The organism is Mycobacterium branderi, assembly GCF_010728725.1.
In the GTDB taxonomy this organism is placed as follows: domain Bacteria; phylum Actinomycetota; class Actinomycetes; order Mycobacteriales; family Mycobacteriaceae; genus Mycobacterium; species Mycobacterium branderi.
The window spans coordinates 571,565-686,907 of sequence record NZ_AP022607.1 but is presented as its reverse complement, the minus strand read 5'-3'; the positions used below and the strand labels follow the sequence as shown (position 1 = coordinate 686,907).

Below are 115,343 nucleotides of genomic sequence, written 5' to 3'. Positions count from 1 at the left end.
TGCCTTCGAACAGCTCGGTGACTTCGGTCTCGAGCACGTGGTTGAGACGCATCGTTAGAGGGACGAACCAGCAATGACGACGATCAACTCCGACGGCCAGGCATACGCCGGCATCGACGACCTTGCCGTCGAGTTCTGCGACGGCGTGCTCTCAATCACGTTGAACCGCCCGGACACCCTGAACGCACTCACCGCGGCGATGTACGCCACGATGGCAGATACCCTGGAAAGGGCGGCCACCGATCCCGGTGTCCGTGTGGTCAGGCTCGGTGGGGCCGGCCGCGGGTTCTCCTCCGGCGCCGGGGTCAGCGCCCAAGATCAGGCGGCGCGCAACGCAAGCGGTTCTCAGGCAGAGATTGTCGGCACCGCCAGCCGCGCCATCCGATCGATCGTGAACCTTCCGCAGCCGGTGGTGGCTGTTGTGCAGGGGCCCGCGGCGGGAATAGGAGCCTCGCTGGCACTGGCGTGCGACGTCATATTAGCTTCGGAGGACGCGTTTTTCGTGCTGGCGTTCACCACGGTCGGCCTGATGACCGACGGCGGGGCATCGGCGCTGTTCGCCGCAGCGGTCGGGCGGGTGCGCGCGATGCGCATGGCGTTGCTCGCGGAGCGGATCAGCGCGGCCGAAGCCTACGCGTGGGGGCTCGTGACGGCGCTATACCCGGCCGATGGGTTCAACACCGAAGTGGCCAGGGTGATTTCGACCTTGGCGAAGGGGCCGATGGTGGCGCTGCGGAAAACCAAACAGGCCATCAATGCGGCCACGCTGACGGAGCTGGAGGCCGCACTCGAGCGCGAACAGCGGGGTCAGCGGGTGCTTATCGAGTCGAACGATTTCCGTGAGGGCGCCAAGGCATTTCAGGAGCGCAGGCCGCCGAAATTCACCGACTACTGATCCGGCAAGACATCCTTTGTTCGGCGCTGTGGTACTCGCGGCGGGTGACGAGATCAGATCGCTGCAGCGCCAGAACCGGCGGGTGTGCCACGCCGGACAACGCGCACGGTGCTCTCGTGGCCGCCACCGCAAGCGACCGGTTCCAGCGCCACCCAGGTCTCGTTGAACGCCAACATCTGCGATAGCGGGTCTATCTCCGTCGCCGCGGTCAACAGATTCCGGTTGGCGCCCAGCACATCGGGGCTGCCCGCACCGATGGGATCGAAAACGCGGGAGCCCCAACCATGCTCGACGATGACAACCCCGGGTCGCGGCGCATCGGTCACCGCCACTTCGAGCTCGATCGTCGCAGTCGCCGACCGTACCCGCACCCGGTCGCCGTCCTTGAGGCCCAGTCGCTGGGCATCGATGCGATGAATCTCTGCTTTGTTGCGATCAACCAGCCGCCGCGTGCCCGGCAAATCGTTGAGGAAAGAATTCATCGAGCTGTTGCGGCGACGGTTGCCGAGGCGGAATGGAAGTCCTTCAGGGCGGGCATCGGGCGGACACGCGAGCTGGCGGCGCGTTTCGGTGACAAAGCGCCAGGGCGCCAGCTGAATCCGCTGATCGGGTGTGCGCAGGACGTGACGGGCATGCCCAAACTCCCTACCACCCAGGATGATTCCGTGCGGATGAGCGACGATCTCATCCCACGTGATGCGCCCACCTCGCTCGATCGCCCCCCGCCACATATCTTCCGGTGAGTACACCGGATCGTTCGGCCCATACCCGGGCAGCTCAAGCGCCCGACCCAGACCGAGATAAAACTCCCACTCCGGGCGCACCTGCCCGGGCGGCTGCACGGCTGCCGCGGCGTACTGCGCAAACGGCAACTCCTGATGGATCGAGATATGTGGCGCCAGCTCTGCGCGCTCGAGCCAGTGCGTGCCGGGAATCAGCCAATGGGCGCGGCGGTGACTTTCCCGCTGCAGCATGTCAACCGAGACAAGCAGCTCCAGGTCGGCCAGTGCGGCATCCAGGGCGGCGCCTTCAGGTCCGGACACAACGGGGTTGCCGTGGTCGATGAACAGCGCGCGGATCTGGCCGTGTCCGGGGGTGAGAATCTCGCCGGGCAGTTCGGCCATCGAATGGCAGCCCTCGATGGCCGGGCGGCCGGCCACCCGCGACACGTGCGGATCGGGGTCGTACGCAGGCAGGTGCGGCTCGGTATAGCCGGGCTGGAAGTACCTGCCGCCGGGGCGGTCCCAGTTGCCGGTGATGACGTTGAGCACCTCGGTCAGCCACATCGCGAGGGTGCCCCGGCTGGTCTGTGAGGCACCGGTCCGCGCGGTCGCTATCGCTGTGCGGGCCCGGCCGAAGGCCAAACCGGCGGACTCGATGGCATCGGGTTCGACGCCGGCACGCGCGGCGAGGTGGGGGAGCCGGGCGTCGTCGGCGAGGCGGCGCAGATCCTCCAGGCCGTGCTCGGCCTCACACGCCGCCCGGTCATGCAGGCCGTTGTCGAAGATGACTTTGAGCATTCCGAGCAGAAATGCCCAGTCCTGGCCCGGCAGCACGGCCGAGTGCGCGGTTGCCGCGGCCGCGCTGGCAGTGCGGTACGGGTCGAGCACGATCAGGTCGGCGCCGCGCTGCACGCGGGCCAGGATCCGCCGCCACCCGTTGGGTACGGAGGTAATCCAATTCATCTTGCTCTCGGCGGGATTGGCCCCCACGAACAAGAAGCAATCGCAGTCATCGACGTCCGGTATGAGGGGAAGCAGCGTCACCCCGTACATCTCGCCGTTGACGACGGCCTTGGCGTTGGTATCGACTGAGCCCCAGTTGAAGATGCTATGGCTGCCCAGGGCGCCCATAAAGCGCATAAGGGCCGGTATGGCCGACGGGTTGAAGCCGGCCGGATTGCCGAAGTAGCAGCCCACCGCATCGGGCCCACCCCGGTTGACGACGGCCCGGAGCGCCTCGCCGATCTCGGCAAAAGCATCCGCATAGGTGGCCTGCACATAGCGGTCGCCGGCGCGGCGCATCGGCGCCACGATGCGCCGGGGATGCTCGACCAGCTCGGCGGCTGTTCGGGCCTTCACACAGAAATCTCGCCAGGAAAGTGGGTTCTGCTTGTCGGGCCCGATGCGGACGGCCCGGTTGTCCTGCACCGTGACGGTGACGCCGCATCGCTGGGCGCAGATCCGGCAGTTGGTGTGGACCTCATGCATGGGTGCGCCCCTCTTTCGTCGCCTACCGGAAGCGGAACTGCCCGGCGTCGATGACCACGGCGGCGGGGGTGCTGGTTTGAAACACTGCGTTTCCCGCCCCGGTGATCCAGACCCGAACGGTCAGGTCCTCACCCGGGAAAACCGGTTTGGAGAATCGGCCGGCCATGCGCACGAACCGATCGGGATCCGACTGGCACACAGAGTGAAGCAAAGCGCGCCCGGTGAACCCGAAGGTGCACAAGCCATGAAGGATTGGTTTGTCGAAGCCGGCACGCGCCGCGAATCGCGGATCGGCGTGCAACGGGTTGCGGTCGCCCGAGAGCCGGTAAAGAAGAGCCTGATCCGGCCTTGTTCGGTAAATGACGCAATGATCGGGATCGCGCTGAGGGAGCTCCGTTCGGCCCGACGGCCCTCTATCGCCGCCGAAGCCGCCCTCGCCGCGGATGAACATCGCATTGGTCAGCGTCCACAGCGCGGTGCCGGTGGATATCTCGGTGGCGACGGTACTCGTGGTGACAACCGCTCCCGAGCCCTTGTCGTAGATACCGGTGACCGTGGTGGTCGAAGACACCGAACCGGCCACCGGAATCGTTGTGTGCAGCTCGACGGACTGCTCGCCGTGGACCAGCATCGCCATGTTGAAGTCGCCGATTGCGGTCAATGCTTCTTTTGCCCCCCGTGGCACCACGACCGGGAAGGTCGGCAGCACCCGCTGATCAATCGCCTCGCTGTTTTCCGTTGTGTATTCCAGCTCGAAGCCAGTCGGGTCGAGTGATCCGGCGCCGACACCAAGGGCGTAGAGCAGACAGTCTTTCGAGTCCCACGCTGCCTCATAGGGTTTGGCCGTGTAACCGACTGCGTCCGGATTGAGCGGCATGACCGTGATGCTAGTGCAATATCGACGACTTGACGATAGTTGAGAGGACATCTAGCCTATTTAATAGACAGTGTGTAAAGTGGTTCGGGGCCGGGAACGGAGCTGCCTATGGAAGTCCCTGATGACGCCGCGGTCGTTCCTGCTGTTGACTCCACCGAACGCGCCCTCCGGGTCGCAGTGATCGGCGCCGGAGCCGGCGGCATCTGCATGGCGGTGGCACTGCGGCGCCTGGGGATAGCCGACTTCACGGTCTTCGAAAAAAGCGATGGCATCGGCGGGACCTGGTGGGAAAACACGTTCCCCGGCGCCGAAGTCGATACCGCCGTGCCGTTCTACTCCTTCAGCTTTCACTCATTCGACTTCACCCGAACCCATGTCAGGCAACCCGAGCTGCTTCAGTACCTGCAGAACGTCGTCAGCCGCTTCCAGCTGCTGCCGCACATCAAGCTGAACACCGGGGTGGTCCGCGCGGTATGGGACGAGACAACACACAGCTACGACGTCCACACGACCGATGGCCAGCGCCACCGTTTCGACGTGGTGGTCAGCGCGGTCGGGCTCTTCAGCAACCCGAAGGTTCCCAGCTGGCCCGGGTTGGACAAATTTCGTGGCCCAGCGTTGCATTCGGCGCGCTGGGACCACAGCGTGGATCTGCGGGGTAAGCGGGTAGCGGTGATCGGCACCGGATCCACCGGTGCGCAGCTGGTCCCTGCGATCGCGCCGTTGGTCGAGCAACTCTATGTCTTTCAGCGCCAGCCCGGCTGGGTACTGCCCAAACCGGATCGGGATTTCACGCCCGCCGAGCGCTCGCGGATGCTGCGGCCAATGTATCGCCGCTTAGTGCGACTACGGCAGTTCCGCACGTATGAAAAAGTTTTGGGCATCTCGTTCATCGAGGGCACCAAGCAGAACATCGCGGCCCAGCTGGCATGTGAAAACTACATTCAGTCGGTATTCCACGACCGCCCCGACCTGCAAAAGCTCGTCACACCGGATTACCCGTTCGGCGGTAAGCGACCGGTCAAGGAGAGCAAGTTCTACCCCGCCCTGCTTCGGGACAATGTGGAGCTGGTTCCGCACGCCGTGATGGCAGTGACCGAGGACGCGGTCGTGGATGACACAGGTACCAGTCGTGCCGTCGACGCTCTGGTGATGTGTACGGGCTTCACCGCGGCGTCCTACCTGAGCACACTGGAAGTCGTTGGACGCGAAGGCAAAACAATCCAAGAGGTATGGCAGGGCGAGCCCCAGGCCTACCTGGGGCTGACCGTCGCAGGCTTTCCCAACTTCTACATGCTCTACGGGCCTAACACCAACGGCGCCCCGATCATGTTCATGCATGAACGACAGACCGAGTTCGTGACATCCAATCTGAAACGGATGATGAAGAAAAACGTGACCGCCATCGAAGTCCGCAAGAGTGTCATGGACGTCTTCAACTGGATACTGCAGAAACGCCTGAACCGCAACGTCATCGGGCAGTACCCGGAAGTGAACACCTACTGGCGCTCTGAGTCGGGGCGCAACGTGCTCGGCTGGGGCGAGGGAATGACTCTCTATGCCCTGCTGACCCGCACGACAGCGCGCCTGTCGTCAAGGGCCCGCAGGCTTGACCCGGTGGCCGACAAATCAGTTACCGGCTTGCCGAAGCGGCTCGTACGAAAGATCAGCATCCCGCGCGGCCGGCAACAGTCAGCACGTGCAGCTACGGTGGCGAGTGAACTGTGAGTGAGCAACCCGGCGGCGCACTGACCGATCCCAATCTGGGATTCGATCCCGAGGAACTGCATCGGCGTTACCTCGCCGAACGCGACAAGCGATTGCGTCCCGACGGCCTCGCACAGTACGTGACCATGCAGGGTCGCTTCGCGTCGTTCGCTGAGGACCCGTACGCGCCCGAACGCGTCGACCGGGAACCGTTGACCGACTCCGTCGACGTGGCGATCCTCGGTGGTGGTTTTTCCGGCCTCATCACCGCCGGCCGGCTGCGCCAGGCCGGCGTCGAGAGCATCCGCATCATCGATAAGGCAGGTGATTTCGGCGGGACCTGGTACTGGAACAGGTATCCAGGAATACGGTGCGACGTCGAATCGTATATCTACATGCCCTTCCTGGAAGAGCTCGGCTACATCCCGACCGAGAAGTACGCCAAGGGGGAGGAGATCTTCGCCTACTGCCAGGCGCTCGGGAAGCACTTCGACCTCTATTCCAATGCCTGCTTCCAGACACAGGTCACCCGAATCGAATGGGATGACGACGACGCCCGATGGATGATCCACACCAATCGGGGCGACAGAATGAAGGCCAGGTTCGTCTGCCTGGGAAGTGGGAGCCTGCATCGCCCCAAGCTCCCCGGAATCCCGGGCATCGATGAATTTCGGGGGCGGTCCTTCCACACCAGCCGCTGGGACTACTCCTACACAGGCGGTAACTCGGACGGAAACCTGACCAGGCTGCGCGACAAGCGGGTTGGCATCATCGGCACCGGCGCATCGGCAATCCAGTGCATCCCTCACCTGGGTGCGGACGCTAAGCAGCTCATCGTTTTTCAGCGCACCCCCGCATCGGTCGATATCCGCAACAACATGCCGACCGATCCCAACTGGGCGGCCACACTGCAGCCCGGATGGCAAAAGAAGCGGATCGTCAACTTCACCGCGATCCTCAGCGGGATTCCGCAAGAGGAAGATCTCGTCGGCGACCGGTGGACCGACGTGTGGAAGCGATTCGGCAAGATGGGATCTCAGGCAAACGGTGATCCAGCCACAGACGCTGATCCTGCCGAGCTCCTCCAGTTGGCCGATTACCAAAAAATGGAGGAGATACGGGCCCGGATCGACGCCGTGGTCACCGACAAAGCCACCGCAGACGCACTCAAGCCCTGGTACAACCTATTCTGCAAGCGACCGCTGTACAGCGACGACTACTTGCAGACCTTCAACCGTCCGAACGTGATGCTCGTCGACACCCAGGGCCGCGGGGTGGACCGGATTACCCCGGCAGGTGTCGTGTGCGGCGACACGGAATACGAGTTGGACTGCATCGTCTACGCGACGGGCTTCACGGTCGGTGTGCCACCGCATGAAGCCGGTGAGTTCCAGATCATCGGCAAGGGCGGCGTCGACATGGCGACGCGGTGGGCCGACGGATGCCCATCGTTACACGGCATCTATGCGCATGGATTCCCCAACATGTTCATGATCGGGCAGGGTTGTCAGGCGTCTCTGACGGTGAACGTTCCTCACATGCTCGGCGAGCATGCAGAGCACGCCGGCGCCATCATCAAGCGATGCCTGGACGAACACATCGCCGCGCTGGAGGTTCGCGTTGATGCCGAGCAGACATGGTCGAAGATCATCAAAGCCAAAGCCGTTGACCGCGCCAAGTTTGAGAAGGAGTGCACGCCAAGCTATTTCAACAACGAGGGTCAGGTCGACCGGCCGACCATCCTCACCCGCGGCTACGGCGGAGGGCCACTCGAATACGTGCGGCTTCTCGAGGAATGGCGAATATCCGGCTTGGAACGCGACGCCGAGTTGATCGTCGAGTGACCGCCGTCATCGGCGTTAGCATCTCGCAGCCGTCTTGCCACCCAACACTTCTGAGAGGTTGTTCGGTACCGCACCGCGCGTGTGCCGGCGGTCCGCGGCGCGGGTGACGTCATGAGCGATGCCGCATCAGCTGCCGCGCCGTTGGCGGGGATCACGGTGGTCACGCTGGAGCAGGCGGTGTCCGCACCGATGTGCACCCGCACACTGGCTGACTTCGGGGCCCGGGTGATCAAGATCGAAAATCCGCGCGGCGGCGATTTCGCCCGCCACTACGACGACGTCGTCAATGGACTTGCCGCGCACTTCGTCTGGGTCAACCGCGGCAAGGAGTCGGTGACGCTGGATCTCAAATCACCCGACGGTATCGCCGTGTTGCACCGGTTGCTCGACCGCGCCGACGCATTGGTGTCCAACTTGGCGCCCGGATCCACCGCGCGGCTCGGCATCGCCCCTGATGACATCGCCGTGCGCCATCCGGAGCTGATTGCGGTGGAGATCGACGGCTACGGGCCGGGCGGGCCGATGTCGCAAAAGCGAGCATATGACCTGCTGATCCAAGCGGAATCGGGAACGTGTGCGGTCACCGGTTATCCCGACGCGCCGGCCAAGCCGGGACCTCCAGTCGCCGACGTGTGTTCGGGTCTGTACGCCGCGTTGTCGATTTTGGCTTTGTTGTGCAACAAGAGCCGGCGCTCCGCCGCGATGCCGGCGGTGGCGGTCAGCTTGTTCGATACCGCGACCGAGTTAATGGGGTATCACTTGAATTACACCCGTCATTCGGGGATAGACCAGCAGCCTCTCGGTATGAGCTCACCCGCCGTTGCCCCCTACGGCGCGTATCGCACAGCTGACGATCAGATTGTCGTGTTGGGCACCCAGAACGACGGTGAATGGCAGCGGCTTGCACGGGATGTCCTGCAGCGCGAGGACTTAGCACAAGATGACAGATTCCGCACCAACGCCGGGCGGGTCGCCCACCGCGACCTGCTCGACGAGGCGGTCGGGACATGGTGTGCCCGACACGATCTGGCCAGCGTGCAAAAGGTCGCCGACGCAGCCCAAATCGGCAACGCCCGCTACAACCGTCCCAGCGAAGTACTACAGCATCCGCAACTGGCTGCGCGTGACCGCTGGCGCCAGATCAACACGCCCGCCGGTCCGGTTGCGGCCCTGCTGCCGCCGCCGGTCATCGCCGGCTTCGAACCTCCGATGGGAGCAATCCCGGGACTGGGGCAACATACCGATGCGGTCCTGGCCGAACTCGGTATCAGTGACGAGGAGATCTGCGATCTGCGGCAACGCGGCGCGATCGGACCCGCCTACTCATGATGCCGAATCCCGGTGAGCCCGCACCTGTGCGACCACCCCGAGGCCGGCCAACGCTCGCCACCGCCTACGCCGCCGGCTCACCACGAACCCGCGGAGCCTTTCGGCTCATGTTCGACCCGATGTTCGGTGCGCTGTTTTGGGGCAAGATGTTCGCGGTCATCGGTGTGTGGACGCACGGCATCGTGGCCGCGATCGTGATGTATGACGCCACCCACTCCACATTGATGGTCGCGCTGGCCGGCATCGCCCAGTTCGGTCCCCAGCTGATCTTCAGCCCGACAAGCGGCAAGTGGGCCGACCACGGCAACCCCGCCCGCCAGATATTGCTGGGCAGGGTGTTGTGCGTCGCCGGGTCCGGCTCGATCGCGCTGTGGCTTGCGCTGCTGCGGCCGGCTTCGACCGACCGCGTCGCTCTGCCGGTGCTGGCCGGCTCGGTGCTTGTCGGCATCGGGTTCGCCGTCGGCGGGCCAGCAATGCTGTCGATCGTGCCGAGCCTGTTGCGCGACGGCGAATTGTCCACTGCGATGGCACTTGACAACCTCCCGATGACCGTTGGGCGCATAGCCGGGCCGGCAGTCGGTGCATTCCTCACGGCTCACTTCAACCCATCGGCCGGATTCGCCGCCGCTTCCGGGCTGCATTTCGTATTCGTGATTTTCCTTGTGATCGTGCGCTTTCCGAGGCGCACTGAGCAACAGTCGCACACCGACCGACGAGTCCGGGCGGGACTGCAGTACGTCCGGCGTGACCGCGTCCTCTTGCTGGCGCTACTGGCCGTCGCCACCGTCGGGTTCGCTTCTGACTCATCGATCACCCTGACGCCGTCCATGGCGCAACAGCTCAGCGGCGGCACACGTCTGGTGGGAGCATTGTCAGCGGCTTTCGGCATCGGCGCTGCGGTCGGTATGGCTTTCTTGGCAGTTCTGAAGGGCCGACTGGCCTCAGTACGGGTATCGCTGATCGGGCTGTGGCTACTGGCCACCGGGGCTTTAATCCTTGCCACTGCGCCGCTCTCGGCAATGGCACTTAGCGGTTTCGCTGTTGCCGGCGCAGGTTTCGGCTGGGCGATGACGGGCCTGAGCACCGTGGTCCAGGAGCGCACACCCGACGAGTTGCGGGGCAGGATCATGGCGCTTTGGCTGGTCGCTTTCCTCGGGTCTCGTCCTGTCGCCGCCGCAGTTCTCGGCGGCATCACGGATCTGCTCAATGTGCGCGCCGCATTCGTGCTAGTCATCGCCCTGACATGGGTCGTCGCCCTGCTGTGTCGGCCCGCACTGCTGGGGGTGATTGCAACCGGCGACCGATCGGCGGCACCCGCCATCGGAGTGGAGGGGCCGGGCCGTCGAGGCCGGTAAGCTTTACCGTCGCCGCCGGGCACCCTCGTGGTGCTCATGTCACGAGTCGGGTGATCGTTTCCGCGAGTTCGTGCGGATGGGTGAACATCGCTTCGTGTCCGGCGTCGATCACGGCCGCCTCGTCGACGCCGCCCAGGTTGTCGATGAACTTGCGTTGCAATGCCGGAGGCAGCGCACGGTCGCGCGCAGTCAACACCCAACTGGTGCGAACCGAGTCGGGAACCAATGCAACAGGAACTTCGGACAACAGCGTTGAGGCTTCGCTACAAAGGTGTTCGCGCATGCGTTGGCGTTGCCGGCGAGTGGCGCCGTTGCCGAAGAAAAAATGCTGCACGGCCCATGGGGTGGCAAATACCGGCGATCGGTGAGCGAGGTAGCGAGCAACGCGCTTGAGGCCGAACGGCAGCGTATCAATGACACATTGTCCCGGCGGCGGAATGCACGAAGCTACAAAGATGACCTGTTCCACACAGTGAGCGCCGAGCTTTTGCACCACACCGGGCAAGATCACCCCCGCAAGGGAATGGCCGACCAACGTGATCCGGCGGTTCTGTTCCGCCTCGAGGTGCTGCCGGATCTGCTCACACACACTTGCCACGCACCCTTCGATGGTGAGTGTTGCCAAATCACCTGCAACTGCGCGTCTTCCGGGCCAATCGATCACGAGACTCTCGATGTCGGGTCTCACGGCGGTGATGGCGTCGATGGTTTCGTCCCAGCAGGCACCAGTGTGTACGCCACCGTGCACGAACACGAGTACCGGTTGCTCGGTTAGCGCCGGTGGCACCGGCTGGCGCGCGTCCTTGCAAGCGCAACTCGTCGGCAGACGACCAGTATCACTCGACATTCGCTGGTCTTTCGGAGTTGAGCAAATTGGACGTACACAATGTCTATTCAGTAGAATATTGATCTTGTAGCGCGGGTGTCAAGCTTCGGGCGGTGCTGCTCAGTGCACACGGTGGACCGATGATGTCGAAGTCGAAGCGAGACACCCCGCCGGCCACGTGAAAGCAATCAGCAACTTGCCGATCGGAAGAACCGGTTGCGCTGCAAGCCGATCAACTACTTTTTCGTCGCTTCAGAGGCGTCTTCGAGGAAGGGAAAAGACCCGAGACCCACAGATCGGCCAGCGAATCAAGCATGAGATTCTCGTCGGTGGGTAGCACGTGGTGCTCGGACAGGAAGTACGCGCGCGACAACAGGTGGCTAAGCAGGATGAGCCGAGTTCGTGCCGAGTCACGAAGTCGCCGGGGCCACAAGGCGAGATAGTTGGGCATGTGCTCGTCGACGGAGATACCGCGCGCCACCACGCTGTCGACTTCGACCGAGAGTTCTTGCCACACAAAACCCATGATTCTGTGCGCAGGCTCCTCATACCAGGCGAGAGCCTGAACAAGCCATTGGCGGACGGCCTGCGTGGTATCGGCGCCCTCGGCAGTGATCGCCCGATCCAGGTCGTTGTATAGCGTTGCCACGCTTGGCCGAATCTCTTCGGTCAGGCATTGCACGATCTCCATCTTGTTCTTGAAGTGCAGGTAGAAGGTCGCCCGTGCGACACCGGCCGTGCTGTGGATCCCCTCCACCGTCGCCCCGCCGTATCCCTGCTTATCGAATACCTCAAGAGCCGCGTCGAGAAGTCGGCGCCTGGTGAGCAGCTGATACTCCTGGCGTAGGCCCCGTGTGCTGCCCCGGCTTTGCTTCAGGCGTGGTTGAGCCTTCGGGCGCGCACTGTCTGGAGACACAACTGACACTGTACACTCACACGACACGCTGACCACTGAGGTATCAAGCCATTCGTTCGCGCTGTGCGACTCCGTCGCGATCGTGGTGTCGGCGGCCGGCGCTGTGGATGGTGGCCGGCCGGCGTCATCGGGGATTCAGTCGATGGGGGGTGTTGTCGATCAGGATGGGGACACCCGGGCCAGGGCATGGCACCGCAACCCGAACGCCGCAAATGTCGTTGTTGAGATAGCTGGGGTAGTGCGGCACGTTGTCGATGTAGAAACTGTTTCCGACGTACACGATGTTCATCACCACCCACATCGTGTTTGCCAGGCCAATGAACGCCAGAATGCGAAGGGTCGTCTTGACCCGCGCTCCGACTTGAAGTCCTTCAGCACCGCGCTCGATCACGGAGTGACCGTGGTCGTCTCGGGTCAGCCGGATCATCCCGACGACCGAGGCGTTAATGCCGCCGATGAAGGCCTCATAGATCGGGAACTGGTAGACCTGGCCGGGGAACATGGACAGGGTGCCGATCACGCCGGGGTAGGCAAACAGCCGGGTCTGGACGAAGATGCCCTCCATCACCAGGTCGAAGATCCCGAAGACGACGACACCGGTAAGGAATATCCCGACCTTGCCGATGTTGGGCCGTATGCGGTGCAGCCGACGGGCCATGGCGCAGAACAGTATTCCGAACAACACGAATAACCATGCGTAGAGCGGTCCGATCATCAGGATCGGTTCGGGGAGGTTGCCGGCGTTGGGACTGAGCCACCCGGGGATATGCGACGTCCAGGACCCGAAGTTGATCAGGTAGGAGTTGTAGAAGAAGGTTGGCCGGGCGAAATTGAGGACGGGGTCCATCCAGTACGCGCCGGCAAATGCGATCGCTACAAGTGTGTCCCACGCGAGCTTTCCCTCGCGCCGGGAGCGCCGCCACAGATAGATCACCAGGCAGACGGCTGCCAGGAGGCACACCGCCTGCATGATCCATGCCGCGGCCTTGACGGCGCTCGGCACCGGATCGGCGCCGGTTGGCTGGCGGTAGGCGTCGCCGGAGACGATCCACGATACGTAAACGTAGATCTGCACTGCCGCGAAGATCGCTCCCAGCGCCGACCAGTAATGAAGCGGCCGAAGCCGTGAGTCCGGGAGCGCCTGTGCGGAAGCCGGCGCCGGAGTCGAGGCCGTGGACGAGAAGCGCGTCGCCATCACATCTCCCTGGATTGCGGTCCCGCGAGTGGATCAAACACTAAGACTGCCGATCTGGTAAGTCAATGTGACTATTGAACTGACACTGTGACTAGTGTATGTTCTAATAGTCCAGGTGAGCTGGTGCAGGAAGGCCGTATCGTTTGTCCGCTCTTGGCGTTTGGGGCCGACGATGTTCGACTGGAACCAACTCATTCTCTGCAGTTCGCCGCCGGATCGGCGGCACTTCGAACCGGGCGGTGCTCCCCCGGAACGCCCAGCAGACCACCCCACAGAGGTAGGTAGGTAAGACATGAAAACGTCGCAGCCCGCGTGCCCGATCACTGATGATTGGTTGACCAACCATTTCGACCACATGTCCACAGATCTTGGCGCCGCGCTGCCGGAATTTCTTGCCCGCATGCGTGAGATCTGCCCGGTCGCCCACAGTGACAACTATGGCGGGTTTTGGGTCATCACAAAATATGAGGACATCTTCAAAATAGCCCAGGACTGGGAGACATTCACGTCGTCTGAAGGTGTCGCGGTGCCCCCGCTCCCGCCTGGGGGGATACCGAACATTCCGGTAGAAGTCGATCCGCCGCTGCAACGCGTCTACAAGAAACTGATCAGCCCCTATTTGACGCCCGAAGCTGTCGCCCGCCGAGAGCAGGAGGTCCGTGCGATCGCGGTCGGGTTGATCGATAAGTTCATCGATAGTGGGCAATGTGAATTCATGAAAGCCTTCGCCCAGCCATTTCCGGCCGTCACGTTATTCGAGCTGATCCTCAATGCTCCGAGTGATGATGTCGGACGCCTGGCTGACATGGCGACGGTCGCCACGCTGCCCAACCATCCCGATGCGGCGCAAGCCTGGGGCGGCACGGTGCAGTGGATCAACGACTTTGTGGATCAGCGCCAGAAGCAACCGCCCAGGGGGGACATCGTCGATGGGCTTTTGAAGGCCGAAATCGAAGGGCAGCCGATCAACCGCACGGAAATCCTGGGCATCCTTCAGCTGCTGATCGTCGGCGGGCTCGACACGACCGGCGGGGCGCTTGGGCAGATGATCATCGAGTTCTGCCGCGACCCGGCGATCCCGGCGCTGCTGCGCACCAAACCTGAGCTGATCCCGCCGGCGATCGAAGAGCTGCTGCGCCTTAACGCTCCGATGGTCGCTATCGCCCGCACGGCCACGCGGGATGTCGAGGTAGGCGGTCGCCAGATCAAGAAGGGCGACCGGATCATGATGTATTGGGCCTCGGCCAACCGCGACGAAGAGGTGTTCGCCAATCCCGATTCCTTCGATCTGGAGCGAGCCAACAAGCGATACATCGCCTTTGGTGTAGGGCCGCACCGCTGTGTGGGTTCAAACTTGGCCCGCATGAACCTGCGGATCGCACTCGAGGAGATCCTGCGCCGCCTCGATGACATCAGGCTGCAGGAGGGTGCCGAGGTCGAGTACCACATCTCGTTCATCAGGGAACCTGCCGCGGTTCCAATCACTTTCAAGCGTCGATGACCGGATCGGCGACATTCCCGTCGGGGACGTCAGTGCTCGCCGCTCGTGGGTGCGGGCGCTCGTCGTGAGGCGGGTGGTCGTCGCCGTGGACGCCGACGGGAAGTCTTTCGTGGCGTCAGACGAGACAATCCCGGACACCGGGTGCCTATGGATCGATGATCCGAAAACCAACCAGGCGTGGCTCGACACCATTGATGCACAACGCATCTTTCGTCCAGCGCAGCCGCCCGTGGGCGGTGCCGCCTGGTATTTGAGCGAGCTGCCTGCGCGCAAGGGCATGCAGAGCGATGACAACGCTGCGCCGGGAATGGACTCGCGCGGATTCCACGTAACCAAAACCGTCGACTTCGTCTTCATCTTGCGGGGGACAGTCTTGCTGGATCTCGACCGGGACACCGTCGAGTTGAACGGCGGTGATGCCGTGGTCCTGCAGGGCGCCAACCATGCCTGGCGAAACCCCACCGATGGGCCGGCTCGGTTATTGGACGTGTTGATGTCCCGGAGTAAATGACGGGCTGGTGCGAAACAGTGACCGCATGGCAAACCCGAACTCGCGCTGGCCCATACGACGCGTTACGGCGGTGAATGGAGTGCGATCAATCCAACAAGTCGATTTGCAACTAAGCGCTGCTTGGTGGCGGAATCGGCGCCTTGACAATCGCGGCGGGTGGTCTATCGTAGCCAGTAAATTGAAACAGTTGTTCCGTAATGCTGAACGTTCGCGGATCGGAACTGCGACTGGATGCTCGCAGCGAGCGTCGTTCCTACGCGCACCGCACCGGCCGCGCTGAGCGTGAGATCGATCCGCGAGAAAGGCGCCACCGTGGGATTTGACCGTTACCGATATCTGGACATCTCACTACAAGACGGGATCGCCCTCGTCAGCATGGGAAATCCGGTCGGGCCGGACTTCGTCGAGCTCGAGCACCCGATGCACACCGAGCTGCATGAGATATGGGCAGACCTCGCCGCGGACAGCGCCGTTGCCGGTGTGGTGCTAACGGGCACGGGCGACACATTTTTCACCGGCCCGACCCTGGAAGCGCTGCACGATCTGATCACCGCCAAGCCGAATGTCGTCATAGGACAGATGGAAGAGGCGCGCGGAATCGTCGAACGGGTACTTGACTTTCCCAAGCCGCTCGTCGCGGCGGTGAACGGCCCGGCTGTCAGCATCGGCTGCCAGCTCGCGTTCCTCAGCGATGAAGCGGTCGCGTCGTCGACCGCCCGGTTCCAGGACACTCACATCCGGCTCGGTCTGGCAGCAGGTGACGGCGGAACGTGGATGTGGCCCTTGTTGATTGGTTATGCCCGTGCCCGGCGCTTCCTGCTGAGAAGCCATCCGCTCAGCGCATCTGACGCACTTGAGCTCGGTCTGGTGTGCGACGTCGTGCCTCCCGACAACGTGGTCGCGGCGGCATTGGAAATCGCCCGGAAGCTGACCCGGCTACCGGCATTCGCATTCCGGGCCACCAAGCGCGCACTCGCCCAGTCTCTGCGGGTCAATGCACTGTTGTCTGCCGACGCCTCGGCCGCCTCTCAGATGGCCACCTATCTCACCCCTGAGTTCATCGAGATGCTCAAACAACGGCTGGGCGACAACAGCGCGCCCGCCGGATCCCAAGCGGCGGGTAGAGCGGCGCAACAGAACCGTTGACACAGGCCAACTCAGAGAGGATGTGCGATTGAGGTGAAGACGCAAGCAGCGGTACTTCGCGAAACCGGCCAGTGGTGGCAGATCGACGAGCTCGAGCTCGATGGCCCCAAGGCGGGCGAGGTGCTCGTCAAGTTCATGGCCGCCGGCATGTGCCACACCGATGAGCACACTCGCACCGGCGACATGCCGACCCGGATGCCGTTGGTCGGCGGGCACGAAGGTGCCGGTGTCGTTGAGGCGGTCGGTCCCGGGGTGACCCGCGTCAGCGAAGGCGACCACGTGGCCTGTTCGTTCGTCCCGGTGTGCGGCACTTGCCGATATTGCTCCACGGGCCGACAGAATTTGTGCGACTCGGGCCTGAACGCGCAGACCGGCTGTCTGCCCGATGGCACGTTCCGGTTCCACGCCGGTTCGGGTGAGGATCTCGGCGGAGTATGTGTCCTGGGCACTTTCTCCCAATACGCGGTGGTGTCGGAGACCTCCTGCGTGCGCATCGATCCCGATGTTCCGTTCGAGCTTGCCGCGCTGGTCAGCTGCGGTGTGGCCACGGGCTGGGGATCAGCGGTCTACGCGGCCGGGGTGCGCCCGGGAGATACCGTCGTGGTCTTCGGGGTCGGCGGAGTAGGGATCAACGCCGTGCAGGGCGCCCGTTACGCCGGAGCCAAAAACGTCGTGGCGGTCGACCCGGTTCAATTCAAGCTGGACATGGCCAAGACGTTAGGCGCAACGCATGTGATCTCCGATCCGCCCAAGGCGCAGGAGCTGGTGACCGAACTCACGCACGGACAGCTCGCCGACCACGCGATCTGCACGGTGGGAGTCATGAATGCCACCGTCATACAACAGGCCTTCGACATCGTCGGCAAAGGATGCCAAGTGACGGTCACCGGCGTGGGCAACTACGAAATCGGCGTCTCGGGCTTTCTGCTACCCGCCTATCAGAAAAGCATCGTAGGCACGGTTTTCGGCGGCGCCAACCCGCTCTACGACATCCCCAAACTGCTTGAGCTGTACCGTTCCGGCGATCTCAAACTCGACGAGCTGGTGACCCAACGATACCGACTCGACCAGGTGAACGACGGGTATCGCGACATGCTGTCCGGCAAGAACGTTCGCGGTGTCATCATCCACGAGCATTCGTGATCGGGCCGGAACCGAGCAGCCGATATGACCAGTGACGCCAACACTTTTGGGTCTGACCGTTGTCGCCTCACCCCGCGCCGCGAAGCGCGCCGTTAAAACAGAAGGCGATCCGTTCAGGGTTGGAGGGCTCATGATCACGCAGGAAAAGTTGTTCATCGGCGGAGAATTCGTCGCCCCGGCCGGACGTGAGCAGATCACCGTGATCTGTCCGGCCACCGAGGAGGTCGTCGGCACCGTCCCGGCCGGCACTGCCGATGACATCGACCGCGCCGTGGCCGCCGCCCGCGACGCCTTCGACAACGGCCCGTGGCCGAGGATGGATCCAGAAGAGCGCCGGCGAATCATCTTGGCAGCCGGTGAGATTCTCAAACCCCAGGCTGACGAGCTGTCCCGGTTGGTGGTCGCTCAGAATGGCACCCCGATCCGCCTGCAGCCCGGCGACATGTCATCCTGCTTCGAATATTTCGGCAATCTGCCGTTGCCGGACACGATCTTTCGGGAAGCCGCCCCGGGCGACGCGGCTCTCGTCGTGCGCGAGCCGCGGGGCGTGGTGGGCTGTATCGTCCCGTGGAACGTGCCGGTGATCCTCGAGCTGGGCAAGACGTTGCCGGCCCTGCTGGCCGGAAACACGGTCGTTGTAAAGCCCTCGCCGGAAACGCCGTTGCACGACTACGCCATCGCCGAGGCATTCGCCAAAGCCGGCTTGCCGCCCGGGGTGCTCAACATCGTGGCGGCGCAGCGCGAGGAAGCCGAGCGGCTCGTGCGGCACCCCGGTGTGGACATGATCTCCTTTACCGGAAGCACCGCGGCGGGACGGCGCATCGGCGCGATCTGCGGGGAACACGTCAAGCACGTCGTGTTGGAGCTGGGCGGAAAGTCGGCCGCGATCGTCCTCGACGATGCAGACCTGGCGACCGCCGCTCCTCAGATGCTGCACATGGGCGCGCTGCTGAACAACGGCGAGGCATGTGCGGCCTGGACGCGCATCCTCGTACCGCGGCAGCGCCACGACGAGATCGTCGACGCGCTGGTGGGCGTGCTCAGTCAGGTCACGGTCGGCGACCCGTTGCAGACCTCGACCGACGTCGGCCCCTTGGTCAGCAGTCGCCAGCGCGACCGCGTCGAGGGTTACATCGCAAGCGGCCTGGACGAAGGGGCCAAGATCGTGTTCGGTGGCGGCCGCCCGGCCGGGTTGGACCGCGGCTGGTATGTGGAGCCGACCCTGTTCGTAGGTGCGCACAATGCGATGCGGATCGCCCGGGAGGAGATTTTCGGCCCTGTCGCCCTGGTTATCCCCTACGACGACGAGGACGAGGCGGTGCGGATCGCCAACGACTCCGACTACGGGCTCGCCGGAGCGGTCTATACGTCCGACCCCCAGCGCGGTGTGGCGGTCGCCGGCAGGATGCGGACCGGCACGGTAGCCGTCAACTGTCTGGGCATGGCTCACGCGTATCCGTTTGGTGGCTATAAGGATTCCGGTGTCGGGCGGTGCCACGGACCGGAAGGATTCATGGAATTCTTCGAGATCAAGACAATCGGTCTGCCTGCCGGCTACCAGCCCTGACAACAAAGTCCGGCACCGGTGGGATCTGTTGACACACAAGACATTCGGTGTGAATAGCGGATTCTCCCCAATGCGGTCGGCGACGATGTGCGGCCGTGCTGACAGCGCTTGACAAGCCATGAAAGACAACTAGTGTGAAGGTATGATGAAACACGCGTTCCGCTTAGCTGAACACTTGGTCGGCTAGGAGCACGTTCGGGGTTGCGAGGAAGAATTCAGTGAGTGCTCTCGGGCCGGGAATAGCCTGCGACGACGCGGTACACGCGTTCGTTCGGCTTCGCGCGGGTACCGCAAGCACGCCACGGAAGGGCGCTCGCCGATGATCGAGCCATCCGCGTACGAGACGATTTCAACCGAGGTGTCCGATGGAGTCGGCCGGGTCACGCTCAATCGTCCGGAACGAATGAATGCCTGGACGCCTTTGATGGGCGTCGAGTTGCGGGATGCCATCACGGATTTTGACCGTCGCGGCGATGTGCGCGTCATCCTCGTCACCGGTGCCGGACGCGCTTTTTGCGCCGGAGCGGATATGAGCGACGAGGCACAGGCGGCCTCGCCCCGGCCGACCGCCCCGCCGCCGGATCAGGTGCCGTACTGGGAGATGAACACACCCATCATTGCCGCCATGAACGGCGCCGCCGTGGGTGCGGGGATGACGCTGGCCATGCAATGGGATCTTCGGGTGGTGGCCGAGGGCGCCAAATACGGATTCGTATTCAACCGGCGGGGACTGCTTCCGGAATTGGGATCCACCTGGCTGTTGCCGCGTCTGATCGGGCTGGGCCGCGCGATGGACGTCCTTCTGACGGGACGCATTTTCACTGGCGCCGAAGCCGTCGGGCTGGGCATCGCCAACGAAGCCGTACCGGCCGACCAGGTGCTGTCGCGGGCCAACGCCATCGCCGCGGACATCGCCGAGAACGTCGCGCCGGTATCGGGGGCACTGACCAAGCGCCTCATCAACCGATTCCTGACAGAGCCCGACCGCCAGCGTGCCGAAGCGATCGAGCGTGGGCTTTCAGCGTGGACGGTCGACCAAGCTGATTCCAAGGAAGGAATCAGCGCATTCGTCGAAAAGCGCCCTCCGGCTTGGAAGCTCGACAAGAACACCGACTTCCCCGAGGAGCTGTTCGGTGGATAAGTACGTAGACGCGTGGGTCAATACCCCGGTACCGGCCGAGGACGTCCTCGTGCAGCCCGACGAGCTGAGCAGCAATGTCAAGAAGTGGTTCCACGCGCAGGAGGAAAGCCGTAACAAGGGAAGCACACTCGATCAGCTCATCGCCGCCATGGACGACTGCGGTGTCGACAAGGCGCTGATGTCGGCGCGAATGAGCTGGCACCATCCCGACACCCGCCCGCGCGGGCCGTTTCAGCCCACTTCCGGTATGCCGGACGACATTTTCGACATGTTCCTGACCGAGCTGGCCGGCGCGATGAAACGCTACCCCGATCGCATCTACGGCTCGGTGCTGATCGATCCGTGGGGGGCGATGCGCGCGGTGCGCCAGCTCGAGCGCGCCGTCATAGATTACGGAATCCTTGCTGCCCGACTGTTTCCCGCCGGCCACGGGATCCCGATCAACCATCCGCTGTGCTACCCGATCTATGCGAAGTGCGTTGAACTGGATGTGCCCGTCACGGTCAATCTGGGCTTGCCGGGGCCGTTGCGTCCGGCCGAGCTGCAGCGGCCGATGCTGCTCGACGAAGTGCTCCTCACATTTCCCGAACTCAAAGTCGTCGGCACCCACATCGGACATCCGTGGCACCTGGAAACCGTTGCGCTGCTTCAAAAGCACCCGAACTTTTATCTGATGACGTCCGGCTGGGCTCCTCGCTACATTCCCGACGAGATCATTCACCACCTCAATAGCCGTGGCAGCCTGCAGGTGATGTGGGCGTCGGACTATCCGTTACTGAGCATCGAGAGAGCCGTGCAGGAGGCGGCCGCGCTGCCGTTCAAAAGCGAAGAGATCAAGCGACGGTTCATACACGACAACTGTCTCGAGGTTTTCAGAATCCAATGAACTCTGCGATGAGCTGACAACCAAGGAGAACCGGTGGAAACGACAGCCGCAGTGCTGTGGGAAGCAAACCAGCCCCTCAGTGTTGAGCAAATAGAGCTCGACGCGCCGGGGGAGGGCGAGGTCCTGCTGCGCATGGTGGCCGCGGGCGTGTGCTACTCGGATCATCACTTCATGACCGGGCGCCGCACGATGCGACTGCCGGCGGTGATCGGCCACGAAGGCGCCGGGATCGTCGAAGCGGTCGGTCCCGGTGTGAAAGGGGTGTCGGTCGGCGACCACGTGGTGCAGACCTTCGTAGCGCCCTGTGGACGGTGCTATCGGTGTCGTCGCCGCAAGTTCACCTACTGCGAGGTCGGTCTCGGTGTCGCCGACGGCACGATGATGGACGGCACGTTCAGAATGCACCGCGCCGACAGGGCGATTGGGACCGGAATGCGCCTGGGCAGCTTCAGCCAGTTCACCGTGTCCCCGGAAACCGCTTGTGTCGTCGTACCTTCCGACATTGATCTGATACACGCCTCGCTCGTTAGCTGCGGTATATCGACGGGGGTGGGCGCTGCGGTGAATGTGGCCGCGGTGCGGGCCGGCGACTCGGTCGCGGTGTTCGGCGCGGGGGGAGTCGGAGCCGCCGCGATTGCCGGCGCAATCGCGGCCGGCGCGGCCGCGGTGATCGCCATCGACATCGCTGATCAAAAGTTGGAGATGGCGCGGTCTTTGGGTGCCACGCACGCGGTCAACGCCCGCGACACCGATTCTGTTCGAGCCGTCCGGCAAGCAACAGGTGGGTACGGGGTGGATAAGTCGATCCTCTGTATCGACGTGGTCCGGCCCGAGCATCTCAGCGCAGCCATCGATTGTCTGGATTCCGGTGGCACCGCCGTCGTCGTGGGGGCGGCCGAAAGCCAGCTCGATCACATTCCGACATCTCCGGCATTGCTGATGCGAGACTCCAAGAGCGTCGTCGGAACGATGTACGGCGGTATGGACCCGCATCGCGATGTCCTTCGCTACCTCGAGCTCTACCGTGCCGGGCGGCTGCCTTTGGAGAAGTTCGTGTCCAAAACCTATCCGCTCGAATCGATCAACGAATCGCTCGACGACCTGATAGCCGGCCGAAACATCCGGGGCGTCGTCGTTTTCTGACCACCCAGATCCAGGTAATTGGAGGAGCCATGACAACCATCACAGGAAACCGGCCAGCGGCGACGGCCCAGGAGTCGCAACCCGATACGACACAGCTGCCGGGGATCGTTTCCGTCGACGACCACGTGGTCGAACCGCCGACCCTGTGGACCGAACGAATGGGGGCGACCAAAGGCGATGCAGTCCCGCACGTGGTGAGAAAGAAAGTATCGCCCGGGGCCGCCCGCAGCGGATCAGACGAGCTGGTGTGGGCAGACGTGTGGGTCTACGAGGACGTCGAAGTGCCGCTGCTCCGCGCATTTCAGGCGGTCGGAATGGATGACACCGAGGTCGACCTGCTTCCCATGACATTGGACGAGGTTCGCAAGGGGGGCTACGACCGCGAAGCCCGGTTGGCCGACATGGACATCGACGGTATCGAGTCCGCGGTGTGCTTCCCGAACAACTTCGTGCGGTTCTGCGGACAACGCTTCCTTGAAGCCAAAGACAAGACGGTCGCGCTCGAATGTGTACGGGTATTCAATGATTGGTTACTCGAAGAATGGCAGGGCCCCTCAGATGAGCGCCTGATCTCTTCGACGATCATCCCGCTGTGGGACGTCGAAGAAGCGGTCTCTGAGGTGCACCGCAACGCGGCGAGAGGCGCTCGCGCAGTGTGTTTTTCCGAAATCCCGGCACGGCTCGGGCTGCCGTCGATGTACTCGGGCTACTGGGAGCCGTTCTTCGCGGCGTGTGCGGAGACCGACACGGTCATCAACATGCACATCGGATCGAGCTCCACGCAGCACACGACATCGCAGGATGCCCCACCGGGCGTTCGGATCGCCAACCATTTCAGCAATTCCGCGTTTTCCCTTACCGATTGGCTTTACTGCGGTGCGTTCATCCGTCACCCGAATTTGAAGATCGCGTTCTCCGAAGCGCAGGCCGGCTGGATCCCGTTCCTGGTGCACCGCCTGGATAACATCTGGTCACCAGGCCGCGACTACCGCAATCCCGAGCCCCCGCTGCCCCAACCACCGAGCACGTATCTCGCCGACCATGTCTACGCCTGCGTGTTCGACGACGTCGATTGCCTGCGGCACTTGGATCTGCTGGGGGAGGACAACCTGTGCTTCGAGGCTGATTACCCGCACCCCGACGGTACCTGGCCGCATACCCGGCAACAGGCAGTCGCCTTCACCGAGGGCCTCGACACCACGGTGCGGGACAAGATCCTGCGCTACAACGCCGCGAAGCTCTATCGCATTGAGCGGGTCCTTGCCGACGCGGCTGCGCCGGTCGGCGTGAAATCGTAACCCTGGCAACCAATCTGCGACGGAGGAAGTAAGTGACTGCACTGCTAGATGGACGGGTGGCGGTGGTGACCGGCGCCGGGCGCGGAATCGGTGCCAGCATTGCGCGGCTCTTGGCCGGCGAGGGTGCCCGGGTGGTGGTGAATGACCTTGGTGCATCGGTCGATGGAGTCGGCGGTGACGACAGCCCGGCCGCCAGCGTGGTGAAGGAGATCCGCGAGAGTGGCGGCGAAGCCGTGGCCAACCTGAACGACATCGCGGACTTCGACAAGGCCGGCGAGCTGGTCACGCAGGCCATCGATACCTACGGGAAGTTGGACGTCGTCGTCAACGTCGCGGGCATCCTGCGCGACAAGATGATCTTCAACATGGCCCCGGAGGATTGGGACGCAGTTATCCGGGTCCATCTGCGGGGAGCGTTCAACCTCACCCGGCACTCCTCAAGCTACTGGCGGGGGCTGCGGCGCCCGGACGGGCACTTTCGGCTCATCCATTTCACCTCCGGGTCGGGTCTGCACGGCGCCGCCGGACAGCCGAACTATGCGGCCGCGAAGATGGGCGTCGTCGGGTTGACCTATTCATGCGCCCACGCGCTGCAGAAGTACGGGGTGACGACGAACGCGATCAGCCCCGCGGCCACCACCCGGATGGGCGCCAGCGTGCCGGCGGACCGTCAGGCATCCCGGCCCAGTGCCATGCAGCAAGGCTCAGACGAGATGTCCCCCGACAACGTCGCCCCCGCGGTGGCGTACCTGGCCAGCGAACGCTCAGACTGGTGTAACGGTCAGGTCCTGCTCGCCGCCGGCTACCAGATCGGGCTGTTCAACGTGCCGCAGGTGATCCGGGAGATCGTGTCGCCCGGTCCGTGGGACCTGCCGACTGCATTCCACATGATCGAAGCGGCGTTTCGCCCAGTGGCGCAAGAGAATCGGATTCCGGCTCTGGGTATCGGACGGGCCAACGACGGTGCGGCTGAGCCGTCGGCGGCAGCACAGGCGCGGTGAGAAACACCAAGTCCTGCATCCGGGTCGTCGGGGCATACGAACACCCCGACCGGGTCATCCCGGGCAAGTCCGTTGCGCAGGTGCACGGCGAGGTGGCGATCGGGGCGCTCACCGACGCCGGATTGCAGCTCGCCGATGTCGACGGCTACTGCTGCGCGGGTGATGCGCCGGGCTTGGGGCCGGTATCCATGGCCCAATATTTGGGTCTGAAAAACGTGACCTACTTCGACTCGACGGACGTGGGCGGGTCTGCGCCGGTGGCGCACCTCGGTCATGCAGCAGCGGCGATTGCGGCCGGCAAGTGCCGCGTGGTGCTGATCACGCTGGCCGGCCTGCCCCGCTCCACCGCGTCGGTGCGCACGATATGGGAGGCGCCGGAAGCCCCCTTCGAGACCGTATACGGGACAACCACACCCGCGCTGTACGCGTTGGCGGCTCAGCGGCATATGTACGACTATGGCACCACCAGCGCTCAACTCGCCGAGATCAAGGTGGCTGCATCGCTTCACGCACAACATAACCCGCACGCCTTCATGCAGAAGCCGGTGACGGTCGAGGAGGTCCTCGACTCACCGTGGGTCAGCGAGCCGCTGCACCGGCTGGACTGCTGCATCGTCACCGATGGCGGTGGCGCGCTGGTGGTGGCGGCTCCGGAAGTCGCCAAGGACCTGAGCCGGCGCGGTGCGGTGCTGTTGGGTCACGGCGAGGCGTTGAAACACAGTTCAGACGGACGGATCGATTTGTCGTATACCGGTGCGGTGCGCTCAGGGCCACAAGCCTTCGAACAGGCCGGTGTCACCCCGGCCGACATCGACTATGCGTCCATCTACGACTCGTTCACCATCACGGTGCTGATGACTCTTGAAGACCTGGGATTCTGCGAGAAGGGCAAAGGCGGCGTTTTCGTCTCCGACGGCGGGCTGCTCTCCCCGGGCGGGCGGCTGCCCTTCAATACCGACGGTGGCGGCTTGTGCAATAACCATCCTGCCAACCGGGGAGGGGTAACGAAGATCATCGAAGCGGTGCGCCAGCTACGAGGCGAAGCTCATCCGGCCGTGCAGGTGCCCAACTGTGAAATCGCGCTTGTGCACGGGACCGGCGGCACCCTCGGCAGCCGAATGGGTAGCGTCACAGCCATTTTGGGTGCAGAGGAGTAATCATGGCGGATCGGTCGAACTTGCCCGCGCCTGCCCCGCTTGTCAATCCGGAAACCGAACCCTTCTGGCGCGCTGCGGATGCGGGACAGTTGTTGCTGAAGCGGTGCAGCAGCTGCGACGCCACGATCTGGTATCCCCGCGATCTGTGCCCTGAATGTGGCAGCTTCAACACCGAGTGGTTCGAAGGCTCCGGACGTGGAACGGTGTACAGCTTCACGGTGAACCACAAGGGTGATGGTGTCTACCGCGGTGAGCCCTACGTACTGGCTTACGTGGAGCTGCAAGAGGGGCCGCGGGTGATGACGAACATCGTCGGTGTCGATCCCGCTGATGTCCGGATCGGGATGCCGGTGAAGAGCGTGTTCGCCAAGACCGGCGAAGGCTCAGCGCTGCTGCGTTTCGAACCGGTGCCACCGGCCTGAGGTACAGGAATGCTACCGCCGCCCTGCGCGGGCGAGTTCCCTTGGTTGGCAGGGCTATTCGCTGGGCGATCTCCATCGCGCACCCAATGGGAAGCCGGCGGTGATCCAATGTCAGGCGCCCCTCGCTGTTCAGCGGTGCACTTTGACCGACATGCCACCGTCGACAGCCAGGATCTGTCCGGTGATGTAGCCGGGCCGGGCAAGCAACAAGCACGCCTCGGCGATCTCAGACGGCTGACCGGGCCGGCCGAGAATGGTGCGCGCCGACACCGATGCCCGTAGCTTGTCCGCCGGCTGTGGCCACATCGGCGTCTCGATGCCGCCGGGGGCCACGGCGTTCACCCGCACCTCGGGACCAAATACATTGGCCAGCAAGACCGTAAGGTGGTTGAGTGCGGACTTCGAGATGTGATACGGGATTGTCGTCGTGTTCTCGGTGGGCCGCAGACCCGCCACGCTTGTGACGTTGACTACGGCGCCGTCGCCGTGGCGCCGAAGGTGCGGCTCTGCGGCGCGCAGGAGGTACCACGGTCCCATCAGGTTGACCTGGAGAACCTGCTGCCATAACTCGTCGGAAAGGCCCGCCAGGTCAGCATGGGGCAGCTGCGGGCCGATCGCCGCATTGTTGACCACGATGTCGAGGCGGCCCCACCGTTCAACTGCGGCCGCGACGAGCCTGCAGGCATCGGACTCGCCAGCGACATCGGCCTGAACGTAAACGGCATTCGGCAGGTCGGCCGCGAGGCGTTTCCCTTCGCGGGACGAGCTGACCGAGTTCACTACCACGGCGGCACCCTCCGCAGCGAACCGGCGCGCGATGGCTTCTCCGATGCCGCTCGATGATCCCGTGACGATCGCGACCTTATCCTGGAGCTGACCCACTTCGTCTCGCCTTTCTCACAACAGCTTTCGCAGCAGGCCGATGGCCGACCGCGCGTGGTCGATGAAGCGCCGCTCGTCGGCCAACGCGATCTCGCTCACTGCGGGATGACCAAAGGCTTTCTTCATCCGTTCGACGCCGCTGTGGTCGGACGACACGATTCCGTCGTAGTCGGCTACCCCGAAGCCGGCGGCCGCCGCGATGTCGCGGCTGCCGATCAGATCGGCGTGCAGCTGTCTGTACCCACCGGCCTTCCTGCGGGGCGCCTCCCGGGCCATCCGGCCGTGCACATTGAGCCAATAATCGCTGAACTGCCCATGATCCATCGTCGCTCGTCTGCGCAGTGCGAAACTGACCTGCAACGGCCCGTCGCCGCCGAAAATGACCCGCTGTACTCCATATATCAATCCGGACCGGTCCAGGTCCGCGACCTGCGCCAGTTGTTCGGCACTCTTGCGGAACACTGCCGCCAACTCTGCGCGCGTCCGTGACGCGCTCAACTCGACTGAAAGCAGGCCGTCGATTCGCGCCGGCACTTCAGCACCATGCGCAGTGCCGGTGAATGGGTCCGGCTCGACAGCGACTGCGGCGCGTGGCTTTAGGCCGGCTCGCCGCAGCTCGGCGCGCTGTGATCGCAGCACCGCTTCGAGGTCCTCAGATCTGCGATCCGATCGCCTCGCCAACACCAGCGCCAGCGTCGTACAGTGCGTTGCGCCTGCGCCTGCTGACCGTGGCTGCGGTCGGTCGAGTGCGTGCTGCTCATTCACCAGGCATCCCAATGAACGACATCCTCGAGCGGTCCGCGCGCCGCGGGTTTGAAGTCGGTGCCGATCGTGTATGCGATCGGGAAAAGGCCGGCCTGCGTACATTTTTCGTAGGGGATGCCGAGTAAGGACGAGGCGGCCCGCTCCTGGTCCAGGTGCACTGCCGTCCAGCACGAACCCAGCCCGCGGCTGCGCAGCGCGAGCATGAAGCTCCAGACGGCGGGCAGCAGAGATCCCCAAAACCCAGCCTGCTCGCGCACCGTCGCGCCGTCCACCCGGCGCCATTGGCACGGGATCAACATCATCGGCACCCGCGCCAGATTGTCGGCCAGGTAGCGTGCGGATTCATATATTCGCCGTTGGTCTTTACTCATTGCGCCGACCACGTCGGGCCTGTACACCGCGGTGAACGACTGGCGGTAGATATCGGCCAGAGCGGCCTTCTTGGCCGGCGCGGTCACCAACACCCAATGCCATCGCTGGTGATTCATGCCAGACGGAGCCTGCACCGCAAGACGCAGACATTCCTGCACCACCTCCCGCTCGACAGGCCTCTCGAAATCCAGCCGCCGCCGCACCGACCTGGTGGTGGTGAGCAGTTCGTCAGTGCTGAGTTTCAGAACCATAGGTGTCCCTTTGATGGCGATGCTCCCTTTGACGGTCACTTCATGCCGCGTACGGCGAGCCCGCCGTCGACCACGATCGTCGCGCCGGTTACATAGCTGGCGTCGTCGCTGAGCAGGAAACTCACGACGGAGGCAACCTCTGCGGGTTCGCCGAGCCGACGCATAGGCAACTCGGTCTCGATCCGCGCGCTCAGGACGGGGTCGTCGCGGTACCGCGTTGTTCGATCCGTTTTGATGATCCCCGGCGCGACCGCGTTCACCCGTAGTGACGGCGCGTACTGCACGGCGAGTTCCCGCGTCAGGCCGAGCACACCGGCTTTGGCGGCCGAGTACCAGTCCGAGCCCGAGGCGGTGAACGCGGCCAGCGAGGCGACGTTCACGATGGCGCCACCGCGTTCGCAGATCGACGGAGCGATGACGCGGCACAGCGCACCGGTGAGGATGAGCGAGCCGTGCACGCCTGCCGCGAAGGACGCGTCGTGGCCGGTGGGTGTCATGCTGGCGTTGTTCACCCAGTACTTGAGATCTGCCCTGTGCAGAAGCAGGTCGCGGGCGGCATCCGTCGCGGCGTCGAGGTCACTGAGATCAACGACTGCTGTCTGCACTGCCAGGCCTTCTCGGTCCAGCTGCGCCGCGGCTCGCGCGGTCTCCTGCGGGTCCATGTCGACGAGGACAACTGATGCGCCCTCCTGCGCGAGTCGGCGGGCCGTCGCCAGCCCGATACCGCGGGCGGCGCCGGTGACGACAGCGCATCCGGCTTTTCGCTCGCTCGCGGTCATCGCGAGCCGGATACGCCGAGAAGGTGTGCCAGATTGTCGCGCATGATCAGCCGGATGTCCGAGTCGGGCATGCCGGCAAGGAAGTCGAGAAAATCGTCGGGCTCGGCCACACCTTCGGGGTGAGGGTAGTCCGACCCGAACAGGACGTGGTCGGCACCCATGACGTCAACGATGTGCTTGACGTCGTCCTCGGGGTAGGGAGTGAGATAGACGTGCTGTCTGAAGATTTCACTCGGCTTCGCGTCGAGCCTGCCGAACGGCCACTCCCCGTTGCGGGCCATCATCGCCGACTTGTCCATCAGCTTGAGTAGTTGTGGCACCCACGAAGAGCCGTGCTCAACGCTGAGCACTTTGATATCGGGGAAGCGCCCGAACAGGTTGTGCAGGACCAGCGCGGCCAGCGTGTCGCTGATCGGCCGCTCTCCGTTGCACAGCAGGTGCTGTAGGGCCGAGTACTGGCCGTGTCCCCGGCCCGGCTCTTCTCCCCAGTGCGTCGCGTAGATACGCGCGAAGACGTTGTCTCCGATGTGGAAGACGGGGTGCAGTCCGGTCTCCTGCACTCTCGTCCAGAATCGGTCGAATCTGGTGTCGGCGGGCGACCGGCCACCGACGGGACCGGTCTTGAGGTAGAACAACTTCGCGCCGAGTGCCGCCACCCGCTCGAGTTCTTCGATGGCCCAGTCGATGTCGAGCAGTGTGCACAGCGGCACGCCGTAGATCCGGCCGTCCGCGCCGTAGCCCCACTCGTCTTCCAGCCACCGGTTGAAGGACCGATAGTTCGCGCAAACGACATCGGGACGGTCATCGAAGTCGGCTTCGATGAGCACCGCCATCGTCGGAATCATGAGCGCTGCTTCGATGTTCTGCCGGTCCATGAGAGCCAGGCGCTCGGAGCGTCGCATGTAGGCCGGCTCGTCGAATGCCGGCCGCGGCTGTTGCCCGCCTCCGGAGTAGTCGGCCTTGCCGGCGAACAGTCCGGCGATGGCGCCGGGCGGCAGCACCCCATCCGCTGGATTGCGATCGATGAAGCTGACGAACCGCTCGTTCAGCGCCCAACGGCGAATTCCGGTGTCCGGCAACTCCACCAGCCGAATCGCTTGATCCTTGAACTTCGGCTCGATGTGCCGGGAAAAGCAGTCGTCCTGTTCGTAATAGTGATTGTCCGCGTCGAGCATCGGATAGTCGAGGTTCACCGGATCTCCTTAGTTAGGTAACTATCGACTGGCATGGCGTCATGGGAACGGCTGTCGGCGGCGCGGGCGGTTGGTGCGCCGTCGCCGGCAAACTCGGCGAGTAGTGGCACGAGTCGGCCCCGGGCGCGTTCCTGCATGCACGCCGACATTCGATATCGCAATCGCAAAAATGTGCCGCATAGACAAAGCGCTACCAGGTTCGCTGTTCCATTTAACGGAACATATGTTCCGCTCCTGTCATGGTTGAGGCTAACAGCCTGGCTTGGCTTGTTCAAGAGCTGCCACAGCAGCCTGGACATACCGCGGCGACATCCCGACAGCTCACACCGTTGCGACTGTGCGGATTGGCCGCTCGCGCTTAGCCATGCGCGTCACGAGCCGGAGATAGCGGTTGCGGCGCTACCTTTGGAGCAATGCGGTCTTACCAACCGGCGGCTTGACCGCCGTCTACGAAGTGGTCCGCGCCGGTGATGAACGACGCCGCATCGGAGGCCAGAAAGGCAACCAGATTCGACACTTCGCGCGGTTGCGCGCAGCGTTTCATCACAACAGAGTTCCCGACCGCTTTCATCGCGGCCTCCGTCGCCGAGCCCTGAGCCAGCATGGGAGTCAAAACCGGCCCCGGCAGAACGCAATTCACTCGGACGCCGTGATCGCCGTATTCCATCGCTGCCGCCCGGGTCAGGCCCCGGACAGCGAATTTGGCCGCCGTATACGCGGCGTTCGGGACGTGCCGGACGTGGGCGAAGCCGGCCACCGAGGCGATATTCACGATAGAGCCGCCACCGGCCCCGGCCATGCCGGGTATCACCGCTCTCATCCCGAAAAACGTCCCGTGCTGATCGACGGCAATCGTCCTGAGATAGTCATCGATCGCTAGGTCCGCGGTGTGCACCACCGGGCCCGGAACTCCCGCGTTGTTCACCAGAACCGTTGCCGGGCCCCATTTGTCGGCGACACCAGCGACCACCTCAGCCCACTGATCCGGATCGGTGACGTCGAGTTCGAAGAACTCGGCCTCAGTGCCAAGCTCTTTCGCCAGGGCGGTACCTTCCTCGCGCCGCACATCGGTGATCGCGACTCGCGCACCGAGTTCGACGAATGTCCGGGCATGCTCGGCCCCCATTCCCTGGGCGGCTCCGGTGACGATGGCGACCTTACCGGTGAGAGAGAGCATCCCGCAGGCTCCTTTGCTTGCTCGATAATCGGTCCGGTGTTGGACGGATTGTCAGTTCACCACTACCGGGCAGGTGGCCAGCGCGTTGAAGACATTGCTGCAGGCTCGTGTCGGCGCGCGTGTGAGCTCCATGGCCTCGAGGTATGGGCTGAGTTCCTCGAGAAACACCCGGATTTCGAGGCGAGCCAGACCCGCACCCAAACAGAAATGCGGGCCTGTGGGGCCAAAGGTGTCGTGCGGGTTGGGGTTTCGAGTGATATCGAACTCGTTGGGCCGACTGAATGCCGTCTCATCACGGTTCGCGGAGATCATCCACAGTGTGGTCCGTTGGCCGGCCTGGATGACTTTGCCGCCGATCTCCACGGTCTGCAACGGCCATCGGGAATGATGGAGCACGGGCGTCACAAACCGCAGCAGTTCCTCGACGACCCTGACCAGGTCGCCGCCCTCGATGACCGCTCGGCGGGCCTCCGGCCACTCCAAAAGGCATACAAGCCCATTGGCGATGAGGTGCTTGGTCGTCTCTCCGCCCGCCCCGATATATAAGTTGACCCACGCCCGCAACTCCTCCTGGGTCAGGGGCTGTCCATCGACGCGGGCCTCGAGCAACTGGTCGACAAGATCACCACGCGGATGGCTGCGATGCTGCTCAATCAGCCGATCAGCGTATGCGTCGTCCTCAGCAGCGATGGCCTGGTGATCCACCGGACCCCCGTCGCCGATCAGCCGCTGGTTCAACCGACGCAGGATGGGCGCCTCGTCGTCCCGGGAGATTCCCATCAGCTCGCCCATCACCCGGAACGGGAAAATCCCCGCGACATCTTCGACCCAGTCACCGCCTCCCTTTGCGGCGAACGCAGCAAGAATCTCACGGCTCACACTCCGTATCATCGACTCCCGCTTGGCGATTGCCCGTGGCGTGAATGATCCGTTGACCAGCCTGCGATAAAGCGTGTGTTTGGGCGGATCCATCGTCAGTATCGTGCTGGCGCCCGCCGGTTCGTCGCTCGGCTTGCGTTCGGCACCGGCGCCGAGCGGGCCGGCCCAGCTGGAGAATACGGCTGCGTTTCGGTTCGCTTCTCTGACGAGCTCGTAGGAGGACACCACCCAATACTCGTCTGGCTCGTACCAGAACACCGGGGCACTTTCCCGAAGCTTCGCGAACGCCTCGAACGGGATCTCGCGACCGAACTGCTCGTTGCTGAGATCAACATCCACGTCGGTCACGGGCATTGGCTTCTCCCATGGTTGAGGGCGGACGCGCCTTCACGATCGGAGCCGTCACGGGTGTAGTGAAAGTAGGGGTGCTTGGCGAATCGGCGGACGCCAACCGGCCCGCAGAGTAAGTGTTCAGCAAACCGGAACACTTGTTTCATCACACTGTGTGATGCTAGTCTCCTGTGAAGAGATGTCAAGGCGCGTCCGGGCTTTCTGAAACCAGTTCCTACAGAAGGGCTATCGGGCCGCGACCAACCGCGCTGGGCGCGATGATCGCCAGGCTGGCGGTGGGTCGGCGCGTGTAGCGGGCGAAATCAGGCGGCCGCGGTCGGGATGCTTCTCCGACGTTTCGCATTACCGCTCATCACCCCCGACGACCTGCCGATGAATGTCTGAACCAGCCCGAGCATCGCGACCAACACACCTGTGAGAAATCCGTTCACGAAGGCGGCATTCGAATAGATGGGGGCGTGGAAGCTGTCGTAGCCGGTCACGTGTGCGGCGAGGATGCAGGCCAGCGTGGCGGTACCGATGCCGCCGGCGAAGATGCCGGTGGCGCCCATAATTCCGGTGGCGGCGCCACGCTGGTCTGCCGGCGCGGCATCGGCCACGAGATAGCCGACCGCCGAGTACGCAGCGCCGTGACCTATGCCGGCGATCCCCGTGCCGAGCAGCATCCCCCAGGTGTCAGCGTGCTCGAATGCGAGCACCGTCAGAGCGAGCGCGTAAGAAACGGTGCTGATGCGCAGTAACAGCATGCCGTGGCCACGCCGGACAAGCGCTCCGATTGCGGGCCCGAACAGGATGGTGCTCAGCCCATGCGGCAAGTAGTACAGGGTGATTGAGGCCCCGGTGATGCCGAAGCCGTAGCCCAGATCGCTGCGGGGGGCCAGTAGCAGCATCGGCAACATCACCGACATCATCGTCGCCGGCCAGTTGCAGGCGACTTGTACCAGTATCGGTATGCGCACTTGCGGCATACCGAGCACCCGCAGGTCGACCAGCGGTTCGCTACTGTGCAGCGCGCGCACGATGAAGACGATCAATGCGGCTGCGCCGAGCCCGAGCGATCCGAGCGTGAGCGCCGAATGCCAACCCCAGCTGCCTCCTTCGCTGATCGGGATGAACAACAGCGCCAACGCGGCGCACAGAAGCACCGCGCCACGCACGTCGGGTTTGCAGTGCCTGCGCACGCCGGACTCCGGCACGATGCGCGCGAACAATATGCCCACCACCGCCATGTAGAGGGCACAGAAAATGAACAGCCCGCGCCAGCCGGCCCCGCCGACCAACACGCTTGACAGCAGTGGACCGATGATGAACGCGATGCCCACGATCGATGAGATGACACCCAGCCCGATGGCGGCCACACGTCTCGAAAGCACATTGCGCACTATCGAATAGGTGATGTTGATCAGCCCCAGTGCCATGCCCTGCATCGCACGACCGGCCAGCAGTACGGCCAGATGCTGGGCAGTTGCGCAGATCAGCGAACCGAGCACGAACACAGCTGCAACCGTGAGAAACACCCGCTTGATGCCGTAGAGGTCGCCAAGCATGCCGATCAACGGTGACGCCACGACGCCGGTGATTTCGGCGATGATGATCGACCAGGTGATGGCGCCGGTCTGAAACGCCTGTGCCATACGCGGCAGCGCGGGATATATCAACGTGAATTCAAGCAGCAAGATCAGCGTCATCAAGCCGCTGACGATCACGACCGAGTACGCGCGGACCGTTGTCAGCGCGGGCCGGCCCGGCTCGGTCGTTGCGGTGCTCACGTGCGAGCCTCACGTTGGAGGTAGAACACCTTGGTCGACAACAGCGTGCGGTGGCGGCGGCGAGGCTCAAATGAGCTCGGACGGTTCGCCGTTCAAGATGATCGCCTTGGTTTCCAGATACGTCAGCAGACCTTCCCGGCCGCCTTCCCGGCCGACACCCGATTGCTTGAAGCCGCCGAAGGCGATGCCGTAGTCGGCGCGCTGCGCATTGTGGCCGACGGTCCCGGAGCGTAGCGCGCGGGAAACCTCATAGGCGCGGTCTTCGTGATTGGTGAACACCGACGCGTTGAGTCCGTAGATGGTGTCGTTTGCGATATGGATTGCCTCATCGAGGTTTTCGGCGGGGATGACACTGAGCACCGGTCCGAAGATTTCCTCCTGGGCGATCTGGGTGCGGTGGTCTACATCGGCGAAAACGGTTGGCTCAATGAAGTATCCGCGGTTCAGTTCGGGCGGACGCCGGCCTCCGGTGACTAACTTTGCCCCGCCGGCGACGCCGGCAGCGATGAACTGTTGCACCCGGTCCAGCTGGCGCTGCATCGCCAGCGGCCCCATGTCGGTGGAGTCGTCGAACGGGTCGCCCACCCTGATCTTCGAAAATGAGTCGGCCAGCGCGTCGACGAAGTCGTCATGACGCCGCCGGTCGATGATCACCCGTGTCAGCGCCGAGCACACCTGCCCGGTCATCCGGCGGGTGGACGCCGACAGCGAGTCCGCGGCCGTGGCCAGGTCGTAGTCGTCGAGTATCAGCGCCGCTGACTTCCCGCCCAGCTCCAGCGTGTACCGCGCGATGCGCTCGGCACATATCGAGGCGATTCTGCGTCCTGTCGCGGTCGAGCCGGTGAAAGCGATCTTGTCCACGCGCGCGTCGCTGACCAGCTGTTCGGAGACCTCGCGATCAGCGGTGATGACGTTGAGGACGCCGGGCGGCAGGCCTACCGACTCGGCGATCTCAGCCATCATGTAGCCGGCGCCGGGAGCCTCCGGTGACATCTTGAGCACGACGGTGCAGCCGGCCAAGAGGGCGGGCGCCGCCTTGTGCGCGATGATCGCCAACGGGCCGTTCCACGGAATGATCGCTCCGACGACTCCGACCGGCTCGCGGGCCAGCAAACGGACCTGCCCGCCCTGAGGCTGGAGGCGTTCCACGAACTGGAAGTCGTCGGCAAGGTCCGCATACGAGGTCCATGCCGCACCGATGCCCGGGACGGTCTCGCGGGCGATGGCATGCACGATGCCCATCTCTGAGGTCCAGATATGGCTCAACTCGCCGGCGCGGCGGGTGATCTCCATGCCGATGTCGCGCAGGTAGCCGGCCCGCTCCTTGGGTGTGAGCCTGGGCCATGGACCGCTATCGAATGCCGCCCGCGCCGCGGCTATGGCCCTGTCCATGTCGTCGGCGCTCGCATCGGCGACCGTCACATAGACCTCTTCGGTGGCCGGCTGGATCACGTCGATCCGCTTGCGCGACGTCGGAAGCACCCATTCGCCGCCGATGAAGAAGCGGTCGGGGTGACGAAGCGGCGCGGTGTCGCGGTTGGCAGAACTCATCTTCACTCTCCTTGAGTGACTGTCGGACGGCGCAAGATTGAACCCAGCGCTCGAGCAGGCGGCATCACCAAAGCTCATCGCCTGAGATCTGTTGACGCCGCAGTTCCATCGCCACTCGACGGATCCTTCCCTCCTGCCGCCGGGAGCACCTTGAACATCTCCGACCCGGACGCTAGCGTAAGATCGGATATGAAACAACTGTCCCGCTATGCTGAACAGCGGTAGGAGAGGCTGGCAGATGTCGAAGCAACAGTCGGCCGCGATCGCGGACCCCGTCCCGGTAGAAGATCTCTGCCCGATCGAGGTGGTGAAGACAGCCGACGACGGGCGGCCATGCCTGCAGGGCAGTCGCTGCCCGATATGCCGACAGGTTGCATTTCCGCCGCGACAGACGTGCAGCCGTTGCTATCACAGCTCTCAAGAAGAGGTGGCGCTCGGCAGCGAGGGGTCGCTGTACGCCTTCAGCACGGTGCATGTTTCGTCGACGCAGGCGGTGCCGTACACACTGGGATTCGTCGACCTATCCGACGAAATCCGAGTGCTGGGCAGGCTTTTCGGTGCCGCGGACCGTTTCGGCATCGGCGACACCGTGGTGTTGGCCCTACGAGACGACGATTGGGGCTTCCAGAAGGCCGACGCCGGGGCGGTGTCTGATGGCTGAAGCTTTCGTGACCGGTGCCGGCATGATTCCCATGGGCAAGCACCGCAATTCGTCCTACGCCGGTCTGGCGGCGCCTGCCGTCATGGCCGCGCTGCACAGCGCCGGGATGGATGCCGGCCAGATCGATGCGGTGTTCTGCGGCAACTCCTTTGGCGGCATGCTCACCGGGCAACGGATCGCTAAGGAGGTCAACCTGGGCGGAATTCCGATTGTCAACGTCGAGAATGCCTGCTCAGGCGGTGCGAATGCACTCTATGAGGCCGTTTTCTCCGTGCGTCAACGCCGGTACCGCAACGTCCTGGTAATCGGAGTCGACAAGCTGACGCAGTTCAACGGCGGCACCATTCCACTGGTCGGCGAGGACTGGGAAGTGCGGCGCGGGATGGTGATGCCTGCGCTTTACGCGATGCGGGCGCAGCGATATCTGCACGAGAGGCAAGACTCCAAACTCGAAGACCTGGCTGCGGTCAGCGTCAAGGCGCGCACACACGCGGCGAACAATCCGTACGCGCAATACCGTTCGCCCGTAACGGTCGATGAAGTGTTGTCGTCGAGAATGATCGCCGAGCCGCTCACGATGCTGCAGTGCTGCCCCACCGGAGACGGTGCTGCTGCGGTCGTCGTGAGTTCTGCTGTGGGCGCATGCCAGTCCGCGATCAAGGTGCTTGCCTCGGTCCTGCACTCCGGGAAATTCGCCAGCGGGTATCGCAACATGATCTGGCCGGAGATCAGCGCCGCGTGCGCCACAGACGCATACAAAGAGTCGGGCATCCGGTCACAAGACCTCAACGTCGTCGAGTTGCACGATGCGTTCACGATCGCCGAATTGGTCTACTACGAGATCTTGGGCCTTTGCGAGCGTGGCGCGAGCACAGAGTTTCTCCGCGACGGGCAAAGCACTTACGGCGGTGATGTCGTGGTGAACCCCAGTGGGGGTCTGCTGGCCAAAGGCCACCCCATCGGTGCCAGCGGTACTGCCCAAGTCGTCGAAATGTTCTGGCAGCTCACCGGTATGGCGGGGCCCCGCCAGGTTCCTGAAGCCCAACTGGGCCTCTGCCACGTGACCGGTGGCGGTATCAGCGGCATGGATCACGGCGCAAGTTGCGTCCACATATTCGAGAAGGTGCGCTAAATGGCCCGTCCACCAGCGAAAAAATCAGCTCGCCGCCGCGCCGCCAATACGGCGCCAGTCGAAACCGCCGAAAGCGCCATCGAGCCCGCCGACGGCCCGATCGCGAAGGCCTTCCAGCTGCTTCAAGTGTTGGCGGACGCGCCGAGCGGGGGTATCGGCGTGCGAGCGATTTCACGGGAACTCGACCTGCCGGTCTCGTCGGTGCACCGGCTTCTCGGTGTACTCGTGGGCACCGGGATGGCCAGCCGCAATGCCGACACCCGCCAATACGCGATCGGCCTCGAGGCATACCGGATGGCGGCCCGAATCACCCGCGGCATGCAGCTGTCTGAACTTGCGCTGCCGGCGCTTCGCAAGTTGGCGGCGGAATTCAACGAGACCGCGCTACTGGGTGTGTATCTCGAGCAGCAGGGCCGGATGATGTTCTCCGAACGCGTGGACGGCACCCAGGCGCTGCAATACCGCATCGCCCTGCTGACCCCGCTGTCGCTGGTATGGGGCGCGTCAGGCAAAGCCATTCTCGCCCAACTGGATCCAGAGCACGTGGAAGCGGCGCGGCGTAAGGAAGGAGCCGCACCTGCCTCGGGCGCAGCCGTGCCCTCCAAGGCTGCGCTGGCAGCTCAACTCGAAGCTGTGCGGCAAAACGGATTCGCCATCTCCAAGGGTGAGAAACTCCCGGGCGCCTGCGGGGTCGCCGCACCGGTGTTCGGCCCGGCCGGTGTGGCCGGGTGCATATGCATCACGTCGCCGATCGATCGACTCACCGACGCGACCATCCGCGCCATCACCGAACGCATCGTCGAAGAGGCGAACTACATTTCGGAACTCTATGGCGGCCGCATACCCGAAACCGCCGGCTTGAAGAGGGATTCGGTATGACGGCCACTCAGAATGGCAACGCCGGCCCGCTGCGCGGACTCAGAGTTCTCGACTTCAGCACTTTTTTGGCCGGACCATTCTGTACCCAGGTTCTCGGCGATTTGGGCGCTGAGATCATCAAAGTCGAGTCGCCGCACGGAGACAGCTCCAGGTCGATCCCCCCGCACTTCATCGACGGCGAGAGCGTCTATTACCTCAGCGTCAATCGCAACAAGAAGTCGGTCGTCATCGACTTGAAGACGTCGGCGGGCCGCGAACTGGCTCTCTCGCTGGCGGGCAAGGTGGACGTCGTCGTGGAGAACTTCGGCCCCGGCGCCCGCCATCGGCTGGGATTTGATGCCGAAGCGATCTGTGCGGCCCACCCGCGCCTCATCTGGTCGTCGATCACCGGCTTCGGTCGCGACGGAAAACGCGCCAAGCTGCCCGCCTACGACCTCATCGTGCAGGCATTGTCCGGTGTGATGATGACAACCGGCGAACCGGGCGGCCCTCCTGTCAGGCTGGGCATCCCGGCCGGCGATCTGGTCGCCGGGCTCTACAGCTGCATCGGCATCCTGGCGGAGCTGGCTGACCGCGACCGTAGCAATGGCGCGCACATCGTCGATGTGTCGATGTTCGACGGCCTGCTGTCCATGCTTTCCTACCTGGGGGCGTACACCCTTTTCACCGGGGCGGCGCCGGGACCACAAGGCAGTGCACACGCTTCGATACCGACGTATCGCTCGTTTGTCGCAGGCGACGGCCAGCGGCTGGTGATCACCGCCAACACCGAACGCATGTGGCGAGAACTTTGCAAGGTGTTGGATTGCGCCGACCTCATCGAGGATCCCCGCTACCGCAGCGGGCCCGACCGGCTGACCAACAGCGCCACGCTGTGGCCGATCCTCGAAGAAGCATTTAGGCGCCGGCCGGCTACGCAGTGGGTTGAGCTGTGCAACGAGCGTGATGTCCCGGCCGCCGTTGTCACCGACGTACCGGAAGCGTTGGAAGACGCGCGAAGTGACTCGCGATCGATGATCATGCGACTGCAGTGCCCATCGGGGGCAAGGGCCGAGGTCCTCGGAAACCCGGTGAAACTAGCCGGACAATTCCACGAAAATTCAACCTACCCACCGCGTCTGGGCGAGCACACCCGACAAGTGCTTCACGACACGTTGGGGCTGACCGATCAAGAGTTGGACCAGCTACTCACCGAGGGAGCTATCAAATAGTGAGTCATGACGATGTAGCGGAAATGAGGTCCGCCTCGACTCCTGACGAAGTCGACCTGGTGCTCGTCGGTGGCGGAGCGGGAAGCTTGGTTGCCGGGCTGGCGGCAGCTGATGCCGGTCTTTCTGTCGCACTCTTGGAAAAGAGTGACCGCGTGGGCGGAGGAGCCGCATACTCGGGCGGGGTCATCTGGGCGCCGATGAATCACATCATGCGCCGCAAGGAGATTCCCGACTCACTCGACGAGGCGATGCTCTACCTGTCGCACGCCTCGCATGGTCGCGGCGACACCGCGGTTCAGCGGGCGTACGTCGAGACGATCGGGCCGGTCCTGGAGTACGTCGAGGACCAGACCGGCATGAAGTTCATCGTTTGGCCCGGCCAACCCGACTACTATCCGGCGTTGCCGGGCGCCAAGCTCGAGGGCCGGACGGTGTTGCCCCATCCGGCGTCGATCGGCAAACGGCTCAGCGCCGCCGAGGATGAATACGCCGATATGCGTAACGTCCGGTTCTCGCCACATCTGGCTTTCGTCAAGGACATTCAGCGTTTGCTCTCCGGGCGGCCCATCTCGGACGCGTGGCTTGGCGGGCGAGCGCTGCTCGGCGGGCTGTGGCGGACCTATCTGGAGCGGGGCCTGCCGTACGCCCTGAACGCACCAGTGCGCGAGCTGGTGATGGAGCACGGCCGCGTCACCGGGGTGGTGGCCGACATAGGGGGTCGCCGACGGACCGTTCACGCCCGCGGGGGAGTGCTGCTCAACACGGGCGGATTCGAATGGAATCGTGAGATGAACACCCGCTACCTGCCGATCCCTGAGGTCCACGCTTTCACGCCCCCGGTGAACACCGGCGACGGACACGTGATGGCGATGCAGCTGGGTGCCGCAACTGCTCTGATGGATCAGGCCCAATGGGATCCGACCATCCGCATTCCCGGCGAGACCCACGATGGCGAGGATCTGTACCTGATGTTCCTCGAGCCGCTGAGCCGGCCACATTCGATGGTGGTCAACCGGGCGGGCCGTCGTTTCGGCAATGAGTCGTCGCACTTCTGCTTCACCGACGAATGGATGCGCTATGACTCTCGCACCCGCAAATACATGAACTTTCCCGCCTATCTCATCACCGACAGCCAGTACCGCCGAAAGTACGGCTTCCCCAACGACTCCGGGAAAGGGCCGGTGCCGTCGTGGATCACGCAGGCCCTCACTCTCGAAGAGTTGGCGGAACGGTGCGGCATCGATGCGGCCGGGCTCAGCGTGCAGGTGGCGACGTTCAACGTCGATGCCGCAGCCGGCACGGATGAGCAATTCGGCCGCGGATCTGACGCTTACGACCGGTATTGGGGTGACCCGCAACATGTTCCCAACCCGGTGCTCGGTGAGATCTCCGAACCGCCGTACTACGCAATCGAACTGCACCTGGGCACAGCCGGTAACCGGGGCGGCCTGGTGATCGACGGCGCCGGACGCGTCATCAGCGTCACCGATCAGCCGATTCCGGGGCTGTATGCGTGTGGGCACACGGCGGCCGACCTGGTGTTCGGCGGGGGCTACAACAGCGGAACCGCGATCGGCAGCGCGATGGCCTTCGGATACCTGGCGGCCCGAGATGTCGCGAACAATGGTGCACCGACAGCAGCTGCGGCGGGCATCCACTCTCAACCACAGACGGGATAGACCGTGGCTGATGAGGTTCTCGTTGAGCTCCGCGACGGTGTGGCTTGGATCGTGCTGAATCGCCCCGAGCGCCTCAACGCGATGAACGGACCGCTGATGGACAGCCTCGCGGAGCGACTCGGCTGGGCCGCGCGCAATCCCGACGTCAGGTGTGTGGTGCTTTGCGGTAGCGGATCGAGCTTTTGCGCCGGCGGTGATGTGGCGTTGATGACCGACGCTGCGCGTGGTGCGTCGGCGCAGGACAACATCGGCCCGCGTATCGACGAACAGGTCGATGCCCTGGATCGACGGTTCGCCAGCATCGAACACCTGGTCAGCATGCCCAAGCCCACGGTGGCGATGATCAGGGGATGGGCACTGGGCGGCGGTCTGTGCCTTGCGCTTGCCTGCGACCTGAGATTCGCCGCCGACGACGCCAAGTTGGGCGCGGGATTTTTGAAGCAGGCCATCAGCGGCAACTTCGGATTGGCGTTTCTGCTCGCCAGCGTGCTGGGCAGCGCACGAGCGCGCGAGTTTGTGCTGCTGCATGAATGGGTCAGCGCCACCGATGCGCTGTTGATGGGCTTGGTCAGTGCGGTGCGGCCCTCGGCAGAACTGCAGTCTTATACGGAATCGGTGTGCTCACGGCTGGCCAGCGGGCCGACATTCGCCTACGGCAAATTCAAGGACAGCCTGAACTTCGCGATGGGCACCGATTTGCGTCGAGTCTTGCACTACGAAGCGGTGAATTCGCGCATGACGTCGTTGTCCGACGACGCGCGCGAAGCGGCCGCGGCGTTTCGGGAGAAGCGCGAGCCCCGATTTGCGGGGGCACCGGAAACGGGCAACACCGACAAGGGAGTACAGCGATGACGTCCACGCTGGTCGAATATCACCAAGACGGTCCGTTGGGCATCATTTCGCTGAACGCACCGGAGAAGCTGAACGCGATCAGCCCCGAGATGCGTGCCGACCTGGAGCACGCGCTCGACACGTTCGAGGCGAGCGACACCGCCCGGGTGGGGATCCTTCGCGGCAACGGCCGAGCGTTCTGTTCGGGATTCGACTTGAGCCGCCGTCAAAAAGGCACCTACCAGGCGGCGGAGAGCAGCCCGTGGGACGATCGGCAGCGCTTGCGCGGCTGGGCCGACATGTATTTGCGGTTGTGGGACTGCCCCAAACCGATCATTGCGCAGGTTCATGGGTACTGCCTGGCCGGTGGTGTGCAGCTGCCGATGTGTTGCGATCTGGTCGTCGTCAGTGAGGACTGCCGCATCGGATGGCCGAAGCTGCCAACGGGAGGAGGGTGGATCGGCCCGATGTTCTCCCTTTTCGCCGGTCCGCAGCGGGCCAAGCAGATGTCCTTGGTCGCGGGTAGCGAGATCTCGGGCAAGGTCGCCGCCGAGTGGGGCTACGCCAACTTCGCTGTGCCTGCCGCCGATCTCGAGGAATCGGTTCGCAGCCTGGCGCTGAACATGGCCAAGACCCCGGCGAGCGTGCTGCAGTTGAAAAAGGCTGCGATCAACCGCGTGTGGGATCGGGCCGGCTTCAGAAACGCAGTCTTAGAGGGTGTGGAATGGGATGTCCTCACCCATAAGGACCCGTCAACCGCAGTGCTTCGGCAGTGGGTGCGCGAAGACGGAATGAAAAGCGCCATCGCCCGTTTCAATTCAGAGGGCGTCTGAGACGACAATGCGTAACATCGCCGACGCGCTGACACTGATAGCCAGAAGGGCTCCCGCAACCCCGGCCATAGGTCTTCGGGGCGGACGCGTGCTGAACTATGCACAGCTGGACGAGCGGACAAACCGACTGGCGAACGCTTTGATCGGTGCCGGCCTCAGCCCGGGAGATGCCATCGGTGCGTGGATGGAGGATGTCCCCGAGTACTTCGAGCTCTATCTGGCGGTCGCCAAGGCCGGATTGGTGATCGTTCCGGTCAACGCCAGGTTCAAAGCCGACGAAGCGCGATACGCCTTGGAGCGGGCCCGGATCTCGGCCCTTTTCTTCACCGATGGGGTCGCTCCCATGGTCGAGGCCGCGCTGGGTGATCGCGATGTGCGCCTGACCGCTACTCCCGGTGAAGAATTGGTTGCGGGCGCAAAGGGCTACGAGACGCTGCTGGCCGCCGCCGCGGCCAGTGCCAACAACACCGCCCCGGCCGCCGACGCCCCCTACATCCTGGCTTTCACCAGTGGCACAACCGGATACCCGAAGGCCGCGGTGTTGACTCACCGCTCGGTGGTCAACGTATGCCGCAGTCAGGCGATCGCCGTTCGGCTGCCGCTATATGGTGTGCGGGCCCATACGAATTCGATGTCGTTCACCTCGAGCGTGACCGCTCACCTGTTGCCGACGCTCTACACCGGCGGCGCCTCCATTCTGATGGGAAAGGGTTGGCACGTCGACGATCTGATCGATGTGGTCACCACATATGGCGCTACCCACACGACGTTGCCGTCACCGGTCGTGCGGGAGTTCATCGACTACGTCGGTGCGTCGCCGGGACGCCTCGGCAGCCTGCAGTCGATCCTGCATGCGGGCTCGAAGGTCGACGGCTCCGTGCTGCGGGAGCTGTCGCGCGTGGTCGGCCCGCGCTTCATCGAAGGGTGGGGAATGACCGAGAACTCAGGCGGCCTGGTCTGCGCGACATCGTGGTCGGATGCGCAGGGAGCCGCGCCAATGGGTGAGGATGTCTTCGACACGGTCGGCAGGCCTGTGCCGGGTGCCGATGTGGATGTCGTCGACGAGCGCGGCAATCCGCTGCCGCACGATGGCGAAACTGTCGGCGAGTTATTGGTCTCCTCACCGTGTCTGGCAGATGGTTACTGGGAGAACCAGGCTGCAACCGAGCTGGCATTCGACGGCGAGTGGTACCACAGCGGTGATTTGGGCTCGATCGACCCGATGGGTTATGTGCGAGTCAGCGATCGCAGAGCGGACCTGATCGTCAGCGGCGGGATGAATGTCTATCCGGCCGAAGTCGAGCGTGTCATCAGGCGCCACGAAGCTGTCAGCGACTGCGCCGTCGTGGGTGCTCCCCACCCCCGATGGGGACAGACAGTGGTTGCGGTGGTGGTGGCCAAGCCCGGCACCCAGTTGACCGACGCTGCCGTAATCGATTTCTGCCGAGAGCATCTCGCGAGTTACAAAAAGCCGACGGCCGTCGTCTTCGTCGAGCGTCTGCCACGCAACGCGAGCGACAAAGTACTTCGCGATGACCTTCGCAAGCTCGTCGCCCCGACAGCCCCTTGACGCGCCGCCACCCATCGTTGCGGTGCAGACCACCAGACAGGAGCAGACCATGAGCGAGAAGATGATCATCAAGGATCGCGTGGACACTCCTTTGTCACCACAAGATCTGTTTGCGCTTCTCACCGATCTCGACGCCGTGGTGCCCTGCGTGCCCGGAGCGATACTGCATCCTGACGAGGGTGGCGCCGACGGGGTGCGAAAAGGCCAGATTGTCATCGCTTTCGGTCCGATCAGATACCGGTATGAAGGCACGGTCCGCAGCACCCATGTGGATGCGGCCAAGCGCACCGTGACCTACGAGGCGGCCGGAACAGAGACGTCGGGAGAGGGAACCGTCGGCGGCGAGCTGACACTGAATGTGGCCGGGACCGGCGGCGAGTCAACCCTGGACGTCCTCTGTGAGGCACAGGTGACCGGCATGGTGGCCGATTACGGCCAGGACATGGCTGAGGAAGTTGCCCGAGACATCATCAGGCAATTCGCCAATGCGGTTCGTGAGCGCCATGAGAGCAGCGGCGCCGACGCTGCCGACGATGAGCAACCGAAGGCCCGGCACGCGGCGGCGACCCCGAAACCGATCGGCGGGTTGCGACTGCTGCTGCGCATAACCGTCCAGCGGATATTGCGAAAAATACTCGGACGCAAAGGTTCCGGCTCCACCGCCCGGACCACACCGGATAGCAGTGGGCCACAAAATACATGATGGCGACGAGCAGCTCGGCTGTGCTGGATCACTACAAGGACCGACCGGTCGTTGTGACGGGATGTGCCTCAGGTATCGGCTCGGCGGTGGGCCGAACACTCACCGAGGCGGGCGCCTGGGTCGTAGGCCTGGACCGCAAGCGGCCACACTGCCCGATGCGCCAGTTTGTCACCGTTGATCTCGCCGATCCGGAATCGATCCAGTCTGCCGTCACATCATTGCCGACCGAGGTCTTCGCCCTATTCAACTGCGCCGGGTTGTCGAGCGGAGCTGCCGACCCGACGACGGTGATCAAGGTGAATTTCCTTGGCCTGCGCGAGCTTGTCGAAAACGTCGAGCCCCGGATCCCCAGCGGCGGCGCAATCGTGAGTACGGCGTCGGCGGCCGGGCGGGGCTACCGAGACAACAGCGAACAAGTTCTGGGTCTGGTCCAGTCGGCGGGTTTCCTCGGTGGAGACAGGTGGGTAACCGAGCATGCCTCCTACATCCGGGAGTACGGCGGATACCGGCTGTCCAAGGAGGCGGTGATTCTCTACACGATGGCGCGGTGCTGGTGTCTTGGCAAGCGGGGCGTACGCATCAATGCGCTGGCCCCGGGCGTCACCGACACCCCGATGCTGCAGGATGTCGCCAAAGCGCATGGATGGCAGCGGCTCGACGACGCAGTCGAGCCACTCGGCCGTAGAGCGACTGCAGACGAACAGGCCAGGGTTCTGCTCTTCCTCAACAGCGATTGGGCCAGCTATGTGAACGGCCAAACGATTTGGAGCGATGGCGGCGCCATCGCGGCCGGCGAGATAGCACAACTGGCGGCAGACCATGACAGCTAGCGGTGGGCCCGGACCGGCACCCGGCAACGATGTGGCGGTGCCGGCGGAACTGCGCGCCGCGGCGCGCAAGGTTTCCAACTGGGGCAGGTGGGGCGATGCGGACGAACTGGGAACGCTCAACCACATCACGCCAGCCGCCATCGCCCGCGCCGCCGCCCTTGTGCGCAAAGGGCAGACGTTTTCGCTGAGCATTCCGATCGATGCGTACGGCCCATTCGGGGCACATGGGTTCCGCCGCAACCCAATCCACCTGATGTCGGTTGACGGCGGCGATCGTGAGATGACTGAGCGGCTCGGCGACTGGGGTGGCGAAGCCGAACAACGGATCAGCGAAATCTGGCGCGGGCCAATGCGCTTCAACGATGACTACATCATGATGCCACTGCAGGCCGCCACTCAATGGGATGCTTTGGCGCACGTGTACTACGAGGACCGGCTCTACAACGGCTACCGTTCGGATACGGTCACCAGCTTTGGGGCCACCTGCAACGGAATCGACAAAGTCGCCGCGGCGGCCATGGTGACAGGACGCGGTGTACTTCTCGACATCGCTCGCCACGCTGGCGTGGAACACCTTGAGCCCAAAGCGATCATCGCCCCCGAGGACCTCGAGGCGACCGCTGCGGCGCAGGGGGTGCAAGTCGGCGCCGGCGATATCGTCATCGTGCGAACCGGGTGGTGGGCGCGCTACCTGCAGACGCGTGAGGGTCCGACATGGGGCCCCTCGTCGCCGGGTCTCAGTTGGCGCTGCGCCGAGTGGCTGCACGAGCGCGATGTCGCAGCCGTGGCCTCCGACAACATCGCGGTGGAGACCAGCGCAACAGAATTCCCGGGCGTCATCCTGCCCTTCCACATGCTGGCTCTGCGTGATATGGGATTGCTGCTGGGGGAGATGTGGAACCTCGAAAGCCTCGGCCGGGACTGCGCCGACGACGGCGTATACGAATTCATGTTGGTGGCGCACCCTCTGTTGATCACCGGTGCGGTGGGTTCTCCGCTCAATCCGGTTGCGATCAAATAGGTGTGATGCAGGGGTGAAGGAGCGTTCGAAGATGACTCACGCTGTGCAGGGCCGCTCGGGGAATGCCGTCGAACTCTTTGACGTCGTCATCGTGGGAGCCGGCTTTTCGGGCTTGTACATGCTCTACCGGGCGCGTGAGCTCGGCCTGCGGGCCCGGGTGTATGAGATGGCACCCGAGGTGGGCGGTGTCTGGTTCTGGAACCGCTACCCCGGTGCCCGGTGCGACTCGGAGAGCATGTACTACTCGTATTCCTTCTCCGAGGAGTTGGAACAGGAGTGGCCGCTGAAGGAGCGCTACCCGAGCCAGCCGACCAACCTCGCATATCTCAAGCACGTGGCTGACCGTTTCGACTTGCGCAAAGATATCCAATTCAATACCACCATCGCGGGAGCCACCTGGGACGACGCTGCGAAAAACTGGTGCATCCGCACAGAGGAGGGGCAAAGCGTTACAGCACGTTATCTCGTTGCCGCCGTTGGTTGTCTGTCCACCGCCAACAAACCGAAGTTCGATGGAATGGAGGAGTTCGGCGGCGAGATCTACTACACCAGTGAGTGGCCGGAAGACGGTGTCGACCTCGCCGGGAAACGCGTGGGAGTCATCGGCACGGGCTCTTCCGGCATCCAGGCCATACCCGAGATAGCAAAGCAGGCGGCGCATTTGACGGTATTCCAGCGCACTGCACAGTACACGCTGCCGGCGAACAACTATGCCCTTGATCCGGCGATGGTCCGCGATCTCAAGGCAAACTACCGCGAGATCAGACGCCAGTGCCGGCAGTCCAACGCCGGGACTCCCTACGTCTTGGGGGATCGGTCAGCCCTGGAGGTGTCCGGGGAGGAGCGTCGACGCGTGTATGAAGCCGCGTGGGCGCGCGGCGGGGGAAGGTTTCTCGGCTCATTCAACGACATCTTTGTCGACTGGGCAGCGAACGAGACCGCGGCGAATTTCGTGCGGGACAAGATCCGCGAGATCGTCGCTGACCCATCGGTCGCCGAAGCGCTGATGCCGACCTCTTATCCGATCGGAACGAAACGCATCCCGATGGACAGCGGCTACTACCAGACGTTCAACCGCGAGAATGTGACGCTGGTGGATATCCGCAAGACTCCCATCGTGCGGTTCTGCGACAACGGCATTCGGACAAGCGAGGACGAGATACCGCTAGATGTCATTGTTTTCGCTACCGGATTCGATGCCATCACCGGTAGCCTGCTCAAGCTCAACCCCGTGGGCAGAAACGGGGTCAGCCTCAGGGAGAAGTGGGCGAACGGGCCGGTGACCTATCTCGGGATAGCAACGGCGGGATTTCCCAATTTGTTCATGATCACCGGTCCGGGCAGCCCGTCGGTACTGACCAACATGCCCGTTGCGATCGAGCAGCACGTCGATTGGACAGCCGATTGCATTCAGCGTCTGGAGCGCTCCGGTGAGCAGACCATCGAAACCACCGGCGAGGCCGAAGCGGCGTGGACCGACCATGTCGCCAAAGTGGCCGCGCAGACTCTCTATCCACTCGCATCGTCGTGGTATGTGGGAGCCAACATCGAGGGCAAGCCACGGATGTTCATGCCCTACGTCGGCGGTCTCGGACGGTTCCGCGAGATGTGCGACGCCATCGCGGCCGATGACTATCGCGGATTCCGGATCGGCGACCGCGAGGCGGTGACCGAGGTCGACTTCGACTCGCTCACCTCGTCGAATGAAGCCGGCGTGCCCGAAGCGTAAACCCGTTTATGCCCGGGCCCGGCTGTAGGCCAGCTGCTTGACTTTCCGGAGGGTGTCCATCGCCGCGTCGTGCGCGCGCTGACTTCGGTGGCCTTCGGGCATCCAGCCGTGCGAGATGTAGCCGTGCGTCAGGCGGTGGTAGCACCTGATCGATACTTTCACGCCGCTGTCGGCGAGGCGATGGCCGTAAGCGACGCTTTCCTCGCAGAACGTGTCGAGCACCCCGGCCGCAATCAGAGCCGGGGGCGCATCGCGCACATCGGATTCCAGCAGGACCGACGCCCGCGGATGCCGGGCCACTTCCGGTGTCTCAACGTAGTTGCCCCAATACCACGACGTCGCCGTCAATGTCGGTCCGAACCGTTGGTCGCGTTCCTGCCACTCGCGCAGCCCCGCCTCCTTGGCGAACTCGATATGCACCAGAGGGGCATACAAGATCACCTGGCCGACAAGATCGATGTCGCGGCGAGTGCACTCGAGGGCGGTGGCGGCCGCCAGATTTCCTCCCGCAGAGTCTCCCATCACCGTGACGGCGCGCGGGTCGCCGCCGTGGGCCGCGATGTTGCGTTTAACCCACAGCACGGCTTCGATGCAGCTGAGAAACGGCGCCGGAAACCGATGCTCCGGCGCCAGGGGATAGTCCACGCTCACGACGACCACACTGCACTCATCGCATATCAAGCGCGCGGTCTCATCGAATGAGTCGATGTCCCCGAACACCCAGCCGCCACCGTGGAAATACACCACGACAGGGACTTCAATTCCGGTGTGCGGCCGGTAGATTCGCAGCGTCACCGGCTCACCGTCGAATTGCACCACTTCGTCGGTGACAGCCGCTACGTCTCGCTTCGTGTACGGATCGTCCCGGTACACACCCGACAGCCGGGTGAAGGCCTGACGGGCCTCCGGCGGCGTCATGTCGCTGAACCAGCGGCCACCGAGAATCTTCGCGCGTGTTTCGAAGCCGCGAAGCAGTTCCTCGTCGCATTGCATCGGGTCTGTTCCGTCGAACTCCTCGGTGAACACCGCCGCATGCCCCCGTTTAGAAGATCGCATAGGCGTTGGCCGGCGAGGCGCAGCCCTTCGGCAGGTTCAACGGAGAGGAGGCCAGCAGGAACGAGTACCTGTGCTGGTCTGCGCAATGTGCTGCGAGCTCATCAAGTGCCCACAACTCGCCCAGTGGTAGTCCCAGAAGCACCAGAAGTCGGTGATGAGCCCAGCCGGCCGAGGGATCGTACGGCAGTGCCTCCAGGGTCGGGTTATCAGCCGCTACGGCCGCGATCCTGTTGTCCCACAACCAGGAAGCGGTTTCGACGCGGGCATCGATGCCGGGCAGCTGCAACGTCGTGCGGTCTTCGCGGAAGGCGGCCACCATCGCATCGAGGGAGGCTTCGTCGCAAGACAAGTACCAGGGCAGCCAGCCGGTGCGCACCAGCACAATGTCGCCTGCTTCGATGGTCACACCTTCGTCGGCGGCGATGGCCGACATCAGTTCTGCACTGATGGCTGTCCGGCGATTCGGCGGGAATGATTCGCCGTGTTGACGCTGCCAGTATCTCGGCACGTCGAGGAGAACACCGCGGGTGTGTATGCCGCGGCGGGCCCAGCGGTCGATCCCCAGCGCACCGGTGTCGTCCAGGTCGTCCTCCTGCCGGCCGCCGTAGTAACCGAACTGACGAAAACGCTGGTGCCGTAACCCATCCCACTGGGTACTGCCCTGCAAATAGAAGCTGTCCAGATAGTCATCGCGACTGTTCCGCTTGAGAACTTCATGGTGGACGAGGGCATTGCGCTTCGACCAGAATACGGTGGCCGGCTCCGTCAACGGCAGATTCAGGTTGATGGAGACGCCCGCTTCGACGCTGCGGCATGCGGCGGCAGTCTTGTCCGCAGTGATGAAATTCAGGCATCCGAGCTCGTCGTCAGCACCGAAGACACCCCAGCAGTGACGCTCCGACGTCCCTTCGACCTGAGGTAAGTCGGTGAATTTCGGCCAGTTATCCATATAGGCATCCAAGGTGGGCGGTTGCAGTGAGGTCTTAGCACCTCAGGTTGGTTGGTGGGTGGCCTTGCCGATAAGGCGCCGCAGTCCGGGAAGGACTTCGGCGCCGAATCGTTCGATTTGTTCTCGGGTCGCGCGGGGTGTGCTTCCCGGCAGTTGTAGTCGGATGTTGAGTGCCGTGACATCACTTTCGGTCAATCGGTCGCAGAGCCGTTGCGCCATTTCGTCTGCGCTGGCGGCGGTCACCATGTCGGTTCTGTCGCCGTTCTCCCAGGCGCGCGGAGCCGAGCGCCGGCCTTCCCGCGAAGGCGCCGGCTCGGCTCCAGGACGGGCAGGACGTTCTCCCAGCCAACAGCGCCGCACCAGCACCCGTGGCCCGGTGCCGCCCTTATCCCTATAGATGGCCGACAATTCGCGCGCTTGGTCGGGACTCCTGAAGGTCGCGATAAGCATCCCGGCGCCGGCTTTCGCCGCCTTGGCGGCGGCCACCGGACCGGCAACAGCACCGACCACCGGTACCGGATGGGCGGCGCAGCGCTTCACTGCCGGATCATCACCGAGTGGCCCTGTCGCCGCGCCACGAAGGGCCTGCACTGCGGGACCGAGGTTGCGGTAGAAATCGGCGCGACGAGTTTCATGCGATGCATGGACCAACAGGAAGTCGTCGGCCGCGAATCCGGGGGCCAAACCGACGCCGACCCGGCCGGGATGGCGGCTGGCCAGCCACCCGATCTCTTCCAGCATCAGGTTCAGTGGGCGCAGCGGCAAGATCAGTGGGCACGGCGCCGCCCACGCCTTATCAACATGCTCCAGGATCCACGACGTGCCCAGAACGGGAGTCGGCAAATACCCCTCGAACGCCCCGTGGTGCTCACTGAGTGTGATGCCGTCGAATCCGGAGTCCTCGGCGATCTTGGCTTGCAGCAGAAGTTCTTCCAAGGCGGCAGGAGGATCGAGGTCTTCGAGGTAGAGGCCAAGGGAGACCGAGGCGACCGCAAACGGGCGGAATCCGGACGGTGTCATTGTCCACCGGCCCCGACGTAACGAACAGGCCCGTCGGCAGGGCGATCAAACGCAGATCCCGATTGGCGACGTAGCGTGCGAGTTTGCCGATGCTGTGGGCCGCGCAACCGCCTGCAAACCGGGAGCACTGATCCGTGGACGCGCACCGGCTGTCGCGTGCTGCGGTAGCGCTTGGGCAAACCGTGGCTCCTTCCCTGCGGCACCCCCCTGACAGTGCGACCGCCTAGGCCGACGCTAGCAAGTCGGGCGAGATGAAACAACTGTTCTACTCAACTGAACACCCCCCTTGCCAGCGGGGCGGTTCGGTCGATTTGCGCCGCATCGTCTCGGGCAGCGCGCCGTAAGCTGGGGTTGATCGCGTCCGGCTCGTCCGGGGCGGTGTCGTCGGCCGGCCACCACGATCTGGACACAGTGTCCACACATTAGGCATAATGATATTTCAATAGCCAGCTTGCCTCGTTGCTTGGCGTCGTATTTGCCCGAGCTGTTCGCTGGACTATGAGAAAGACATCTCACGAAGTTAAGAGTCAAGCCACGAGCGAGAGAGGAGGTGGAAACGCCAGGTGTTCGTTGTAGAGCCGGCCGGTCTGCAGGCAGTGGTGGAGTTGGCCGAGAAACTTGTTGAACAGGTGCCGTTGGGCTTGGTGGTTCCAGTCTCCGGCGGCGCGGCGGGCATCGTAGTGGCGACGCGCGCCCGGCGAGGCGCGCAGCGATCCCAGTGCCCAGATCGGGCCGACGGCGGCCAGTCGCCGGTTCTTGATGTGGCGGTGCAGGACAACGGTTTTCTTGCCGCTGGCGCGGGTGATGGGGCGGATCCGGCGAAGGCTTTGAGTCCGCGGGCCTCAGCGAAGCGGGTTCGGTCATCGCCGATCTCGGCGAGCACCGGCGCCGGCCAACATCCCCAGGCCGGGGAAGCTGGTGATGATCTTGGCGTCCGGGTGTTGCTCAAAATGGGCGATCGCCGCCTCGGCCAGCTCGTCGGCCGCGGTGCAGGCGGCCTCGAGTTGGCGCAACAACGCCGCCAGTTGGATGCCCATCGCGTTTTCCACGGCCGGCGGTTGGTGCAGGTAGGTGTCGGTGAACACGGCGCGCAACCGCTCGATATCGCGGTCGAGATGGCGTCGGCGGCCAGCTTTGGTCAGCAGTCGGCGCAGCCGGGCGGGAGTCAGCGTCGCCGCCTGCGTTGGGGTCGGCGCAGCGGCCAAGATGGTGCGGGCGTCGGCGCGGGCCAGTCCACCCTCGGGCAGCCCGGCGAACGCGGCGATGGCGGCCGGGTAGAAGTCTTTGAGCAGGTCGCGGATCTGGTTGCCGATCTGCTGACGCGCCCAAACCGCATCTTGCTGGGCGCGGGCGAGCACCCGGATGGCTTGGGCCAGCTCGGTGTCGGCGGGCAGCGGTCGGTGCGCGGCGGCATCGGTGCGCACGATATTGGCCAGCAGCACCGCATCGGTGGCATCGGATTTGGCCCCCGACACTGCATGCCGTGCCCGGTACCGCGAGGCCGCCAGTGGGTTGATCGGGTAGATCACCCGGCCGGTTTCGCGCAGCGCGGCCACCCACAGTCCGCGATCGGTTTCGATCCCCACCGGGATTGGATGCGCGGCGCTGTCACCGGCCTCAGCCAGCAGCGTCAACAGAGCCGCGAACCCGGCCGCATCATTGCTGACCCGTCCGCGGGCCACCACACGCCCGTCGTCGTCGATGACGGCGACATCGTGATGTTCAGTGGCCCAATCAATTCCACAAAACAAGCCCAAGGTGTCATCACTCCTTCGATCGATGGTTATGCCGTCACCGGTGGACTCACGCGGCGCCCTAATCGCGGGACTCTTAGGTCCGTCATCTCACTAGCCGTCCGTGACTCCAGCTCACCGCAGGACCTCGTTCTATCGAAGAGCTCAAGGCTCGGGAAACACAGTCGGGAGGTCAACCCTGCGGTGGGCTCGGGCAACGGCATCCCACCACCACCGGAGGTGATCTGCCGCCAGGCGCGCCGTTCTTTCTCTAGACGTCGAGCGTCGGGACAAACCAGGCATCACCTGACAGCAGACCAACCAGGAAACAGACCCTGGTCGCCACCACGACCAGCAATCCATCCCTACTAAACGATTAGGACCGGACAGGCATGCGGATCACGTTTGACGAGAAAAAATGTCAGGGCCACGCGCAGTGCGCGGCAAACGGGCCGGACTTTTACCCTCTCGACGAGACCGGCCATTGCTCGCTGGCAGAGGTGACCGAAGTGCCGGCGGGCCTCGAGGCGCAGGCCGAGCGCGGTGCCGCAGCGTGTCCGGAGTTCGCTTTGTCCGTCACCGAATGACGGCCAGTTCGAGATGCCCCGGCAGGCCGTTTAGTCCGCGACGCGAGTAGCCGTCGCCTTTTCGAAACGTTGGCTGATTCAGGTGAGGGTGGGCCAGCGGCTGCGGTCGTAGACGGGGTCAGCACGGTCGCGGCTGCTGGCGCAGTACGTGCCGATGTCGTCTCCCTCGGGCGTACGGTCGGGCACGACGCGACGATACTTGAGCTTCCACACGGAGCCGATCCGCTCGAAGTAGTCGATGTAGCGGCCGAATCCGTGTTGGGTGTCGGAGTCGTTGACCGAGTGAAAGATGAAAAACGTTTCGCCCCAGGCCTCGTCACCGTGAACATCGAACACCGACTGGCCCAGCAGGTGATGAATCCGTACCGGGCCGGAAAGCGGTATTACCGTGGTGACCCAGTCGGCGAACTCGCGGCCGGAACCCTTGAAGGCGCCGTGGTCGTCATAGGACTTCTCGGCGTAGCACGATGCGATCAGTTCCTTGTCGCCCCGGTCGACCGCAGAAGACAGCACTGCGACGAGCTCGGTGAGCGCGTTCTTGTCGAGCCAGGTCTGAATAGCGTGGGACGCAACCGAATCCGAGCCGCTCATGGCCGCTCCCGCGGGGTGAACTCCAGGTGCAGCGCCGCTAGCCCGCGAAGCATGTAGCCCGGGAAGTAGTCGAAATGGCGGTTGTCGGCCGGCCCGTGATGTGCTTCGGAAATCTGGATGTCGGCCATCCGGTCGAGGATGCGTTCCAGGCTGACCCTGCCCTCGATGCGCGCCAGCGGGCCGCCCGGACAGCTGTGCACCCCGCGGCCGAATGCCAGGTGCTGGCGGGCGTTGGGGCGATCAGCCCGAAACTCCGCCGGGCATTCGAACCGGCCGGGATCCCGATTGGCGGCCCCGGGCAACAGCATCACGGTCGTCCCCGGTGGGAGCTCGACGCCGCCGATCTCGGTGGCGACGCGGGTGAGTCGGAAGTCGCTTTTGATCGGGCTTTCGATGCGCAACATCTCTTCGACAAAGTTGGGTATGCGCGCACGATCGTCATGCAGCGTGTCTTGCAGCTGTGGCTGCTCGGCCAGAAGTTGCAAGGAACTGGCGAGCAGCCGCGTGGTGGTCTCGTGACCGGCGATGAACAAAAAGGTGGCCAAATGCACGATGTCGCTGATCGCCGGGGTCGAGCCGTCGGGGAAGGTCGCCGTCGCTAACTCGGTGAGCATGTCGTTTCGCGGTTCTCGGCGGCGCTCTTCGATATAGGCACTGAATCGCTCGTCGAGGTCGGTCGAGGGCGGTTCAACCGCGATCACACCGCCTTCCCCCTCGCGTGAAACGTCGGCGGCGAACAACCGGCGAAACATCGCGTGGTCGGCTTCGGGCACGCCGAGAAGATCGGCGATGACCAGCAGGGGGAATGGGCGGCCGTAGGCCTGGACGAAATCGCAGCGGCCGTCGGCGATGAACTCGTCGAGCAGGCGGTCCGCCCAGCGCCACATGAACTCCTCATTCTCCTTAAGCCGCTTGGGCGTAAATAGTCCATTGAGGACGGCGCGGTGTTGGGTGTGCTGCGGCGGGTCGAAGCAGGGAAGGTACTCATGCCAAAGAAACTGGTCGCGATGGGCTTCGATCAGCTCGGAGATGTCGTCACCCTCGGGCGCGAAGGGCAGCGTCGAGAAAGGGCCGGCTGCCGAGTTGACCGAAGAAAATGTCTCGGTGTCACGGTAGACCGCGGCCACGTCGTCGTATCCGGTCACTGCCACTACGCCGTGGTGCGGCTCCCGGAAGGCCGGGCACGCTTTCCGCAGGTGTTCGAAGTAGGGGTAGGGGTTCTCGACGACCGCGGGGTCGGTGAAATAGTCAGTGTTGTCGAAATCTGTCATACCCCAGTCCTTTCCGGGCCACTGTGGTTTGCCTTTGCTCGCCGCCTACCGCACGGTGCGAAAGAACGAACGCACCTCGTCGATGAAGAGGGTTGGCTGCTCGAAGGCCGCGAAGTGGCCGCCTTTGCCGAGCTCGTTCCACCAGCGCAAGTCCGGGAACCGCTTCTCGGCCCACCGCCGAGACGCCCGATAGACCTCCTTGGGAAATTGCGAGCAGCCGACGGGCACGGTCACCGGGTCCTCGTTCACTCGGCGCAGGCTTTCCCAGTACAGTCGCGCCGATGAGGCGCCTGCCGCGGGCACCCAGTAGAACATCACGTTGTCCAGCAATTCATCTCGGCTCAGCACGCTGAACAGGTCACCATCGCAGTCGACCCATGCCCAGAACTTCTCGGCGATCCAGGCGCACTGTGCTGCAGGCGAATCCACCAGGCCGTAGCCGAGTGTCTGCGGCCGGGTCGACTGCTGGGTCGAGTAACCCGCTCCCCACTGCTGATGGTGGGAGATGGTTGCCAGCATCGCCTGCTCCTCACTCGTGAGTTCGCTGAGCATTGATTCATCCGGGCCGGCCAGGACCAGGTTGAGATGGATCCCCGCCACGTGCTCGGGGTCGCGCTGTCCGAGGCAGGTGGTCACGGCCGACCCCCAGTCTCCGCCCTGCGCCCCGTAGCGGTGGTAGCCCAGCCGGGCCATCAACACCGCCCAGGCATCTGCGATACGCTCAACCCCCCATCCGGTACGGGAAGGCTTGTCGCTGAACCCATATCCGGGCAGCGACGGACAGACAACATGGAATGCATCGGCGGCATCCCCACCGTGGGCAGGGGGATCGGTGAGCGGGCCGACCACTTTGAGGAATTCGATGACCGAGCCCGGCCACCCATGGGTGATGATCAGTGGCAGGGCATCTGGGTGGGGGGAGCGGACATGCAGGAAATGAACACCCAACCCGTCGATTTCGGTGCGGAATTGTCCCAAATCGTTGAGTCGGTCCTCGGTTGCCTGCCAATCATATTCATCGGCCCAGTAGGAACACAGTTCCTGCACCACTGCCAACGGGATGCCCTGGGACCAATCGTCGACCGTTTCAGCTTCGGGCCAGCGTGTGCGCCGCAGGCGATCCCGTAGGTCCGCCCGGTCGGCGTCGGAAAACCTGATGCGGAACGGTTGGATCGCATCGCCCATAAGCCAATCTCCCCTGGCTGGTACACGGTGGGTCATTCGGTGCCGGCGATGATCGCCTCGAGCGGGCCAGCGGACACCCCCGGGTTGCGCACGTGGGTATCGGAGTGGTCCCGGGGTAACCGGGCCGACGCGGCAGATCGCTGCATCGCCTCGGGTACTTCGCCGCCGCTTGGTCTTCCCGGCATCCGGCCCCCGGTCGCGATCGTGCCAATATCGCACATTTACGTGCAGTATGTATAGAGCATTATTATCTACCGGTAGTTCTGTCAAGGGAAGTACGGGTTAGGGTTCGATCAGCCCGATTCCGGTCATTGTGCGTAAAGCGGTCCGGTAGCCGAAAACCACTGTTGCACCGATGCTTTTGGCGGCGTCACCAGAACCGCGCGCGGCGATTCCGGCACGGCACCGGACCATCGGTCAGCTCGGCGGCCACTGACAACGATGCGAACCCGGGTCATCGGCCGCGCCACGCCGCGAGCAGGCCCGTCGCTGCTTGACCGTGCTGCGCCGTCAGCGGGCATCTTGAACAATCGCAAACGCCCGGCTATCGTCTAGAAAAGACTGAACATCTGTTCCGTATGGTTGAACAGCGTGGCTGCGCTGGGAGAAAGGCCGGTACGAGTGACTTCACAAAACCGGGCGCAACGCCGCTCGTCCGCCTGCCGCGGCATCGATTTCAGTAAGCTGCGGCCACCCGCAGATACCGGTGCGTGTCACCCCACTGTTGCCGGAAATCGACAGCGTGGCAGCGGATATCGCCACACACCAAGTAAGCGCCGACACCAGTACGGTCGCCACATCGGCGATTCCACACCGAGTTGATCCAAAGGGAGACGGACGTGCCCGCATACATCGTTCTCGACACCCAGGTACCCGAGCGCCTTACGCAGTTCTATTGCGATCTTCAAGGGGTGGAAGTGCTGCGCAGCTACGGTGATGGTCAGTACACGGCGCTCGCACCGAATCGGGAAGGGCTGATGTTGGTCTTCCAACGCGTGCCCGAGGCGAAGGTGGGCAAGAATCGCGCCCATTTCGACCTCGTGGTCGACGATCTGGATGGGCCGACAGCGCGAACCGAGGAGCTCGGCGGACGCTGGATCGAGCCGGGCAAAACTCATGAACTCGAAGGGTTTGCCTGGCGTTGCATGGCCGATCCCGAGGGCAACGAATTCTGCCTGTACGTCGCGACGGCTGCGGCCGAGGACCCCCTTCCGCCCGCCCACAGCACTAGCAGCGAAGCTTGATCGGGGCGGCACAAAAGCTCAGGGGGCGGTCCACCGGGAGGTCAGCGCGAAGTCCGACATGTACTTCGTCGAACTCCATCCGCCGTCCACCACGATCGTCTGGCCGTTGATGAAACTACCGGCAGGAGAGCACAAAAACGCGACGGTGCTCGCGACATCGTCGACAGTTCCCAGCCGTTGATGGGGCGTCATCTCCAGGTTGAGCCGGCGAAATCGCTCGTTCTGCAAGCGCTGTTCGGTCATCGCCGTCTGAATGACTCCCGGAGCCACTGCGTTGCAACGGATCCCCTGCGCTCCGTACTGGCAGGCGATGTGGGTGGTCAACGCGGTCAACCCGCCCTTGGCGGCCGAATAAGCACCACCGCGAAGTCCGCCCACCACCGCGAACGTCGAAGTGATGTTGATGATGGCTGAACCGGGTCGCATGTGCGCCAGTACGTCGCGCGCCAGCCGGAACGGCGCTCGCAGCATCACGCCGAGGAAGTAATCCAGCGTCTCGTCATCGGTTTCGTGCAGTGGTTTGGGACTGCCGACCCCGGCGTTATTGATCAGAAAGTCGATGCGCCCCCATCGGTCGACGGCGGCCTGCACGATCTGCCGTGGTGCATCCGGTGTGTTGAGGTCGGCTTGGACCGTGACCACACGGCCAGGATCGCCGACGGCCGCGGCTAACTGGGCCAGCGCGGTTTCATTTCGCCCGGTCGCCACGATCGCCATTCCCGTCTCGGCGAGCTTGGTCGCGCAGCCGAAGCCGATGCCGCCGCTGGCGCCGGTGATGATCGCTACCTGCACCTCAGCCGCCCGCTTTCATCAACGTCGCCTTGATCTGGTGCTTGAGCACCTTGCCCGCGTCGTTGCGCGGTAGATCGTTCCAGATGACCACCTGCTCAGGCGCTTTGAACCGCGCGATTCCATGGGCCCGCAGGTAGTCGCCCAGGCTGACGGCGTCGGGGCCGGGCAAATCGGTGGGCACGACGACCGCGCAGGCCCGCTCTCCCGTGCGGGTATCGGGCAGCCCGACGATGGCGATCTGCGCGATCCCGGGATGGCCGGCGAGGATGTCTTCGATCTCCTTGGGCGCGATGTTTTCACCGTTACGCACGATGATGTCCTTGATCCGCCCCGTCACGACCAGATATTCGTTGTCCACCCAATGGCCGAGATCGCCGGTGCGGAAGTAACCGTGGGCGTCGAACGCTTCGGCCTCGTCCTCGGGATGCAGGTAACCGACAAGCATCTGGGGCCCGCGGGCCCGGATCTCGCCGCCGTGGAGTGTGATCTCGGCGAAGCCGGCGCGGCCGTCGGTGTCGGCGGAATGGTCGGCGTCCAGCGGAGCGCCGACCGTCGTGACCGGCACTTCGGTCGACCCGTACACGCGGGTGATGATCGGCCGCCCGAAATAGGCGGTGGCCCTGCGGATCAGCACCGGTGACACCGATGCGCCACCGCAGATGAACAACTTGAGCTCAGGCAATCGGGTGTCGGCACGCTGGGCGGCGCCCAGCAACTGCTCGAGGAACGGTGTTGCCCCGGCCAGGTGCGTGCAGCGCTCGGTCTGCAGCAGCTCGACGGCGTCATCGGCGTCCCAGCGCTGCATCAGGACCGCGGCCGTGCCCAGTAGCAAAGGGCATTCGAACGCATAGATCGAGCCGCCGATGTGCGCGATGGGCGAGGGCACCAGAAACCTGTCGCGGGGCCGCACCAGCCAGTGTTCGCGGAGCTGGCAGATCAACGCGTGAATCGAATTATGGGTGTGCAGAACTCCTTTCGGGCGCCCAGTGGTGCCGGCCGTGTAGAGGATCATCCGCACTGCGTCCGGATCCAGCGTCGGCACCTCGATCGAGGCCATTTGCGGCGTCAACAGCGACTCGAGCGGCGTGTGCGAGGCCCCGCCGCCGCGCACCACTACAACCTGCGGCGGCGAATCGAGTTGGGAGCACACGCGATCCAACATCGACACGTAGTCGTGCCGGCCGAAATCGCGCGGGATGAAGATCATTCGGCTACCCGCGTCCTGGAGAATGAAGCGAAGTTCGCGATCCCGCAGCGACGGCAGGATCGGGTTGGCCACCATTCCGGCCACTGTGGCAGCAAGGTATATGACGGTCGCCTCGTACCAGTTGGGCAGCATGAACGACACGACGCTGCCCCTCGGCATGCGGGACATCATCGCCTGCGCCAACGCAGTTGCTTGCTGATAAAGGCCCTGGCAGTCCAGGCGGTAGGCACCATCGATCACCACGACCCGCCGCGGCGTGCGCCGGGCCGCCTCGGCCAGCGCGTCGGCCAAGGTGCCCCGGATCCACCAACCGCGGGCATAGGCTTCGGCCGCGCGCGCCTCATCCCCGTGGATCGGTCGCTGCCCGATTGCGTTGAAGTGCTCTGACATCCGCCCGACCGACCCTAGCCGCGCACGCGTCGCAGCGTCATCGAGTGACGGAAACGGGAGGCGGGGTGGGTGTTGATCGTGACCTGCGCGATCTCACCGTCGGACGTCATGTAGGTGCGGTGGACCTCCAGCGCCGGTGCGCCCGGCTCCGCGCCGAGTTCCCGTGCCAGCTCCGCAGAGACCGACACCGCCGCGATCTCCTGGCGGACCTCGACGATGCTGAGCCCGAAGAGATCTTCGATCAACGGAAAGATCGGCCCGCTATGGCGTTGCAACAGCCTGCCCACGCCGGCGAATGCCCGGTTGATGTAGTACTCGGCCCGGCATAGCGGAACATCGTGGTCCTCCACCTGGCGTGAACCCCGAACCGCCAACCACTGCTCGCCGCTCGCCAGCCCGGTCCGGTTCGCCAGGTCGTCGTCGATCACCACCATGCCGGTGGATGCGATCGCGAATCGCGTGCCGCTCGCAAACGCCAGCAGGTCGTTGATTGAGACGACATCTTGCACATAGGAATCCGACGAGGCGCGGGGGACCACCAGGGTGCCCGCGCGCGGTCGCGACGCGACCAGATTGTCCTCACGCAGCCGGCGCAACGCCTCCCGCACTGTGTAACGGCTGACCGAAAACCGCTTGCACAGCTCGTGTTCGGTGGGCAATTGCGATCCCACCGGATACACACCGTCGACGATTTCCTTCCGCAGGGTCCGCGCGACCTGCAGATAGCGGTGCTCGGCTTGCCCGGCTTCAGCCATCACAATCTTCTCGATGTATCGCAAGTACGCCGCCGTCGGCATCGACAAGGAGGATATCACAATGTGCGTGTTGGTCCGGACATACATAGGCTCGCAACAGCCTTCAATGTACCGCCTAATTGGGCTGAGCCATGTCTATTGGCCGTTAGGACGCCTAGTTGTCCGGACCAGTCCTTGTTAGAGCGCTTGCCCGGTGTGGCCATCTGAATCATCGGCGCCGGCGGCGTTGGACGCAACGAGCAGCGACTGCGCGTCGTAGTAGTAGAGGCGAATCTCGGCGATCTTGCCGTCGACCAACCGGGATTCTTCGGCGAAGTGGGTGAACTTGCCGGTGTCGTTGACCGGAAATCCGCCGAAGGCGACCGCCCGATCGCCGTCGACCAGAATGTAGTGGACCTTGAACTGCGTGACATCTGCCAATTGCGCGACCGCGGAATAGATGGCCGATAGTCCTTCCTTGCCGCGGTAGTCCCCGCCGAAGGGCAGGTAGGGCGGTTCGTGGATGACAACATCATCTGCGAGGCAGTCGCTCATGGTCTCCAGGTCGCCCCGCGGACCCGCCGCATAGAACCGATCAATGATCGAACGGTTCACCTCTGTCAACGATTTGGTGTCTGTCATTTCTGTTTCTTTCCTCTCCGGCGAATGTCTGTTTCTGATGTCTTCAGGTGGTCGGCCGCACGAGTCACACCGAAAAATCTGATGGACTTTCTCTGGGTTGTCATCAGTGCGTTCCCCGCCCTGGTTCGGACACATTTTGCGACGGGATGTTCGGTGTGATGAGATATTTCGCTCCGGTGGCTTGGCGGCAGTAGCCGTTCATCACCGCGGGCTGCAACGCCTGGCTGAGCGTAATCGACTGGGCGTAGGCAGTTTTGAACGTCGTGTCGAGCTCATTGAGGATGCGCTGATGCAGCGCATCGGTGCGCTCGCGACCGATCCGCGCCAGGACGTCCGGCATCAGCCAACTGCTGACACCCCACAACAGCCCATAGTCGTGGTGGGCCAACACCGTTGGCGAATTATCGAGGTGGCCGTAGATGTAGACGTGTTTGTCGTCGAATGAGCCGTACGGGCCGGGCTTTTTCAGCCGCGCCACCGCCTCCATGGCCAAGAGCAACTCGCCGGGCATGGTGCCGCCACCGATCGCGTCGAAGGCGACGGTGGCTCCGGTTTCTTTGATCGCAGCCACGAGGTCGTCGCCGAAGGAGGCCGCAGAAGAGTTGCATACATACCTGGCACCCAATGACGTGAGCAGGTCCGCCTGTTCAGCACGGCGCACGACATTCACCAGCGGTACCCCGTCGGCGCGGCAGATCTTCACCAGCATCTGGCCGAGGCTGGAGGCGGCCGCCGTGTGGATGAGCGCGGTGTGACCTTCCAGCCGCAGGGTTTTTACGATGGCCAACGCGGTCAGCGGATTGATGAACATGGCCGCGGCGTCCACAGTGGGGACGGTGTCGGGAAGCGGCGTGCAGTCATCGGCTGCAACAGTTAGATATTCGGCGTACGTGCCCCTCATGCCGCCGGGCCCGCTGGAGAGCACGGCCACCTTGCGCCCGATCAACGATGTGGCACCGGACCCGGCGGCCACGACGACCCCGGCACCTTCCTGACCGACAGGCAGCGCTATCCCCATGCGGTGACCCATCGCACGCCGCGCCGCGGGGGAAAGCGAAATCTCGACCCGGGGGCGATCCGGTGCGCCACCGAAGCGGGCGTCGGCCAGCTCCGCGGCTCCCAACAGGACCATCTGATCTGACGGATGGATCGGTGCCGCATCGATGCGCACGACCACCTCACCGGGGCCCGGTTTCGCGACGGGTGCTTCGACGACAGCGATCTCAAGGGTCTCCGGCGTCGCGGTGGAAACGATGCGCAAGGCGCGCTCCGGGATCGGCGGCGTGCCGGCGGTGTCGGCGGCCGCGGACATTTGGGCCCGGCTCACAAGCGGGACTCCTTGTGGCGGTGAGGATTTGCGCAGCAGACGGCTGTCTCGAATTGCCGGACGCGCATCGTTACGCCAGTCCTCAACGCGCAACGGTGAAGGTGAGATGCAGTTCGGTCAGTCCGCGCAACATGTACGTCGGCTCGTAGGTGTAGCGACGGTTGTCAGCCGGTCCATGTTTGGCTTCGTTGATCCTGATGTCCGACATCCGGTCCAGGATCCGCTCGATCGAAACACGGCCCTCCACCCGGGCCAGCGGCGCTCCGACACAGCTGTGCACCCCACGGCCGAACGCGATGTGCTCGCGCACGTTTTTGCGGTCGAGGCGAAACTCATGCGGGTGGTCGAACCGGCGCGGATCGCGGTTAACGCCGCCCACGAATATCCCCACTACCGTGCCCGCGGGGATGTCGACACCGCCCACTGTGGTGGGTTTGCGGGCGAGCCGGAAGTTGCTTTTGACCGAGCTCTCCATGCGCAGCGATTCCTCGATGAAGGCGGGAACGAGGCTGCGGTCCGCACGCAACTTCTGCTGAATATCGGGCCGATCGCCAAGGGTTTGCAGGGCGGCGCCCAATAGCTTGGCGGTGGTTTCCTGGCCGGCGGCGAACAGGAAGGTGGCCGTGTGGACCACATCGTCCACCTCGGGGGTCGCGCCGTCGGGATACTTCGCGGTGGCCAGCGCGGTGAGCACATCCTCGCGGGGCTGACGCCGGCGGTCTTCGATGTAGGCGCGGAACTTCTCGTCGAGCCTTCCGTCCAATGGGTCACCGACGGGAGCATCGTGGTCGAACTTGCCGATCGGCGGCGCGCCGGGACGCTCGGTGCCCAACATGGCGCAGAACTCCCTGTGGTCGTCTTCGGGCACACCGAGCAGGTCAGCGACCACCAGAGTGGTGAAGGGCTTGGCGTATTCGGTGACGAATTCGCACTGGCCGTTGCCGAGGAACTCCTCGAGCTGCCGGTCGGCGAGGCGCCACATGAACTCCTCGTTTTCCTTGAGCCGGCTCGGGGTTAACAGCCGGCCCAACAGCGACCGCGCGCGAGCATGCTGCGGCGGGTCCATCGTGGCCATGTGCTCGAACAGCGGAAACTGAGTGCGATGCGCCTCGATCTGGGCGCTGATGTCCTCGCTGTCGGGCTCGAACGGCAACGGTGGGAACGGCCCGCCGATCGAGACGCAACTCGAAAACGTGTCGGTGTCTTTGTAAATCGCGGTGGCCTCGTCGTAGCCGGTGACGGCGACGACGTCGTAGTGAGGCAGCCGTAGCACAGGATTCTTGTTGCGCAGGTAATCGAAATACGGGTAGGGATCGGGGACCAGAGACGGGTCAGCGAAGAAGTCGACCGAATCGTAGTTGCTCATGGTATGTGCGCCTCCCGAAGCGGGGCTGATTTGCGATCGGCACAGCGCGTGCTGCTGGTACTCGACTGAGAACAGACGGCACGTATGCCTGGAGCATACTGCAATCATTTATACTGTCAAGGCCTATACAATCCCTGCCTGGCCATCGGCCGGCGCACGGCAAGGTCTTTGCGGGCCGCAAGTGTCGCCGTTTGGCCCGTCGGTTTTCGTAGTCCGCCTAGGCCCGCGTCGCTCGGCGCGACTCCGCAGTGCCGCGCGAAGCGCTGATGCCGGCCGCAGACCGCGAGTCTCGCGATACCCGAAAAGTGTTGTGCACGCAGGTTTATGGTCGATGTCTCAATCGTGTCGCGGGCTTAACCCGGACGGGCGATGGACGGCCTGTCAGTTAGCCGGGCCGGCCAGGTTGCGTGGCCTCCGTCGGGCCTGGTGGCGGACCGGGCGGGGGAGCCGTCGGCGGCGCAACGGGCGTGGCGTCCGGCGATGGCTGGGCCGGCCCGGGCGGCACGGGCGGACCTAGCACTGGCGGCTGCAAAACCGGCGTATCTTGCGAGGTGATGCAGATGACCGTGCAGCTCGACGAGCGCGGGCCAAGTTGTTGCTGCTGTTGCTGCTGCTGGGCCCAGGGCCACATCGGTTGCTGGCCGGCGGCGGCGGATTGGCTGAGGTCGATCAGCGGCATCTGCGCCAGCGGGTCGGTCGAGGGCAGGCCGTGGATGTTCAGCGGCAGCCCGGGCCCGATGCCCTCGGCGTTCTCCAAATGCTCCAGATGCATGTCGGCGAGCGGCGGCGGGGCACCGGTGAGCGGCGGCAGGTCGACCGGCACCACACCGGTGGCGTACGCGGCCGCCCAGCCCAACACGTTCTGGGCGTAGGGCATCGAGTTGTTGTAGCGCAGGATCGCCGACAGCACCTGCTGCGAGTCGCGCAGGTCCAAGCCGCCGCTGCACAGGTAGCGCGCCGCGGCCAGCGTGGAGTCGTACAGGTTCTGCGGGTCGGCGATGCCGTCGCCGTCGCCGTCGGAGGCATACCGCGCCCAGGTTCCGGGCAGGAACTGCATCGGCCCCATCGCGCGTGCGAACGTGACCCGGCCGGGGGCGCTGCTTTGGACTATGACCTCGTTTCCGGGCAGCGTGCCGTCCAGGGCGGGGCCGTAGATCGGCCGCACCGCGGTGCCCCGGGCGTCGGTGGCACCGCCGTTGGCGTGCATCGACTCGATGCGCCCGATCCCCGCCAGCAGGTTCCAGCTGATCCCACAGTTCGGGTAGGCGTTGGCCATCATCCGCTCGGCGTTGCGGTACGCGGACAGCGCCATCGACGGAATCCCCAGGGCGCCAGGCGAATTCACGACGACCGTGGGCGGCGGCGCCGACACGGTGGCCGCCGCGAAATGCAGGCCGGACGGCGGGTGCTTGACCGTGATCACCAACGGACCCGACGGATCGGTGGATGCCGGTGCGACCGCGGCCAGTGGGGTGATGGCGGCACCGTGCAGCGTCTGCGTCGGCGGCGGAACGGACGGAGCAGCAGCACCGACCACCCCGCCGAAAACCAGCGCAGTGATTGCCGCAAGACCGAATGCAGGGGATCGAAACACGCGGAATATCCACTGCCGCACCGTTGCCGCGGCCGAGCGTACACCCGACCATCCCGCTATGTGCACTCCACCGCCCCCGCTAGCAGGCACTTGTGAAACCACGTTGGGCTCAGAGCTTAACGCGCGGCCGTGAAGGTGAGGTGCAGTTCGGTGAGTCCGCGCAACATGTATGTCGGCTCGTAGCTGTAGCGGCGCTGACCGGCCGGTCCATGTTTGGCTTCATTGATCGTGATGTCCGACATCCGGTCCAGGATCCGCTCGATCGAAACACGGCCCTCCACCCGGGCCAGCGGCGCACCGGGGCACGAGTGCACTCCGCGGGCAAATGCCATGTGCTCGCGGACATTCTTGCGGTCAAGGCGAAACTCATGCGGGTGGTCGAACCGGCGCGGATCGCGGTTAATCCCGCCCAGTGACATCATCACGATGGTGCCGGCGGGGATGTCGACACCGCCCACCGTGGCAGGTTTGCGGGCCAGCCGGAAATCGCTCTTGGTCGGGGTCTCCATGCGCAGCGATTCCTCGATGAAGGCCGGGATGAGGCTGCGGTCCGCACGCAGCTTCTGCTGAATATCGGGCCGATCGCCGAGCGTTTGCAGGGCGGCGCCCAATAGCTTGGCGGTGGTTTCCTGACCGGCGGCGAACAAGAAGCTGGCCGTGCGGACCACATCCATGACCTCGGGCGTAGAGCCGTCGGGATACTTCGCGGTGGCCAGCGCCGTCAGCACGTCGTCGCGAGGCCGGCGGCGCCGGTCCTCGATGTAGGAGCAGAACTTCTCGTCGAGCCGCTCCAGCGGGGCGCCCACCGATTCATGGTCGAGGGCGCCGATCACCGGGCGATCGACGCCCAGCATTATGCGGAACTCCTTGTGGTCGTCTTCGGGCACACCGAGCAAGTCGGCGATCACCAAGGTGGAGAAGGGCTTGGAATATTCAGCGATGAACTCGCATTCGCCGTTGCCGAGGAACTCTTCAAGCTGGCGGTCGGCGAGACGCCACATGAACTCCTCGTTTTCCTTGAGCCGGCTCGGCGTCAGCAGGCGGCTCAGCAGCGAGCGCGCGCGAGTGTGCTGCGGCGGATCCATTGTCGACATCTGCTCACACATCGGGAACTGGTCGCGGTGCGCCTCGATCTGGGCGCTGATGTCGTCGCCCTCGGGTTCGAACGGCAGCGGCGGAAATGGGCCACCGATCGCGGCGATGTTGGAGAAGGCGTCGTTGTTCTTCAGGACGGCGTTGGCCTCGTCGTAACCGGTGATGGCGACAACGCCGTAATGGGGTAGCGGGACCACGGGGCCCTTGTCGCGAAGGTAGTCGAAATACGGATACGGGTCAGGAACGACAGAAGGGTCGGTGAAGAAGTCGACGGAGTCGAAGTTGTCCATGGTATGCGCGCCTCCCAAAGCCGAGTCGAGTCGGCGGGTTGCTGCCCGCCGCTGCATACGCCCAGCCACGATATTGTATACTACTTGACAGTATAGGTGTTGCAGTATTCTGCAGGCATGCGTACCGTCAAGCCTCGATAGGGAGGGCTTGTTGAGCCACATCAGCGCCGGCCCACCGCGCGACGTGACCGATGAGAGTCGTCGATGACCGCACCCGGGCGCTACCGCGCCGCGCACAGCCCGGGCGTCGCCGAGGGTTGGCAGCTGGACCGGATCACCCCGCCCAGTCGGCTATTCGGCGCCAACGGATTGCGCACCGGTCCTGACGGTCGTCTCTACGTCGCCCAAGTCACCGGCAGTCAGATCAGCGCAATGGACACCACAAGCGGTGCGTTGGACGTCGTCAGCGCCAAGGGCGGCGAGATCATCGGGCCCGACGACCTTGCGTTCGACGAGCACGGCAATATGTTCGCGACCGAAGTCATGGACGGGCGGGTAAGCGCGCTCGACCGACGCGGACAGGCCCGGGTGCTGCGCGACGACATCCCACTCGCCAACGGCATCACCGTTTTTCGCGACCGGTTGTTCGTCGGCGAATGCCGGGAAGGCGGACGTCTGCTGGAACTCGACCGCAACGGCGGGACGCCACGCGTGTTGCTCGAGAACGTGCCGATGCCCAATGCAATGGAGGTCGGGCCCGACGGGCTGCTCTATTTCCCGGTGATGGGCGCCAACGAGATCTGGCGCATCGACCCGGACGGCGGCCGACCCGAAACCGTCGCGGCAGACCTCGGCGTGCCCGACTCGGTGAAGTTCGACGCTGAAGGCTACATCGTGTCCACGCAGCTCCACAGCGGCCAAGTGCTGCGGATCAACCCTCGCAACGGTGAACGCACCGTGCTCGCCGAGCTCGATCCGGGGCTGGACAATTTGTCGTTCGTCGATCAGCGATTGTTCGTCTCCAGTCTGAACGGCCAGATCACCGAGATCCTCGAGGGCGGAAAGGCCAGCCCGCTGCTGTCCGGTGGTTTGAACTGGCCGCTGGATTTGGCCGTGGCCGACGACGGCAATCTGTATATCGCAGATGGCATCTACTTTTATCGGCTGGCGGCCGACGGCCAGTTGCACACTGCCGGGATGCTGTTCGCCCCCGGCTATCCCGGCTTCCTGCGAGGACTGGCCCCGGTTGGCGACGGCAAGTTCATCGTGACCACCTCCAATGGTCAGGTGGCGCGATACCGCCCTGCCGACGGCGAAAGCGAGGTACTCGCAGACGGTTTCGACCAGCTCTACGGTGTGGCGGTCGGCCCGGACGGCACCGCCGTGGTCGCCGAACTCGGCACCGGAGGGGTGCTGGCGATTCGCTCCGGCGAGGTCCGGACGTTGGCTTCGGGTTTGCAGGACCCGGTGGGAGTGACGATCGGCCCCGACGGCACGTGCCTGGTGACTGAATCAGCGACCGGGCGGATAGTGAAGATCACGAGTTCCGGCGCGCACACCCTCGCCGAGGGATTGCACACCCCCCAGGGGATCCTGGTACACGACGGCCAATTGTTCGTCGTCGACGCCGGCGCGAAGGCAGTGATTGCCTTCGACACCCGGACCCGTGACCGGCACACGATCGCGTTCGACCTTCCCCTGGGCGCGCCGCCCGGGGTGATCGCCAAACCGTTGCGTGGGATGGCGCCCTTCTCCGGTCCACAGGGCCCGTTCGCGGGCATCGCCGCGGGGCGTGACGGCACTTTGTACTTCTCAGCCGACGGTGACGGCAGCGTCCTCGCGCTGCGGCGCCAGAACTCTGACGGTGGCCGTTGAATATCGTCAGACGTCGTTAACCGATTTCCGGCTGAGCACAGTTGTTGCACAAGGAGTTTCAGTCCCCGCTAGGCGGTCGTTGTGTCGCCGGCGGTGCTGTGTCGCGCTTCGCCGAGCGGCAAAACGGCACGACCTCGATGCGGCCTACGCGTCGTCGGTGGCGCTCCCCGGCGCGCTGCCCGCACCGACCAGATCGAGCTGAGGTGCGGACACCTCACTTCGGTCGAGCAGGACAGCGGCGGGCTGGGGCATGTTCTCGTACGGCTCATCCGGCCAGAATGCTTCGTTGAATGTGGTGGGCGCGCCGGGCTCACCGATGAAGCGCGCGAACTTTTGTCCTTCGAACGAGGCCGCGGCCATCGGCCGGGGCGCCAGCGCGTCGCCGATCGTAAATAGTTGCGTCACTTTACCTTCAAGCGCATCGGTCAACTCGTCGTTGGGCTCTCGCGACGTCGCAAGTACCACCGCCTCGACACCGGTGATGGTTCGCTCCGCCCCGGTGAAGACGTCGTAAACCGTCACCTCGTGGTTACCGATACTGCGCAGATAAGTCTGTGTCGAGATGGTGACGCCGGCGGCCTTGATCCGCCCGACGATGAACCCGACCTCACCGGTGTACATCAGGTCTTGGCCGACCGGCGCGAACCCCGATGTCACCAGTTCGACGTCGGCCCCGCCATGGGCGAGCAATTCCGCGATCCCGGGACCGGCATGGGTACCCTCCCCGTCGAGCAGGACTACCTTTCCCTTGGGACGCAGCCCCTCGCGAAGAACGTCCTCCGGCCTGTAGACGAAGTCCTGATCGTGACCATCGATGGGCTGGTTGAGAAAACCGCTCCGGCCGGTGGGCGAATACCGTGATCCGGTCGCGACGATCACAGCGTCGGGGGACTCGCCGAGAACCGTCTCGGCGGTCGCCTTAACGCCGAGCCGGACGTCGACGCCGAGTCGGGTCAGCTCGCCGGCCCACCAGTCCACGCCCTTTTCGAACCACTCCCGGCCGGGCAGCGTGGCCCAGAGACGAAGACCACCGCCGAGCCGGTCGCCGGACTCCAGCAGGACCACCTCATGCCCTCGTGACGCGGCCACCCGCGCGGCCTCAAGCCCGCCCGGTCCACCGCCTACGACCACTACTTTCGACGGTTTGGCGGCGCCCTTCCCGATGAAGCCACCGCCCCAGATCCTTTCGCGGAAACTCGCCGGGTTGATCGTGCATCCGGCGGCGCCCCGGGGAAACGACGCCATGCACCAGTTGCACGCGATGCAGGTGCGGCTACGGTCCTCATTGCCCTCGCGCGCGTTGCGCACCAGATCCGGCTCGGCGATCAAGGCCCGGGCGGCGCCCACCATGTCGCAGACACCGTCGGCGATGGCGGTCTCGGCCTCTGCCAGCGACGTCAGCCGACCAAGGACACTGATCACCGGAACGGAGCCGGCCGCATCGCGCATCGCAATGACGTACGGCTCATAGACGTGTGGACTCACGAACACCGACGGCATGCCCAAGTGAAATTGGTTGGGTTCCACTGCGACATCGAGATCCACGAAGTCCACCAGACCCGACCCGCAGATCTCACGCAGCATCTCGGTGGCGTCCGACTGGGTGTAACCGCCCGGAAGCATCTCGTCGCAGTTGAACCGGATCCCAATCGCCAGTTGGTCGCCCGCGCCGTCACGGGCGGCCTGCAGGCATTCGAAAATCAGTCGCAACCGGTTGGCCGGCGCGGCGCCGTACTCGTCGGTGCGCTGGTTGAAATACGGTGAGGCGAACTGCTCGAGAAGCGTGCCGTGGCACACGCTTAACTCCAGGCCGTCGTAGCCGGCACGGCGAAGGTTCGCCCCGGACCGCCGGTATGCATCGATCAGGCTGCGAACCTCGTCTGCCCGCAGCGCGTGGCTGCATTCATTGTTGCCGAAGGTTTGGGCCGACGACGGCCCGAGCGCAGGTCGCGGCGGACCAAGAGCACCCCATTGCCCGACCTGAAACGGGTTGTACCAAACCTGACCGAAAATCTTGCCGCCCTCGCGGTGGATCGCATCAGCCATCGCCTGAAACGACGGGACGTTCCTCTCCGGGTACGGCGACGGCATGCCGAAGACCTTCCCGTGCAAATTCAGGCTGGTGATGACCAGGCCGCACCCGCCCCGGACGCGCTCGGCGCTGTAGTACGGAAAATCATTGCTCGGCTCGGTTCCGAGGGCCAGATTCAGCCCATGGGGGGCGAAGTAGAACCGGTTGGCAATCTCAATGGGGCCCAGCTTGATCGGACTGAACACCTTCGGATATTTGGGATGCGCAGCAGCCGCGTTCACAACAGGCCCTCCTTATCCGAACGAGCCGCGCCACCCCAGAGGGGCACTTCGACCGATGTCGCCACATCAGCTCCCTTCCGATCCGGACCCCGCCGCCTTCGCTGTGCAAAAGGCTATGTCAGCGCCCCGATATTGACAACGGTTTTACAATCTTGCGGAATGTAGTCAACAGGCTTACGAAGTTGCCGGCATCCCATGAGCCGGCCCGACAGCGGTATGTCATGCAGCTGAGCAGTACGGGCGGACACGGTCAGGTCCTGGCCCCGCCGACCCGACCAGCCTCGTCGAGCAGTACCAGCACATTTTGCTGAACCATCGCTAATACCGCGTCGAGTTGCTCGCGCTGCTGCATCGTCGTCCCGAGACGGAAGTTTTTGCGCAGTTCCCGGTCGGCCGCCGCGGAGCGTTCCCACATCGCACGGCCCTCTTCGGTCAGGGTCACCAGCCATACCCGCCGATCGTTGACATCCGCCACTCGCCGCACTGCACCTTTTGGTTCCAACGAGTCGATCAGGCCACCGGCGTGTGTGCGGCTGGTTCCGACGCGACGAGCAAGTTCGGCCTGCGTGAGTGGACCGTCGACGAGGTGAGCCAACACCGTCGCCTCCGCGAGGTTGACACCGACCTCCGAGAACACCCGATCATAGGCGCGGCGCATGTCGCGCGCGGTGGACATGATGGTGCCCTCGACACGGTCCCACCGCTGCGCCCCGTCCGGCTCACTCATCAGCGCATCTGCCCGCATGGCACCGCCCAGGTGGTGGGCCGCTATCCGCGACGTCGACGCGGTAGCCGCACCACACCGGTACCGGATGCCGACAACTCATCGTGCTGGTTGTAGGCCCGCTGGGTGACAGTCACTGTTGCACCGTCCCCGCCGTCATGATCCACCGCCGTCACCGACCCTTCGATACGGATCCAGTCGCCCACCACATTGTGATGCCGGATCTGCGAGGAATGCTTCACCACGAAACCGTCGTCGCCGATCCAGTTCGTCAGCTGGTGGATGAGCCACGAGCAGCGTTCGGGCCCGTAGTCGTAAGCACCCGGAGTGCCGACCGCCCTGGCGAATTCGTCTTCCCAGTGAACACGTTCGGGCACGTCGGGGATGCCGAAACGGTTGGGGATGCCCAGCCCGGGATGTTTGCTCATCTGCTTGTAGGCGAGCTTGTTGGCTCTGATGTACAGACCACCCCAGCCCTGCGCGTAGGCGATGAAGCCTGTCACGGTCATGGGCCCTTTGACCATGGTCGGCAACCGATCGCCGACCTGCACATCTTCGAAATACCGTGGCTGCGAACCGCGGACGACTTCATCGTCGTAGCGCGAGAATATTTCGCGCAGATCCTCCTCCGAATAGCGCGCGGGCGGCCGACTCTTGGCTTCGTCATATTTCGTGCCGCTCAAGCGGGCAGTGTCGCGTTCTGTTCGAAAGCACCATGAATCACCCTCACAGAGCAACTCGCCTGTGCTGGAGGACAACTCGACGTGATAAATCTGCCGGAATGCGCGTCCTGCGAATCGCGTCTGGTGCTCGATGAGGTCTTTGAGCCACGCCTTGGTGTTCACTTCCGTCCCGCGCCGAATCGGTTGGTGCCAATGCAGGTCGGCGCCGGCCCACATGGCGTGGATGCCCGGCAACCCCCCGACGTAGCCCGACAGGATCCGGCTGAGGGCGAACACAAAACTCGGCGGGGCAATCAATGTCCCGTACGGGCCGGTGTTGGCGTATTCCGGGTCGCACCACAACGGGTTGTCATCGCCGATCCCGTGGGCGTAGTGGCGTATGTTGTCGCGGGTCGCTTCGTAGCACCACGGCTCGACGGTGTCGGCGATCGGGACACCAATCGCGCGGCGCAGCCGTTCCACCGCATCGTCGGTGATCGTGGCGAATCGGGGCCCCTCATCATCGTCGATATCGACGGTTATCTCTTGTGTCATAGTCTCCTGCCTTCGACGCGCCGCCTCGTGCGGTGCGGACCGGTGCCCCCTGCGGCGCCCGGGGTTCGGCTGTGCTCGCGATCGCCCCGCCGGAGCTGGATTTGGGGCCTCACGAGAAGTAGTTCTGCTGCTCGCAGCCTACTGTAAAGTCCGATATTGTCAACTTGGTTCCAACCTTGTAGGCTGGGTCAGCGGCGTCATAACACAGTGAGGAGCCCGGCCTGTGTTCTTCCGGTTGGAAGGGGCCGGCATGAGGATTTCGATGCCTGTGCCGCCATCGGGTGGCGCGGCTCGTTCTGATCAGGAGGTGCTGCATTGAGCCTGGAGTGGACTCCGTTGAAGCCGAAGATCGGGGCAGAACTTCGCATCGATTCCGAGGCCCTGCTCGATGGCGGTCATGCGGGAGAGATCCGCAACTTACTGGTGAAGCGCGGTGTGCTGATCGTGCGTGGGGCGAATTTGACCGACGATCAGCAACGCGCGTTCACCCGCACCCTCGGCGACCTGCGCCTTGGCGAAGTCAAGCAGGAAGGCGAGGGGGGACTGATGAAAGTCACGATGGATATGCGGGAAAACCCGCAATACGCCGAGTTCTTCCCCGGGACCTTCTTCTGGCACATGGACGGCACATACGAGCGAATTCCACCTTTCGCCACGGTGCTGACCCCGCGGGTGCTTTCCCCCGAAGGCGGGGATACCGAGTTCGCCAGCACCTATGCGGCGTTTGAGGATCTCCCCGACGACGAGCAGAAGTACCTGGAAACACTGCAGGTGGTCCACTCGCTGCACGCGGCGATGTTCCATGCGGTGCCCGATGCGCGCCTCGAAGACTACAAAGTCTGGATGGATTATCCCAAGCCAACCTATCCGCTTGTCTGGCAGCATAAGTCGGGGCGAAAGTCACTGGTGCTCAGCACTTCGGCGTCGCATGTTGTGGATATGCATCCGGCCGATAGCCGTGCGCTGCTGGACCGCCTGTTCGCCCACGCGACGCAGGAGCAATACGTCTACCACCATCGCTGGCAGATGGGCGACCTGTTGATCTGGGACAACACCGGCACGATGCACAGGGTGCGGCCCTATGACCCCGCGAGTGGTCGCGTGCTGCACCGCTTCACCCTCAACGGTGAAGAACCCATCACCGCCGGGGCAGCCTGAGCTCACCGTTTCACTGGCCGAACGGCCCCGCCTTGAGAGGAATCCACGTGCCGACAGCGACGCACCTGGTGGGGCTCTGCCGGCCCGGGCCGAGCGCTCTGTGCATCGGTATACCAGCGCCCGGCTGTTTACCGACGATGTCGGGCTAAAGCCTAAAGACTAACCACGACAACGGATCCCAACACATGACCGACATCCAAAATCGCGCCGCAGTCGTTACCGGCGGCGGCAGCGGCATCGGCAGGGCGCTGGCCATCGAACTGGCCAGGCAAGGCGCAGCGGTCGGTGTTGCCGACATCATCCCCACCAATGCCGAACGCGTGGCAGCAGAGATCACTGCCGCCGGCGGCACCGCGACAGCCCTGGAATGCGATGTCTGCGAACGAGAGTCGATCAGGGCGATGAAAAGTGCGGCGCAACAGGCACTCGGCCCCATCACATTGCTGATCGCCAACGCCGGGGCCACCTCGTTTGAGCGACTTATTGATATGTCCGACGACGACGTCGACTGGATCCTGCAAGTCAATCTGATGGGCACGATTTATTGCGCACAAGCGTTCCTGCCCGACATGATCGCTCATGGAAACGGTGGACATCTGTTGGCAACGGCCTCGGTTGCCGGCATGTTTCCAGCCTGGATCCCCAACCACGCGCCCTATTCGGCCTCCAAGCTGGGCATCGTCGGGTTCACTTTGAACCTGGGCGCCGAGCTTGCCGAACACAACATCAACACCACGGTGTATTGCCCGGGTGGCGTCGCCACCGGGATGAAGGACAACAACGAACGTTATCGGCCGGCGCGCTTCGGGGGACCCAAGGCCGGGCCGGTGCGTGTGCCGGACGACTTCGTCCATGACAACCTGCGCATGCTGGCCCCCGAGTCCATCGCGCCGATTGTAGTGCGCGCCATAACCAACGACCGCCGCATCGTCTTTGACCACTCCGACCAGCGCCAAGTCTGGATCGATACCTATCAGAAGCACGTGCTCGACGCCTTTGATGTCATCGAACAAGAGGAGATCGCAGCGGGATCGACGCTTAGCGCGCCGACTCGCACAGCAACCTCGACGAGTTCGTCATGAGCGTCAGCACTAAATCTCGTTGTGTAGACGCCGGCCCGATCCGTGCTCTGATGCGAACGAGGAACTGATGGCAGGGCGGGTTGAGGGCAAGGTCGCGCTTATCACCGGAGCTGGACGTGGCCAGGGCCGCAGTCACGCGGTGCGCCTGGCAGCAGAAGGCGCGGACATCATCGCGATCGACATCTGTCAGCCGATTGCCGATATCCCGGTGAGTTCATCCGCTCCGGCCACCGCCGAAAACCTTGCCGAGACGGCACGCATGGTCAAGGCGTTGAATCGGCGCATCGTCACCGCCGAAGTCGACGTCCGCGATTTCAGCGCACTCAAAAGCGCCGTCGACGACGGGGTGAGCCAGCTGGGCGGCCTCGATGTCATCGTCGCCAACGCCGGCATTGCCGACGCGGGGGTGTTCTGCTATGACCTGGATGAAAACACCTGGCAGACCATGCTCGACATCAATCTGACCGGCGTCTGGAAGACAGTGAAAGCCAGTGTGGGCCAGATGATTTCAGCGGGCAAGGGCGGCTCGATTGTTCTGACGAGTTCGGTTGCCGGGCTGACCGCATACCCGAACATGTGTCACTACGTGGCCGCCAAGCACGGTGTGGTCGGGCTGATGCGCACGTTTGCAGTCGAGCTCGGCCAACACATGATCCGCGTCAACAGCGTGAGCCCAACACACGTCAGCACGCCGATGCTGATGAACGAACGGACCTTCAGATTGCTGCGGCCCGACCTCGCCAACCCCGGCGCAGACGACATCATCCCGGTCTGTGAGACGTTCCACATCATGCCGCGACCGTGGGTGGAGGCCGAAGACATCACCAATGCGGTGCTGTTTTTCGCCTCGGACGAATCGCGCTACATCACCGGCGTGGCACTGCCCGTCGACCTCGGTCACTGCCTCAAGTAGCGAAATGCTCACCGTAACTGCACGATACAGCCTTCCGGCAACGCAACCGGCAGGTCGAGAGACACGAAGAGCGTTCGAAGACACAAAGCATACCCGGGCGGAACGTCCGGGCGCCGTCCGATCTGAGATGAGGTACTGATGGCAGGGCGAGTTGAGGGCAAGGTTGCGCTTATCACCGGAGCGGGACGTGGCCAGGGCCGAAGCCACGCGGTGCGCCTGGCACAAGAAGGCGCGGACATCATCGCCGTCGACATCTGTAAGCAGATCGCCGATATCCCGGTGAGCTTTTCGACCCAGGACGACCTCGCCGAGACCGCGCGGATGATCAAGGAACTCAATCGCCGCGTCGTCACCGCCGAGGTCGATGTCCGCGATTTCAGCGCGCTCAAGAGCGCTGTCGACGGCGGCGTCGAACAACTGGGCCGCCTCGATGTCATCGTCGCCAACGCCGGAATCGGCGACGCGGCAGGAGATACCCACTATGACCTCGAAGAAGACGCCTGGCAGGCCACGATCGACATCAACTTGAGCGGCGTCTGGAAGACCGTGAAAGCCGGTGTGGGCCACATGATCTCGGCAGGGCAGGGTGGCTCGGTGGTTCTGACGAGTTCGGTTGCCGGACTCAAGGCATATCCCAACATGTGCCACTACGTGGCGTCCAAGCACGGCGTGGTCGGGCTCATGCGAGCCTTCGCGGTCGAACTCGGCCAACACATGATCCGCGTCAACAGCGTGCATCCGACCCATGTGAACACCCCGATGTTGATGAACGAACGGACCTACAGATTGCTGCGGCCCGACCTCGCCAACCCCGGTGCAGACGACATCCTGCCGGTCTGTGAGACGTTTCACATCATGCCGCGGCCGTGGGTGGAGGCCGAAGACATCACCAATGCGGTGCTGTTTTTCGCTTCCGATGAGTCGCGCTACATCACTGGCGTCCCACTACCCGTTGACCTGGGCTGCTGCCTTAAGTAGCAACCGGTTTCGCTGCCCGGTGCGGGCAAATCGGTTGCGTGTGATCGGAAGGCGATGGGGCCGTGTCAACGTTTGTGTTCGTTGCGGGAGGCATGCACGGTGGATGGTGCTGGAAGCGGGTGACTGATCGGCTTCGCGCTCGCGGCCACGACGTCTTCGCGCCGACGCTTACCGGGCTCGCTGAGCGCGCTCACCTGCTCAGCCCGGCGGTGAACCTCGAAACCCACATCGCCGACATTGTGGGTGTTCTCGATCGGGACGATCTTCGTGACGTCATCCTTGTGGGCCATAGCTACGGCGGGATGGTCATCACCGCGGTCGCCGATCGGGCTCCGCAACGCCTGGCCCGACTGGTGTACCTCGACGCGTTCTGGCCCGAGGACGGCGAAACGGTTGCCGACATCGTCGGTGAGGAAGACTGTCGGCGCACCGTCATGGCGACGCGGACCGATTCCGCGAGCGGGCCGGTCATCGCCGGCGCCGTGGCAACCCAAATCGCCCAGGGCTGCGGTGTGATCGACCCCGACGACGTGGCGTGGGTGACGTCCAAGCTGACACCTCAGCCCGCGGCGTCGATGACTCAGCCGTTGAAGCTTGAGCGTACCGACGTCGGGGTCCCCGTATTGTTCGTGTCCTGTCGCGCAACACGTTACGACGGTCTGCAGCGGTGCTACGTCCGGGCGAAAACACGCGCCGTCGGTGACCCCCGGGTCCGGACCCTGGAAATCGACGCACCCCATGACGCGATGATCACCCATCCCGACCTCGTTACCGATTTACTCACAACTGAAGACTTGGTCGCCGGGTAGCCGCCAGCCTGGTCTTGCAGGACGCGATACCTGCTCGTGTCACCAAACCTGTTGTAGGAGTGCGAAAGAGGCTATCGATGAAGCTGAATCTTACGGTCGACGAAGTCTTAACGACGACGCGCGCCGTTCGTCGACGTCTCGACGTAACGACACCGGTGCCCCGCGCCCTGCTTGAAGAATGTCTGGAACTCGCCCTGCAGGCACCCAACGCTGAAAACCGCAACGAATGGCGCTGGATTGTCGTTGACGATCGGGAAATGGTGACGAAACTCGCTGCGGAATATCGGGCGGCGATGAGCGCCTACCAGCACAGCCAGCCGGGAAAGCCGGCCGCGTCCCATGATGTTCCCGGCGGGGACGCGATCGTCGCGTCCGCGTACGCGCTCGCCGAGAAGCTGGACCGGATGCCGGCGATCCTGATACCGCTGATGCCCGGTCGCCCGGAGGGCAAGAGCCTTCCCGAGCAATGTGCGATGTGGGGCTCGATCATTCAGGCCGTCTGGAGCTTCTTTTTGGCCTTGCGCGAGCGTGGCCTCGGCTCGGCCTGGACAACGGTCGCTTCGCGCCGGGAAAAGCAGATCGCCGAGCTGCTGGGCATCCCGCACGATCAGTACACACAAGTGGGCTTGTTCCCGATCGCCTATACGATCGGCACCGACTTCAAGAAGGTGTATCGAAAGCCGGTGTCGGAAGTTCTGAGCTACAACCGATTCTGAGTGCCGCTCCGTTACCGACCTCCCAGGAATTGCCGGATGTAGTCGTGCCATTGCATCTGTTGCAGCTCGCCGTAGCAGATTTGGCCGTGATATTCCCAGCGCGCAAGGCAGATCCAGGTGTCGACATTCAGCCACGCAGGAAGGCGGTTGGCTGCGACGACTTCGCCATGAAGAGCGTAATCGTGTCCGGTCGCGTCGGTCATTACGATGTCGGCTGTGACCGGCGCCAGGGTGGCGTAGTCGCGCTGGACGCGGTTACGCGTCGCGACGATGGGAACAAGCGTGCCGTTGCGGTAAACCCAGCCGCCTTTGGTCGGATCGCCACCCGGAATTTCCAGACGCCCTTTCCAGTCCGGGTTCAGGTCCGGGTGGTCGTGAGCCAGGCAGCCGAACATGAGGGTGTCTCCGAACACGCCGGTCGTCCAGGTGATGGGTGGCATCGGCGCGTGCATTTCGCTGCGCCCTTGACCCCAGGAGCGATCCCGCACGTGTGTGCAGTCGACCTGATAGGTCTTGCCGCGCAAAGTGAGTTCACCCCGGACGCGCATCGCCTGCTCGAAATGCAAGCCGGTCGCCAACAGCGCCGGCTCCATCAGTGCCTCCGTTTCGACATCGAATGCGTTGTCTCGTGCATGATCGACATAGCGCAGCCTGTGCCGCTTCAGCGGCTCCAGCGTCTGCACGTGATAGCCGTTGTCGAAACGGTAGTCCCACAGGTCGTTGGCGAGCATGTCCTCACCGGCGAAGCTTGTCCAGTTGAACAGCTCGGAGGCCAGCGGATGTGACTTGATGCCCTGCCATACCGACGCGCCGCCGCTGACCACACCGAGGTTGGGGTGATGCCACAGGTAGGTGATCGCATGGATATTCTCCTCGGGCACACTGAAACCGAAGAAGTGCGTTTCGGTCAGCGAGGACGAAGGATTCCGCTGGGTGAACTGCGGATGCAAAAGGTCACAGTCGGGCGTGGCAGCCGAAAACGATGCATTCTTCGTCTCCCAGAACGCCTTGTCACCGGCCTCAACAGACATCGTCGATCTCCTTCGTGCTAGTCATGGCTCGGCCAGCAGCCAACATTGCTGCAACAACGGTTCCAGGCCCGCACATTCGGCGGCCGTCATGTTCCGCCGCAACGAGCCGTAGGCCACCAGAAGCATGTACGCCGCAAGCTTCTTGAAGTACTCGAAGTCACGTAGCGGCCGCCCGCCGGCGGCGCGGTACATCGCCAGCCACTCCGCTTCGCCCGGCGGCATCAACAACCCGCTGTCGGGCGGTGGCGCGAAGAGCTGGTTGCCGACGCATTGGAATGCCAGATCAGCTTCCGCACGGCTCAAAGTCGATACCTCCCAGTCCAAAACGGCGACCAGACGCGTGCCGTCGAACATGTAGTTATGCAGCAGCGGATCGCCGTGGATCAGCTCGGGCTCACCGTCAGGAAGGTTGTCCAGCAACCAGCGCCGCACCGGCACCAGGCGCTCGAAGTTCGGCGGACGAACCCAGTCCCAGGTCCGCCAATACCAGTTGATGCAGCGCTCCAGCGGCGCGCTGCCGGTCGCGTTCATCACGAAGTTCTCCAGCCCGCCGGCCTTGATGTCGGTGGTGTGAATACCGACAAGGGCTTTCATGACTTGGCCGAGCATCTCCTCGCGATCGTCCGGCGAAGCCTCAGCAAGTGGCCCGCGCAGAAAGCTCGCGGTGTGTGGAGCGACTCCGTGTGCACGCGCCATCGTGTAGCCGGGCACGCCGAGCCAGCGGCCATCCGAATCCAGCCATACCGGCTCGGGCACCGGCACATTCCCGCCTTGCATGGCCCGCTGAACCTGGAATTGCCGCGCCATGTCGTACTCGACGAATAACCGCCGGTCGCCGGCCGGTGCGTGGCGTAACACCAGCTGGCGGGCAACCCGGGCTTGGCCGGTGTCATAGCTCACGTCGAAGAGCACGATGCCGCTCGACGCCCCGACCTCACTGGCCTCACCGACCAGGGTCACGTCGACGTCGCCGGCGACGTCTGGGCGACTTTCGATGAATCGGCAAATCGCGGCGGCACCAACTTTGCGCACCACACCTTTACCGCTACCGATCACAGCACGCAGCGTCGATTGCACATCACTCATGGAAAAGCTCCTCGCGTTGGGGCGGGCCCGGTGGCCGCAGTGATGCTGCAGATTCGTTGCAGCGCAGCAACGATGGGCCGCTAGACCCGGTCCAGATTGGCCCTTAGTTGATCCATGGCTTCCGCAACAGCCACCCCATCGTCGAAGGACGGTGCAATCTGGCGGCCGGTGCGCAGCGCTTCCTTCACCCGGGCGAACCACGGAGTCAAAGCCGGCTCATGGGCTTCTCCTGCCGGCGGCGGGAAGTCGAAGACTTCGTCGCCCTCCCCGGCGACCACCCCCCGCCGGATGCGCTCTGCGGCGGAGACGCCCGACAGATCCGGCGCGCGCCGCACAACCAGCTTCACGTCACCGACAAGTTCGACCGCGCCGGCGGTACCCATCAAGGTGATTCGGGAGGGCATGGGAGCCGCGGCCGCGTAGGCGGTGTCCTGGACTGCCGTGCAGCCATTGGCCATGACGAACCAGGCAGAGTAGGCGTCCTCCGCCGTCGCGGTGCGCTCTACACCGTCCCGGTCGGGACGGGTTGGCTCGTCGATCCGTGAAATCCCACCGCATTTGGCCACTTCACTGCCGAATAGCCACCGGGTGAAGTCAATGAGATGCGATGCGTACGCACCGATCCAGCCTCCGCCCGATTCCCGCTCGTTCACCCAGCCGTGGGTTCCCCCGCGGAATCCGTTGCTAAAGAAGCTCCAACTCAAGTGGCGGGGGACTCCGATCACACCTGCGTCCGCGATTTCCTTTATCTTGGCGCGTGAGGGCTTTGACCGAAGTTCGAAGTTGGTGAAATTCAGTACTCCGCGTTCGCAGGCCCGGTCCCGCATCGCGTGCGCCTCCTTGGCATTGCGGCCAAAAGGCTTGTCGCACAGCACGGCATGGCCGTGGTCGATGGCCCTCATCACATGCTCGTAGTGCATGAAGGGGGGCGAGTGGATGGACACCAGATCCACGTCCGATGCCAGTGCGCGCTCGACGGCCGCCTCGTCTCGCGGCGTGACGACCTCGACCTCGAATCCGAGCTTCCGGTAAACGGGAGCTGCGCCATACTGACCGAAGCCCGTTCCCAGGATCGCCACTTTCATATCGGTCACTCCCAACGGTGCTGGCTGACGATGGGTTGCGCAATGTTTTGTCGTCGGTGCCGAAGTTCGCTCGACAACTGCTTCATGACGGCGTCGTTTCGAGGTTGGCGATCCACTCTGATTTGAGGTCGGCTTTGACAATCTTCCCGGTTGCGTTGCGCGGCAACGGTTCGCAGCGAACCCACCACCGCGAGGGCACCTCAAAATGAGCCAGTGTTGCCCGCAACTCTGCCTCGATTGCCTCCACGTCAAGGGGTTGACCGCTGCGGGTGAACACGACAGCACCGACTTCCTCGCCCAAATCGGCGTGCGGCAGGCCGACCACGGCGACCTCGTCGACCAGCGCGCTGCGACCGATGGCCGCTTCGACATGGGCAGCGGCGACATTTTCACCGCCGCGGATGATGATGTCTTTGACGCGGTCGGTGATGTAGACGAAGGAGTCGTCGTCGACCCAGCCGACGTCGCCCGTTCGCAACCACCGATCGGCCTCGATCGGGGACTCGGCGTCGCCGAGATAGCGCAGCATGACGGACGGAGATCGCACCAGCAGTTCTCCGCTGCCGCCACTTTCGGGCGCGGCCACGCGTACCTCGCAGGTGGGCAGCGGCCGACCGACAGTCCCCGGCCGCGCGGCGACGGCGGTGCCCGCGGCGCTGGTGACAGCACCACCGGTTTCGGTAAGTCCCCAGGTCACCCCGATACCCCGCCGCGAGTGAGGAAAGGCCGCCCGCGCCCGCGCTTTAACGTGTTCGGGTACCGGGCCTCCGCCCATATTGATCGTGTAGAGATCGGGCAGCTGCGCGGCGGTGGCTTCCACGTAGTCGGCGACCCGTGACACCATCGACGGAACTGCGGCCCAGGCGCGCACCCGCTCCTGCGCGAGCATGGTCACGACCCGGGCGGGCTCGAACCGGCCGGTGCAGAAGACGAGCCGGCCACCGGTGGCCATCGCTATGGTGATCTGCTGGATCCCGCCGACATGAAACAGCGGAAGGCTCAGCAGACTCACGCTTCCGGTACCGGGCTCACCGTCCTGCCGGGGGAGCTTGTCGGTGATCGTCAGGAAGTTCTGCAGCGTCGACACCACGCCGCGATGAGACAGTTCGGCAGCCTTCGCGTGGCCGGTGGTACCGGACGTGAAAACGATCAGAGCGGGGTCGTCTTCCGCGACGGGTGCCGACGGGATATCCCGGCACTGTGGTGCGCTCTCGGTGAGATCGCGCACCTCGTCGAATGACAGCCATTCGGTATCCGCCGGGAGCAGCTGGGCCCGGCGCTCGTCGGCGATGATGCAGCGGGGAACGGTGACCCCGATCGCGGCCTGCAGTTCCGCGGCGCTCCACCATGCATTGCCGACAACCGCGACCGCACCCGCACGCAGGACCGCCCAAAGGCTGACGATGAATTCGATCCGGTTCGCGCCGGCGATCATGACCCGGTCGCCGGACCGGACGCCGGCGGCGTGCAATCGAGACCGGACGGCGGCCACACCCGACTCGTGCTCGGCAAAGCTCAGCCGCCGGCTGTCTTCGACGACATAGGTTGCCTGCGGTCGCCGGCGCCCCTCGAGCATGACGTCGCCTGCCCGCCGCGGACGCCGCGCGAAGACCCGGGTCGGCGCACCGAGCACGTCCTCGACGACGATGTCGCGTCCCCAGTCGATGCGCTCTTCGTCAGTCACTGAGTGCCCACCGCCTGATCCGAACCTGCAAGCCAGACTAATTGTATATCGCGTGACAGTATAAAGCATTACAGCATGCTGCAAGCTCGCCTGCGGCGTCTCGTCCGGCCCGGCCCCGGGGCGAGGCGGCAGGGCCAGGCCTGGGATAGGGCATTTGCGCAACCGGAATCTGGCCGGCGCCCGGACCGGGTCGAACACGTCGGTAAAGCGGGTAACGGCGACGCCGGAGTTTGCCCAACCAGGACGATCTCCCGGCGCGGATCAACCGGCGGGCACCATGTACGCGCAACTTCGCGCGGTTCGTCCGGTACGTTATTGCCAACTGCGATACTAGCCGGGTGCATCCCGTGCACAACGACGAACAGGTGTCCTGATGAATGACCAGCGGAGCATGCCGCAGTGGGCCCGGGTTGAGGGGGCGATCATGTCCACGGCGCGGGTCATGCGCCGCGCATACGATCGGGTGTTTTCTGATTTCGGCCTCAATCTCGCGGAAGCGACACTGCTGGCCCACCTTGTCAACGGCGAGCTCACCCAGTCTGAACTTGCTCGTCGCGTCGGAACCAGCCGCGCGCGCATCGGCGGCCTAGTCGATTCCCTTGAGCCGAAAGGCGCGGTGCGGCGAGTGGCGGACGCCACGGACCGCCGTGTGTGGCTGGTGACCCTGACCGACGAGGGTCGCGCCCTATGGGAGAGCACCGTGGCGGCCGACCGCGAACTGCGCAAACACATCCGCCGGGGCACGACGAGTCAGCAGCGCGAGCAGCTCGACGAGGTGCTGACCCTGATTCACAAGAATGTGCTGACCTTCCTCGGCGACGCCAACGGGGGAGAAGAGACGCCCGCCAAGTGACTCTGGCGATCGCGTGGACACCAGCGGAACTACTCAGTCAATGCGCCTTTCGCGTGTTTCCGTAACGCAATCAGCGTCGCGCACGTCGAATCGTCATGCAGTGACGGAATCGCGACGCCGCATAGGTGTTCACGGTGACCTGGGCCACCACGCCGTCCGACGTCAGGTAGGTCCGCCGCACCCTCAGGGCCGGGGTTCCCGGCGGAACTCGCAGGGCCACAGCGAGTTCCGCGGGAGTCAGAATCGCAGTGATTTCCTCGCGGGCCTGCAGGATGCTCACCCCATACAGGTCTTCGATCAACGCGAAGATCGCACCGTTGTGACGAGGCAGGAACCTTCCCACCCCGGCGAAGCAACGGTTGATGAAGTACTCAATCCAGCAGAGGGGCACCTGCGCATCTTCGGCCCGGCGCGAACCGCGCACTGCCAACCATTTTTCACCGCCGCTCAAACCGGTCAATTCCGATAATTCGGCGTTGATCGTGACCATCTCGATGGACTCGAGCGCCAGCCGTGTGCCGGCAGCGAAGGTGCGGAGGTCGTCGATACTCATGACGTCGCGCTGATCCGAGCCGGGACGTCGAACAACCCGTGTCCCCCGGCGCGGACGCGACGACACGAGGTTTTCCTCGCGGAGTCGTCGAAGCGCTTCGCGCACAGTGTAACGGCTTACCGAAAACCATTGAGCCAGTTGCTGTTCGGTTGGCAGTCGCGATCCGACCGGGCACTCACCCTCTGAGATGCTTTTTCGCAGAGCGCGTTCGACCTGAATGTAGAGATGCTCAGTCGAGGTGATGTCGGTCATCGCGGTTCTGGTTCAGCACCGACGATCGGTGTTTTTGCGACGGGCGGCGTTAACTAAGCAGGGACGCTCGACACGCCCGTCCGATGCTGCCGTTCGATGCAGCGACCGAGGACTGGCGGTGCCCATGGTGACAGAATATCGCAATACCAAATACTGTCAAGTAGTATACAATACTGCTTGTTGGGCATCGCTGAACCGCGAGCAGTGTAGCGGTGTGCGGATCGTCCGGAGAGGGATCGAGCGTGTCGAAGTACCGGGTCATCCAGTGGGGAAGTGGGTTTACCGGCGAGATTGCGCTGCGGTACCTGATCACGAACAAGAACCTCGAGCTCGCCGGACTGAAGTGCTACACGCCGGGCAAGGAAGGTGTTGACGCAGGCGAAATCGCCGGGCTGGCCCCGATGGGGCTCAGCGCGACCCGCGACATCGACCAGTTGCTCTCGCTGCAGGCCGACTGTGTGATATTCATGCCGCGCGACGCCCTTGCCGATCCGTCTGTGCCGGGCAGTGCGTCGGCGGTCTGGGTTGCTGAGCTCGAGCAGATCCTGCGCAGCGGTCACAACGTGATCAGTCCGATCTGCTCGGGCACTCATTACAGGCACATGGCCCATGGAGAGGACTTTCGCGCGCGTCTTCAACAGGCCTGCGAAGAGGGGAAGTCGACGCTCTTCTTCACCGGGCTCGACCCGGGCTTCACCGACGTCTTAGCGTTCAATATGACAAGCGGCGTCGCAGACATCAGGCGGATCGACACGTGGGAGATGGTCGAGTACGGGGGCTACTCCGTATCGGAGACGCTGCGCGCGATGGGATTCGCCCTGGCGCCCGAGGATGTGCCGAACGAGGCCCTGAACGCGGTTCGATACAACTGCTGGGGCGGTGTCCCGTATGCGATGGCAGAGGGACTCGGCGTCGAAGTCGAGGGGATCGAGGTGACCGGCGATGTCGAGCTCGCCACGGAGTCGTTTGTGACCGACGCCGGCATGCCGGTTGCCAAAGGCACGATCGCTGCGATGCGCTTCACGATTACCGGACTTGTCGACGGCGAGCCGCTCATCAACGTCCACCACGTCAATCGGCTGCGCCGTGAGGACGCGCCGCACTGGCCGTCAATCGGACGAGACGGCGGTTATGTGGTGGAGATCGACAGCTTCCCGCCGCTCCGAGGGGAGTTCGCGCTGGGCCTGCCCGGCGGCACAGGTGCCGCGCTGACGGACGGATTCGCGATGACAGCTGCTCGGTGCGTCAACTGTGTGAGTGCTGTCATCGAAGCTGAACCTGGTTATCGGCGCTTCGCCGAAATGCCGGTAGGTGGGCGGCACGGTTTTCGGGCGTGAGAATCGCGCCTTCGGTGCCGCGTATGGATCGTTCCGCGATCAGGACATCCGCCATAGCCCGGTAGAGCACCGTGGCCCGATCCTCATCCACGGGCTGTCATTGTGTCCCTGCGTAATTCGCCCGGCGAGTAGCGGGGCGATACCAGCTGAGCTTCGGTCGTCAGGAGTCGGCGGTCACTGATTCGTCGACGCACATTCCGAAGCTGCGCAGCACATCGGCCAGGGCGTCGTCATCATTGACAAGTTGCAGCGACGTCACGCTGAGCTCCGCGAGGATCTCGGCTGCGACTTCGTTGAGGGTGCCGGCTTTCCTGGGGCTGGATAGGCCACATGTCCATGGAGGTCCGTCGTGACGGATGTACACCACGATTCCGTCTCCCATCCCGATGAACGCGGCCAAGCGCTTTCGCAGCTGGCCTCCGCACGTACATGTCGGCAGTCCCACGACGTCGCCGCTCAGACATTCGGTGTGCACATACACGGGTACCCCGGTGTGGATGGCACCGGCCAGAAAAGCGAGATGGGCGCCGTCACCGTGCAGGCTCCGAAATGCGAGAACGTGCACCTCGCCGTCTGCCGTCATGACGGTTTGCGTGCCGACGCAGCGCATTTGAGCTTCGGTGCGGCGCCGATAGTCGGTCAGCGCTGCAATTGAAACGACCTGCAGCCCATGGCGCGCCGCGAAGTCACGCAGCTCCGCCGGCTCGGCCGTCTCTCCCGGGATCCGCTCTGACATGAGCGTGCACAACACCGCCGCGGGCCGCCGGCCCGCAAGCCGGACGAGATCTAGCGCCGCCTCGGCGTGACCTGCCCGCTCGAGCACACCCCCGGGCCGGGCCTCGACCGGGAGCACATGTCCGGGACGGACAAAGTCGCCCGGCGACGAGTCGGCGCGCGATAACGCGACAGCGGTCTTCGCCCGGGCAGCCGCCGAAATTCCAGTTCCATTGTCGCGCATATCGACTGCGACACGGTACGTCAGTTCGTCCCCGTTGCACGGATGCATCGGCGGCAGACCCAAGCGGTCGCACTGCTCGGCCGGCAGCGCCACGCAAATGAATCCCGAGGTGTAGCGCACCGTGAACGCCATCAACCGGGTCGTGGCGCTCTCGGCCGCGAAGATCAAGTCGCCGCAATGGTGATCGTCGTCGAGGACGATGATCGGATCCCCAGCTGCGACAGCAGCGATCGCGGCGGAGACCTGGCGCTGCGGGGACCGCTCCTGCTCCGCTTCGAGTGGCAGGCCTTGGTCGGCCACAGGCGTTTTCACGGTGCCTCGAGACGATGAAGGCGGGCCTGAGACATCAGTGGCCAGGTCACGGCGCCGTGCGGCGCGTCAACACCCGGCCCGCCTTGATGATTGAGGCGGTGCCGCTGTTCGGGGTTCGTGCGAAGGTTTCCACTTCGGGTCAAGACCGACATCGGCTATTGATCCGTCCGGTCCAGTTTGCGGGGCGCGCCGATGCCCATAAATCTCGCCAGGTGGCGATGAAAGTTCGTGACTTTCTGTTCCTGGTGCGGATTCGGTTGCGGACCGCGGAACCCACGCGACTTCATGCCCTTCTGAACCCACTCCATGTTGCCGAAGTCCTGAGCCAGCACCAGACCCCATTTTTCTGCGGTGGGTTCGGCGTAAACCCATTCGGTTTTCGGCTCTGCGCCTTCCGGGAAGCGCTCCAGCGCATAGGATTCGAAGATGCACTTGTTGGGGTCGTCGCCGTACGGGCGAACGCGATAGCACAGCGCGAAGGTGACGCCCTGCAAAATGGTCTGGTTGGGGAACATGCTCCAGGCCAGGCCCGCCTCAGCCATCACGTCCGCCGGGATCTCCGGCCAGATGACGTTGCGGGCCGCATCGTCGGCCTTGGCGGTGGCCATCCAGTGTTGGATGACCTCTGAGGCAGGTGTGCCCTCGGGAAGTTCGTCTACCAACCGCTTCGCCGCGTTGACGAGGGTTTCGGTCGAGCCGGCATAGTTGACCGTCTCGTAGTTTTCCCGGGCCAGCTCATAGGTCGAAACACGCGGGTCTCCCAGACCCGCCCGCGTCACCGAGCTGCTCTGACTCATCTTCATGCTGGGATCGCGCTCGTCGAATCCACTGACACCGTGCAAACCGTAGGGCTTGCTGTAGGCGTAGAACTGGCCGTATTTCAGCAGCTGGGGATGGGTACCTGCGACGTGGTAAGGCTCCATGAAGGCCTCGATGGCGGTCTTCCAGTTACAGGGATAGATGCACCACTGGCGCCATTTGTAGCGCATCTTCTCGAACTCGAAATAATCGAGAATGCTCGCGGCAGGCTCCAGGAAGTCCCGCAGCGGTTCGCAGTCAGGATCCATATTGACGTAGATCCACCCGCCCCAAGTGTCCACCTTGACCTCGGAAAGACAGGTGCGCTCGTCGCTCAGAGCCCCTTTCCAGTCTTCCTTGTCGAGAATGTAGGTGTTCTTACCCTCGCGGTTGAATGTCCAGCCGTGGAAGCCGCAGACGAAAGACCTCTTCTTACCGGTGACGCAGTTGACGTCGTCCGGTGTGTTGATCAGTTGGCGGCCGCGGTGAGGACAGACGTTGTAGTAGGCCCGCAGCGAGTCGGCTGAGGTGCGGATGATGATGATGGATTCGTCACCGACGTTGAAAGTAATGAAGTGGCCCGCTTCGGGGATGTCCTCCAGGCGGGCGGCCATCAGCCAGACCTTGGACCACAGCAACTCGTTCTCGGCCGCCGCATACTCCCGGGAAATGAAAGCATCAACCGGATAGGTGAGGGCCTCTCCAAGATCCTCATCACTAAGTTGATCGACTCTGATACCAGCCAGCTTGTCCATGGTGCACTCCTAAGTAGCCAGTGTGAGCCTGTGGCGGCGCGGCTTCTAGCCTTTGAGCTTTGGCAGCACCTTGTCAGCGAACAGCCTGACCTGTTCGTAGACAAGCTCGTACGGCAAACCCCCGAAGCTGAAGTTCGCCAGCATCTCGTAGTCACCCACCATCGAGGCGCGCTCAAGGTGGTAATCCACCAATTCCTCCGGGGTCCCGATCAGGTTGCCTTTGATGTAATCGCGGTAGGCCTTGTCAGCGCCGCCTGCAGCTTCCGCCCGCTCGCCCATGATGGCGTAGGTCGAGTAGGACGGTAACTCCTTGAAGTGCGGGCTCATGAACTCGTAGTGGTTGGCTACCGTTTCGAACATGCGGCTGAAGTACTTGTCGCAGTAGTCCGTGACCTTTTGCTTGTCGTCGAAGCACAGCACGAAGTCCGAGATGATGAATGGCGGCGGCGTGCGGCCATGGAGCTTTTGGAACACCTCGCGGTAGTGGTTGATCTCGGGAATCGCAATCCGCCAGTCCCCTTGCGAGAACCGCAGCGTCTGCAGCCCGTAGTTGGCCGCAACCTCGACCGAGCCCGGCGACATCGACACCATGACGGTGCGGTCCTTGAAACTCTTGAACGGTCGTGGCCGGATTTCGGTGCGGGGGATCTGATACCACTTGGTGTCGGCCTCGACGAAGCCCGTCTCGACTCCGTTCATGACAATGAGCGCAGCTTCGTCGAACATCTCCCGCGAGTCCTTGAGTTCGACGTTGAATGAGCGGAATTCGCGTCGTGCCGCGCCGCGGCCCATCCCCAAGATCAGCCGGCCCTCGCTCAAGATGTCGAGCTCCAGCGTCTGCTCCACGACGCGCAGCGGATTGTTCCAGGGCAAGATCACCGCAGCGGTAATCAGCTTGATGTCCTTGGTCTTTGCCGCGACGTAGGCCAGCATCTGGAAGGGGTCAGGGCATGCCGCGTAGTCGGTGAAGTGGTGTTCGACCGGCCCGACGTAGTCAAAGCCCATCGCTTCGGCTTCGATGGCCAGTTTCGTTTCCTGCATGAACTTCTCGGCGTCAGGAACGCCGTTGAGGTTCTGATAGCCCAGGTGCATTCCGACACGCATGTTCAGTCCTTTCGCTCACACGGGGTCACGGCAATTGGCTTGTGGCGGAACCGGAGTCCGCCGTACAGAGATACCGGCCCTGTGGAGCCGGCGTTGTTGCTACCAGTGGGCGCCGCGCTGTCGTTCGTTCCCCGACGTGCTGAGCGGCTGGTGGTTGCCCCGGCAGAGGAGCCGGAAAGCAGCGCGACCGTGTCGGGACTCATGCGCGGCCCCGGGTTGGTCCTCGGGTCGATTGCAATCAACGTGCCTGGCTCCTGTTCCAGATGGGCAACGTTTCGACGCCGTCGTGTCATATGTCACCTTAATCGTTTCACGAGTTACCCACAAGGTGTAGTGCAAATCTTCTCCCAAAGACGTCGCGCCGCGCGCTGCAGCGGGCCATGCCTGTCCGCTATTTATGCAGGTAGTGAGAGCGAATTGGGGCGGGCCCGGGGCAATGGTTGGCTCTGGGGTCTGATCCAGCTGTGAGCCCGTTTGCAGAGCCGGCGGTGTGAGGTCTGGGCCGCGACAAAGGCCCGAGAAACGATTCAGGTGTCGTATCCGCGACGGTGGTGTCGACGTCGTGCGGCCGCTATCCGATGCTTATACGGTGCCCGGTAAGTGCAATGCCTTTGGCTTACAGTGTGTTTCGAGCCTTCAGCGCTGTACCCGCGCCGTGCGACTTAGCTGCGGTCCCCATTCACACCGCTGTCGACGCCGTCGGCCGCTTTGAGACGTTCTTGTGCCTGGTCGAGTTGGACCAGACTTTCTGCCAGTAGCTTCTTGAGCCGCAGGTTCTCATCGGCCAGGGCGGTGACACTGACGGCGGCCATGCTGGTCGGCGACGATGCCAGCAGCCCGTGCAGCAGTAGCCGCACGCTGTAGCGGGCGCGTTGGTCAAGGGCTGACTTGTCGCTGACCACACCCCACGCCGCCGCGTTGGCCGGGCCGCCGACAACCAGATCAAGGAAGGCCTGCGCAGCGTCCTCAGCCTCCGGAAATCCCGCGCCCTCTCGGGCGAGGTGGCGACGGAACAAATCCGCAAGATAAGCGATGGTCGGCTCCGTGCCCTGCCGCACGGTAAGGGCGCCGATCTCTGGCATGTGGCCCGATTCGGCATTGGTCAGTCGCAACAGCCTGAGCCCCTTGGGGCTCAGGATGTTATCGACAAGAATCTGAGCGATGGCCAGCAGGCTCTCTTCCAGAGTCGGGCGTTCGGCCTGCCGGAGCCGTTCGACCGGCACGATCCATTCTTCGATCGCTCGCTGCAGGGCGGCCTTGAAAAGGCTTTTCTTGTCGCCGTAACGCGAGTAGACAGTCCGCTTCGCAATGCCCGCCGCGGCAGTGATCGCGTCGATGCTGGTGCGCTCGAAGCCTTGCGCGAGAAACAAGTCGAGGGCTTTATCCAGGAATGCCTCGTTGCTGAGTGAAGGCCGCCGGCGACGTCGGTCCGTCGACTTTCCGGCCTTCTTGGTGACGACCGTCTTTGTCGCCTTGTTCGTCACATGCATTCCATCGGGTCGGTGCGCGGATGATCAATCCGCTGTGTTGCGTTCGGACTCAATGGTAACGCGTTTTGTCCCCGGAGTACCCGGGGCGCGAAGGCTTGTGGCCTGCGCCCACGCGGATCGCCGGCGACGAGAGCATCCACCACATTAGAACCTTTACTGCCGCGCCGTATCAGCCGAGCCGGGGACTGTCGCGAAATGCATTGGTATGCAAGCATAAGTCGGCGTCTTTGACAGGCGGGCGGGTCTGGGGGGTGGTCAGGAAATCAGATCGGCAGCCACCAGCGTGCATCCGGTTAGCGGTATTTTGATCGAAATACATTGCCGCGCAACATGAAATCGGCGGCAGTTCGTTCCGTACGCCGGCGTAGCGCTGATGGTCGCCGCGGTTGCCTGAAGTGACGCGGACCCAACCTGGTCAGTGCTCGGCGCGGTGACGGCAGTGATGAGCTGCCCCACGGGTAGCGGCGGACATCCGTAGGCGGGTCCAGTGTGAAGATCGGTTTCTGGTCTTTCCCGGTGACGAACCCAAGCGTGATGCGATACGAATGGACACCATGGACGTCGTCGATGCGCAAGTTCACCTCGGGCGCGGAATGATCACCGCGACGCTCGAGGCAATGGATGCGCTGGGCATTACCTCCGTTCTCATCGATGAGTTCTGGGGAGGCCAGCTGGGTCAGGCGCACCCGACCCATATCGAACCGGGTTATGCGCTCGGCAACGGCGCCTGGCGTGCGGCTTGGCCGACCGCCGAGGAAGCCAGCATCGTGCGTCCTGATCGGTTCTCCTATCTGGTACGCATCGATCACCGTGACCCCCACTTGGAGAGCGTCATGCGGTTCGTGGGCAGCTCGCCCAATGCCCGCGCTTTTCGGTTGCAGCCGGTATGGACGCTTGAGGACGCTGACGCATTCGCCGCCGGCGCATACGAGCATTTGTTGGAGATCGCCCGCGAGGTGGCCTTGCCACTTTTCGTGTTCATCCCGGGCTTTGTCGAACTGCTCGAACCATATGCACGTAGGTACCCAGAACTGACATTCGTTATTGACCACTGCGGAATGGGATTTCCGGGCATTCCCCCCGACCGCCCGCAGGCCGAAGCGCGCGCCGCGCTGGATGCCGGCTATTTCGACCAAGTGCTGCGTTTGGCGGAACTGCCCAACGTCGCCTTGAAATGGTGCCATGCCCAGGATCGCTTCGGGTCGGCAATATATCCGTACGACGACCTCCGACCCATTTTGCGACGTGCGATCGAGGCGTTCGGCGCGCAACGGTTGCTTTGGGCAAGCGACAAGTCCGTCATTGCCGGCCATACCTGGAGCGATCTCCTGCACTGCGTTCGCGACGATCCGGAATTGTCGCAGGAGGAGCGCGAGTGGATCCTGGGCGGTTCGGCGCGACGGATCCTGAAGTGGCCACCGGCGCCCGAGTGAGCCCAACTCGACCGCTACCAATCAGGACGGCATGTGCCCGTGCTTTTCGGCGCTGAAGGTTTAGACCGTTGCGTGACTTGTTCTGAGGAGATGAACAAATTTGGGTCGCAACGGTTTTGATGCGGGTACAGGGCGGCGGACATTGTCCGAGGCCAGGGCGGCCGATCACGTCGGCGGCCCCGGACGGCTTCGCGAACAATGCGGGCGCGTTGGGTCGTCGATAGGTAGGAGTCTGAGCCGCATGAAGTGCAGGGGTTTTCGTGATCGGCCAGCCAAATCGACCGGACCGCCCAGCGTGGTGGCCGGGTTGCGGATGAAGGCTCGACATTCTCGAGTGACCAGTGGTCGTCTGGGCGAAGCTCATCAGTGTCTGCGAGCAGGCCACTCCGATCGGGAACACGGATCGCCGCCACGGTGCACACGGTTGTGCACACGGGCTCTCATCCGCAGGGTGTGCTCTTGACCGCTCAACGCGCACGGTGCTAGGCAGATGTTCAGCGCTGGAACGTATTAGGGCCTTCGGCGATGAGCTGAATGAGGAAGGAGCCCAGGGTGACGCTGCAGATGGTGTTGGACGAGATACATAAGCGCCCGGGCTCGGGCGAAGCGATTGCGGTCGTTGATCCGGTGACCGAAGAGCCGATCACCGAGTTCGCCGATGGTGGGGAACAAGCCGTCGACGAAGCCGTTGCCCGGGCCCGGGCTTCGTTCGAGTCGGGTGTGTGGCAGGCGATGCCCGGCAGTGAACGCGCCAAGGTCTTGTGGCGGATCGCCGAACTGATCGAGCAACATGCCGACAGCCTGGTCGAGATCGATTCGCTCAATACCGGTATGACGCTTCCCCACGCGCGTCAGCTCGTCTCCGCCAGCGCGGAGTTTTTCCGCTATTACGCCGGTTGGTGCACCAAGGTCAACGGTATTGCCCATGACATCCAGATGACCGGGGGAGTGACGGGTAGCTATTCGAATCTGCACGCCTACACCCTCAAGGAGCCCTATGGCGTAGTGGGGCTGATTTTCCCCTGGAACGGCCCGGTTTTCAACGCGTGCGCCAAGCTGGCGCCGGCTTTGGCGGCGGGTTGTAGCAGTGTGGTCAAGCCTGCTGAGGAGACACCGCTGTCGGCGGTGTTGTTGGACAAGCTCATTGCCGAGGCGGGGGTGCCGGACGGTGTCGTCAACCTGGTCACCGGCTATGGGCACACCGCGGGTGCGGCCCTCGTCGCGCACCCCGGGGTAGAAAAGGTCGCCTTCACCGGATCCACCGAGGTGGGTAAGCAGATCGTGGCTGCCTCGGCGGGCAACCTGAAGAAAGTCATGCTGGAACTCGGCGGAAAGTCGCCGGTGCTGATCTATGACGACGCCGACCTGAGCAGCGCCATCCCGATGGCTGCGATGGGTGTCTTCATGCATTCCGGGCAGGTGTGTGTGTGCGGATCGCGGCTGTTTGTGCAGCGCGGTGTCTACGACCAGGTCGTGGAGGGTATTGCGGCGGTGGCGGATTCGTTGCGGCTGGGCGGACCCAAAGAAGATGATGTGCAGATCGGCCCGCTGGTAAGCCAAAAGCAGCTCACGCGAGTGATGGGTTTTATCGACGAGGGCAAGCGTGATGGTGTGGAGGTGGTCACCGGCGGCTATCGGCTTGACCGGCGCGGCTATTTTGTGCACCCGACAGTGCTCACCGATGTCGAGCCCGGGATGCGGCTGTATCAGGAGGAGATTTTCGGGCCGGTGGTCACAGTGCTGCCGTTCGACGACGAGGACGAGGCGCTGGCGCTGGCCAATGACACTACCTACGGGCTGGCCGCCACCGCCTGGACCAACAACCTCGGTCGGGCCCATCGCCTCGCCAAGCGGCTGCAGGCCGGAACCGTCACCCTCAACTGCCAGACGGTCTTTGATCCGGCAATGCCGTTGGGTGGCTATAAGCAGTCGGGCTGGGGCTATGAATGGGGCCGCGAAGGCATCGAAGCCTACATGCAGACCAAGTCGGTCTGGGCGCAGCTCTAGCACGCCCCCGGCACAGTCATCAACGTCCGCGACGAGTCCGCGGCAGCACGCTGAATTGCCCAGTGCTGCCGTAGGTCAACGCGGCGCTCCTACATAGCGGGCGCTAGCCGGGTGGCGCGGCGCGGACCGTTGCCGGCCGGCCGCCTTGTGCTGTGCGGTGTTTGGCTGCATCGAGGCACCGTCACCGGCTCCTGCCAGTCAACCCTGCCTCGTCAGCGGTGAGGGCAGCTCGCCGATCGTCTGTTGACAATCACCTCGAGAGCGTTATGGTGAGGTGCTGCAAGAACACCCGTTCCGTTACACGGAACACTTGAGTTCTGGCGGGAGGCGAGCGCCCTGCGAAGAAAGTCGTTGCCGTATTCGGCATTTCGCTCGTCGAGCCTGACTCACCGCACCGGTGTCCGGGCTGATCCGGATCGCGATTCGTGCTGGTGGGCGGCTGCGCGGGCCGCATCTGGCGGCCATGTCCACATAGCGCACGTACCTCTTGACAGATGACCGACCGAGAGTGAAACTTCCACGGTGGCGACGGTGATGTGCGTTACAGTGAAGCGCGATATAGTCTTGTTGTTTACAGTAATCTCGTCGCCGGGGATGCTACGCGACCGGCACTCCAGCGCAGATGTGAATCCGCCGCGTGCGGTTCATCGGTCCGGTGGGCTGACAGTCCAAAATAGTGTTCGCACAATGCACTTACGGTTCACAGGGCCATGTAGCCCGTTGCCGCGGGCGCAATGGGGGGCGCTGATGCCGTCGTCGTATGCCCACGCCCGACCGCTGCGCCACGTCGGCGAGCTGTGCGGAGCGCTAGCGGCCCCGGCGACCCGGCCGCCCACAGCGCGCTGCATCGCCGGGCGGCCACCGGATCACTCAACGGTGGCCGGATGACCGTCACCGCTGTGTGTGTGGTCAGTCAGCCGTCGTGGATGACGTTGGGGGACAGCCTATTGCGCCGTTGTGGCGGTGATTCATGACCATCCAGATCGACAACCTGCGACAGCAGCAAGTGTCGAGTTCGCGCTCCAGCGAATTGGTTACACCGCGTCCCGACACATACCGACGGCGTGCGTTTCGGGCAGCGCGGCAAGTAGGCGCCATACCGGGCCGCAGCGCAGCCACCACCGGCCGCGGTATGCAGCTGTTTGCGGCGGTGTTGCGCTGGATCGTCGCGGATGCTGCTTCTTTGAGGATCCCGCTCGGCGAGACCATCGTTCAGGCGTGGACGTTGCTCAAGGTGACCGCAACACCCGGGTTGCTGATGGCCATCCCGTTCGGCGCAATGGCCACCGTGGTGACGTCTGGGCTGGTCAACCAACTGGGGGCCAGCTCGTTGCTCGGTGCCGCGGCCGGGGTGGGCGTTGTGCGGCAGGGCGCGCCGATCACGGCGGGACTGCTGATGGGCGGCGCGGCGGCGTCGGCCATCGCCTCGGACTTCGGGGCACGCGCCATCCGTGAAGAACTCGACGCGATGCGGGTGTTGGGTGTGGACCCGGTGCGCCGGCTGGTAGTGCCGTGCTTTTTGGCGCTGCTATTGATAGCGCCGATCCTGTGCATCCTCATCGTGGTGGCGGGGACCGCGGCCGCATTCGCCATGGCAGTGGGTGCCTCCGACGTGGCGCCCGGAAGTTTCTGGATGTCGTTTGGCACCTTCGCCAAAGTCGTGGACGTCTGGTTCGCGATCGGCAAGACCATTGTCTTCGGTGCGATTGTGGCAATAGTTTCATCGCTTCGGGGCATGGAGGCCAAGGGCGGTCCGCGCGGCGTCGCCGACGCGGTGAATTCAGCGGTCGTACTCAATGTGGTTTGCATCGTTTTCGCGAATCTGGCGATAACGCAGCTGCAGACGATGTTCGTCCCGATGGAGGTCGCATAGTGACCTCCAGCAGCCGCGCGCTACCCAGCACGTATTCAGGCGCGCTCATGGCGCCGGTGCAGCCGGTCGGCGAACTATTCCGCACGATGGGTCAGTGGGCGGTCTTCATCGCTCAGACGTTCTGGCTGCTGCCCCTGACGCTGATCAAATATCGGCGCCAAACATTGCAGCAAATGAACAGCCTCGCATGGGGCAGAGGTTCGATCGTCGTGGACGGCGGGGTGGTAAGCGTGTTGCTGCTGCTCGGTATTGCCGTGGGCGCCTCGCTGGCCGTCGAGTCATTTGCCGTCTTGAACATCATCGGGTTCGGCTCGCTGTCGGGGATTGTCGCCGGCATCGGAAGTGTCCGCGAGATCGGGCCGCTGGTGGGCGGCATAGCATTTGCCGCCCAAGCCGGGTGCCGGATGACGGCCGAGATCGGTGCCATGCGCATCTCCGAAGAGATCGACGCGGTGGAAGCCATGGCGTTGCGGCCGATACCGTTCGTGGTCGGTACTCGTCTGGTGGGCGCGATGTTGTGTGTGGTCCCGGGCTATCTGTTGACGCTCATAACGAACTTCTTCGTGATGGACACCGTGATCCGGGTATTTCATCACCAGCCCGGCGGCACCTATAACCACTACTTTGTCGAGTTCCTGACTCCACGAGACCTTACATACTCGGTCATTAAAGTGGCCGTCTACTGTACCGCGGTCACCCTAATCCATTGCTACTACGGATATTTCGCCTCCGGTGGTCCAGTTGGTGTGGGTCGGGCATCGGGCCGCGCCGTGCGGGCAAGCCTGGTCACAATCATGGTCCTGGACTTCACCCTGACGGTGACGCTGTGGGGCCTGCAACCGGTATTCGTGTTCAAGGGCTAGGTGCGCAGCGTGCTGTTCCAGGTATCGGAGGCATCCGAAAGGCGAACGTTGACCACCGTCGGCGCGGCGATGGCGTTGTGTGCGGTAGCCGTGTGGGGCCTGCTCAGCGTTGCCAATCCTTTCAGCGGCCGGGCCGGCGACCGGCTCTCGGTGGCGATCCACACACCGTATGTCGGCCAGGGAGTCGCGAAGGGCACGGCCGTAGTCCTGCACGGAGTGAAAGTCGGCGAAGTCACGGCCATCTCCAGCCTGCCGCAAGGTGGTGTCCGGGTCGACACCGATCTGCAGAAAGGCCCCACGGCCGGCTTGACCGATGCGCTGGGTATCGATTTTCAGCCGATCAACTATTTCGGTGTGAGCGGTATCAATCTGATCGCGGGTCAGGGCGGCCATCCATTACTGGACGGCACCCAGATAAATATTGAGCCCAAGGGCAACTTCACGCTTCAGGCATTGCTGTCGCGGCTCGGCAGCCTGTCGACCGGGGCGTTGACGACACGGCTGATCGAGGTGGTCGACAAAGCCACGCGATACACCGATGCGCTCGATCCGTTGACTGAGACGTTGTTGATTGCGGCTAATGCGGTCGCCGACACGCAAACGGTGCGCACCGCACAATTGCTGACCAATGCGACCGGGTTGAGCGTGGCGTTTCCGTCTTTTGTCAACGCGCTGACAGATGTCGGCGCAGCGTCGGTGAACGGGACTAACTATGCAAATTACGGCACCTGGAACGTTGATGACGACACCTTCAAACGGGTGTTCGTGCCGTACATGGACGAGGCCTCGGTAGGTCTGTTCGGCGCTTTCGGCAGGCTTGAACGCACGCACGTCGGCGACCTGCTGCCCCTGATCGGTTCAGTCAAGTTGCTCACCGATGTGGTGCCGCCACTGATCCGGCCGGAGGGCATCGCGGAAACACTCGTCGAACTACGGTCCCGGCTCGAGAAAATGTACGTCGGAACGCCCGAACAGCGGGCGCTTCAAGTGCGGATCATTCTTGACAGCCTTCCCGGCGTCGCGGCACCACTCGCTGCTGTGGGGGGCGGCCGATGAAACCCAAAGCAGCGCTGTGGCGACTTGCGATAAGTGCCCTCATCGGAATTGTCTTGTTTATTCTGGTGGCGAATGCGATTACGCAGCCCACCGCAACGGACGTGCGTACTTACACCGCGGAATTCACAGACGTATCCGGGCTGCATCTGGATGCCGATGTGCGTGTTCGCGGAGTACGCGTAGGCAAGGTTCAATCGGTCGAGCTCAAGCGGCGGCGCGGGCAAAGCATTGCCGCGGTCAGATTCACGCTCGACAAGCGCTACGGCGTGGTGTCGGGAACCCGGCTGGCGGTTAAATATCAGGCTCTTACCGGCCTGCGGTATGTCGATGTCGAGAATCCGACGGAAAGTTATTCGACGGCCGACCTGGTGACTCATGTGACCACTGCAATGACCCAACCGTCTTTCGACATCACCGCGTTGTTCAATGGCCTGCAACCGGTGCTGGCCACACTGAACCCCGACGAACTGAACACCTTTACCGCCAATGCGGCGTCCTATCTGTCCGGTGACGGAAGCGGCCTGGCTTCGATGCTCGAAAGCATCCGTAAGCTCACCAGATTCGTGTCGGACCGCGAACGAGTCATCGCCACCTTGATGCACAATCTGTCGGAGATCAGCGATGTCATGGGCGGACATTCGAAGGACCTGATCCAGCTGGTGGACTGGGTTAACCGGCCGGTGAACGGCGCGCTGGACGCGCTGGATGAGTTTCGCAAATCGCAGGTCTACGGCGGCGAATTTTCCGACGCGGTGCTGCGGATCTTGACCAATATGGGCTTCCCCCGGCACGCAAACAGCGGTGCCCAGTTCGTCTACGGTACCCCCGACCAGAATGCCACCAACATCGACGAGGGCCTGGACCGTGCGTTCACCGTCCTCGACGACTTCACCGACGCGTTCAAGCTGGTTCCGGTCATGTGGGAGAACATCCCACCACCGCCGGCGCCCGGCGCGCCCCTGCCGTGCTCCAAGGGGCGCGCCCAGCTACCCGAGCAAATGGACGTCCTTCTGAATGGGCGACGGGTGATCTTATGCAACCGATGAAATTGCTGCGCAACTCGACTATGTGGGGCGCCGGGGCGCTGGTGCTGGCTACGGTCGTGTCTTTGGTGACAGCCATGCTGTATTTCAATCCGCCGGGGCAGAAAATCGTCACCTTCTACACCGACGATGCGGCGACGGTCCGCCCCGGTGACCAGGTGAGAATAGCCGGAATCAGCGTCGGCAAAGTCAAGGACCTCGCATTGGAATCCGACCGGGTCCGGGTACGCGCACATGTCGACGACACTGCATTTGTCGGAGACCAATCACAGATACAGGTCCGCATGCTCACCGTGGTCGGTGGCTATTACGTCAACCTCGTGTCACTGGGTGACAGGCCGCTGGGCTCTAAACCTATTCCGATCGAGCGGGTGATGATGCCCTACAATTTGATGCGGACACTTGCCGATTCGAAGAGAATCATCGAGACGGTTAACCCCAAGCCCATCAATGAATCACTCAACGAGGTGCAAAAGGGGCTAACCGGCACCAACGTGGAGTCATTGGCCGCGGTAATCGATGCGGGCAACAGCCTCATGGCCACGATCGAAAAGCAGCGGGGCCAAGTGACCGCCATCCTGAATCTCTCGGACGAATATATCCATTCCCTGCGTGATTTCGGCGACGAGCTCAAGGACATGGTCCGCAAGATCTCGATTATCGAACAGACTCTCACCCTATACAGCGAGGGATTCGCAAGCGCCCTTCAGGGTATGGGGGACGTGATAGATGATCTCGCACCGGTCGGCCGCTTCTACAAAGATCATCGCGGCGAGTTTCTCGCCAAAGTACGCGACTGGCTGGCCAAAGCACGAATGTGGTCCGATCGCAACGGAGTGATAATACGGGCCCTGCGCCTGGGGCGGAGAAAAATTGAACGGGTCCTCAACGCGCAGCAAGCGCCACCGGAATTGTTAGCCACTGATCTATGCATGCCGATACCGGGAAATCCCTGCTAATGGCCCGGCTGAGTACATGGCGGGTGTGCCGGGCCGGCGCACTGGCATTCACCGCGGCGCTCGTGGCCGCCAGTACCGTCTCTTGCGGGCGCCTCAATGAGGCGCAACACACCGAATACTGCGCGATCATGCCCGACAGTATCGGCCTCTACGCAGACAATCCGGTCACGCAGATGGGCTATCAGATCGGCAAGGTGACCGGCATCACCGCCGGTGCAACCGATGTGCGAGTCGATTTCGCGCTCACCGAGCAACGCCGCTTGCCGCGCGATGTCAAGGCGGTCATCCGCTCGCCGTCGATTCTGGCCGACCGGGCACTCGAACTCGTCGGCAACCCGAACTCGGGACCCCAGCTCACACCGGGCGAATGTATCCCGTTGAGCCAGTCGGCCACTCCGAAAAGCTTGTCGGAGGTGATCGGTTCGGCGACCAACTTCATCAACTCGGTCAATCCCAACGGGTCGAACAATGTCGGCGATGTCGCACGCGGGCTCGACCAGGCGCTGCACAACAATGGCGCCGGCATCAATCAGTTGCTGACAAGGTCATCGGCGGTACTTGACAGCCCTGACCAAGCGATCAGTGACATCGGGTCCGTCATCACCAACCTTTCCCAATTGACGTCACTGCTCGTCGAGATCAGGGGCCCGCTGAAGGAGATTTTGCTTAACGCGCAACAGAATACGTCCGACGTTGCCGCGGCAGTGGAAGGCGGCAGCCGGGTGCTGGGCGGGATGATCCCGTTAATCGACGCCGCCGGTGACATCGAAGGCAATCTGGGTGAGGAAGTTCAGTTCACGCTCGACAGCACCTCGATGGCGATGCGCAAGCTCAGTGCACATGCGCCGCGGCTGGCAAATCTGTTGAACCCGGTGCCCTGGTGGATCAACACGTTGGCCAACCATTACAACAACCGCGAGTTCCATATCACCTATCGACCGCCGTTGTACCGCATCCGCACCCCGAACGGACTTGCCCTGTGCGGCATCATGAACGCTTCGATGCCTGGCAGCTGTGCCGACGTGGCCGGGCAACCGTACGCGGTTGATGTCGCGCTGCTGCAGTACGTTCTGACCGAGGCGAACCGATGAAGCGCCGGATATGGCCCGTCGCTGCGGTTCTCGCCGGGGTGGTCTCACTTTCGTCTTGCGCCGCCATCAACGTGAGCGCATTGCCGCAACCGGGTAATTCCTACCGCGGTGGCTACGACATCGTCATCGAGTTCGACCACGTACTCAATTTGCCCGATCGGGCGAAGGTGGTGATGGACGGTACGAGCGTCGGAGTCGTCACCAAGGTGGCGGTCACCAGCCTTGACGTCGATGTCGTCTCCCGTATCGACCCGAGTGTGGTGGTGCCGTCAAACATCCACGCGTCACTGCAACAGGCCACCGTGCTGGGCGACATCTACGTCTCGCTGGACCGGTCACACAGCGACGAACCATCGGCGCCCCCGTTGGGCCCGGGCGGCCGGATCCCGCTCGCGCACACCACGCCTCCACCGATCCTGGAAGACACCATCGCGCATCTGGCGAATTTCGTGTCCAGCGGCTCCATACAGCGCATACAGAACACGATCATCGGTATCAATCGAGTCACGCCTTCAGAAGGCACGGTGCACAAAATCGCATCCCAGGTGTCCGCCGATCTGAAAGACCTGTCCAACAACATGGATCTGGTCGATCAATGGCTCAAGGGTGTGTCCGAAACCGCTGAAGTCATGCACAGCCGGATTCCGGCATACCAGCGGATCTTCTCAGCCGATGGCATGCGGGCCTTTGACCACCTTCTCACCGTGATGGGCTACATCGGTAACCTGCTGCCATCTTTCGGCAGTGTCTACAGCAACGGATATTGGCTGGTCCCGTTATTTTATTCACTCGGCGATGCGATGGGAGCCTTCCAGCATTCCAAGTGGGCCTTCGAAGCAGAGTGGCCGGCGTGGCGACGTCTCTTCACCGGTTTCTTCCTCCCGGAAGATAAATACCCGGCGATCAATATCACTTCGATAATCGGACCTGACGGGCGGGAACTGTCGGGCAACGTTCAGGACGTACTACGGATCTTGGGTGCGGCACCATGAGGGTACGAGACCTGTTGTCGTTCATCGCGTTTGCGGTGATGATTGCGTTTTCGGTTACTTACATCACCGCGCTGGGCGTGCGTGTCAAGCCACCTCCTGACCGCACCAATCTGTCCATGACGGTGACGGACATCAACGGTCTTGTCGTGGGTTCCAATGTGCTGCTGCGCGGCGTGCCGGTCGGCAAAGTCAGCGACATCACCACCTCTATCGCAGGGGCCACCGTCGACTTCTACGTCGACGGCCAATTCCACATCCCGGCCGACTGCGATGTGCGACTGGATAACCTGTCCGCGCTCGGCGAATCGTATATCGGGCTGGTACCGCGGCGTCAGGACGGGCCGATGCTGCGCAACGGCCAGCACATCGCGACGGAATCGGTGAAACAACCACCGTCGATCACCGAGCTGGCGGTAAGTGTCGTACGCGTCCTCAATCAGCTTGACCCCGGCGCGGTTGAACGCATCATCGGTGAGACCGACACGGCGCTGCCGGACACCCGTGTGGTACTGCCTAATCTCGCGCACACCGGCCAGTTGCTGAGGAACACCGCAGCAGATATGCACGGCCATGGCCGGGTGCTGTTGAGCAACTTCCAGACGCTACTGCGCAACGCCGGGTGGCTCGGCCCCACACTGGCCGGCACCACACCCGGCGTCGAAGCTCTGAGCAAAGGAGTCCAGGCAGACGTCGACGGTGTTGGAGCTTTGATCTACGACGATGGGCATGGGCCGGACAATCTCTACAAGCTCGACCACTTGGTCGGCCGGATCCAGAAGCTTCTGGATGACAACGGCGGGGATTTGAGGGTACTGGGCGAAGCGTTCCTGCCGAAAGTCAAAGGCATTGCCGGTGCGTTGTTGAACTTCGACCCCAGTCAGATCATGGCCAACATCTTGGCCGCGCTGCCCGACGACGGCGCGATCACCCTGCACGTCACCATCCCGCAGAACTAGGTAAGCGGGCAGGCGTCACAAGACCGCGAATTGAGGAAGGTGCATCATGATCGATACGGAATCCGATGTCCGCGAAGCGGATGCGGCCCAGAACGACTCAGTCGAGCCGGAAACACATAGCGAGTCGCAGATCGCCGATACGGCTCCGGACAAAAAATCCACTCGACGGCAGCTCACGATTTCTCTTCGTAGCCTGCTGCTAGTAGCGGTGGTCGCTGCGCTTGTCGCGGCGGCCTGCGTCTTGGCTTGGCTGTATCTGGGCGCACAACGCAAGCTCGACGAGCAGGCGCGTCAGGCCGACAACAAGACGCACGCCGAAAAGGTTGCCCTCGACTACGCGGTGGAGGCGGCCGCAATGAACTATCAGGACCTGGGCGGGTGGAAAACGAAACTTGTCGCGGGAACCAGTCCGGAACTTAAAGAGAAGCTGACCAAGGCCGCGACCTCAATGGAACAAATCCTGGTTCCGCTCCAATGGAGTTCAACAGCGCGCCCGCTGGCCGCCAAGGTCCGCGCAGTCAACGGCGGAACGTATGTCGTCGATTCTTTCGTCAGTGTCCAGACCAAGACCATGCAAGCCCCTGAGCCACTGCAGTCCACCGCGACTTACAGCGTCATGGTCGACAGCACCAAGGACTGGCAGATCACCGATGTCGGCGGGGTCGGCGACGCATTGGACCACAAGTAGTTGTTGCGCAACGAGTTACACGGGTGGCCGGCCAGGTTAACGGCGTTCTAAGCGTTCTACTCGAGGAGTGAGAGATGTCCGCCCTAAAAGATGCGACCACGCGCAGCACTATGCGACGGTACACCGTTGCGTTGACATGCGTGCTGATCGTGCTGGCGGCGGCGACCGTGGTGATCGGATCCCCTTCTCGTGCCGACCCCGCTGAATACGACGACTACGACCGGCCGGCCCAACCACTGCCGGTGATCACGCCAACACCGTCGAACTGGACGCCGAAGTTTCCGTTTCCGTACGACGAAACGAAAGGGAAAGTCACTGAGGCCGATATCACCGCGGAACGGGAGATGTGCCAGTGGTTCAACGCCCAGTACGAAGAGTTGAAACGCCAGATCAACAGGCTCCAGTTCCACCGGATCACGCCAAATGGGCCGGGTGTCATTTCGGGGGCGGGCTCCGACTGGGACTACAGCGTCGGCGACCTTCAGCAGCAGGCCGACATCGTCACCGCGAACATCGACCAGTCGGTCGACTTCCTGGCCCCGCGTGCCCAGGCACTCACGCAGACCCAAGACCAGGCCGGCGACGTCTACTTCCCGCTCTACCAGGGCGAGAGCTTCTACCTGCTGTGGCAGCACATGTCCAACGTCAGCGCCGGGATCAAAAGCCATCAGCCCGATTGGTTCACCGGCCCATCGGTGCAACGAATGTTGCGCTGGGGCAGCAGGATCCATCGGTCTCATGTTTGCCAGTAGAAAGACTCGGTTAAGGATAGGACTGCAAGCGTGCGATTTGTGTTGATACACGGCGGCTTTCACGGTGCCTGGTGCTGGAGCAGAACGATCCCCGAACTTGAGCGGCTGGGTCACGAGGCGATCGCCATCGACCTGCCGGCCCACGGCGCGCGCCGCGATGAGCGCTCGACTATCGCTGACCGGCGTGACGCGATCCTGGCGGTGTTGCGGCCAGGCGACGTGCTCGTCGGCCATTCCGGCGGCGGTTATGACATCACTTTCGCCGCAGATGCCGCGCCCGGCTTGCCGAGCTTCATGATCTATGTGGCAGCCGCTTTGCCGATCGAAGGCAGCCTCCCCCTGGAGGCGAGCGGCGGCATGCCGGCATCCGACGACTCGTCCGGCTCAGAGGTCAAGGAATTGATGACCGATGAGACCGGGATGTCCGCCTTCGTGCGGCCCAACGGGAGCGGCCGCATGGAGTGCGTCGACTATCCGGGAACCCGCGCCTTCTTCTACCACGACGTCGACGATGCGACCGCCCGGTGGGCCTTCGAGCAGCTAACCCCGGCACCGACGGAGTTTCTCCTCGAAACGGTTCACTTGCCGAACTTTTGGGCAGCCGACCTGCCCCGGAGCTTCATCCGGTGTCTGCAGGACCGTGCCATGCCCCAGTCAATGGCAGCCACCGTGGCTCATCGTCTCGGCGTAGAACCGCTGACGATCGACACATCGCACTCGCCATTTTTGAGCCGCCCATCGGAGCTGGCCGAGCTTCTCGTGCACGCCACCACAACCAAACCGGTCGGGCCGTTGTGTCCGACCTGAACGCAGCACGCGGCAGGAAAGTACCCGACATCGAGATACCCGCCGGGCAATCCCGCTTTGACCATGGGCCAAAGAGGACACCCACATCCACCGGGCCATGCGACGAGCGATCAAGCTGCCCAGGCGACTTCGCTGATGGCACGGACCACACAGTGCCGGCAGGCCAATCTGTGCATCCGCGATATCCCAGGGTTTTCAGCCCGATCAGGCTGGGCCCGGTCGAATTGCCCAACCGGTTCTATTCCTCTCCGCATGCCGTGCCGATGACGATTGGCGCCGGCAAACCCACTGACGACTACATTCATTACAACGTGGCGCGTGTGAAAGGCGGCTGTTCCCTGATCATGCTGACCATGACGATGCATGTGCGCGGCAGGTCATTTCAGCCCTCTCCCTACCCGAAGCAGAACCTTGCCGCGTTTCGCGCGTTGGCCGACGCCGTGCATGAAGCGGGCGGCAAGATTTTCGGCGAGCCATGGTACTTCTGGGGAGCCGTCGGGCAATGGCAGCCGCTGAGCCCTCCGGCCCCGGCGCTCGCACCGTCCGTCGCGCAATTCAGCGCCTACGAGAGAGGCGTTGCCACACGCGAAATGTCCAAGCGCGAGATCCGGGCGATGCTCGATGCATTCCGCCAGTCCACGGCTCATCTGCGCGAGGCGGGATTCGATGGGGTGATGGTCCACGCCTCTCACGGGGCGCTGGCGGAGCAGTTTTTGTCCCCGTATTTCAACCGCCGCACAGACGAATACGGCGGTCCCCTCGAGAACCGGATGCGATTTTTGATGCAGTCCCTGCAAGCTGCTCGGGAAGAGGCCGGCGGCAAGATGGCTGTGGGGATGCGGCTCAATTGCGATGAGCTGCTGGCCGGTGGCTACGACTCGAAAGATGCCCACCGGGTCTTGAAAACGGTGTCTGCGTCCGGGCTTATCGACTATGCGGACCTTGACGTCGCGGTCGAGCCCAATCAGCTGTACCTCGGGATGCCTTCGGTCTTCGTCACGCCGCACGTGTACCGGCCTTATGTGGAAGCCGTGCGCAGCGCGGCCGGGAAGGTCCCGGTTCTAAGCGTCTTGGGCCGAATGACCTCCATCGCCGACGCCGAAGCAGCACTCGAGTCGGGCGTTTGCGACATGGTCGGTGCCGCGCGCGCCCTGATCGCCGAGCCAGAACTGGTCAAGAACGCATTCGAGGGACACGAGTCACGGAGCCGTGTCTGCATCGCATGCAATTGGTGCCTGGCGGCTGTCTATGAAAGCGCAGCAGGCTGCGCCATCAACCCCACGAGCTATCGCGAACGTGTCTGGGGCACCGAATCTTTGGAATCGGCGCCACGCCGCTCGACGGTAGTCATCGTCGGGGCGGGACCGGCCGGTCTCGAAGCGGCGCGGGTAGCCGCCCTCAGAGGCCACGGCGTGACCCTCGTCGAGGCGCGGGAAGACCTCGGCGGGGCGTTCGCGCTCTGGGCGCGCTTACCGGGACGCGAGTTCTACCGCCATGCGATCGACTGGTGGGCACGAGAACTCGAACGGTTGCACGTGACGATTCGCCTTGCCACGCATGCTACGGCCGGCAGCGTCTTGCAGGAGCGGCCCGATGCCGTGATCGTGGCGACGGGCGCGCGTTACAGCCCGAGCGGCCGCGGCAGCTACCGGGATTTCGACATTCCGGGATTCGACCGGGACTTCGTCCACGTGCCCGAGGAGATCCTCCTCGGCGCGGCCTCGCCGGCAGGCAAGGTCGTGCTGCTCGACAACGAAGGGCTACACACCGGCGTCGGCGTCGCCGAGCTGCTCGCCCGAAGGGGGGCCGAAGTCGAAATGCTCACACCAAGTTTCGGGCCGCTTTCTCCCCGTGTCCATGGCGCCCAGGAAACTCGCCCCATCATGGAGCGGCTGCGCGCGGCCGGAGTCAAAATCTCGCCGAGCTCCTATATCGAGTGCATCGGCGATCATCAGGTGACCGTGTCAGATGTGTATTCCGACGACGGCCGCGTGATCGACGACGTCGATGCCGTGGTCCTGTCGACCGGTCGCGTCTCAATCAACGAGCTCGAGACACAGTTGGAAGGAAAGGTGGCACAGCTGTTCACCATCGGTGATGCACTCGCAGCAAGGATGTGGGCGGCGGCCAGCTTCGAGGGGCATAAATTCGCGCGATACATCGGCGAGCCCGATGCGCCGGACACCGTGTCAGAAGCCTATTTTCGGCCCGATGATCCGATGTTCCAGCCTGTTGCCAGCGATATCCCAAGAGTATCGCGAGCTACGTGACCGTAAAACTCGATGGCCCCGCCTCGGGAGGAGATACAGACGATGACCGATTTCTCGCTTGCCGAATGCGCAATCCGTCAGCTACAAGCGCGCTGTGTCGATGCCGTGTGGCGGAAAGACGCGCAGTCTTTCGCGCACTGCTTCACCGAAGACGGCGAGTGGAAGCTTGCCGGGATGCACCTTCGCGGACGCGCCGAGATCAAGGGCGGATTCGAAAAACTCACGGCATCATCCGAACGGATCCTGATGTTCTTGGGCACGCCCGTGCTGGAGATCGGCCAGGGCCTGGCGAGCGGCAGAACCCTGGCCACCGAGTGCGTTAAGAACACAAACGGTCAGGTAATCCGAACGATCGGTATCTATTACGAGCGCTTCGTCGAACAGGACAACCAGTGGCGGTTCAGTTGGCGGCACTGGACCCTGCACTACTATGGCCCGCCCGATTTCTCCGGACCGTTTCTCGACAGCCCTGAATACGGGCCGCCGCCCGGGATGCCCGCCCCGGACGAGCCGACGGTCATCCGGACGCCTTCATAGTTCGAGAAGTAAAGGAGCGCAGGATGCATCACCGTATCGGTGGTCGCCGATGGTTGGCGACGACTGCCTCCGCGATCGGGCTGATGGTCGGCGCCATAACGCCGGGCCACGCTGACCCCCCGGCCGATGCTCCGGCCAATCCATTCCCCGACGTTGAGCACATAGTGGCCTGGTACAACCAATTAGAGCCCGACGGGTTCTTCGTCGCCGACCATCCCGGCGTCTGGTTCTTGACGCCCTCCGGACTCAACTGCGGCATCTGGGATAGGGGAGGCTTCGGCTGCGCCGGCGCCATCCCGGGAGCTCCCGCCGGCGACGACCACATCGCGTGGTTCAACGGAAATCGCGCCGTGCACCACGGCTGGACCGCGGCCATGCAATTCCCCGCCGGGCAGGCGACTCAGCCGATGCCACCCCGCAGCTACGTCACCTACAACTCAACTACCTGCGCAATCACGCCAGACAGCAACACCTATTGCGGACACGGGGAATTCAAGTTCTTGATCACGCCGGCCGGGACTTGGCTCAAAGGTTGGGACGACAGGCGGTCCTATGTTTGCAACGCTTACGGCTCCTGTCCGCCTTGGTGAATCGCGGTTTTGGCAATGACGCTCAGGCTGCAGTTCCACGGATGCGACACGCTGCCGGTGGGTTCATCACCCGGCCGCTATCCGACGTCCGGACCGTACTCGTCGTGCCAACGGACAAACGGCAACTACAGACGGCATTCGCAAAACATTGTGCGCCGTCGTCCAGTCGGCCAGACAAGGAGGAGTTACGTGCCAAGACGACCCTGTGCTTCGGCCGGTGACCGCAACTCGGCACCGATACTTCACCCGCGCAGGCAGCCCGCCGCGGTCGCAGCGGTAATCGGAGCGGTTTTCTGTTCGGCGATGATGCTTGCGCCGACGGCGCGTGCCGATTCGGTAACCAACTTCAGGCAGGCGGTGGCATCTCTGCGCGCGGGGACGTCATGCGAAGCGTTGCGCTACAACACAGTGGTCGAACAGGCCGCGGACATCATCAATCGGTCGACCGAGGACTACATCAACCACACCGCAACCCACGTTCCAATTGCCGAGCCACTACCCGGGCTGAAGGATCTCGGCTATGGCGGCAATAGGGCCGTACTGCTTCAGGGTGCCCACAAAAATGCAGCTGACGCGATAAAGGGCGCGTTGCTGGAAGGCCACGCTGCGATCCCTGATTGCTCCTATACCGACTTCGGGGTAAGCATGCGACGAAACGAAACGACGGGATACACCCTGACGTCGTTGGTGTTAGCCGGGCCCTAGGCATCATGACCGCGATAGATGTTGCGGCGGCAGGCGTTCCGCACTCTGGCGGCCGCCGGCCACATCACGGCCGTGCGTTTCGCCTTCGATACTTCCCGGGAGGATCCATGATTCGTATCCGGCTCATGCTGCTGTCGCTGATTACCGGTATCTCTGCGGTCGTGCTCGCCCCCGCCGCGCACGCCGAGGACAAGGTGACGTACGAGGTCGTTTCAAGCGATATCGCCACCGCAAATATCGAGTACTTCGACCGCTCCCAGCGAAAAGTACTCGACAGTGCGCCGCTGCCCTGGCGGACCAGTGTGATGGTGGTCAAAGCGCGCAGCGCGTCAACAGCCGGCGCGGAAGTTCGCGCAGACTGGCGAAGCAGCATCGCCGCTCTTCCCGTGTGGCGGCCGTCGAAGTGGGTCACCGTGCGGATCTACTACCAAGAAAAGGTGATCTGCGAAAACACCTTGGATGTGGGTAACGCCGCATGCTACGGCAGCACGCCTTTCAAATCCTGACTCTCACCCGGGGTTCGGCCGGGTGCCTCGTGCCTCAGTCCTTCCTTGACAGGGAAGCAGCGGCCAGCAATGCTCGCCTATACATAATGCACATGAACGTGCGATTTCCGCACGGATGTCATTACAGAGTGGTAGACGGATTTGCCAAAGATGCGGTCGATGAAGGGTGCCGTCGATCAAGCCAAACCCCGGCTAGATCGGCGCGATCGCTCTCAATGCCGGTGCCACGCAAGTGGTTCGGGTCGACACGCTTAAGTCGGCATAACACAGACGGGAGACGCGATGCCTGAATACGACTACCAAGAAATGAAGAAGGACGCCGAGCCGTTCATCAAGTTCGAGAAAGACGTCAAGAACCGGATCGCCTACATCACCTTCGCTCGTCCGGAAGCGCAGAACTCCACCACGCTCGGCATGAGGCAGAACTACGCCGACCTGATCCACAAATGCAACGTCGACGACGACGTCAAGGTCATCGTGATCCGCGGCGAGGGAGAGGATTTCGGCAGCGGCGGCGACCTTCCCGAGCAGCGCGGAATGCTGGAAAACCCCGGTATGCCACTGCTGCATGAGCTTGCGATCAACGACGACAACGTCAAATACCCGCCGGGTGGCTCGTATCGTTACCTGTCCACCGTCACCGATTTCTACGCGAAAACGCCTGCGGGCAACCGGCCGCTGCAGGAGCTGCGCAAGATCAGCATCGTCGAGGCCAAGGGTTACTGCTACGGCTGGCACTTCTACCAGGCCGGCGATGCCGACCTGGTCATCTCCTCCGACGACGCGCTGTTCGGCCACCCGGCATTTCGCTATGTCGGGTGGGGCCCGCGGCTATGGTGGTGGGCCGAAACCATGGGCCTGCGCAAGTTCTCCGAAATGCTGTTCACCGGACGGCCTTTCAGCGCCAAAGAAATGTACGAGTGCGGGTTTGTCAACAGCGTGGTGCCGCGCGAGAAGCTCGAGGAGGAGACGCTGAAATACGCGATGGCCTGCTCGCGCTCGCGGCCCACCGACACCGTCGCCGTGCAGAAGACCTTCCTCGAGCTCTACAAGCAGCACAAGGGCGAGTACTTCGGCAGCTTGCTGACGGGGATGGTCGAAGGCATGCTGCCGCTGATCCAGAACGACCAGGACAACGAGGTCGACCTCACCGAAGGCACCTTCGGCAAGGGCCTGAACAACGTCGTGAAAGACAACGACATGAACTTCCCACCCGAGTGGCGGCTGAGCCGCTCGGGACGCAGCAAGCCCTGACCGATGTCGGCACTGGCGGGTACCCGGATCGTCGAGCTGGCCGAGTCGGTGGCCGGCGAATACTGCGGCAAGCTGCTCGCCGACTTCGGCGCCGACGTGATCAAGGTCGAACGGTGCGAGCGGGGCAGCCCCACCCGGACGATGGCGCCGATCATCGGCGATGCCGGCGGCCGCGAAAACGGTGCGCTGTTCGGCTATTTGAACACCAACAAGCGCTCCGTCGAGCTCGAGGTCGACGCGGCCGACGGCATCGAGACGCTGCACCGACTCGTCGCCACCGCCGACGCCGTCGTCGACGATCATCCACCGTCCTGGACGCAGGCGGTGGGCCTGTCGGCCGCCGAAGTACAGCGTCGACACCCAGCTGTGGTGTTCTGTTCGATCACCCCGTTCGGTCAGACAGCACCGCCGGAATTTCAGAATGCCAAGAGCATCAACGTGTTCCATAGCAGCGGTTGGGGCTACCACACGCCCAGTCATGCCGACCCGGCCAAGCCGCCGCTGAAGGGACCCGGCCGCTTCCTGGCCGACTACGAGGCGGGACTTGACGCGGCGCTGTGCGTCGCGTCGTCGCTGTTTCGCCAACTGCATACCGGCCAAGGCGAATACATCGACGTTTCGCAGCATGCGGTGCTGGTGTCGCGCGCGGACTGCATTCTGGGCAGGTTCATCACCGGCGAGGTGGCTGCTCGCAACGATCGCGACGACTACGACCAGCAGGGCCCGGCTTCCTTCTTCGCGTGTGCGGACGGGTTCGTCTACCTCTACATGACCAGCCGCAACCACTGGACGGGCCTCAAGAAGCTTTTGGGCCACCCGGACTGGCTCGACGCGTTCGACGACGACTGGCTCGAGTTCTCCGTCACCGCCGACAAGGTGGCAACATTTCAGCGCCAGTTCGCCGCGTGGATCCGCGGCCAAGAAAAGCACGTCGTGGCCGAGGCGGCACAGCGGGTGGGGGTGCCGCTGGTGCCCGTCAACGATGCGGCGGATCTGCACAACTCGCCCCAGTACCGTCACCGCGGCTTCTTTCAGGAGGTGACCCATCCCGTCCTCGGCGCAGCGGCATATCCCACCGTCCCCTACCTGTTAAGTGCGTCGCCCACCCGAATCACCGGCCCCGCACCCGGTCTGGGGAAGCACACGGTCGAAATTCTCGACAGCCTGGATGCGCCGCGTATCCGGCCGTCCGCGCAGGCACCGCAGCTGAAGTGCCGAAGAACCCACGCGGCGGCCCGCTGGAAGGGGTGCGCGTCGTCGAGCTCACCAAGGTGTGGGCGGGCCCATACGCCGGCAAGCTGTTGGCGTTCCTGGGCGCGGAAGTGATCAAGGTCGAAACGGCGTCCAGCCCCGAGGAGATGCGCGCCTACGGCGGCACCGATATCAACCATGCGCCGTATTTTCTGAGCATCAATCCCGAGATCCTCAGTGTCGACGTGGATCTCAAGTCACCATTGGGAATCGGTCGGCTGCGGGAGCTGATCGCCCGTAGCGACATCGTCGTCAACAATCTGCGCCCCGGGGCGATGGAGCGGCTGGGGGTGGGTTACGAGCAGCTGCAGGCCGTCAAACCCGACATCATCTCGGTGTCGATCAAGATGTGGGGTAACGACGGGCCTCTGGGCTATCAGACGGGTTACGCGCCTTGCTTCGCCGCCCTCGCGGGAATGGCGTCGCTGGTGGGATATCCCGGCGGGCCTCCGCTCGGGGCCAGCATGCGCTACGGAGATTCGACGGTCGGGGCAGC

Annotated in this window: 101 protein-coding genes and 2 pseudogenes (2 of these 103 running past the window's edge); 61 read left to right on the top strand and 42 right to left on the bottom strand. The window is 63.6% G+C overall.

The genetic code is table 11. The annotated features are described in order from the left end of the window. Both G6N47_RS28300 and G6N47_RS28295 read left to right on the top strand, forming a co-directional pair. Positions 1 to 58 carry the 3' portion of an acyl-CoA dehydrogenase family protein gene (locus G6N47_RS28300; protein ID WP_083130588.1) on the top strand. The gene continues 1,208 nt to the left of window position 1, outside the view, so only the last 58 of its 1,266 coding nucleotides appear in the window; its start codon lies off the left edge, out of view; its stop codon occupies positions 56 to 58. A gap of 15 nt (positions 59 to 73) precedes the next feature. Beyond that, the gene (locus G6N47_RS28295; RefSeq protein ID WP_083130587.1) at positions 74 to 895 is read left to right on the top strand and encodes an enoyl-CoA hydratase; all 822 of its coding nucleotides are present in this window, start codon (positions 74 to 76) and stop codon (positions 893 to 895) included. 53 nt (positions 896 to 948) lie between these two features. On the opposite strand, the gene G6N47_RS28290 is transcribed toward G6N47_RS28295, so the two are convergent. Both G6N47_RS28290 and G6N47_RS28285 read right to left on the bottom strand, forming a co-directional pair. Continuing rightward, positions 949 to 3,105 carry a molybdopterin-containing oxidoreductase family protein gene (locus tag G6N47_RS28290; RefSeq protein WP_083130586.1) on the bottom strand — a complete coding sequence of 719 codons (2,157 nt, stop codon included), beginning with the start codon at positions 3,103 to 3,105 and terminating at the stop codon, positions 949 to 951. Between the two features lie 22 nt (positions 3,106 to 3,127). Further along, on the bottom strand, positions 3,128 to 3,982 hold the full coding sequence (locus G6N47_RS28285) for a MaoC/PaaZ C-terminal domain-containing protein (RefSeq protein ID WP_083130585.1): 855 nt from the start codon (positions 3,980 to 3,982) through the stop codon (positions 3,128 to 3,130). Positions 3,983 to 4,090: 108 nt separating this feature from the next. On the opposite strand from G6N47_RS28285, the gene G6N47_RS28280 reads away from it, so the two are divergent. The 4 genes from G6N47_RS28280 (at position 4,091) to G6N47_RS28265 (ending at position 10,217) form a co-directional block, all read left to right on the top strand. Further along, positions 4,091 to 5,710, top strand: a complete 1,620-nt coding sequence (locus G6N47_RS28280; protein ID WP_083130584.1) for a flavin-containing monooxygenase — start codon at positions 4,091 to 4,093, stop codon at positions 5,708 to 5,710. Continuing rightward, the gene (locus tag G6N47_RS28275; protein ID WP_232080459.1) at positions 5,707 to 7,533 is read left to right on the top strand and encodes a flavin-containing monooxygenase; all 1,827 of its coding nucleotides are present in this window, start codon (positions 5,707 to 5,709) and stop codon (positions 7,531 to 7,533) included. The genes G6N47_RS28280 and G6N47_RS28275 overlap by 4 nt, the downstream gene beginning before the upstream one ends. A 111-nt stretch (positions 7,534 to 7,644) precedes the next feature. After that, positions 7,645 to 8,862, top strand: coding sequence for a CaiB/BaiF CoA transferase family protein (locus tag G6N47_RS28270; protein WP_083130868.1), 1,218 nt, complete (start codon positions 7,645 to 7,647; stop codon positions 8,860 to 8,862). A 107-nt stretch (positions 8,863 to 8,969) separates the two neighbouring features. Continuing rightward, on the top strand, positions 8,970 to 10,217 hold the full coding sequence (locus G6N47_RS28265) for an MFS transporter (RefSeq protein ID WP_232080458.1): 1,248 nt from the start codon (positions 8,970 to 8,972) through the stop codon (positions 10,215 to 10,217). Between the two features lie 34 nt (positions 10,218 to 10,251). Here G6N47_RS28265 and G6N47_RS28260 read toward each other — a convergent pair whose 3' ends face one another. From G6N47_RS28260 to G6N47_RS28250, 3 genes are all read right to left on the bottom strand, one after another. Beyond that, positions 10,252 to 10,971: an alpha/beta hydrolase gene (locus G6N47_RS28260; RefSeq protein ID WP_232080457.1), complete on the bottom strand. Its 720-nt coding sequence runs from the start codon at positions 10,969 to 10,971 to the stop codon at positions 10,252 to 10,254. A gap of 304 nt (positions 10,972 to 11,275) precedes the next feature. Then, positions 11,276 to 11,959, bottom strand: coding sequence for a TetR/AcrR family transcriptional regulator (locus G6N47_RS28255; protein WP_163659959.1), 684 nt, complete (start codon positions 11,957 to 11,959; stop codon positions 11,276 to 11,278). 124 nt (positions 11,960 to 12,083) lie between these two features. Then, positions 12,084 to 13,154 (bottom strand): spirocyclase AveC family protein, encoded by a 1,071-nt coding sequence (locus G6N47_RS28250; RefSeq protein WP_083130580.1) that lies wholly within the window; start codon positions 13,152 to 13,154, stop codon positions 12,084 to 12,086. A 292-nt stretch (positions 13,155 to 13,446) separates the two neighbouring features. On the opposite strand from G6N47_RS28250, the gene G6N47_RS28245 reads away from it, so the two are divergent. The 12 genes from G6N47_RS28245 (at position 13,447) to G6N47_RS28190 (ending at position 26,070) form a co-directional block, all read left to right on the top strand. Further along, on the top strand, positions 13,447 to 14,655 hold the full coding sequence (locus G6N47_RS28245) for a cytochrome P450 (RefSeq protein WP_083130579.1): 1,209 nt from the start codon (positions 13,447 to 13,449) through the stop codon (positions 14,653 to 14,655). A gap of 73 nt (positions 14,656 to 14,728) precedes the next feature. After that, the gene (locus G6N47_RS28240) at positions 14,729 to 15,166 is read left to right on the top strand and encodes a cupin domain-containing protein (RefSeq protein ID WP_169717244.1); all 438 of its coding nucleotides are present in this window, start codon (positions 14,729 to 14,731) and stop codon (positions 15,164 to 15,166) included. Between the two features lie 312 nt (positions 15,167 to 15,478). Continuing rightward, positions 15,479 to 16,312: an enoyl-CoA hydratase/isomerase family protein gene (locus tag G6N47_RS28235; RefSeq protein ID WP_163659955.1), complete on the top strand. Its 834-nt coding sequence runs from the start codon at positions 15,479 to 15,481 to the stop codon at positions 16,310 to 16,312. A 27-nt stretch (positions 16,313 to 16,339) separates the two neighbouring features. Further along, positions 16,340 to 17,455 (top strand): NDMA-dependent alcohol dehydrogenase, encoded by a 1,116-nt coding sequence (locus G6N47_RS28230; RefSeq protein ID WP_083130576.1) that lies wholly within the window; start codon positions 16,340 to 16,342, stop codon positions 17,453 to 17,455. Between the two features lie 130 nt (positions 17,456 to 17,585). Further along, positions 17,586 to 19,022: an aldehyde dehydrogenase gene (locus G6N47_RS28225; protein ID WP_083130575.1), complete on the top strand. Its 1,437-nt coding sequence runs from the start codon at positions 17,586 to 17,588 to the stop codon at positions 19,020 to 19,022. Positions 19,023 to 19,341: 319 nt separating this feature from the next. Continuing rightward, a complete protein-coding gene (locus tag G6N47_RS28220; protein WP_083130574.1) occupies positions 19,342 to 20,163 on the top strand; it encodes an enoyl-CoA hydratase/isomerase family protein in 822 nt (273 codons plus the stop codon). Then, positions 20,156 to 21,049, top strand: a complete 894-nt coding sequence (locus G6N47_RS28215; protein WP_163659953.1) for an amidohydrolase family protein — start codon at positions 20,156 to 20,158, stop codon at positions 21,047 to 21,049. The genes G6N47_RS28220 and G6N47_RS28215 overlap by 8 nt, the downstream gene beginning before the upstream one ends. 33 nt (positions 21,050 to 21,082) lie before the next feature. Next, positions 21,083 to 22,192: a zinc-binding dehydrogenase gene (locus G6N47_RS28210; protein ID WP_083130572.1), complete on the top strand. Its 1,110-nt coding sequence runs from the start codon at positions 21,083 to 21,085 to the stop codon at positions 22,190 to 22,192. Between the two features lie 29 nt (positions 22,193 to 22,221). Beyond that, a complete protein-coding gene (locus G6N47_RS28205) occupies positions 22,222 to 23,490 on the top strand; it encodes an amidohydrolase family protein (protein WP_083130571.1) in 1,269 nt (422 codons plus the stop codon). 32 nt (positions 23,491 to 23,522) lie between these two features. Next, positions 23,523 to 24,491 (top strand): SDR family NAD(P)-dependent oxidoreductase, encoded by a 969-nt coding sequence (locus tag G6N47_RS28200; protein WP_232080456.1) that lies wholly within the window; start codon positions 23,523 to 23,525, stop codon positions 24,489 to 24,491. Further along, a complete protein-coding gene (locus G6N47_RS28195) occupies positions 24,488 to 25,648 on the top strand; it encodes a thiolase domain-containing protein (protein WP_179966482.1) in 1,161 nt (386 codons plus the stop codon). The genes G6N47_RS28200 and G6N47_RS28195 overlap by 4 nt, the downstream gene beginning before the upstream one ends. A gap of 2 nt (positions 25,649 to 25,650) precedes the next feature. Then, entirely contained in the window at positions 25,651 to 26,070 is a 420-nt protein-coding gene (locus tag G6N47_RS28190; protein ID WP_083130570.1) for a Zn-ribbon domain-containing OB-fold protein, read from the top strand. Positions 26,071 to 26,199: 129 nt separating this feature from the next. Here G6N47_RS28190 and G6N47_RS28185 read toward each other — a convergent pair whose 3' ends face one another. The 9 genes from G6N47_RS28185 to G6N47_RS28145 form a co-directional block, all read right to left on the bottom strand. Then, on the bottom strand, positions 26,200 to 26,952 hold the full coding sequence (locus tag G6N47_RS28185) for an SDR family NAD(P)-dependent oxidoreductase (RefSeq protein WP_083130569.1): 753 nt from the start codon (positions 26,950 to 26,952) through the stop codon (positions 26,200 to 26,202). Positions 26,953 to 26,967: 15 nt separating this feature from the next. After that, on the bottom strand, positions 26,968 to 27,486 hold the full coding sequence (locus G6N47_RS28180; protein WP_163659951.1) for an EthD domain-containing protein: 519 nt from the start codon (positions 27,484 to 27,486) through the stop codon (positions 26,968 to 26,970). Between the two features lie 227 nt (positions 27,487 to 27,713). After that, entirely contained in the window at positions 27,714 to 28,340 is a 627-nt protein-coding gene (locus G6N47_RS28175) for a nitroreductase family protein (RefSeq protein ID WP_083130865.1), read from the bottom strand. A 35-nt stretch (positions 28,341 to 28,375) separates the two neighbouring features. Continuing rightward, positions 28,376 to 29,119 (bottom strand): SDR family NAD(P)-dependent oxidoreductase, encoded by a 744-nt coding sequence (locus G6N47_RS28170; protein ID WP_083130567.1) that lies wholly within the window; start codon positions 29,117 to 29,119, stop codon positions 28,376 to 28,378. Then, complete coding sequence (locus G6N47_RS28165) at positions 29,116 to 30,312, bottom strand: amidohydrolase family protein (protein WP_083130566.1); 1,197 nt, start codon at positions 30,310 to 30,312, stop codon at positions 29,116 to 29,118. Before G6N47_RS28165 ends, G6N47_RS28170 begins: the two co-directional genes overlap by 4 nt. A gap of 421 nt (positions 30,313 to 30,733) precedes the next feature. Next, a complete protein-coding gene (locus G6N47_RS28160) occupies positions 30,734 to 31,489 on the bottom strand; it encodes an SDR family NAD(P)-dependent oxidoreductase (RefSeq protein ID WP_083130565.1) in 756 nt (251 codons plus the stop codon). 51 nt (positions 31,490 to 31,540) lie between these two features. Next, entirely contained in the window at positions 31,541 to 32,722 is a 1,182-nt protein-coding gene (locus G6N47_RS28155) for a cytochrome P450 (RefSeq protein ID WP_083130564.1), read from the bottom strand. A 299-nt stretch (positions 32,723 to 33,021) separates the two neighbouring features. After that, entirely contained in the window at positions 33,022 to 34,488 is a 1,467-nt protein-coding gene (locus G6N47_RS28150) for an MFS transporter (protein WP_083130563.1), read from the bottom strand. 66 nt (positions 34,489 to 34,554) lie between these two features. Beyond that, on the bottom strand, positions 34,555 to 36,039 hold the full coding sequence (locus G6N47_RS28145; RefSeq protein WP_083130562.1) for an aldehyde dehydrogenase: 1,485 nt from the start codon (positions 36,037 to 36,039) through the stop codon (positions 34,555 to 34,557). A 238-nt stretch (positions 36,040 to 36,277) separates the two neighbouring features. Here G6N47_RS28145 and G6N47_RS28140 point away from each other — a divergent pair, with 238 nt between their 5' ends. From G6N47_RS28140 to G6N47_RS28085, 12 genes are read left to right on the top strand one after another with little or no spacing between them, the layout of a single operon-like run. Then, positions 36,278 to 36,700, top strand: coding sequence for a Zn-ribbon domain-containing OB-fold protein (locus G6N47_RS28140; RefSeq protein WP_163659949.1), 423 nt, complete (start codon positions 36,278 to 36,280; stop codon positions 36,698 to 36,700). After that, positions 36,693 to 37,832, top strand: a complete 1,140-nt coding sequence (locus G6N47_RS28135; protein ID WP_083130560.1) for a thiolase family protein — start codon at positions 36,693 to 36,695, stop codon at positions 37,830 to 37,832. The genes G6N47_RS28140 and G6N47_RS28135 overlap by 8 nt, the downstream gene beginning before the upstream one ends. Further along, complete coding sequence (locus tag G6N47_RS28130; RefSeq protein ID WP_083130559.1) at positions 37,833 to 38,711, top strand: IclR family transcriptional regulator; 879 nt, start codon at positions 37,833 to 37,835, stop codon at positions 38,709 to 38,711. It abuts the gene before it with no gap. Beyond that, on the top strand, positions 38,708 to 39,922 hold the full coding sequence (locus tag G6N47_RS28125; RefSeq protein ID WP_083130558.1) for a CaiB/BaiF CoA transferase family protein: 1,215 nt from the start codon (positions 38,708 to 38,710) through the stop codon (positions 39,920 to 39,922). Before G6N47_RS28130 ends, G6N47_RS28125 begins: the two co-directional genes overlap by 4 nt. Before the next feature lie 23 nt (positions 39,923 to 39,945). Beyond that, the gene (locus G6N47_RS28120; protein WP_083130557.1) at positions 39,946 to 41,601 is read left to right on the top strand and encodes an FAD-dependent oxidoreductase; all 1,656 of its coding nucleotides are present in this window, start codon (positions 39,946 to 39,948) and stop codon (positions 41,599 to 41,601) included. Positions 41,602 to 41,604: 3 nt separating this feature from the next. Further along, the gene (locus G6N47_RS28115) at positions 41,605 to 42,453 is read left to right on the top strand and encodes an enoyl-CoA hydratase-related protein (RefSeq protein ID WP_083130556.1); all 849 of its coding nucleotides are present in this window, start codon (positions 41,605 to 41,607) and stop codon (positions 42,451 to 42,453) included. Beyond that, positions 42,450 to 43,265: an enoyl-CoA hydratase-related protein gene (locus G6N47_RS28110; RefSeq protein ID WP_083130555.1), complete on the top strand. Its 816-nt coding sequence runs from the start codon at positions 42,450 to 42,452 to the stop codon at positions 43,263 to 43,265. Before G6N47_RS28115 ends, G6N47_RS28110 begins: the two co-directional genes overlap by 4 nt. A gap of 7 nt (positions 43,266 to 43,272) precedes the next feature. After that, positions 43,273 to 44,835: a class I adenylate-forming enzyme family protein gene (locus G6N47_RS28105; protein ID WP_083130554.1), complete on the top strand. Its 1,563-nt coding sequence runs from the start codon at positions 43,273 to 43,275 to the stop codon at positions 44,833 to 44,835. A gap of 49 nt (positions 44,836 to 44,884) precedes the next feature. Further along, positions 44,885 to 45,538 carry an SRPBCC domain-containing protein gene (locus tag G6N47_RS28100; RefSeq protein ID WP_163659947.1) on the top strand — a complete coding sequence of 218 codons (654 nt, stop codon included), beginning with the start codon at positions 44,885 to 44,887 and terminating at the stop codon, positions 45,536 to 45,538. Continuing rightward, the gene (locus tag G6N47_RS28095) at positions 45,538 to 46,368 is read left to right on the top strand and encodes a coniferyl-alcohol dehydrogenase (RefSeq protein WP_083130864.1); all 831 of its coding nucleotides are present in this window, start codon (positions 45,538 to 45,540) and stop codon (positions 46,366 to 46,368) included. Before G6N47_RS28100 ends, G6N47_RS28095 begins: the two co-directional genes overlap by 1 nt. After that, positions 46,358 to 47,389 (top strand): cyclase family protein, encoded by a 1,032-nt coding sequence (locus G6N47_RS28090; protein WP_083130552.1) that lies wholly within the window; start codon positions 46,358 to 46,360, stop codon positions 47,387 to 47,389. Before G6N47_RS28095 ends, G6N47_RS28090 begins: the two co-directional genes overlap by 11 nt. Before the next feature lie 31 nt (positions 47,390 to 47,420). Next, positions 47,421 to 49,118: a flavin-containing monooxygenase gene (locus tag G6N47_RS28085; protein ID WP_083130551.1), complete on the top strand. Its 1,698-nt coding sequence runs from the start codon at positions 47,421 to 47,423 to the stop codon at positions 49,116 to 49,118. A gap of 6 nt (positions 49,119 to 49,124) precedes the next feature. On the opposite strand, the gene G6N47_RS28080 is transcribed toward G6N47_RS28085, so the two are convergent. From G6N47_RS28080 to G6N47_RS28065, 4 genes and pseudogenes are all read right to left on the bottom strand, one after another. Next, on the bottom strand, positions 49,125 to 50,174 hold the full coding sequence (locus tag G6N47_RS28080; RefSeq protein ID WP_083130550.1) for an alpha/beta hydrolase: 1,050 nt from the start codon (positions 50,172 to 50,174) through the stop codon (positions 49,125 to 49,127). Next, positions 50,161 to 51,123: a cyclase family protein gene (locus G6N47_RS28075; RefSeq protein WP_083130549.1), complete on the bottom strand. Its 963-nt coding sequence runs from the start codon at positions 51,121 to 51,123 to the stop codon at positions 50,161 to 50,163. Before G6N47_RS28075 ends, G6N47_RS28080 begins: the two co-directional genes overlap by 14 nt. A gap of 42 nt (positions 51,124 to 51,165) precedes the next feature. Then, positions 51,166 to 52,143: an LLM class flavin-dependent oxidoreductase gene (locus tag G6N47_RS28070; RefSeq protein ID WP_083130548.1), complete on the bottom strand. Its 978-nt coding sequence runs from the start codon at positions 52,141 to 52,143 to the stop codon at positions 51,166 to 51,168. A 527-nt stretch (positions 52,144 to 52,670) separates the two neighbouring features. Further along, positions 52,671 to 53,900, bottom strand: a pseudogene (locus tag G6N47_RS28065) (IS110 family RNA-guided transposase). A 368-nt stretch (positions 53,901 to 54,268) separates the two neighbouring features. Here G6N47_RS28065 and G6N47_RS28060 point away from each other — a divergent pair. After that, positions 54,269 to 54,463 carry a ferredoxin gene (locus G6N47_RS28060; RefSeq protein ID WP_083133787.1) on the top strand — a complete coding sequence of 65 codons (195 nt, stop codon included), beginning with the start codon at positions 54,269 to 54,271 and terminating at the stop codon, positions 54,461 to 54,463. A gap of 78 nt (positions 54,464 to 54,541) precedes the next feature. Here the strand turns inward: G6N47_RS28060 and G6N47_RS28055 are convergent, their stop codons facing one another. The 4 genes from G6N47_RS28055 to G6N47_RS28040 are packed head-to-tail and all read right to left on the bottom strand — an operon-like array spanning position 54,542 to position 57,731. Beyond that, a complete protein-coding gene (locus tag G6N47_RS28055; protein ID WP_083133786.1) occupies positions 54,542 to 55,054 on the bottom strand; it encodes a nuclear transport factor 2 family protein in 513 nt (170 codons plus the stop codon). After that, on the bottom strand, positions 55,051 to 56,325 hold the full coding sequence (locus G6N47_RS28050) for a cytochrome P450 (protein ID WP_083133785.1): 1,275 nt from the start codon (positions 56,323 to 56,325) through the stop codon (positions 55,051 to 55,053). Before G6N47_RS28050 ends, G6N47_RS28055 begins: the two co-directional genes overlap by 4 nt. Positions 56,326 to 56,370: 45 nt before the next feature. Continuing rightward, the gene (locus G6N47_RS28045) at positions 56,371 to 57,510 is read right to left on the bottom strand and encodes an epoxide hydrolase family protein (protein WP_083133784.1); all 1,140 of its coding nucleotides are present in this window, start codon (positions 57,508 to 57,510) and stop codon (positions 56,371 to 56,373) included. A 32-nt stretch (positions 57,511 to 57,542) separates the two neighbouring features. Next, positions 57,543 to 57,731 (bottom strand): hypothetical protein, encoded by a 189-nt coding sequence (locus G6N47_RS28040; RefSeq protein WP_139799668.1) that lies wholly within the window; start codon positions 57,729 to 57,731, stop codon positions 57,543 to 57,545. Between the two features lie 618 nt (positions 57,732 to 58,349). On the opposite strand from G6N47_RS28040, the gene G6N47_RS28035 reads away from it, so the two are divergent. After that, positions 58,350 to 58,754 carry a VOC family protein gene (locus G6N47_RS28035; protein ID WP_083133783.1) on the top strand — a complete coding sequence of 135 codons (405 nt, stop codon included), beginning with the start codon at positions 58,350 to 58,352 and terminating at the stop codon, positions 58,752 to 58,754. A gap of 18 nt (positions 58,755 to 58,772) precedes the next feature. Here G6N47_RS28035 and G6N47_RS28030 read toward each other — a convergent pair whose 3' ends face one another. From G6N47_RS28030 to G6N47_RS27995, 8 genes are all read right to left on the bottom strand, one after another. Beyond that, positions 58,773 to 59,546 carry an SDR family NAD(P)-dependent oxidoreductase gene (locus G6N47_RS28030; RefSeq protein ID WP_083133782.1) on the bottom strand — a complete coding sequence of 258 codons (774 nt, stop codon included), beginning with the start codon at positions 59,544 to 59,546 and terminating at the stop codon, positions 58,773 to 58,775. Position 59,547: 1 nt separating this feature from the next. Further along, positions 59,548 to 61,143 (bottom strand): AMP-binding protein, encoded by a 1,596-nt coding sequence (locus G6N47_RS28025; RefSeq protein WP_083133781.1) that lies wholly within the window; start codon positions 61,141 to 61,143, stop codon positions 59,548 to 59,550. Between the two features lie 14 nt (positions 61,144 to 61,157). Next, the gene (locus tag G6N47_RS28020; RefSeq protein ID WP_083133801.1) at positions 61,158 to 61,898 is read right to left on the bottom strand and encodes a GntR family transcriptional regulator; all 741 of its coding nucleotides are present in this window, start codon (positions 61,896 to 61,898) and stop codon (positions 61,158 to 61,160) included. Positions 61,899 to 62,075: 177 nt separating this feature from the next. Beyond that, a complete protein-coding gene (locus G6N47_RS28015) occupies positions 62,076 to 62,519 on the bottom strand; it encodes a nuclear transport factor 2 family protein (RefSeq protein ID WP_163659945.1) in 444 nt (147 codons plus the stop codon). Positions 62,520 to 62,622: 103 nt separating this feature from the next. Continuing rightward, on the bottom strand, positions 62,623 to 63,846 hold the full coding sequence (locus tag G6N47_RS28010; protein WP_232080455.1) for a zinc-binding dehydrogenase: 1,224 nt from the start codon (positions 63,844 to 63,846) through the stop codon (positions 62,623 to 62,625). Between the two features lie 82 nt (positions 63,847 to 63,928). Continuing rightward, on the bottom strand, positions 63,929 to 65,212 hold the full coding sequence (locus G6N47_RS28005; RefSeq protein WP_083133778.1) for a cytochrome P450: 1,284 nt from the start codon (positions 65,210 to 65,212) through the stop codon (positions 63,929 to 63,931). Between the two features lie 385 nt (positions 65,213 to 65,597). Beyond that, positions 65,598 to 66,872 (bottom strand): lytic transglycosylase domain-containing protein, encoded by a 1,275-nt coding sequence (locus tag G6N47_RS28000; protein ID WP_083133777.1) that lies wholly within the window; start codon positions 66,870 to 66,872, stop codon positions 65,598 to 65,600. 50 nt (positions 66,873 to 66,922) lie between these two features. Further along, positions 66,923 to 68,191, bottom strand: coding sequence for a cytochrome P450 (locus tag G6N47_RS27995; RefSeq protein ID WP_083133776.1), 1,269 nt, complete (start codon positions 68,189 to 68,191; stop codon positions 66,923 to 66,925). Between the two features lie 204 nt (positions 68,192 to 68,395). Between G6N47_RS27995 and G6N47_RS27990 the strand changes: the two genes are divergently transcribed. Further along, complete coding sequence (locus G6N47_RS27990) at positions 68,396 to 70,006, top strand: SMP-30/gluconolactonase/LRE family protein (protein ID WP_083133775.1); 1,611 nt, start codon at positions 68,396 to 68,398, stop codon at positions 70,004 to 70,006. A 144-nt stretch (positions 70,007 to 70,150) separates the two neighbouring features. On the opposite strand, the gene G6N47_RS27985 is transcribed toward G6N47_RS27990, so the two are convergent. From G6N47_RS27985 to G6N47_RS27975, 3 genes are all read right to left on the bottom strand, one after another. Then, entirely contained in the window at positions 70,151 to 72,319 is a 2,169-nt protein-coding gene (locus tag G6N47_RS27985) for an oxidoreductase (protein WP_083133774.1), read from the bottom strand. A gap of 250 nt (positions 72,320 to 72,569) precedes the next feature. Beyond that, positions 72,570 to 73,046, bottom strand: coding sequence for a MarR family winged helix-turn-helix transcriptional regulator (locus G6N47_RS27980; protein ID WP_163659943.1), 477 nt, complete (start codon positions 73,044 to 73,046; stop codon positions 72,570 to 72,572). Between the two features lie 41 nt (positions 73,047 to 73,087). After that, positions 73,088 to 74,260 (bottom strand): FAS1-like dehydratase domain-containing protein, encoded by a 1,173-nt coding sequence (locus G6N47_RS27975; RefSeq protein WP_083133772.1) that lies wholly within the window; start codon positions 74,258 to 74,260, stop codon positions 73,088 to 73,090. 315 nt (positions 74,261 to 74,575) lie between these two features. On the opposite strand from G6N47_RS27975, the gene G6N47_RS27970 reads away from it, so the two are divergent. From G6N47_RS27970 to G6N47_RS27945, 6 genes are all read left to right on the top strand, one after another. Then, positions 74,576 to 75,418 carry a TauD/TfdA dioxygenase family protein gene (locus tag G6N47_RS27970; protein WP_083133771.1) on the top strand — a complete coding sequence of 281 codons (843 nt, stop codon included), beginning with the start codon at positions 74,576 to 74,578 and terminating at the stop codon, positions 75,416 to 75,418. Positions 75,419 to 75,603: 185 nt separating this feature from the next. Beyond that, positions 75,604 to 76,500 carry an SDR family NAD(P)-dependent oxidoreductase gene (locus G6N47_RS27965; protein ID WP_083133770.1) on the top strand — a complete coding sequence of 299 codons (897 nt, stop codon included), beginning with the start codon at positions 75,604 to 75,606 and terminating at the stop codon, positions 76,498 to 76,500. Positions 76,501 to 76,567: 67 nt separating this feature from the next. Then, positions 76,568 to 77,413: a mycofactocin-coupled SDR family oxidoreductase gene (locus tag G6N47_RS27960; protein WP_083133769.1), complete on the top strand. Its 846-nt coding sequence runs from the start codon at positions 76,568 to 76,570 to the stop codon at positions 77,411 to 77,413. 138 nt (positions 77,414 to 77,551) lie between these two features. Then, a complete protein-coding gene (locus G6N47_RS27955) occupies positions 77,552 to 78,391 on the top strand; it encodes a mycofactocin-coupled SDR family oxidoreductase (protein ID WP_083133768.1) in 840 nt (279 codons plus the stop codon). 62 nt (positions 78,392 to 78,453) lie between these two features. Further along, positions 78,454 to 79,200 carry an alpha/beta fold hydrolase gene (locus tag G6N47_RS27950; protein WP_083133767.1) on the top strand — a complete coding sequence of 249 codons (747 nt, stop codon included), beginning with the start codon at positions 78,454 to 78,456 and terminating at the stop codon, positions 79,198 to 79,200. Positions 79,201 to 79,277: 77 nt separating this feature from the next. Then, positions 79,278 to 79,916 (top strand): nitroreductase family protein, encoded by a 639-nt coding sequence (locus tag G6N47_RS27945; RefSeq protein ID WP_083133766.1) that lies wholly within the window; start codon positions 79,278 to 79,280, stop codon positions 79,914 to 79,916. Positions 79,917 to 79,927: 11 nt separating this feature from the next. Here G6N47_RS27945 and G6N47_RS27940 read toward each other — a convergent pair whose 3' ends face one another. The 4 genes from G6N47_RS27940 to G6N47_RS27925 all read right to left on the bottom strand — a co-directional run bounded on the left by G6N47_RS27940 (position 79,928) and on the right by G6N47_RS27925 (position 84,802). Then, the gene (locus G6N47_RS27940; RefSeq protein WP_083133765.1) at positions 79,928 to 80,947 is read right to left on the bottom strand and encodes a DUF7064 domain-containing protein; all 1,020 of its coding nucleotides are present in this window, start codon (positions 80,945 to 80,947) and stop codon (positions 79,928 to 79,930) included. Between the two features lie 21 nt (positions 80,948 to 80,968). Next, entirely contained in the window at positions 80,969 to 82,033 is a 1,065-nt protein-coding gene (locus G6N47_RS27935) for a phosphotransferase family protein (RefSeq protein WP_083133764.1), read from the bottom strand. A gap of 80 nt (positions 82,034 to 82,113) precedes the next feature. After that, the gene (locus tag G6N47_RS27930) at positions 82,114 to 83,118 is read right to left on the bottom strand and encodes a Gfo/Idh/MocA family protein (RefSeq protein ID WP_083133763.1); all 1,005 of its coding nucleotides are present in this window, start codon (positions 83,116 to 83,118) and stop codon (positions 82,114 to 82,116) included. Between the two features lie 82 nt (positions 83,119 to 83,200). Continuing rightward, complete coding sequence (locus tag G6N47_RS27925) at positions 83,201 to 84,802, bottom strand: class I adenylate-forming enzyme family protein (RefSeq protein WP_163659941.1); 1,602 nt, start codon at positions 84,800 to 84,802, stop codon at positions 83,201 to 83,203. Positions 84,803 to 85,175: 373 nt separating this feature from the next. Between G6N47_RS27925 and G6N47_RS27920 the strand changes: the two genes are divergently transcribed. After that, positions 85,176 to 85,655 carry a MarR family winged helix-turn-helix transcriptional regulator gene (locus G6N47_RS27920; protein WP_083133761.1) on the top strand — a complete coding sequence of 160 codons (480 nt, stop codon included), beginning with the start codon at positions 85,176 to 85,178 and terminating at the stop codon, positions 85,653 to 85,655. A 70-nt stretch (positions 85,656 to 85,725) separates the two neighbouring features. Here the strand turns inward: G6N47_RS27920 and G6N47_RS27915 are convergent, their stop codons facing one another. After that, positions 85,726 to 86,460 carry a GntR family transcriptional regulator gene (locus G6N47_RS27915; protein WP_083133760.1) on the bottom strand — a complete coding sequence of 245 codons (735 nt, stop codon included), beginning with the start codon at positions 86,458 to 86,460 and terminating at the stop codon, positions 85,726 to 85,728. Positions 86,461 to 86,702: 242 nt separating this feature from the next. Between G6N47_RS27915 and G6N47_RS27910 the strand changes: the two genes are divergently transcribed. Beyond that, the gene (locus G6N47_RS27910; RefSeq protein ID WP_083133759.1) at positions 86,703 to 87,797 is read left to right on the top strand and encodes an NAD(P)H-dependent amine dehydrogenase family protein; all 1,095 of its coding nucleotides are present in this window, start codon (positions 86,703 to 86,705) and stop codon (positions 87,795 to 87,797) included. A gap of 160 nt (positions 87,798 to 87,957) precedes the next feature. Here G6N47_RS27910 and G6N47_RS27905 read toward each other — a convergent pair whose 3' ends face one another. The 4 genes from G6N47_RS27905 to G6N47_RS27890 all read right to left on the bottom strand — a co-directional run bounded on the left by G6N47_RS27905 (position 87,958) and on the right by G6N47_RS27890 (position 93,208). Further along, complete coding sequence (locus tag G6N47_RS27905; protein ID WP_083133758.1) at positions 87,958 to 89,067, bottom strand: 3,4-dihydroxy-2-butanone-4-phosphate synthase; 1,110 nt, start codon at positions 89,065 to 89,067, stop codon at positions 87,958 to 87,960. A gap of 155 nt (positions 89,068 to 89,222) precedes the next feature. Next, complete coding sequence (locus G6N47_RS27900; RefSeq protein WP_083133757.1) at positions 89,223 to 90,620, bottom strand: aromatic ring-hydroxylating oxygenase subunit alpha; 1,398 nt, start codon at positions 90,618 to 90,620, stop codon at positions 89,223 to 89,225. 45 nt (positions 90,621 to 90,665) lie between these two features. After that, the gene (locus G6N47_RS27895) at positions 90,666 to 91,724 is read right to left on the bottom strand and encodes an LLM class flavin-dependent oxidoreductase (RefSeq protein ID WP_083133756.1); all 1,059 of its coding nucleotides are present in this window, start codon (positions 91,722 to 91,724) and stop codon (positions 90,666 to 90,668) included. A gap of 662 nt (positions 91,725 to 92,386) precedes the next feature. Then, positions 92,387 to 93,208, bottom strand: a complete 822-nt coding sequence (locus G6N47_RS27890; RefSeq protein ID WP_232080453.1) for a TetR/AcrR family transcriptional regulator — start codon at positions 93,206 to 93,208, stop codon at positions 92,387 to 92,389. 560 nt (positions 93,209 to 93,768) lie between these two features. Here G6N47_RS27890 and G6N47_RS27885 point away from each other — a divergent pair. The 20 genes and pseudogenes from G6N47_RS27885 to G6N47_RS30235 all read left to right on the top strand — a co-directional run. Next, the gene (locus tag G6N47_RS27885; protein ID WP_163659939.1) at positions 93,769 to 94,647 is read left to right on the top strand and encodes an amidohydrolase family protein; all 879 of its coding nucleotides are present in this window, start codon (positions 93,769 to 93,771) and stop codon (positions 94,645 to 94,647) included. 552 nt (positions 94,648 to 95,199) lie between these two features. After that, positions 95,200 to 96,654 (top strand): aldehyde dehydrogenase family protein, encoded by a 1,455-nt coding sequence (locus tag G6N47_RS27880; RefSeq protein ID WP_083133753.1) that lies wholly within the window; start codon positions 95,200 to 95,202, stop codon positions 96,652 to 96,654. A 970-nt stretch (positions 96,655 to 97,624) separates the two neighbouring features. Then, positions 97,625 to 98,527 (top strand): MlaE family ABC transporter permease, encoded by a 903-nt coding sequence (locus tag G6N47_RS27875; RefSeq protein WP_083133752.1) that lies wholly within the window; start codon positions 97,625 to 97,627, stop codon positions 98,525 to 98,527. 47 nt (positions 98,528 to 98,574) lie between these two features. Next, a complete protein-coding gene (locus tag G6N47_RS27870) occupies positions 98,575 to 99,390 on the top strand; it encodes an MlaE family ABC transporter permease (RefSeq protein WP_083133800.1) in 816 nt (271 codons plus the stop codon). 9 nt (positions 99,391 to 99,399) lie between these two features. After that, entirely contained in the window at positions 99,400 to 100,446 is a 1,047-nt protein-coding gene (locus G6N47_RS27865; RefSeq protein ID WP_232080452.1) for an MlaD family protein, read from the top strand. Beyond that, entirely contained in the window at positions 100,443 to 101,492 is a 1,050-nt protein-coding gene (locus tag G6N47_RS27860) for an MlaD family protein (RefSeq protein WP_083133751.1), read from the top strand. The genes G6N47_RS27865 and G6N47_RS27860 overlap by 4 nt, the downstream gene beginning before the upstream one ends. Further along, positions 101,489 to 102,448, top strand: a complete 960-nt coding sequence (locus tag G6N47_RS27855; RefSeq protein ID WP_083133750.1) for an MlaD family protein — start codon at positions 101,489 to 101,491, stop codon at positions 102,446 to 102,448. The genes G6N47_RS27860 and G6N47_RS27855 overlap by 4 nt, the downstream gene beginning before the upstream one ends. Next, positions 102,418 to 103,539 (top strand): MlaD family protein, encoded by a 1,122-nt coding sequence (locus tag G6N47_RS27850; RefSeq protein WP_083133749.1) that lies wholly within the window; start codon positions 102,418 to 102,420, stop codon positions 103,537 to 103,539. Before G6N47_RS27855 ends, G6N47_RS27850 begins: the two co-directional genes overlap by 31 nt. Continuing rightward, positions 103,536 to 104,531 carry an MlaD family protein gene (locus G6N47_RS27845; RefSeq protein WP_179966481.1) on the top strand — a complete coding sequence of 332 codons (996 nt, stop codon included), beginning with the start codon at positions 103,536 to 103,538 and terminating at the stop codon, positions 104,529 to 104,531. Before G6N47_RS27850 ends, G6N47_RS27845 begins: the two co-directional genes overlap by 4 nt. Then, the gene (locus tag G6N47_RS27840) at positions 104,528 to 105,487 is read left to right on the top strand and encodes an MlaD family protein (RefSeq protein WP_083133748.1); all 960 of its coding nucleotides are present in this window, start codon (positions 104,528 to 104,530) and stop codon (positions 105,485 to 105,487) included. Before G6N47_RS27845 ends, G6N47_RS27840 begins: the two co-directional genes overlap by 4 nt. Before the next feature lie 46 nt (positions 105,488 to 105,533). Then, positions 105,534 to 106,175: a hypothetical protein gene (locus G6N47_RS27835; RefSeq protein ID WP_083133747.1), complete on the top strand. Its 642-nt coding sequence runs from the start codon at positions 105,534 to 105,536 to the stop codon at positions 106,173 to 106,175. A gap of 110 nt (positions 106,176 to 106,285) precedes the next feature. Then, positions 106,286 to 106,927 (top strand): hypothetical protein, encoded by a 642-nt coding sequence (locus G6N47_RS27830; protein WP_179966491.1) that lies wholly within the window; start codon positions 106,286 to 106,288, stop codon positions 106,925 to 106,927. A gap of 30 nt (positions 106,928 to 106,957) precedes the next feature. Next, positions 106,958 to 107,734: an alpha/beta fold hydrolase gene (locus tag G6N47_RS27825; protein WP_083133746.1), complete on the top strand. Its 777-nt coding sequence runs from the start codon at positions 106,958 to 106,960 to the stop codon at positions 107,732 to 107,734. After that, positions 107,722 to 110,004 carry an oxidoreductase gene (locus G6N47_RS27820; protein WP_308206264.1) on the top strand — a complete coding sequence of 761 codons (2,283 nt, stop codon included), beginning with the start codon at positions 107,722 to 107,724 and terminating at the stop codon, positions 110,002 to 110,004. Before G6N47_RS27825 ends, G6N47_RS27820 begins: the two co-directional genes overlap by 13 nt. A 42-nt stretch (positions 110,005 to 110,046) precedes the next feature. Next, on the top strand, positions 110,047 to 110,541 hold the full coding sequence (locus G6N47_RS27815) for a nuclear transport factor 2 family protein (protein WP_163659936.1): 495 nt from the start codon (positions 110,047 to 110,049) through the stop codon (positions 110,539 to 110,541). 23 nt (positions 110,542 to 110,564) lie between these two features. After that, positions 110,565 to 111,131 carry a hypothetical protein gene (locus G6N47_RS27810; RefSeq protein WP_083133743.1) on the top strand — a complete coding sequence of 189 codons (567 nt, stop codon included), beginning with the start codon at positions 110,565 to 110,567 and terminating at the stop codon, positions 111,129 to 111,131. A 303-nt stretch (positions 111,132 to 111,434) separates the two neighbouring features. After that, complete coding sequence (locus tag G6N47_RS27805) at positions 111,435 to 111,836, top strand: hypothetical protein (RefSeq protein ID WP_232080450.1); 402 nt, start codon at positions 111,435 to 111,437, stop codon at positions 111,834 to 111,836. A gap of 107 nt (positions 111,837 to 111,943) precedes the next feature. Beyond that, on the top strand, positions 111,944 to 112,342 hold the full coding sequence (locus tag G6N47_RS27800; protein ID WP_139799666.1) for an MmpS family transport accessory protein: 399 nt from the start codon (positions 111,944 to 111,946) through the stop codon (positions 112,340 to 112,342). 282 nt (positions 112,343 to 112,624) lie between these two features. Then, positions 112,625 to 113,596, top strand: a complete 972-nt coding sequence (locus G6N47_RS27795; RefSeq protein WP_083133742.1) for an enoyl-CoA hydratase/isomerase family protein — start codon at positions 112,625 to 112,627, stop codon at positions 113,594 to 113,596. Positions 113,597 to 113,599: 3 nt separating this feature from the next. Next, positions 113,600 to 115,343 (top strand): annotated as a pseudogene (locus G6N47_RS30235) (CaiB/BaiF CoA transferase family protein); it runs 613 nt beyond the window's last position.

Excerpts from the sequence above, each read along its gene's own strand:
- G6N47_RS28245 (WP_083130579.1), top strand. The coding sequence starts at position 13,447 with ATGAAAACGTCGCAGCCCGCGTGCCCGATCACTGATGATTGGTTGACC.
- G6N47_RS28045 (WP_083133784.1), bottom strand. The coding sequence starts at position 57,510 with ATGGGCGATGCGATCCAACCGTTCCGCATCAGGTTTTCCGACGCCGAC.
- G6N47_RS27915 (WP_083133760.1), bottom strand. The coding sequence starts at position 86,460 with ATGACCGACATCACCTCGACTGAGCATCTCTACATTCAGGTCGAACGC.
- G6N47_RS28100 (WP_163659947.1), top strand. The coding sequence starts at position 44,885 with ATGAGCGAGAAGATGATCATCAAGGATCGCGTGGACACTCCTTTGTCA.
- G6N47_RS28125 (WP_083130558.1), top strand. The coding sequence starts at position 38,708 with ATGACGGCCACTCAGAATGGCAACGCCGGCCCGCTGCGCGGACTCAGA.
- G6N47_RS27945 (WP_083133766.1), top strand. The coding sequence starts at position 79,278 with ATGAAGCTGAATCTTACGGTCGACGAAGTCTTAACGACGACGCGCGCC.
- G6N47_RS28120 (WP_083130557.1), top strand. The coding sequence starts at position 39,946 with ATGAGGTCCGCCTCGACTCCTGACGAAGTCGACCTGGTGCTCGTCGGT.
- G6N47_RS28170 (WP_083130567.1), bottom strand. The coding sequence starts at position 29,119 with ATGACCGCGAGCGAGCGAAAAGCCGGATGCGCTGTCGTCACCGGCGCC.
- G6N47_RS28090 (WP_083130552.1), top strand. The coding sequence starts at position 46,358 with ATGACAGCTAGCGGTGGGCCCGGACCGGCACCCGGCAACGATGTGGCG.
- G6N47_RS28080 (WP_083130550.1), bottom strand. The coding sequence starts at position 50,174 with ATGCGATCTTCTAAACGGGGGCATGCGGCGGTGTTCACCGAGGAGTTC.
- G6N47_RS28220 (WP_083130574.1), top strand. The coding sequence starts at position 19,342 with ATGATCGAGCCATCCGCGTACGAGACGATTTCAACCGAGGTGTCCGAT.
- G6N47_RS27975 (WP_083133772.1), bottom strand. The coding sequence starts at position 74,260 with ATGACACAAGAGATAACCGTCGATATCGACGATGATGAGGGGCCCCGA.
- G6N47_RS28050 (WP_083133785.1), bottom strand. The coding sequence starts at position 56,325 with ATGACAGATTTCGACAACACTGACTATTTCACCGACCCCGCGGTCGTC.
- G6N47_RS27840 (WP_083133748.1), top strand. The coding sequence starts at position 104,528 with ATGAGGGTACGAGACCTGTTGTCGTTCATCGCGTTTGCGGTGATGATT.
- G6N47_RS27885 (WP_163659939.1), top strand. The coding sequence starts at position 93,769 with ATGGACGTCGTCGATGCGCAAGTTCACCTCGGGCGCGGAATGATCACC.
- G6N47_RS28285 (WP_083130585.1), bottom strand. The coding sequence starts at position 3,982 with ATGCCGCTCAATCCGGACGCAGTCGGTTACACGGCCAAACCCTATGAG.
- G6N47_RS27940 (WP_083133765.1), bottom strand. The coding sequence starts at position 80,947 with ATGTCTGTTGAGGCCGGTGACAAGGCGTTCTGGGAGACGAAGAATGCA.
- G6N47_RS27960 (WP_083133769.1), top strand. The coding sequence starts at position 76,568 with ATGGCAGGGCGGGTTGAGGGCAAGGTCGCGCTTATCACCGGAGCTGGA.
- G6N47_RS27870 (WP_083133800.1), top strand. The coding sequence starts at position 98,575 with ATGGCGCCGGTGCAGCCGGTCGGCGAACTATTCCGCACGATGGGTCAG.
- G6N47_RS28130 (WP_083130559.1), top strand. The coding sequence starts at position 37,833 with ATGGCCCGTCCACCAGCGAAAAAATCAGCTCGCCGCCGCGCCGCCAAT.
- G6N47_RS27800 (WP_139799666.1), top strand. The coding sequence starts at position 111,944 with ATGATTCGTATCCGGCTCATGCTGCTGTCGCTGATTACCGGTATCTCT.
- G6N47_RS28265 (WP_232080458.1), top strand. The coding sequence starts at position 8,970 with ATGTTCGACCCGATGTTCGGTGCGCTGTTTTGGGGCAAGATGTTCGCG.
- G6N47_RS28140 (WP_163659949.1), top strand. The coding sequence starts at position 36,278 with ATGTCGAAGCAACAGTCGGCCGCGATCGCGGACCCCGTCCCGGTAGAA.
- G6N47_RS27860 (WP_083133751.1), top strand. The coding sequence starts at position 100,443 with ATGAAACCCAAAGCAGCGCTGTGGCGACTTGCGATAAGTGCCCTCATC.
- G6N47_RS28075 (WP_083130549.1), bottom strand. The coding sequence starts at position 51,123 with ATGGATAACTGGCCGAAATTCACCGACTTACCTCAGGTCGAAGGGACG.
- G6N47_RS28060 (WP_083133787.1), top strand. The coding sequence starts at position 54,269 with ATGCGGATCACGTTTGACGAGAAAAAATGTCAGGGCCACGCGCAGTGC.
- G6N47_RS27835 (WP_083133747.1), top strand. The coding sequence starts at position 105,534 with ATGATCGATACGGAATCCGATGTCCGCGAAGCGGATGCGGCCCAGAAC.
- G6N47_RS27815 (WP_163659936.1), top strand. The coding sequence starts at position 110,047 with ATGACCGATTTCTCGCTTGCCGAATGCGCAATCCGTCAGCTACAAGCG.
- G6N47_RS28110 (WP_083130555.1), top strand. The coding sequence starts at position 42,450 with ATGACGTCCACGCTGGTCGAATATCACCAAGACGGTCCGTTGGGCATC.
- G6N47_RS27810 (WP_083133743.1), top strand. The coding sequence starts at position 110,565 with ATGCATCACCGTATCGGTGGTCGCCGATGGTTGGCGACGACTGCCTCC.
- G6N47_RS27875 (WP_083133752.1), top strand. The coding sequence starts at position 97,625 with ATGACCATCCAGATCGACAACCTGCGACAGCAGCAAGTGTCGAGTTCG.
- G6N47_RS28025 (WP_083133781.1), bottom strand. The coding sequence starts at position 61,143 with ATGTCAGAGCACTTCAACGCAATCGGGCAGCGACCGATCCACGGGGAT.
- G6N47_RS28085 (WP_083130551.1), top strand. The coding sequence starts at position 47,421 with ATGACTCACGCTGTGCAGGGCCGCTCGGGGAATGCCGTCGAACTCTTT.
- G6N47_RS28290 (WP_083130586.1), bottom strand. The coding sequence starts at position 3,105 with ATGCATGAGGTCCACACCAACTGCCGGATCTGCGCCCAGCGATGCGGC.
- G6N47_RS27935 (WP_083133764.1), bottom strand. The coding sequence starts at position 82,033 with ATGAGTGATGTGCAATCGACGCTGCGTGCTGTGATCGGTAGCGGTAAA.
- G6N47_RS28160 (WP_083130565.1), bottom strand. The coding sequence starts at position 31,489 with ATGCTCTCTCTCACCGGTAAGGTCGCCATCGTCACCGGAGCCGCCCAG.
- G6N47_RS28270 (WP_083130868.1), top strand. The coding sequence starts at position 7,645 with ATGAGCGATGCCGCATCAGCTGCCGCGCCGTTGGCGGGGATCACGGTG.
- G6N47_RS28055 (WP_083133786.1), bottom strand. The coding sequence starts at position 55,054 with ATGAGCGGCTCGGATTCGGTTGCGTCCCACGCTATTCAGACCTGGCTC.
- G6N47_RS27805 (WP_232080450.1), top strand. The coding sequence starts at position 111,435 with ATGATGCTTGCGCCGACGGCGCGTGCCGATTCGGTAACCAACTTCAGG.
- G6N47_RS27855 (WP_083133750.1), top strand. The coding sequence starts at position 101,489 with ATGAAATTGCTGCGCAACTCGACTATGTGGGGCGCCGGGGCGCTGGTG.
- G6N47_RS27900 (WP_083133757.1), bottom strand. The coding sequence starts at position 90,620 with ATGGACAAGCTGGCTGGTATCAGAGTCGATCAACTTAGTGATGAGGAT.
- G6N47_RS28175 (WP_083130865.1), bottom strand. The coding sequence starts at position 28,340 with ATGGTTCTGAAACTCAGCACTGACGAACTGCTCACCACCACCAGGTCG.
- G6N47_RS28005 (WP_083133778.1), bottom strand. The coding sequence starts at position 65,212 with ATGAGCAACTACGATTCGGTCGACTTCTTCGCTGACCCGTCTCTGGTC.
- G6N47_RS27955 (WP_083133768.1), top strand. The coding sequence starts at position 77,552 with ATGGCAGGGCGAGTTGAGGGCAAGGTTGCGCTTATCACCGGAGCGGGA.
- G6N47_RS28020 (WP_083133801.1), bottom strand. The coding sequence starts at position 61,898 with ATGGCTGAAGCCGGGCAAGCCGAGCACCGCTATCTGCAGGTCGCGCGG.
- G6N47_RS28155 (WP_083130564.1), bottom strand. The coding sequence starts at position 32,722 with ATGCCCGTGACCGACGTGGATGTTGATCTCAGCAACGAGCAGTTCGGT.
- G6N47_RS28280 (WP_083130584.1), top strand. The coding sequence starts at position 4,091 with ATGGAAGTCCCTGATGACGCCGCGGTCGTTCCTGCTGTTGACTCCACC.
- G6N47_RS28205 (WP_083130571.1), top strand. The coding sequence starts at position 22,222 with ATGACAACCATCACAGGAAACCGGCCAGCGGCGACGGCCCAGGAGTCG.
- G6N47_RS28250 (WP_083130580.1), bottom strand. The coding sequence starts at position 13,154 with ATGGCGACGCGCTTCTCGTCCACGGCCTCGACTCCGGCGCCGGCTTCC.
- G6N47_RS27990 (WP_083133775.1), top strand. The coding sequence starts at position 68,396 with ATGACCGCACCCGGGCGCTACCGCGCCGCGCACAGCCCGGGCGTCGCC.
- G6N47_RS27965 (WP_083133770.1), top strand. The coding sequence starts at position 75,604 with ATGACCGACATCCAAAATCGCGCCGCAGTCGTTACCGGCGGCGGCAGC.
- G6N47_RS27920 (WP_083133761.1), top strand. The coding sequence starts at position 85,176 with ATGAATGACCAGCGGAGCATGCCGCAGTGGGCCCGGGTTGAGGGGGCG.
- G6N47_RS28135 (WP_083130560.1), top strand. The coding sequence starts at position 36,693 with ATGGCTGAAGCTTTCGTGACCGGTGCCGGCATGATTCCCATGGGCAAG.
- G6N47_RS27895 (WP_083133756.1), bottom strand. The coding sequence starts at position 91,724 with ATGCGTGTCGGAATGCACCTGGGCTATCAGAACCTCAACGGCGTTCCT.
- G6N47_RS27995 (WP_083133776.1), bottom strand. The coding sequence starts at position 68,191 with ATGGACAACTTCGACTCCGTCGACTTCTTCACCGACCCTTCTGTCGTT.
- G6N47_RS28145 (WP_083130562.1), bottom strand. The coding sequence starts at position 36,039 with ATGAGTTCTGCCAACCGCGACACCGCGCCGCTTCGTCACCCCGACCGC.
- G6N47_RS28225 (WP_083130575.1), top strand. The coding sequence starts at position 17,586 with ATGATCACGCAGGAAAAGTTGTTCATCGGCGGAGAATTCGTCGCCCCG.
- G6N47_RS27850 (WP_083133749.1), top strand. The coding sequence starts at position 102,418 with ATGCATGCCGATACCGGGAAATCCCTGCTAATGGCCCGGCTGAGTACA.
- G6N47_RS28295 (WP_083130587.1), top strand. The coding sequence starts at position 74 with ATGACGACGATCAACTCCGACGGCCAGGCATACGCCGGCATCGACGAC.
- G6N47_RS28190 (WP_083130570.1), top strand. The coding sequence starts at position 25,651 with ATGGCGGATCGGTCGAACTTGCCCGCGCCTGCCCCGCTTGTCAATCCG.
- G6N47_RS27795 (WP_083133742.1), top strand. The coding sequence starts at position 112,625 with ATGCCTGAATACGACTACCAAGAAATGAAGAAGGACGCCGAGCCGTTC.
- G6N47_RS27930 (WP_083133763.1), bottom strand. The coding sequence starts at position 83,118 with ATGAAAGTGGCGATCCTGGGAACGGGCTTCGGTCAGTATGGCGCAGCT.
- G6N47_RS28015 (WP_163659945.1), bottom strand. The coding sequence starts at position 62,519 with ATGACAGACACCAAATCGTTGACAGAGGTGAACCGTTCGATCATTGAT.
- G6N47_RS27980 (WP_163659943.1), bottom strand. The coding sequence starts at position 73,046 with ATGAGTGAGCCGGACGGGGCGCAGCGGTGGGACCGTGTCGAGGGCACC.
- G6N47_RS28070 (WP_083130548.1), bottom strand. The coding sequence starts at position 52,143 with ATGACACCGTCCGGATTCCGCCCGTTTGCGGTCGCCTCGGTCTCCCTT.
- G6N47_RS28095 (WP_083130864.1), top strand. The coding sequence starts at position 45,538 with ATGGCGACGAGCAGCTCGGCTGTGCTGGATCACTACAAGGACCGACCG.
- G6N47_RS27845 (WP_179966481.1), top strand. The coding sequence starts at position 103,536 with ATGAAGCGCCGGATATGGCCCGTCGCTGCGGTTCTCGCCGGGGTGGTC.
- G6N47_RS27830 (WP_179966491.1), top strand. The coding sequence starts at position 106,286 with ATGCGACGGTACACCGTTGCGTTGACATGCGTGCTGATCGTGCTGGCG.
- G6N47_RS28040 (WP_139799668.1), bottom strand. The coding sequence starts at position 57,731 with ATGTGCGATATTGGCACGATCGCGACCGGGGGCCGGATGCCGGGAAGA.
- G6N47_RS28105 (WP_083130554.1), top strand. The coding sequence starts at position 43,273 with ATGCGTAACATCGCCGACGCGCTGACACTGATAGCCAGAAGGGCTCCC.